At 70.1% G+C, this 108,904-nt stretch carries 119 protein-coding genes, 4 tRNA genes and 2 pseudogenes (2 of these 125 cut by a window edge); 31 read left to right on the forward strand and 94 right to left on the reverse strand.

The genetic code is table 11. The features are described 5' to 3' along the window. Together AB0950_RS02505 and AB0950_RS02510 are read right to left on the reverse strand one after the other, a co-directional pair. Nucleotides 1–511, reverse strand: the 5' portion of a protein-coding gene (locus tag AB0950_RS02505; RefSeq protein ID WP_330338279.1) for a sigma-70 family RNA polymerase sigma factor. Its footprint begins 77 nt before the window's first position; only the first 511 of its 588 coding nucleotides appear in the window; its start codon is at nt 509–511; its stop codon lies beyond the left edge, outside the window. A gap of 997 nt (nt 512–1,508) precedes the next feature. Beyond that, on the reverse strand, nt 1,509–2,120 hold the full coding sequence (locus AB0950_RS02510; protein ID WP_003948568.1) for a response regulator transcription factor: 612 nt from the start codon (nt 2,118–2,120) through the stop codon (nt 1,509–1,511). Between the two features lie 378 nt (nt 2,121–2,498). Between AB0950_RS02510 and AB0950_RS02515 the strand changes: the two genes are divergently transcribed. Then, a complete protein-coding gene (locus AB0950_RS02515) occupies nt 2,499–2,828 on the forward strand; it encodes a WhiB family transcriptional regulator (RefSeq protein ID WP_360149481.1) in 330 nt (109 codons plus the stop codon). Between the two features lie 280 nt (nt 2,829–3,108). On the opposite strand, the gene AB0950_RS02520 is transcribed toward AB0950_RS02515, so the two are convergent. Further along, the gene (locus AB0950_RS02520) at nt 3,109–4,011 is read right to left on the reverse strand and encodes a LysR family transcriptional regulator (RefSeq protein WP_360149484.1); all 903 of its coding nucleotides are present in this window, start codon (nt 4,009–4,011) and stop codon (nt 3,109–3,111) included. An 80-nt stretch (nt 4,012–4,091) separates the two neighbouring features. On the opposite strand from AB0950_RS02520, the gene AB0950_RS02525 reads away from it, so the two are divergent. The 3 genes from AB0950_RS02525 (at nt 4,092) to AB0950_RS02535 (ending at nt 6,495) form a co-directional block, all read left to right on the forward strand. Further along, on the forward strand, nt 4,092–4,760 hold the full coding sequence (locus tag AB0950_RS02525) for an MOSC domain-containing protein (RefSeq protein ID WP_360574625.1): 669 nt from the start codon (nt 4,092–4,094) through the stop codon (nt 4,758–4,760). A gap of 144 nt (nt 4,761–4,904) precedes the next feature. After that, nucleotides 4,905–5,678 carry an SDR family oxidoreductase gene (locus tag AB0950_RS02530; protein ID WP_360149490.1) on the forward strand — a complete coding sequence of 258 codons (774 nt, stop codon included), beginning with the start codon at nt 4,905–4,907 and terminating at the stop codon, nt 5,676–5,678. Between the two features lie 109 nt (nt 5,679–5,787). Continuing rightward, nucleotides 5,788–6,495, forward strand: coding sequence for an ester cyclase (locus AB0950_RS02535; RefSeq protein WP_360149493.1), 708 nt, complete (start codon nt 5,788–5,790; stop codon nt 6,493–6,495). Between the two features lie 69 nt (nt 6,496–6,564). Here AB0950_RS02535 and groL read toward each other — a convergent pair whose 3' ends face one another. From groL to AB0950_RS02555, 4 genes are all read right to left on the reverse strand, one after another. Next, nucleotides 6,565–8,190 carry a chaperonin GroEL gene (gene groL / locus AB0950_RS02540; protein WP_361980709.1) on the reverse strand — a complete coding sequence of 542 codons (1,626 nt, stop codon included), beginning with the start codon at nt 8,188–8,190 and terminating at the stop codon, nt 6,565–6,567. A gap of 122 nt (nt 8,191–8,312) precedes the next feature. After that, nucleotides 8,313–8,621, reverse strand: a complete 309-nt coding sequence (gene groES, locus AB0950_RS02545; RefSeq protein WP_020132158.1) for a co-chaperone GroES — start codon at nt 8,619–8,621, stop codon at nt 8,313–8,315. Between the two features lie 237 nt (nt 8,622–8,858). Then, complete coding sequence (locus AB0950_RS02550) at nt 8,859–9,722, reverse strand: polysaccharide deacetylase family protein (protein ID WP_360149499.1); 864 nt, start codon at nt 9,720–9,722, stop codon at nt 8,859–8,861. After that, the gene (locus AB0950_RS02555) at nt 9,719–10,663 is read right to left on the reverse strand and encodes a polysaccharide deacetylase family protein (protein WP_366777622.1); all 945 of its coding nucleotides are present in this window, start codon (nt 10,661–10,663) and stop codon (nt 9,719–9,721) included. Before AB0950_RS02555 ends, AB0950_RS02550 begins: the two co-directional genes overlap by 4 nt. Nucleotides 10,664–10,753: 90 nt before the next feature. On the opposite strand from AB0950_RS02555, the gene AB0950_RS02560 reads away from it, so the two are divergent. Then, the gene (locus AB0950_RS02560; RefSeq protein WP_360149505.1) at nt 10,754–11,914 is read left to right on the forward strand and encodes a methyltransferase domain-containing protein; all 1,161 of its coding nucleotides are present in this window, start codon (nt 10,754–10,756) and stop codon (nt 11,912–11,914) included. Here AB0950_RS02560 and AB0950_RS02565 read toward each other — a convergent pair. The 6 genes from AB0950_RS02565 to AB0950_RS02590 all read right to left on the reverse strand — a co-directional run bounded on the left by AB0950_RS02565 (nt 11,911) and on the right by AB0950_RS02590 (nt 17,595). After that, nucleotides 11,911–13,143 (reverse strand): sigma-70 family RNA polymerase sigma factor, encoded by a 1,233-nt coding sequence (locus AB0950_RS02565; protein WP_360149825.1) that lies wholly within the window; start codon nt 13,141–13,143, stop codon nt 11,911–11,913. The genes AB0950_RS02560 and AB0950_RS02565 overlap by 4 nt on opposite strands. Nucleotides 13,144–13,261: 118 nt before the next feature. Then, nucleotides 13,262–13,618 carry a YciI family protein gene (locus tag AB0950_RS02570; RefSeq protein ID WP_366777623.1) on the reverse strand — a complete coding sequence of 119 codons (357 nt, stop codon included), beginning with the start codon at nt 13,616–13,618 and terminating at the stop codon, nt 13,262–13,264. A 144-nt stretch (nt 13,619–13,762) separates the two neighbouring features. Continuing rightward, nucleotides 13,763–13,960, reverse strand: coding sequence for a hypothetical protein (locus AB0950_RS02575; protein WP_360149511.1), 198 nt, complete (start codon nt 13,958–13,960; stop codon nt 13,763–13,765). Beyond that, nucleotides 13,942–14,994 (reverse strand): LCP family protein, encoded by a 1,053-nt coding sequence (locus AB0950_RS02580; RefSeq protein WP_360149828.1) that lies wholly within the window; start codon nt 14,992–14,994, stop codon nt 13,942–13,944. The genes AB0950_RS02575 and AB0950_RS02580 overlap by 19 nt, the downstream gene beginning before the upstream one ends. A 108-nt stretch (nt 14,995–15,102) precedes the next feature. After that, nucleotides 15,103–16,461: an endo-1,4-beta-xylanase gene (locus AB0950_RS02585; protein ID WP_366777624.1), complete on the reverse strand. Its 1,359-nt coding sequence runs from the start codon at nt 16,459–16,461 to the stop codon at nt 15,103–15,105. A 102-nt stretch (nt 16,462–16,563) separates the two neighbouring features. Beyond that, nucleotides 16,564–17,595 carry a LacI family DNA-binding transcriptional regulator gene (locus AB0950_RS02590; RefSeq protein ID WP_361980692.1) on the reverse strand — a complete coding sequence of 344 codons (1,032 nt, stop codon included), beginning with the start codon at nt 17,593–17,595 and terminating at the stop codon, nt 16,564–16,566. 226 nt (nt 17,596–17,821) lie between these two features. On the opposite strand from AB0950_RS02590, the gene AB0950_RS02595 reads away from it, so the two are divergent. Further along, the gene (locus AB0950_RS02595; protein ID WP_360574630.1) at nt 17,822–18,700 is read left to right on the forward strand and encodes a hypothetical protein; all 879 of its coding nucleotides are present in this window, start codon (nt 17,822–17,824) and stop codon (nt 18,698–18,700) included. Between the two features lie 198 nt (nt 18,701–18,898). Here AB0950_RS02595 and AB0950_RS02600 read toward each other — a convergent pair whose 3' ends face one another. From AB0950_RS02600 to tsaB, 4 genes are read right to left on the reverse strand one after another with little or no spacing between them, the layout of a single operon-like run. Then, nucleotides 18,899–19,162 (reverse strand): hypothetical protein, encoded by a 264-nt coding sequence (locus tag AB0950_RS02600; RefSeq protein ID WP_366777625.1) that lies wholly within the window; start codon nt 19,160–19,162, stop codon nt 18,899–18,901. Then, the gene (tsaD, locus tag AB0950_RS02605; protein ID WP_366777626.1) at nt 19,159–20,247 is read right to left on the reverse strand and encodes a tRNA (adenosine(37)-N6)-threonylcarbamoyltransferase complex transferase subunit TsaD; all 1,089 of its coding nucleotides are present in this window, start codon (nt 20,245–20,247) and stop codon (nt 19,159–19,161) included. Before tsaD ends, AB0950_RS02600 begins: the two co-directional genes overlap by 4 nt. Continuing rightward, on the reverse strand, nt 20,240–20,713 hold the full coding sequence (rimI, locus tag AB0950_RS02610) for a ribosomal protein S18-alanine N-acetyltransferase (protein ID WP_330342834.1): 474 nt from the start codon (nt 20,711–20,713) through the stop codon (nt 20,240–20,242). The genes tsaD and rimI overlap by 8 nt, the downstream gene beginning before the upstream one ends. 17 nt (nt 20,714–20,730) lie before the next feature. Next, nucleotides 20,731–21,387 (reverse strand): tRNA (adenosine(37)-N6)-threonylcarbamoyltransferase complex dimerization subunit type 1 TsaB, encoded by a 657-nt coding sequence (gene tsaB / locus AB0950_RS02615; protein WP_366777627.1) that lies wholly within the window; start codon nt 21,385–21,387, stop codon nt 20,731–20,733. Nucleotides 21,388–21,512: 125 nt separating this feature from the next. On the opposite strand from tsaB, the gene AB0950_RS02620 reads away from it, so the two are divergent. Then, a complete protein-coding gene (locus tag AB0950_RS02620) occupies nt 21,513–22,058 on the forward strand; it encodes a hypothetical protein (protein WP_360149532.1) in 546 nt (181 codons plus the stop codon). Here AB0950_RS02620 and AB0950_RS02625 read toward each other — a convergent pair. The 6 genes from AB0950_RS02625 to AB0950_RS02650 form a co-directional block, all read right to left on the reverse strand. Then, on the reverse strand, nt 22,055–22,234 hold the full coding sequence (locus tag AB0950_RS02625) for a hypothetical protein (RefSeq protein WP_366777628.1): 180 nt from the start codon (nt 22,232–22,234) through the stop codon (nt 22,055–22,057). The genes AB0950_RS02620 and AB0950_RS02625 overlap by 4 nt on opposite strands. Nucleotides 22,235–22,356: 122 nt before the next feature. Then, nucleotides 22,357–22,869 carry a tRNA (adenosine(37)-N6)-threonylcarbamoyltransferase complex ATPase subunit type 1 TsaE gene (tsaE, locus tag AB0950_RS02630; protein WP_360149538.1) on the reverse strand — a complete coding sequence of 171 codons (513 nt, stop codon included), beginning with the start codon at nt 22,867–22,869 and terminating at the stop codon, nt 22,357–22,359. Further along, nucleotides 22,835–24,094 (reverse strand): alpha/beta hydrolase, encoded by a 1,260-nt coding sequence (locus AB0950_RS02635; RefSeq protein ID WP_360149833.1) that lies wholly within the window; start codon nt 24,092–24,094, stop codon nt 22,835–22,837. The genes tsaE and AB0950_RS02635 overlap by 35 nt, the downstream gene beginning before the upstream one ends. A 135-nt stretch (nt 24,095–24,229) precedes the next feature. Next, entirely contained in the window at nt 24,230–25,399 is a 1,170-nt protein-coding gene (gene alr / locus AB0950_RS02640; protein WP_360149541.1) for an alanine racemase, read from the reverse strand. A 144-nt stretch (nt 25,400–25,543) separates the two neighbouring features. Further along, nucleotides 25,544–26,974, reverse strand: coding sequence for an NAD(P)H-hydrate dehydratase (locus tag AB0950_RS02645; RefSeq protein ID WP_360149544.1), 1,431 nt, complete (start codon nt 26,972–26,974; stop codon nt 25,544–25,546). Nucleotides 26,975–27,021: 47 nt separating this feature from the next. Continuing rightward, complete coding sequence (locus tag AB0950_RS02650) at nt 27,022–27,393, reverse strand: holo-ACP synthase (protein ID WP_360149547.1); 372 nt, start codon at nt 27,391–27,393, stop codon at nt 27,022–27,024. Between the two features lie 82 nt (nt 27,394–27,475). Here AB0950_RS02650 and AB0950_RS02655 point away from each other — a divergent pair, with 82 nt between their 5' ends. Then, nucleotides 27,476–28,255 (forward strand): SDR family oxidoreductase, encoded by a 780-nt coding sequence (locus tag AB0950_RS02655; protein ID WP_366777629.1) that lies wholly within the window; start codon nt 27,476–27,478, stop codon nt 28,253–28,255. 18 nt (nt 28,256–28,273) lie between these two features. On the opposite strand, the gene glmS is transcribed toward AB0950_RS02655, so the two are convergent. Next, nucleotides 28,274–30,121, reverse strand: a complete 1,848-nt coding sequence (gene glmS / locus AB0950_RS02660) for a glutamine--fructose-6-phosphate transaminase (isomerizing) (RefSeq protein ID WP_366777630.1) — start codon at nt 30,119–30,121, stop codon at nt 28,274–28,276. A 236-nt stretch (nt 30,122–30,357) separates the two neighbouring features. On the opposite strand from glmS, the gene coaA reads away from it, so the two are divergent. Further along, nucleotides 30,358–31,326 (forward strand): type I pantothenate kinase, encoded by a 969-nt coding sequence (gene coaA, locus AB0950_RS02665; protein WP_360149836.1) that lies wholly within the window; start codon nt 30,358–30,360, stop codon nt 31,324–31,326. Between the two features lie 22 nt (nt 31,327–31,348). Then, complete coding sequence (locus AB0950_RS02670; RefSeq protein ID WP_366777631.1) at nt 31,349–32,293, forward strand: DUF389 domain-containing protein; 945 nt, start codon at nt 31,349–31,351, stop codon at nt 32,291–32,293. A gap of 78 nt (nt 32,294–32,371) precedes the next feature. On the opposite strand, the gene glmM is transcribed toward AB0950_RS02670, so the two are convergent. The 3 genes from glmM to rplM form a co-directional block, all read right to left on the reverse strand. Then, nucleotides 32,372–33,730, reverse strand: a complete 1,359-nt coding sequence (gene glmM, locus AB0950_RS02675) for a phosphoglucosamine mutase (protein ID WP_366777633.1) — start codon at nt 33,728–33,730, stop codon at nt 32,372–32,374. 142 nt (nt 33,731–33,872) lie between these two features. Then, a complete protein-coding gene (gene rpsI / locus AB0950_RS02680) occupies nt 33,873–34,385 on the reverse strand; it encodes a 30S ribosomal protein S9 (protein ID WP_145879486.1) in 513 nt (170 codons plus the stop codon). A 42-nt stretch (nt 34,386–34,427) separates the two neighbouring features. Beyond that, complete coding sequence (gene rplM / locus AB0950_RS02685) at nt 34,428–34,871, reverse strand: 50S ribosomal protein L13 (protein WP_110629836.1); 444 nt, start codon at nt 34,869–34,871, stop codon at nt 34,428–34,430. 256 nt (nt 34,872–35,127) lie between these two features. On the opposite strand from rplM, the gene AB0950_RS02690 reads away from it, so the two are divergent. The 6 genes from AB0950_RS02690 to AB0950_RS02715 all read left to right on the forward strand — a co-directional run bounded on the left by AB0950_RS02690 (nt 35,128) and on the right by AB0950_RS02715 (nt 43,577). Then, nucleotides 35,128–36,006, forward strand: a complete 879-nt coding sequence (locus AB0950_RS02690; protein WP_360149567.1) for a hypothetical protein — start codon at nt 35,128–35,130, stop codon at nt 36,004–36,006. Between the two features lie 65 nt (nt 36,007–36,071). Further along, nucleotides 36,072–37,442: a glycosyl hydrolase gene (locus AB0950_RS02695; protein WP_366777634.1), complete on the forward strand. Its 1,371-nt coding sequence runs from the start codon at nt 36,072–36,074 to the stop codon at nt 37,440–37,442. Nucleotides 37,443–37,687: 245 nt separating this feature from the next. Continuing rightward, entirely contained in the window at nt 37,688–39,139 is a 1,452-nt protein-coding gene (locus AB0950_RS02700) for a glycosyltransferase family 2 protein (protein ID WP_360149573.1), read from the forward strand. Between the two features lie 20 nt (nt 39,140–39,159). Beyond that, nucleotides 39,160–40,398 carry a hypothetical protein gene (locus AB0950_RS02705; protein WP_360149576.1) on the forward strand — a complete coding sequence of 413 codons (1,239 nt, stop codon included), beginning with the start codon at nt 39,160–39,162 and terminating at the stop codon, nt 40,396–40,398. Nucleotides 40,399–40,414: 16 nt separating this feature from the next. Continuing rightward, complete coding sequence (locus tag AB0950_RS02710) at nt 40,415–41,515, forward strand: NDP-sugar synthase (RefSeq protein WP_366777635.1); 1,101 nt, start codon at nt 40,415–40,417, stop codon at nt 41,513–41,515. Nucleotides 41,516–41,549: 34 nt separating this feature from the next. Next, nucleotides 41,550–43,577: an acyltransferase family protein gene (locus tag AB0950_RS02715; protein ID WP_360149582.1), complete on the forward strand. Its 2,028-nt coding sequence runs from the start codon at nt 41,550–41,552 to the stop codon at nt 43,575–43,577. 9 nt (nt 43,578–43,586) lie between these two features. Here the strand turns inward: AB0950_RS02715 and truA are convergent, their stop codons facing one another. The 31 genes from truA to rpsJ all read right to left on the reverse strand — a co-directional run bounded on the left by truA (nt 43,587) and on the right by rpsJ (nt 60,828). Then, nucleotides 43,587–44,426, reverse strand: a complete 840-nt coding sequence (gene truA, locus AB0950_RS02720) for a tRNA pseudouridine(38-40) synthase TruA (RefSeq protein WP_360574643.1) — start codon at nt 44,424–44,426, stop codon at nt 43,587–43,589. Between the two features lie 75 nt (nt 44,427–44,501). Then, nucleotides 44,502–45,002 carry a 50S ribosomal protein L17 gene (rplQ, locus tag AB0950_RS02725; RefSeq protein WP_360149588.1) on the reverse strand — a complete coding sequence of 167 codons (501 nt, stop codon included), beginning with the start codon at nt 45,000–45,002 and terminating at the stop codon, nt 44,502–44,504. 161 nt (nt 45,003–45,163) lie between these two features. Then, nucleotides 45,164–46,186 carry a DNA-directed RNA polymerase subunit alpha gene (locus tag AB0950_RS02730; protein WP_003966937.1) on the reverse strand — a complete coding sequence of 341 codons (1,023 nt, stop codon included), beginning with the start codon at nt 46,184–46,186 and terminating at the stop codon, nt 45,164–45,166. Between the two features lie 142 nt (nt 46,187–46,328). Next, entirely contained in the window at nt 46,329–46,733 is a 405-nt protein-coding gene (gene rpsK, locus AB0950_RS02735) for a 30S ribosomal protein S11 (RefSeq protein WP_003956432.1), read from the reverse strand. 66 nt (nt 46,734–46,799) lie between these two features. Further along, nucleotides 46,800–47,180: a 30S ribosomal protein S13 gene (rpsM, locus tag AB0950_RS02740; RefSeq protein WP_023547369.1), complete on the reverse strand. Its 381-nt coding sequence runs from the start codon at nt 47,178–47,180 to the stop codon at nt 46,800–46,802. 192 nt (nt 47,181–47,372) lie between these two features. Beyond that, the gene (rpmJ, locus tag AB0950_RS02745) at nt 47,373–47,486 is read right to left on the reverse strand and encodes a 50S ribosomal protein L36 (protein WP_003998809.1); all 114 of its coding nucleotides are present in this window, start codon (nt 47,484–47,486) and stop codon (nt 47,373–47,375) included. A gap of 58 nt (nt 47,487–47,544) precedes the next feature. Continuing rightward, nucleotides 47,545–47,766 (reverse strand): translation initiation factor IF-1, encoded by a 222-nt coding sequence (infA, locus tag AB0950_RS02750; RefSeq protein ID WP_003948620.1) that lies wholly within the window; start codon nt 47,764–47,766, stop codon nt 47,545–47,547. A 152-nt stretch (nt 47,767–47,918) separates the two neighbouring features. After that, nucleotides 47,919–48,755, reverse strand: coding sequence for a type I methionyl aminopeptidase (gene map / locus AB0950_RS02755; RefSeq protein ID WP_361980618.1), 837 nt, complete (start codon nt 48,753–48,755; stop codon nt 47,919–47,921). A gap of 103 nt (nt 48,756–48,858) precedes the next feature. Next, on the reverse strand, nt 48,859–49,521 hold the full coding sequence (locus AB0950_RS02760) for an adenylate kinase (protein WP_360149596.1): 663 nt from the start codon (nt 49,519–49,521) through the stop codon (nt 48,859–48,861). After that, a complete protein-coding gene (gene secY, locus AB0950_RS02765) occupies nt 49,521–50,834 on the reverse strand; it encodes a preprotein translocase subunit SecY (RefSeq protein WP_360149599.1) in 1,314 nt (437 codons plus the stop codon). The genes AB0950_RS02760 and secY overlap by 1 nt, the downstream gene beginning before the upstream one ends. Nucleotides 50,835–51,077: 243 nt before the next feature. Then, nucleotides 51,078–51,533, reverse strand: a complete 456-nt coding sequence (gene rplO, locus AB0950_RS02770) for a 50S ribosomal protein L15 (protein WP_360149602.1) — start codon at nt 51,531–51,533, stop codon at nt 51,078–51,080. A gap of 2 nt (nt 51,534–51,535) precedes the next feature. Next, nucleotides 51,536–51,718 carry a 50S ribosomal protein L30 gene (gene rpmD, locus AB0950_RS02775; protein WP_003998814.1) on the reverse strand — a complete coding sequence of 61 codons (183 nt, stop codon included), beginning with the start codon at nt 51,716–51,718 and terminating at the stop codon, nt 51,536–51,538. 2 nt (nt 51,719–51,720) lie between these two features. Continuing rightward, on the reverse strand, nt 51,721–52,326 hold the full coding sequence (gene rpsE / locus AB0950_RS02780; protein WP_005313527.1) for a 30S ribosomal protein S5: 606 nt from the start codon (nt 52,324–52,326) through the stop codon (nt 51,721–51,723). A 36-nt stretch (nt 52,327–52,362) separates the two neighbouring features. Continuing rightward, nucleotides 52,363–52,746, reverse strand: coding sequence for a 50S ribosomal protein L18 (gene rplR / locus AB0950_RS02785; protein WP_029380981.1), 384 nt, complete (start codon nt 52,744–52,746; stop codon nt 52,363–52,365). A gap of 3 nt (nt 52,747–52,749) precedes the next feature. Then, nucleotides 52,750–53,289 carry a 50S ribosomal protein L6 gene (rplF, locus tag AB0950_RS02790; protein ID WP_330338321.1) on the reverse strand — a complete coding sequence of 180 codons (540 nt, stop codon included), beginning with the start codon at nt 53,287–53,289 and terminating at the stop codon, nt 52,750–52,752. A 24-nt stretch (nt 53,290–53,313) separates the two neighbouring features. Further along, on the reverse strand, nt 53,314–53,712 hold the full coding sequence (rpsH, locus tag AB0950_RS02795; protein WP_330338322.1) for a 30S ribosomal protein S8: 399 nt from the start codon (nt 53,710–53,712) through the stop codon (nt 53,314–53,316). A 213-nt stretch (nt 53,713–53,925) separates the two neighbouring features. After that, the gene (locus AB0950_RS02800; RefSeq protein ID WP_003948630.1) at nt 53,926–54,111 is read right to left on the reverse strand and encodes a type Z 30S ribosomal protein S14; all 186 of its coding nucleotides are present in this window, start codon (nt 54,109–54,111) and stop codon (nt 53,926–53,928) included. A gap of 5 nt (nt 54,112–54,116) precedes the next feature. After that, nucleotides 54,117–54,674: a 50S ribosomal protein L5 gene (gene rplE / locus AB0950_RS02805; RefSeq protein ID WP_015658460.1), complete on the reverse strand. Its 558-nt coding sequence runs from the start codon at nt 54,672–54,674 to the stop codon at nt 54,117–54,119. Continuing rightward, nucleotides 54,674–54,997 carry a 50S ribosomal protein L24 gene (gene rplX / locus AB0950_RS02810; protein ID WP_069779212.1) on the reverse strand — a complete coding sequence of 108 codons (324 nt, stop codon included), beginning with the start codon at nt 54,995–54,997 and terminating at the stop codon, nt 54,674–54,676. Before rplX ends, rplE begins: the two co-directional genes overlap by 1 nt. Nucleotides 54,998–54,999: 2 nt before the next feature. After that, complete coding sequence (gene rplN / locus AB0950_RS02815; protein ID WP_003998823.1) at nt 55,000–55,368, reverse strand: 50S ribosomal protein L14; 369 nt, start codon at nt 55,366–55,368, stop codon at nt 55,000–55,002. Nucleotides 55,369–55,464: 96 nt separating this feature from the next. Continuing rightward, complete coding sequence (gene rpsQ, locus AB0950_RS02820; RefSeq protein WP_039656223.1) at nt 55,465–55,749, reverse strand: 30S ribosomal protein S17; 285 nt, start codon at nt 55,747–55,749, stop codon at nt 55,465–55,467. Next, nucleotides 55,746–55,970, reverse strand: a complete 225-nt coding sequence (gene rpmC, locus AB0950_RS02825; RefSeq protein WP_007494763.1) for a 50S ribosomal protein L29 — start codon at nt 55,968–55,970, stop codon at nt 55,746–55,748. The genes rpsQ and rpmC overlap by 4 nt, the downstream gene beginning before the upstream one ends. Next, nucleotides 55,970–56,389, reverse strand: coding sequence for a 50S ribosomal protein L16 (rplP, locus tag AB0950_RS02830; protein ID WP_360149611.1), 420 nt, complete (start codon nt 56,387–56,389; stop codon nt 55,970–55,972). Before rplP ends, rpmC begins: the two co-directional genes overlap by 1 nt. 5 nt (nt 56,390–56,394) lie before the next feature. Continuing rightward, the gene (gene rpsC, locus AB0950_RS02835; RefSeq protein ID WP_014674374.1) at nt 56,395–57,216 is read right to left on the reverse strand and encodes a 30S ribosomal protein S3; all 822 of its coding nucleotides are present in this window, start codon (nt 57,214–57,216) and stop codon (nt 56,395–56,397) included. Further along, complete coding sequence (gene rplV / locus AB0950_RS02840) at nt 57,216–57,563, reverse strand: 50S ribosomal protein L22 (RefSeq protein WP_030601197.1); 348 nt, start codon at nt 57,561–57,563, stop codon at nt 57,216–57,218. Before rplV ends, rpsC begins: the two co-directional genes overlap by 1 nt. A gap of 45 nt (nt 57,564–57,608) precedes the next feature. Next, entirely contained in the window at nt 57,609–57,890 is a 282-nt protein-coding gene (gene rpsS / locus AB0950_RS02845) for a 30S ribosomal protein S19 (RefSeq protein ID WP_095748093.1), read from the reverse strand. A 12-nt stretch (nt 57,891–57,902) separates the two neighbouring features. After that, the gene (gene rplB / locus AB0950_RS02850) at nt 57,903–58,739 is read right to left on the reverse strand and encodes a 50S ribosomal protein L2 (RefSeq protein ID WP_070026315.1); all 837 of its coding nucleotides are present in this window, start codon (nt 58,737–58,739) and stop codon (nt 57,903–57,905) included. Nucleotides 58,740–58,777: 38 nt separating this feature from the next. Continuing rightward, complete coding sequence (gene rplW / locus AB0950_RS02855; RefSeq protein ID WP_014674371.1) at nt 58,778–59,197, reverse strand: 50S ribosomal protein L23; 420 nt, start codon at nt 59,195–59,197, stop codon at nt 58,778–58,780. Next, nucleotides 59,197–59,850: a 50S ribosomal protein L4 gene (gene rplD, locus AB0950_RS02860; RefSeq protein WP_360149617.1), complete on the reverse strand. Its 654-nt coding sequence runs from the start codon at nt 59,848–59,850 to the stop codon at nt 59,197–59,199. The genes rplW and rplD overlap by 1 nt, the downstream gene beginning before the upstream one ends. An 8-nt stretch (nt 59,851–59,858) precedes the next feature. After that, complete coding sequence (gene rplC / locus AB0950_RS02865; protein ID WP_103781446.1) at nt 59,859–60,503, reverse strand: 50S ribosomal protein L3; 645 nt, start codon at nt 60,501–60,503, stop codon at nt 59,859–59,861. 16 nt (nt 60,504–60,519) lie between these two features. Next, complete coding sequence (rpsJ, locus tag AB0950_RS02870) at nt 60,520–60,828, reverse strand: 30S ribosomal protein S10 (protein WP_003948644.1); 309 nt, start codon at nt 60,826–60,828, stop codon at nt 60,520–60,522. 565 nt (nt 60,829–61,393) lie between these two features. On the opposite strand from rpsJ, the gene AB0950_RS02875 reads away from it, so the two are divergent. From AB0950_RS02875 to AB0950_RS02895, 5 genes are all read left to right on the forward strand, one after another. Continuing rightward, on the forward strand, nt 61,394–61,699 hold the full coding sequence (locus tag AB0950_RS02875; RefSeq protein ID WP_360149620.1) for a hypothetical protein: 306 nt from the start codon (nt 61,394–61,396) through the stop codon (nt 61,697–61,699). Beyond that, nucleotides 61,696–62,421 (forward strand): hypothetical protein, encoded by a 726-nt coding sequence (locus AB0950_RS02880; protein WP_360574644.1) that lies wholly within the window; start codon nt 61,696–61,698, stop codon nt 62,419–62,421. Before AB0950_RS02875 ends, AB0950_RS02880 begins: the two co-directional genes overlap by 4 nt. 36 nt (nt 62,422–62,457) lie before the next feature. Then, a complete protein-coding gene (locus AB0950_RS02885) occupies nt 62,458–63,981 on the forward strand; it encodes a putative T7SS-secreted protein (RefSeq protein WP_366777636.1) in 1,524 nt (507 codons plus the stop codon). Between the two features lie 4 nt (nt 63,982–63,985). Further along, nucleotides 63,986–64,657, forward strand: coding sequence for a hypothetical protein (locus AB0950_RS02890; RefSeq protein WP_360574646.1), 672 nt, complete (start codon nt 63,986–63,988; stop codon nt 64,655–64,657). A gap of 282 nt (nt 64,658–64,939) precedes the next feature. Continuing rightward, complete coding sequence (locus AB0950_RS02895) at nt 64,940–65,884, forward strand: hypothetical protein (protein ID WP_366777637.1); 945 nt, start codon at nt 64,940–64,942, stop codon at nt 65,882–65,884. 21 nt (nt 65,885–65,905) lie between these two features. Here the strand turns inward: AB0950_RS02895 and AB0950_RS02900 are convergent, their stop codons facing one another. Both AB0950_RS02900 and AB0950_RS02905 read right to left on the reverse strand, forming a co-directional pair. Further along, the gene (locus AB0950_RS02900) at nt 65,906–66,085 is read right to left on the reverse strand and encodes a DUF397 domain-containing protein (protein ID WP_366777638.1); all 180 of its coding nucleotides are present in this window, start codon (nt 66,083–66,085) and stop codon (nt 65,906–65,908) included. Continuing rightward, nucleotides 66,082–66,927, reverse strand: a complete 846-nt coding sequence (locus AB0950_RS02905; protein ID WP_360574648.1) for a helix-turn-helix transcriptional regulator — start codon at nt 66,925–66,927, stop codon at nt 66,082–66,084. The genes AB0950_RS02900 and AB0950_RS02905 overlap by 4 nt, the downstream gene beginning before the upstream one ends. Nucleotides 66,928–67,065: 138 nt before the next feature. Between AB0950_RS02905 and AB0950_RS02910 the strand changes: the two genes are divergently transcribed. After that, nucleotides 67,066–67,509 carry an ATP-binding protein gene (locus AB0950_RS02910; RefSeq protein ID WP_366777639.1) on the forward strand — a complete coding sequence of 148 codons (444 nt, stop codon included), beginning with the start codon at nt 67,066–67,068 and terminating at the stop codon, nt 67,507–67,509. 19 nt (nt 67,510–67,528) lie between these two features. Here the strand turns inward: AB0950_RS02910 and AB0950_RS02915 are convergent, their stop codons facing one another. Then, nucleotides 67,529–68,209: a serine/arginine repetitive matrix protein 2 gene (locus AB0950_RS02915; protein WP_366777640.1), complete on the reverse strand. Its 681-nt coding sequence runs from the start codon at nt 68,207–68,209 to the stop codon at nt 67,529–67,531. A gap of 57 nt (nt 68,210–68,266) precedes the next feature. Continuing rightward, nucleotides 68,267–71,314 (reverse strand): glycosyl hydrolase 115 family protein, encoded by a 3,048-nt coding sequence (locus tag AB0950_RS02920; RefSeq protein WP_366777641.1) that lies wholly within the window; start codon nt 71,312–71,314, stop codon nt 68,267–68,269. A gap of 883 nt (nt 71,315–72,197) precedes the next feature. On the opposite strand from AB0950_RS02920, the gene AB0950_RS02925 reads away from it, so the two are divergent. Beyond that, the gene (locus AB0950_RS02925; protein WP_360574652.1) at nt 72,198–72,431 is read left to right on the forward strand and encodes a hypothetical protein; all 234 of its coding nucleotides are present in this window, start codon (nt 72,198–72,200) and stop codon (nt 72,429–72,431) included. Nucleotides 72,432–72,518: 87 nt separating this feature from the next. Here AB0950_RS02925 and tuf read toward each other — a convergent pair whose 3' ends face one another. The 14 genes from tuf to AB0950_RS02995 form a co-directional block, all read right to left on the reverse strand. Then, nucleotides 72,519–73,712 (reverse strand): elongation factor Tu, encoded by a 1,194-nt coding sequence (gene tuf, locus AB0950_RS02930; protein WP_360149653.1) that lies wholly within the window; start codon nt 73,710–73,712, stop codon nt 72,519–72,521. Nucleotides 73,713–73,870: 158 nt separating this feature from the next. Then, a complete protein-coding gene (fusA, locus tag AB0950_RS02935) occupies nt 73,871–75,997 on the reverse strand; it encodes an elongation factor G (RefSeq protein ID WP_360149656.1) in 2,127 nt (708 codons plus the stop codon). Nucleotides 75,998–76,036: 39 nt separating this feature from the next. Then, nucleotides 76,037–76,507 carry a 30S ribosomal protein S7 gene (rpsG, locus tag AB0950_RS02940; RefSeq protein ID WP_003998848.1) on the reverse strand — a complete coding sequence of 157 codons (471 nt, stop codon included), beginning with the start codon at nt 76,505–76,507 and terminating at the stop codon, nt 76,037–76,039. A gap of 2 nt (nt 76,508–76,509) precedes the next feature. After that, nucleotides 76,510–76,881, reverse strand: a complete 372-nt coding sequence (gene rpsL, locus AB0950_RS02945; RefSeq protein ID WP_003948652.1) for a 30S ribosomal protein S12 — start codon at nt 76,879–76,881, stop codon at nt 76,510–76,512. A 465-nt stretch (nt 76,882–77,346) separates the two neighbouring features. Then, on the reverse strand, nt 77,347–81,246 hold the full coding sequence (locus tag AB0950_RS02950; RefSeq protein WP_360149660.1) for a DNA-directed RNA polymerase subunit beta': 3,900 nt from the start codon (nt 81,244–81,246) through the stop codon (nt 77,347–77,349). Nucleotides 81,247–81,344: 98 nt separating this feature from the next. Continuing rightward, complete coding sequence (gene rpoB, locus AB0950_RS02955) at nt 81,345–84,830, reverse strand: DNA-directed RNA polymerase subunit beta (RefSeq protein ID WP_360149663.1); 3,486 nt, start codon at nt 84,828–84,830, stop codon at nt 81,345–81,347. Between the two features lie 570 nt (nt 84,831–85,400). Then, nucleotides 85,401–85,787 carry a 50S ribosomal protein L7/L12 gene (gene rplL, locus AB0950_RS02960; protein WP_366777643.1) on the reverse strand — a complete coding sequence of 129 codons (387 nt, stop codon included), beginning with the start codon at nt 85,785–85,787 and terminating at the stop codon, nt 85,401–85,403. A 111-nt stretch (nt 85,788–85,898) separates the two neighbouring features. Next, a complete protein-coding gene (gene rplJ, locus AB0950_RS02965) occupies nt 85,899–86,429 on the reverse strand; it encodes a 50S ribosomal protein L10 (RefSeq protein ID WP_023547412.1) in 531 nt (176 codons plus the stop codon). Nucleotides 86,430–86,834: 405 nt separating this feature from the next. Then, the gene (locus tag AB0950_RS02970; RefSeq protein ID WP_360149669.1) at nt 86,835–87,767 is read right to left on the reverse strand and encodes a hypothetical protein; all 933 of its coding nucleotides are present in this window, start codon (nt 87,765–87,767) and stop codon (nt 86,835–86,837) included. A 192-nt stretch (nt 87,768–87,959) separates the two neighbouring features. Beyond that, complete coding sequence (gene rplA, locus AB0950_RS02975) at nt 87,960–88,685, reverse strand: 50S ribosomal protein L1 (RefSeq protein ID WP_360149672.1); 726 nt, start codon at nt 88,683–88,685, stop codon at nt 87,960–87,962. Between the two features lie 101 nt (nt 88,686–88,786). Then, nucleotides 88,787–89,221 (reverse strand): 50S ribosomal protein L11, encoded by a 435-nt coding sequence (rplK, locus tag AB0950_RS02980; RefSeq protein ID WP_031167035.1) that lies wholly within the window; start codon nt 89,219–89,221, stop codon nt 88,787–88,789. A 170-nt stretch (nt 89,222–89,391) separates the two neighbouring features. Continuing rightward, the gene (gene nusG, locus AB0950_RS02985; protein ID WP_360574653.1) at nt 89,392–90,252 is read right to left on the reverse strand and encodes a transcription termination/antitermination protein NusG; all 861 of its coding nucleotides are present in this window, start codon (nt 90,250–90,252) and stop codon (nt 89,392–89,394) included. A gap of 80 nt (nt 90,253–90,332) precedes the next feature. After that, nucleotides 90,333–90,620: a preprotein translocase subunit SecE gene (gene secE, locus AB0950_RS02990; protein ID WP_023547417.1), complete on the reverse strand. Its 288-nt coding sequence runs from the start codon at nt 90,618–90,620 to the stop codon at nt 90,333–90,335. 107 nt (nt 90,621–90,727) lie between these two features. After that, nucleotides 90,728–90,800, reverse strand: a tRNA-Trp gene (locus tag AB0950_RS02995). Nucleotides 90,801–91,061: 261 nt separating this feature from the next. Between AB0950_RS02995 and AB0950_RS03000 the strand changes: the two genes are divergently transcribed. Both AB0950_RS03000 and AB0950_RS03005 read left to right on the forward strand, forming a co-directional pair. Further along, nucleotides 91,062–92,288, forward strand: coding sequence for a pyridoxal phosphate-dependent aminotransferase (locus AB0950_RS03000; RefSeq protein ID WP_366777645.1), 1,227 nt, complete (start codon nt 91,062–91,064; stop codon nt 92,286–92,288). 135 nt (nt 92,289–92,423) lie between these two features. Continuing rightward, complete coding sequence (locus AB0950_RS03005) at nt 92,424–93,464, forward strand: adenosine deaminase (RefSeq protein ID WP_360149683.1); 1,041 nt, start codon at nt 92,424–92,426, stop codon at nt 93,462–93,464. A 31-nt stretch (nt 93,465–93,495) separates the two neighbouring features. On the opposite strand, the gene AB0950_RS03010 is transcribed toward AB0950_RS03005, so the two are convergent. Then, nucleotides 93,496–94,104 (reverse strand): TetR/AcrR family transcriptional regulator, encoded by a 609-nt coding sequence (locus AB0950_RS03010; protein ID WP_360149686.1) that lies wholly within the window; start codon nt 94,102–94,104, stop codon nt 93,496–93,498. Nucleotides 94,105–94,208: 104 nt separating this feature from the next. Here AB0950_RS03010 and AB0950_RS03015 point away from each other — a divergent pair, with 104 nt between their 5' ends. Next, nucleotides 94,209–94,841, forward strand: a complete 633-nt coding sequence (locus AB0950_RS03015; RefSeq protein ID WP_361980540.1) for an NAD(P)-binding oxidoreductase — start codon at nt 94,209–94,211, stop codon at nt 94,839–94,841. A gap of 15 nt (nt 94,842–94,856) precedes the next feature. Here the strand turns inward: AB0950_RS03015 and AB0950_RS03020 are convergent, their stop codons facing one another. The 9 genes from AB0950_RS03020 to AB0950_RS03060 form a co-directional block, all read right to left on the reverse strand. After that, complete coding sequence (locus AB0950_RS03020; protein WP_360149692.1) at nt 94,857–95,912, reverse strand: UDP-N-acetylmuramate dehydrogenase; 1,056 nt, start codon at nt 95,910–95,912, stop codon at nt 94,857–94,859. 185 nt (nt 95,913–96,097) lie between these two features. Further along, entirely contained in the window at nt 96,098–96,478 is a 381-nt protein-coding gene (locus tag AB0950_RS03025; RefSeq protein WP_360574656.1) for a DUF3291 domain-containing protein, read from the reverse strand. Nucleotides 96,479–96,523: 45 nt separating this feature from the next. Beyond that, a complete protein-coding gene (locus tag AB0950_RS03030; protein WP_366777646.1) occupies nt 96,524–98,035 on the reverse strand; it encodes a DHA2 family efflux MFS transporter permease subunit in 1,512 nt (503 codons plus the stop codon). 83 nt (nt 98,036–98,118) lie between these two features. Further along, nucleotides 98,119–98,688, reverse strand: a complete 570-nt coding sequence (locus tag AB0950_RS03035) for a TetR/AcrR family transcriptional regulator (protein ID WP_360574658.1) — start codon at nt 98,686–98,688, stop codon at nt 98,119–98,121. Nucleotides 98,689–98,829: 141 nt separating this feature from the next. Continuing rightward, on the reverse strand, nt 98,830–99,258 hold the full coding sequence (locus AB0950_RS03040; protein WP_366777647.1) for a MaoC family dehydratase: 429 nt from the start codon (nt 99,256–99,258) through the stop codon (nt 98,830–98,832). A 7-nt stretch (nt 99,259–99,265) separates the two neighbouring features. Beyond that, a complete protein-coding gene (locus tag AB0950_RS03045) occupies nt 99,266–99,718 on the reverse strand; it encodes a MaoC family dehydratase N-terminal domain-containing protein (RefSeq protein WP_153539332.1) in 453 nt (150 codons plus the stop codon). A 271-nt stretch (nt 99,719–99,989) separates the two neighbouring features. Beyond that, on the reverse strand, nt 99,990–100,154 hold the full coding sequence (gene rpmG / locus AB0950_RS03050) for a 50S ribosomal protein L33 (RefSeq protein ID WP_003948671.1): 165 nt from the start codon (nt 100,152–100,154) through the stop codon (nt 99,990–99,992). An 89-nt stretch (nt 100,155–100,243) separates the two neighbouring features. Further along, nucleotides 100,244–100,316 (reverse strand) — tRNA-Met (locus AB0950_RS03055). 46 nt (nt 100,317–100,362) lie between these two features. Further along, a tRNA-Thr gene (locus AB0950_RS03060) sits at nt 100,363–100,435 on the reverse strand. 417 nt (nt 100,436–100,852) lie between these two features. On the opposite strand from AB0950_RS03060, the gene AB0950_RS03065 reads away from it, so the two are divergent. Continuing rightward, on the forward strand, nt 100,853–102,118 hold the full coding sequence (locus tag AB0950_RS03065; protein ID WP_360574659.1) for an amidohydrolase family protein: 1,266 nt from the start codon (nt 100,853–100,855) through the stop codon (nt 102,116–102,118). Between the two features lie 224 nt (nt 102,119–102,342). Beyond that, the gene (locus tag AB0950_RS03070; RefSeq protein ID WP_366777648.1) at nt 102,343–102,999 is read left to right on the forward strand and encodes an SDR family oxidoreductase; all 657 of its coding nucleotides are present in this window, start codon (nt 102,343–102,345) and stop codon (nt 102,997–102,999) included. Nucleotides 103,000–103,092: 93 nt separating this feature from the next. Here the strand turns inward: AB0950_RS03070 and AB0950_RS03075 are convergent, their stop codons facing one another. From AB0950_RS03075 to AB0950_RS03085, 3 genes are all read right to left on the reverse strand, one after another. Then, nucleotides 103,093–103,305, reverse strand: a complete 213-nt coding sequence (locus AB0950_RS03075; protein ID WP_360574661.1) for a hypothetical protein — start codon at nt 103,303–103,305, stop codon at nt 103,093–103,095. 90 nt (nt 103,306–103,395) lie between these two features. Then, on the reverse strand, nt 103,396–103,620 hold the full coding sequence (locus tag AB0950_RS03080; protein WP_360149717.1) for a hypothetical protein: 225 nt from the start codon (nt 103,618–103,620) through the stop codon (nt 103,396–103,398). Between the two features lie 44 nt (nt 103,621–103,664). Next, nucleotides 103,665–104,018 carry a DUF6233 domain-containing protein gene (locus tag AB0950_RS03085; RefSeq protein ID WP_360149720.1) on the reverse strand — a complete coding sequence of 118 codons (354 nt, stop codon included), beginning with the start codon at nt 104,016–104,018 and terminating at the stop codon, nt 103,665–103,667. Nucleotides 104,019–104,147: 129 nt separating this feature from the next. On the opposite strand from AB0950_RS03085, the pseudogene AB0950_RS03090 reads away from it, so the two are divergent. Next, nucleotides 104,148–104,566, forward strand: a pseudogene (locus AB0950_RS03090) (hypothetical protein). Here the strand turns inward: AB0950_RS03090 and AB0950_RS03095 are convergent. Both AB0950_RS03095 and AB0950_RS03100 read right to left on the reverse strand, forming a co-directional pair. After that, a pseudogene (locus AB0950_RS03095) lies at nt 104,511–104,807 on the reverse strand (hypothetical protein); the annotation flags it as partial. The pseudogenes AB0950_RS03090 and AB0950_RS03095 sit on opposite strands and share 56 nt — an antisense overlap. A gap of 262 nt (nt 104,808–105,069) precedes the next feature. After that, nucleotides 105,070–105,151, reverse strand: a tRNA-Tyr gene (locus AB0950_RS03100). Between the two features lie 225 nt (nt 105,152–105,376). On the opposite strand from AB0950_RS03100, the gene AB0950_RS03105 reads away from it, so the two are divergent. Then, nucleotides 105,377–105,865 carry a YajQ family cyclic di-GMP-binding protein gene (locus AB0950_RS03105; RefSeq protein WP_189885950.1) on the forward strand — a complete coding sequence of 163 codons (489 nt, stop codon included), beginning with the start codon at nt 105,377–105,379 and terminating at the stop codon, nt 105,863–105,865. Between the two features lie 169 nt (nt 105,866–106,034). On the opposite strand, the gene AB0950_RS03110 is transcribed toward AB0950_RS03105, so the two are convergent. Beyond that, nucleotides 106,035–106,301, reverse strand: a complete 267-nt coding sequence (locus AB0950_RS03110; RefSeq protein WP_330338361.1) for a GlsB/YeaQ/YmgE family stress response membrane protein — start codon at nt 106,299–106,301, stop codon at nt 106,035–106,037. Nucleotides 106,302–106,584: 283 nt separating this feature from the next. Between AB0950_RS03110 and AB0950_RS03115 the strand changes: the two genes are divergently transcribed. Continuing rightward, entirely contained in the window at nt 106,585–106,986 is a 402-nt protein-coding gene (locus AB0950_RS03115; RefSeq protein WP_366777649.1) for a YccF domain-containing protein, read from the forward strand. A gap of 31 nt (nt 106,987–107,017) precedes the next feature. On the opposite strand, the gene htpX is transcribed toward AB0950_RS03115, so the two are convergent. Next, nucleotides 107,018–107,881: a zinc metalloprotease HtpX gene (htpX, locus tag AB0950_RS03120; RefSeq protein ID WP_360149728.1), complete on the reverse strand. Its 864-nt coding sequence runs from the start codon at nt 107,879–107,881 to the stop codon at nt 107,018–107,020. 274 nt (nt 107,882–108,155) lie between these two features. Further along, nucleotides 108,156–108,904 carry the final stretch of an NADH-quinone oxidoreductase subunit N gene (locus AB0950_RS03125; protein WP_366777650.1) on the reverse strand. It continues 769 nt past the right edge of the window, so only the last 749 of its 1,518 coding nucleotides appear in the window; its start codon lies beyond the right edge, outside the window; its stop codon occupies nt 108,156–108,158.

Consider the following 108,904-nt stretch of genomic DNA (forward strand, 5'->3'; position numbering starts at 1 on the left):
ACATCTGCCCCGTCTCCTCCGCGGTCAAGCCCACGGCGATGCGCAGCAGAAGCAGTTCGCGCTGGTTCTCGGGGAGGTTGGCCAGCAGCTTCTTGGCCCACTCGGCGTCGCTGCTGAGCAGGGCGCGCTCCTCGGGCCCGAGGGAGTCGTCCGGGCGCTCCGGCATCTCGTCGGAGGGGACGGCGGTGGAACCCGGGTGGCGCATGGCGGCGCGCTGCAGGTCGGCGACCTTGTGGGAGGCGATGGCGAAGACGAACGCCTCGAAGGGGCGGCCGGTGTCGCGGTAGCGGGGCAGCGCGAGCAGGACGGCGACGCAGACCTCCTGGGCGAGGTCCTCGACGAAGTGACGCGCGTCGCCCGGCAGCCGGGACAGCCGGGTGCGGCAATAGCGCAGCGCCAGCGGGTGCACGTGGGCGAGCAGATCGTGCGTGGCCTGCTCGTCCCCGTGGACGGCGCGATGGACGAGCGCACCGATCGCCCCGTGGGCCGTGCCCGCCTCGTCGTCGCGCATCGGTCCATGGTGCCTTGTGGCCGTCCGGTCCGTCGCATTGTGCTCGTGGTTGTGCACCGAAGCGTTATGAGCAGGTGCGCCGGCACTCATTCCCTGCGCCCTCCCCTTCCGCTCGACCGACTCGTCCCCGAGAGACTCCACACCTCAAGGATGCGGCATCCGCGCGGAAACGAGCAGCGCCCGCCCGGCGGGCCCCCTTGCGCAGCGCCCGCCGAGGCGTCCCCCGCCGTCTCACGCCGGGGGCACGGACGGCCTTGCCGTGCGCCTCCCGGCGCTCGCCCAGCCGCGCCCACCACGGGTGTTCCCGGCGCGCGCCTCCGCCGCCGCGCCCGGCGCGCGCTCTGCCGCGCGGTTCCTCGGATGTGATGGGGTCCACCTCCGGGTCCACCCCTCGGGGACGGCTCACGGCCGCGTCCGAGGGCAACCGCGACACCCGGTACGGCATTGCACCGGCGCCCGTCGGGGCCGAAAGCGCCGCCGTCGGGGCCATCGGTCCGCCGCCGCGCCCGAACCCGATGCGCAGGGCGCGCCCGTACGCCGACGGGAGCCGGGGGAGGTGAGAGCGTGCGGCACGCGCGTGCCGTGCATGCGTGGCGGTACACGCCTCTGGCCGGGTCATGCTTCGCCCGAGCCGCGCAGGCCGTGCTTCCGCCCGGGCCGGGCAGGCCCGGGACCGGCCGACCGGGGCAGGGAGCCGCAGGACGGGCCGTCTTCTGCGCGCCCGGGACGCATCCGCACGCCACCGGCGCCGAGGCCGCCGCCGGCACGAGGCGCCCTCGGGGCCGGCGCACCGCTGCTGAGGACGCCGGTCCGGCGCGGGATACGACCGCAAGGGCCCGGCGCGTACGCCACCACGCCCCGGGCGCCCGGCACGGTGCCGTAACGCCGTCGTGATCGTGCCGGCGGACAGGTCGGAACCCGGACCCGCTGCTGCCGGGGAGGCGGACGCGCGCCCGGTGCCGGGCGGCCCCGCCTGCCCCGCAGGGCTGGGCACTGCCTACCGGACCAGTCCCCAGCGGAAGCCGAGCGCCACCGCGTGGGCCCGGTCCGAGGCGCCGAGCTTCTTGAACAGGCGGCGCGCGTGCGTCTTGACGGTGTCCTCGGAGAGGAACAGCTCGCGGCCGATCTCGGCGTTGGAGCGGCCGTGGCTCATGCCCTCCAGCACCTGGATCTCACGCGCGGTGAGCGTGGGCGCGGCGCCCATCTCGGCCGAGCGCAGCCGGCGCGGGGCCAGCCGCCAGGTCGGGTCGGCGAGGGCCTGCGTCACCGTGGCCCGCAGCTCGGCGCGCGAGGCGTCCTTGTGTAGATAGCCCCGGGCGCCGGCGGCGACCGCGAGGGCCACGCCGTCGAGGTCCTCGGCGACGGTCAGCATGATGATGCGCGCGCCCGGGTCGGCGGACAGCAGCCGGCGCACGGTCTCCACGCCGCCCAGACCGGGCATGCGCACGTCCATCAGGATGAGGTCGGAGCGGTCGGCGCCCCAGCGGCGGAGGACTTCCTCGCCGTTGGCCGCCGTCGTCACGCGCTCGACGCCGGGCACGGTCGCGACCGCGCGACGGAGCGCTTCTCGGGCAAGCGGGGAGTCGTCGCAGACGAGGACGGATGTCATGACCGCCCTCCGCAGCTGATGCGCGTCACCTTGAGCCTCCAGGCTGGTACGGAATCTCACCTGTGCGGTCGACCGTCTCGGACGCCTGCCCGAGCGCTTCTGTTTTCAACCGCCTCCGCACTCTCAACGACGGTCACTCGAAAGAGTTACGGGGCTACATGCCGTCTTCGGCACTCTACGTGAGGGACCCGACACGGTGCAGACATGGACAGCAGACCCTCAACTTTTCATCACAACTTGCCCCGTTTGGATCCATTTCTTCCCGTTTTGCGGTGTCCGAGGCTAGATTCGCAATGAGTCATATTTTCATCTCCTTAGACCGGAGATGTACGGTCGATGGCACCGTATCCGCTCAGAACGGCTACAAGGGGTCACGTAATGGCAGATTTCTCCCGCCTTCCCGGACCGAACGCGGACCTGTGGGACTGGCAGCTGCTGGCTGCCTGCCGCGGCGTGGACAGCTCGCTCTTCTTCCACCCCGAGGGCGAGCGCGGGGCGGCTCGGAGCGCTCGCGAGAACTCGGCCAAGGAGGTCTGCATGAGGTGCCCTGTCCGCGCGGAGTGCGCGGCGCATGCGCTGGCGGTGCGCGAGCCGTACGGCGTCTGGGGCGGCCTGACCGAGGACGAGCGTGAGGAGTTGATGGGGCGCGCGCGCAACCGCCTGGTGACCGCTTCGGCCACCGGTACGGACGCCGCCCGCCACCACTGAAGGAACGATTCTGCACCCGAGGATCACCGGGTGCGCTTGCCTCCCCCAGGGCACGTCACGTCGCCACGTGCGTGCCCTCGACTCTGCCGCCGGCCCCTCCGGCCCGCCTCCGGATGCCCCGACCCCGCTTCCGGATCCCCGGGCCTGCGTTGTGATCCGCGATCCTGCCCCGGACCCCCGAGCCTGCTCTGTGTCCCCGACCCGCTTCCGGGTCGCCGACCGCGCTTCCGGTCCTGACCCACGCCTTGGGATCCCGCGCCGGCCCCGCGCCCGGGACCCGTTACGACGGACGCCCCGCCGCCCGCGCCAGCTGCTCCAGCGTCGCCGCGACGGCCGGCACCCGGGCCAGGTCGGGGAGGGTGAGGGCGACGATCTCGCGCCGTACAGCCGGTTCCAGCCGTACCGTGCGCACGCCCCTGGGCCGTACCGACTCCACGGCCAGCTGGGGCAGTACGGCGACGCCCAGGCCCGCGCCGACCAGGCCGACCACCGCGGGATAGTCGTCCGTGGCGAAGTCGATGCGCGGGGTGAAGCCCGCCCCCTCGCACACCTCGACCAGCTGGCCGCGGCAGCGCGGGCAGCCCGCGATCCAGGGCTCCCGGGCCAGCTCCCCGATCGCGACGCTCTGAGCGCGTGCGAGCCGGTGCCGCTCCGGCACCAGGGCCACCAGACGGTCCATCAGCAGCGGCCGTACGACCAGGTCGTCCCAGTCCTCGGCGACCGCCGCGCCCTCGTAGCGGAAGGCCAGGGCCAGGTCGCACTCGCCGTCGCGCAGCAGCTCCACGGACCTCGGCGGCTCGGCCTCCTCCAGGGAGACGCGGGTGCCGGGGTGGGCGGCGCGCAGGGCGGCCAGGGCGGTGGGGACGAGGGTCGAGCTGCCGCTGGGGAACGAGACCAGCCGGACCCGCCCGGCCCTCAGGCCCGCGATGGCGGCGATCTCCTCCTCGGCGGCGGTGAGCCCGGCGAGGATGCCGGAGGCGTGTCTGACCAGGGCCTCACCGGCCTGGGTGAGCCGCATCTCGCGGCCGCTGCGGACCAGCAGCGGGGTGCCGACCGAGGTCTCCAGGGCCTTCATCTGCTGACTGACGGCGGGCTGGGTGCAGCCCAGCTCGCGCCCCGCCGCCGAGAAGGAACCGGTGGTGGCGACGGCGCGCAGGACGCGGAGATGACGGGCCTCGATCACCCTTCGAGTATAAGGCCTGCTTGGGGAGGGTGCTCGATATTCGCTGGACGCTTTGAGGTGGGGTCCCGTACCGTGCGGCCATGAAGCTTCTCTCGGTCAATCTGGGCAGCCCGCAGCCGGTGCCGTACACGGACCAGCCGCAGGGCGTGACGGGCATCGACAAGAGGCCGGCCGACGGTCCGGTGCGGGTGGCGGCACCGGGCCCCAAGGGCGTCGGCGGGAGCGGGCTGGCCGGGGACGCGGTGTGCGAGCTGCGGCATCACGGCGGGGACGACCAGGCGGTGTACGCCTACGCGCGCGAGGACCTCGACGACTGGGAGCGCGAACTGGGCCGGTCGCTGGCCAACGGCTGCTTCGGGGAGAACCTGACGACGGACGGTCTGGAGGTCTCCGGCGCCCTGATCGGAGAGCGCTGGCGGATCGGTCCCGAGGTGGTCCTGGAGGTGACCTCGGGCCGTATCCCGTGCCGTACGTTCCAGGGCCATATAGGCGAGCGCGGCTGGGTCAAGAGGTTCACACGGAAGGGCGCAACCGGTGCCTACCTCCGGGTGATCGAGCCGGGTGAGATACGGGCGGGCGACCCGATCGAGATCGTGCACCGGCCGGACCACGGGGTGACGGCGGCGCTGGAGTTCCGCGCGGTCACCACCGAACGCGAGTTGCTGCCGCGGCTGCTCGCCGCGAGCGAGGCACTGCATCCGGAGTCCCTGGCAGCGGCGCGCAAGTACGTGTCTCGGCAAGCGGGTTGATGAGAGGTCAGCCGGCGGTGGGGCGTGGTCGAGTGGCGGGCGCCTGCGCACCCGGGGGCGGGACCGCACCCGAGCCCCTGCGCGGGTCGACTCCCCTGGCCGAGGTCGGCGGACGCGATCGCTCCGGGTCACTAACCTTGGGTCATGACAACGGCTCTGATTACGGGATCGACCGCGGGAATCGGTGCCGCGTTCGCGCGGCGGCTGGCGGCTGACGGGCACGACCTCGTCCTGGTCGCGCGGGACACCAAGCGGCTGCGCGAGCAGGCGACCGAACTGCACGACCGGCACGGCATCGAGGTGGAGGTGCTGACCGCCGACCTCGCCGAGGACAAGGGCATCGAAACGGTCGCCGACCGCCTCGGCGACCGGAAGAACCCGGTCGACCTGCTGGTCAACAACGCCGGCTTCGGCAACAAGGGCCGCTATCTCGACGTATCCATGGCCGACGAGCTGAGGATGCTCAAGGTGCACTGCGAGGCGGTGCTCCGGCTGACCTCGGCGGCGGCCGGGGCGATGCGCGAGCGCGGCCGGGGCGGGGTCGTCAACGTCGCCTCCGTGGCCGCCTTCGTGCCGCGCGGCACCTACGGCGCGTCCAAGGCGTGGGTCGTGCAGTTCACCCAGGGCGCGGCAAAGGACCTGGCCGGCAGCGGCGTCCGGCTGATGGCGCTGTGCCCCGGCTTCGTGCGCACCGAGTTCCACCAGCGGGCCGGGATGGGCACGGACAACATCCCCGGCTGGATGTGGCTGGACGCCGACAAGCTGGTCGCGGCGGCCCTGGCCGACCTGGCCCGCGGCAAGACCCTGTCGATCCCCGACCCGCGCTACAAGGCGCTGATGGGCCTGGTGAAGGTGACGCCGCGCGGGCTGCTGGGCGGGATCACGTCGAAGACGGGGCGGAAGTACGGGCCGCAGTAGGAGGTTCCCCGGCGTTCCCGGACGTTCCTCGACGTTCCCTGAAAGGGACATAAGAGCCACACGCGAATAAACTGGGTTGGCGTTCTCTGCCGGTCCGGGAGGCGGCGTCATGACCTTCGTGCAGCTCATCGAGTGCCGGACGAGCCGGCTGGACGAGATGAACCGGCTCATCGACGACTGGGTCGCGCAGACCAGGGGAAAGCGGACGGCGACGCACGCGCTGGTCGGCAGGGACCGGTCGGACGCGTCGCACATCGTGGAAGTGGTGGAGTTCCCGTCCTACGAGGAGGCGCTGCGCAATTCCCGCCTCCCGGAGACCGACAGGATCTTCCATCAGATGGCCGCCCTGTGCGACGAGACGCCGACGTTCATCGATCTGGACGTCGTACGGGAGGAGACGCCGGCCGAGGAGAGCGTGCGCCGGTTCTACGCGGCGCTGGCGAACCCCGGTGAACTGCCGCCGCTCAACGACCTGCTGGACGAGGACGTCCACAGCCACGATCCGGTGAACCCGCAGGACACCATCGGGCTGGACAACGCCCGCAGCGAGTTCCGGATGTGGCGCGGCGGCTTCGACTTCACGTTCACGCTCGACGACCTGCTCGCCCAGGGCGACCGGGTGTGCGCCCGGTGGACCTGGAACGCCACGCACAAGGGCGACTTCCTCGGCATCCCGCCCACCGGCAGGAAGGTCACCATGACCGGGATGACGCTGTTCCGGTTCACGGCCGACGGCAAGATCGCCGAGATGTGGTGGCAGCACGACCAGCTGGGGCTGATGCAGGAGCTGGGCGCGCTGGACGAGTTGGAGCGGTAGCCGGCGGAAACGGGACGGGCCCGGCGCTCCCAGGGGAGTGCCGGGCCCGTCCAGGCGGTGCCGGGTGGGTCAGTGGGCGTGGCCGTGGCCGTGGCCCGCGGCGGCCGGCTCTTCCTCTTCCTTCTTCTCGACGACCAGGGTCTCGGTCGTGAGCAGCAGGGAGGCGATGGAGGCGGCGTTCTCCAGGGCGGAGCGGGTGACCTTGACCGGGTCGATGACGCCGGCCTTGATCAGGTCGCCGTACTCGCCGGTGGCGGCGTTGTAGCCCTGGCCCTTCTCCAGGTCCTTGACCTTGGAGACGATGACGTAGCCCTCCTGGCCGGCGTTCTCGCCGATCCAGCGCAGCGGCTCGACCACGGCGTTGCGGACGACCGTGACACCGGTGGCCTCGTCGCCGGTCTTGCCGAGGTTGCCGTCGAGGACCTTGGAGGCGTGCACCAGGGCGGAGCCACCACCGGAGACGATGCCCTCCTCGACCGCGGCGCGGGTCGCGGAGATGGCGTCCTCCAGACGGTGCTTCTTCTCCTTCAGCTCCACCTCGGTGGCGGCGCCGACCTTGATCACGCACACGCCGCCGGCCAGCTTCGCGAGGCGCTCCTGGAGCTTCTCGCGGTCCCAGTCGGAGTCGGTGTTCTCGATCTCGGCCTTGATCTGCGCGACGCGGCCGTGAACGTCCTCGGACTTGCCGGCGCCGTCGACGATCGTGGTGTCGTCCTTGGTGACGGTGACGCGGCGGGCGGAGCCCAGCACGTCCAGGCCGACCTGGTCGAGCTTGAGGCCGACCTCCTCGGAGATGACGGTGGCGCCGGTGAGGACGGCCATGTCCTGCAGCATCGCCTTGCGGCGGTCGCCGAAGCCGGGGGCCTTCACCGCGACGGCGTTGAAGGTGCCGCGGATCTTGTTGACGACCAGGGTCGACAGGGCCTCGCCCTCGACGTCCTCGGCGATGATCAGCAGCGGCTTGGAGGAGCCGGCCTGGATGACCTTCTCCAGCAGCGGCAGCAGGTCCGCGATGGCGGAGATCTTGCCCTGGTTGATCAGGATGTACGGGTCGTCGAGGACGGCCTCCATGCGCTCCTGGTCCGTCACGAAGTACGGCGACAGGTAGCCCTTGTCGAAGGCCATGCCCTCGGTGAAGTCCAGCTCAAGGCCGAAGGTGTTGGACTCCTCGACGGTGATGACGCCGTCCTTGCCGACCTTGTCCATCGCCTCGGCGATCAGCTCGCCGACCTGCTGGTCCTGGGCGGACAGCGCGGCCACGGCGGCGATGTCGGACTTCTCGTCGATCGGGCGGGCCGAGGCGAGCAGCTCCTCGGAGACGGCCTTGACGGCGGCGTCGATGCCCTTCTTCAGAGCGGCCGGGGAGGCGCCGGCGGCGACGTTCTTCAGGCCCTCGCGGACCAGCGCCTGGGCGAGCACGGTGGCGGTGGTGGTGCCGTCACCCGCGATGTCGTTGGTCTTGGTCGCCACCTCCTTCACCAGCTGCGCGCCGAGGTTCTCGTACGGGTCCTCGATCTCGACCTCGCGGGCGATCGTGACACCGTCGTTGGTGATGGTGGGGGCGCCGAACTTCTTGTCGATGACGACGTTGCGGCCCTTCGGGCCGATCGTCACCTTCACCGTGTCGGCCAGCTTGTTGACGCCGCGCTCGAGGGCGCGACGGGCGTCCTCGTCGAACTTCAGGATCTTCGCCATGACAGCGGGAGCCCTCTCGGAAATCTGTGGGTGGTAAGACAACTGCGCCCCGGGCGCCCGGCTTCGTTATCGGTCGCGGGGGCCAGGGGCGCAGCTGAAGAGCAAAGGAATGCTCGAGGTGATTACTTCTCGATGATCGCGAGCACGTCGCGAGCCGAGAGGACGAGGTACTCCTCGCCGTTGTACTTCACCTCGGTGCCGCCGTACTTGCTGTAGAGGACGACGTCGCCGACCTTGACGTCGAGCGGAAGGCGCTCGCCGTTCTCGAAACGGCCCGGGCCCACGGCGAGGACGGCGCCCTCCTGGGGCTTCTCCTTCGCGGTGTCCGGGATGACCAGGCCAGAGGCGGTGGTCTGCTCCGCATCCAGCGGCTGGACCACGATGCGGTCCTCGAGCGGCTTGATGGCAACCTTGGAGCTGGTGGTCGTCACGATCCGACCTCCCCCTTCGGAGATCTCACGGGGTTAACTGTCTGAGGTGGCGACCAGGTCGATCCGTCGTCGCGGGTGCCGGACCTGCCCGTCGCGTTGTTGGCACTCTCCCTCGGGGAGTGCCAGAGCCGAGACTATGACCGCGATTAGCACTCGGTCAAGCGGAGTGCCAATACCGTGCGGCGCGTCGCCCGAATCCGTGTCGGCGCCGGGTTCGTTCGGGGGCGCCGGCACCGATCAGTTCAGGTAGTCCTCCAGCCTCCCCACGGTCAGCCCTCGCTGCTGCACTCTGCGCAGCAGCCGGGCCGTGCGCTCGCGCAGGCTCGGGCCCGTCGTCTCGTCGGGGCCGACCAGGATGATGTCGCCGGGGCGCAGCCGGTGTTCGCCGTGGAGGTAGACGAGGTCGGCCGGGGTCATCACGGCGCGCCAGAGGACGACCGCCGAGATGCCGCAGTCGGACGCGGCGTGCAGGGTGGTGGCGTCGTACGAGCCGTAGGGCGGGCGGAAGAGGCGGGGGCGTACGCCGAGGCGGGCGGCGAGCCGGTCCTGCTGGCCGCAGATCTCGGCCCGCTGGCCGGTGTACGGCAGCGCGGCCAGCGCGCGGTGGTCGACGGTGTGGTTCTCGATGCCGGCGCCCAGCCGGCGCAGGCGGGCGAAGTGGCCGTAGCCGGGGCCGGCGATGCTGTCGGTGAGGAACATGCTGACCGGCAGCCCTAGTTCGCGGACCATGTCGACGAAGCGGGGGTCCCGGTCGGCGCCGTCGTCGTAGGTGAGGAAGACGACCCGGTCGCGGGTGGGGATGTGGTCGACGACGCGGGGCAGGGCCCGGCCGGCCGTCCCGGGGGGCAGGGACAGGGCGCGGGCGTCGGGTCGCGGCGGGCGGGCGAGGGGCTCGGTCAGGCCCCAGCGGCGGTAGCTCTCCTCCGGGGCGGCGCCGTGCGGCCGTACCCCTTCGGCGGCCTTCTTGCCGAGCCGCTCGATGGGGTCGACGGACTGGGCGCAGCCGGCGAGGAGGAGGGCCGAGGCGAGGAGCGCGAGGGCGCGCCGGGCGGGGCGGCGCCGTCCGCCGAGGGTGCTGCCGTGTCGTGCCCCCGGCCTCACAGGTAGTCCTCCAGGCGGGCCACGGCGTAGCCCTCGCGTGTGACCTTGTTCAGGAAGCGGCGCATGTCGTCGACCATCGTGCCGTTCCAGTCGGATCGGCCGCGGAAGTGGGTGAGGACGATGTCGCCGCGGTGGATCCTCTGGTCCTCCTCGCGGTACTCCCAGTGGTCGACGTAGACCTCCTCGTTCCAGATCGGCGCGTACCTGATGCCGCAGGACTTGGCGGCGCGCAGGGTGTCCTGGTCGTAGTTGCCGTACGGCGGCCGGAAGAGCGTCGGGCGCCTGCCGAACTGCTTCTCCATGATGTCCTGCATGGCGCAGATCTCGGTCCTCTGCTGCTCGTAGGACAGGCCCGGCAGGTAGGGGTGGTGCAGGGTGTGGTTGTTGAGGGTGTGGCCGTAGGACTGCATCCTGCGGAAGTACCCGTAGTCGTCCTTGATCAGGTAGTTGCTGAGGAACGCGGTGTACGGGATCTTCAGGTCCTCCGTCATCCGCAGGAAGTCCGGGTCCTTCTCCGAGCCGTCGTCGATGGTGAGGAAGACGATCTTCTGCCGGGTGGGGATGCTCGTGAAGACCGGGGGCAGGTCCCAGTCCTCCTGGTGGCTCACCTCGAACCCGGCCCGTGCGGTGATCAGCGGCTTGTGCGCGGGCGGCGGGGGCGGGGTCAGCGGGACCTCGTCGAGCCCCCAGCGCCGGGCGGCGGCGACCAGCCGGGCGTGTTCGGCGGCCCGGCGGGCGCTCTCGGCGCCTTGGCGGGGCCGGGGGCTCGGGGTGTGCGCGGGTCCGCCCTGCCCGGGCGCGGGACGGGGCTCGGCGCGCGGCGCGTCGGAGCCGGTACAGGCCGACAGGAGCGCGGAACCCGCCAGCGCGACGGCTCCGCAGACCAGGACCGGACGCGCGCGACGCGTCCGGTTCTTATCGTCTTGTACGACGGCTCGCATGCTGCCGGATCTTCGCAGGCCCCGCCCCGGAACCCACGGCGACACCGCCGCCGGCGGCGGACCGTCCACCGACTGGCCGACAATGACCGGGTGAACGACCTCGCTCTCCTCCTCACCCCCGAAGGCCGTGCCCTCCTCGACGAGGTCCGCGACATCGCCCCGGCCGACGAACTCGCCGTCGCCACCCGGCTGCGCCGCGACCACCCGGCCGCGCTGGTGTCGGCGGCGCTCGGCCAGGCCCGGCTGCGGCAGCGGGCGGCGGCAAAGTTCGGGGCGGCGGACGCGGGGCGGATGTTCTTCACGCCGAACGGCGTCGAGCAGTCGACCCGGACGAGCGTCGCCGCCTACCGGGCCGAGCGGCTGAAGAACCTCGGCGTGACCTCCGTCGCCGACCTGTGCTGCGGGATCGGCGGGGACGCGATCGCGTTCGCCCGGGCGGGGATCCGGGTGCTCGCGGTGGACCGGGACCCGGTGACGGCCGCGACGGCGCGGGCGAACGCCGAGGCGCTGGGGCTCGGCGAGCTGATCGAGGTGCGGGAGGCGGACGTCACGCGGGTGGAGACGGGCGGGTACGACGCCGTGTTCGTCGACCCGGCGCGGCGCGGCGGGCGGGGCCGCGTCTTCGACCCCGAGGCCTACTCCCCTCCCCTGTCCTGGGCCGTCGAGGCCGCCCGTACCGCGCCCCGCGCCGCGCTGAAGGTCGCGCCCGGCATCCCGCACGAGGCCGTGCCCGCCGACGCCGAGGCCGAGTGGGTCTCGGACGGCGGGGACGTGAAGGAGGCGGTGCTGTGGTTCGGCACCGAGCCCGGCGCGGTGCGCGCCACCCTGCTGCCCGGCCCGCGCACGCTGCACGGCGAGGGACTGCCCGATCCCGGGGTGCGGCCGGTGGGCCGCTATCTGTACGAGCCCGACGGCGCCGTCATCCGCGCCCATCTGGTCGCCGAGGTGGCCGAACAGCTGGACGGCGGGCTGATCGACCCCACCATCGCCTACGTCACCGCCGACGCGCTGCGCCCGACGCCGTACGCCTCCGCCTACGAGATCACCGACCACCTCCCCTTCAACGTCAAGAAGCTGAAGGCGCTGCTGCGGGAGCGGGAGGTCGGCACGCTGACCGTGAAGAAGCGCGGGTCGGCCGTCGAGCCGGAGGAACTGCGCCGGAAGGTCAAGCCGCAGGGGCCGAACGCGGCGACCGTGTTCCTGACCCGGGTGGCGGGTGCGCCGGCGATGCTCGTGGGGCGGCCGGTCTAGGCCCCGGGCGTGGGCTCGGCCGCCCGGCGCAGCAGCAGGTCGCGTTCGGGGCCGTTGCGGGCGAGGGCGGCGGCGCGGGTGAACTCCGTGCGGGCCTCGGCCGTGCGGCCCAGGCGGGCGAGGAGGTCGCCGCGGACGCTGGGCAGCAGGTGGTAGCCGCGCAGGGCGGGTTCGGCGGCGAGGGCGTCCACCAGTTTCAGGCCCTCGGCGGGGCCGTCGGCCATGGACACGGCGACCGCGCGGTTCAGCTCGACCACGGGCGAGGGGGCGCGGGCGGCCAGCAGGCCGTACAGGGTGGCGATGGCGCGCCAGTCGGTCTCCTCGTACGTGTACGCGTGCGCGTGGCAGGCGGCGATGGCCGCCTGGAGGGCGTAGGGGCCGGGGGCGCCGGTCGCGGTGGCGCCGGCGCGCTCCAGGGCCCGGACGCCGCGGGCGATGAGCAGGCGGTTCCAGCGGCGGCGGTTCTGGTCCTTCAGCAGCACCGGCTCGCCGTGCGGGCCGGTGCGGGCGGCCATGCGGGAGGCCTGGAACTCCAGGAGCGCGGTCAGGGCGTGCACCTCCGGCTCCTTCGGCATCAGCGCGGACAGCACGCGGGCCAGCCGCAGCGCGTCCTCGCACAGGCCGGGGCGGAGCAGGTCGTCGCCGGCGGTCGCCGCGTACCCCTCGTTGAAGATCAGGTAGATGACGTCCAGGACGGAGCCGAGGCGGGCCTCGCGGTCGGGGCCGTACGGCACCTCGAAGGCGACGTTCTTCTTCGCCAGGGTGCGTTTGGCGCGCACGATGCGCTGGGCGATCGTGGGCTCCGGGACCAGGTGGGCGCGGGCGATCTCGGCCGTGGTCAGGCCGCCGAGCAGACGCAGGGTGAGCGCGGTGCGGGCCTCCCGCGACAGCACCGGGTGGCAGGCGGTGAACACCAGCCGGAGCAGGTCGTCGTCGATGTCGTCCGGGTCGGCGGGAACCTCCGGCGGCGCCGCCGTCTCCAGGTCCCGGCCGATCTCGGCGAGCTTGCGGGCGTAGGTCTCGCGGCGCCGGATCAGGTCGACGGCGCGGTGCCGGGCGGTGGCCATGAGCCAGGCGCCGGGGTTGTCGGGCACCCCGTCGCGCGGCCACCGCTCCAGGGCGGCGACCAGGGCGTCCTGGGCCAGTTCCTCGGCGATCCCGACGTCCCGCACGATCCGGGCGACCCCGGCGATGACCCGGGGCGACTCCAGCCGGAACACGGTCTCGATGGCATGGGCGGCGGCCTCGCGTGTCTCCGGCGCCCGGGGTGCGCTGTGCCGTGGTGCTGGGGGCTGTTGTTCCACAGCCCACCATGCAACACCCCCGTACGGCACAGCGCCAGGCGTCTCAGCCCTCGGCGATCTCGCGCACCTCGCAGGTCACGGTCCAGTACTCCTCATGTGTCTTCAGGAACCGCTTGGTCCACTCCAGGGCCTCGTCCATGTCCTTGCACTGCATGAGGGCGTAGCCGCCGACGACCTCCTTGGACTCGGTGAACGGCCCGTCCGTGACGGTGAGGTCGCCGCCCTCCCAGCGCACCCGCTTGCCCTGGCTCTGCGGGGTGAGCCCGGCGGTGTCGAGCATGACGCCGGCCTTGGTGATCTCCTCGATGAGCGCCCCCATGCGCTGCATCAGCTCGGGGCTGGGGCCCTCGGGGGGCGCGGTGGTCTCGTCGACGCGCACCATCGACAGGTAGCGGGGCATGGTGACTCCTTCGGCCGGGGCGGCGGGGCCTGTCCCCGCCGCTCACCCATGCGTCGAACGGCAGGGGCCCCGGATCGACACGCTCACCGGATTTTTTTCCGCCGTCCGGGATCACTTCGGCTCGGACCCGAATCCCGCCTTCGTCTACGGCGCCCCGACCGCCTTGCCGCCGAAGACCAGGGCCGCGTCCGTGACCAGCCCCGTGGGCCGCCCGCGCAGGCACCGGACCGCGCTGTTGCCGCCGCTGGCGCCCTCGGCGTCACCGTTGTCGTACGGCGACTCGTCACCGCAGCAGACCCGCGGCCGCGGTGAGGGTTGTGCCGTCAGCGCAGGGACGCCCACAGTTCGCGCGCCGCCGGATCCTCGGCGATCACCCGGTTGTGGTCGGACGGGGCGGTGACGACCGGCATCATCACCGTCCGCACCCGGTCGGCGCTCAGACCCTTCAGGCTCTGCCCGAGCCGCATCAGCTCGCTCAGCGAGTCCAGACCGGTGTCGGTGGTGAGCCCGGAGGTGACCGCGTCGGCGACCCGGTACAGCCGGGCCGGGTCGGTGAGCAGCCGGGTGCTGCTCATCTGCTCCAGCAGGTCCTTCACCAGCATCTGCTGCAGCCCTATGCGGCCGAGGTCGCTGCCGTCGCCTATGCCGTGCCGGGTGCGGGCGAGCGCGAGGGCCTGCTTGCCGTCGAGGTGGTGGGCGCCCGCCTTCAGGTGCAGATGGCTCTGGTCGTCGTCGATGTCCTGCGAGGTGGTGACGTCGACCCCGCCGAGCGCGTCGACCAGTTTCGCGAAGCCGGAGAAGTCGATCTCGAGGTAGTGGTCCATGCGGATGTGCGTGATCGACTCGACGGTCTTCACCGCGCACACCGGACCGCCCACCGCGTAGGCGCTGTTGAACATCGCGCCGTACGCCACCGCCGTCGAGCCGCCGGAGGCGAGCGGGCAGGACGGGCGGGTGACGAGGGTGTCGCGCGGGATGCTGACCACGGTGGCCTTCGTACGGCCCGCGTCGAGGTGCACGACCATCGCCGTGTCCGAGCGGGCGCCGGAGCTGTCGCCGCCGCCCAGCTCCTTGTTGGCCTTGCCGCTGCGCGAGTCAGAGCCGAGGACCAGGATGTTCAGGGAGCCGGTCGGCAGCGGGGCGGCGGCCGGGGCGCTCGCGGAGGGGGTGGTCTCCACCCGTGCGGGCCGGTCGCTGCCGAGCGCGCTGTCGATGTCGACGCTCTTGATGTTGTGGTTCAGATGCCAGTACGCCCAGCCCACCACGGCCGTGCCCAGCACCAGGGCGCCCGCCAGGGTGAGGCCGGCGATCCTCAGCGCTCCCGACCGCCGGCCCACCGGTCTGCCCGCTTCGCCCTGCTCCTCGTCGTGCTCCATGTGTCGCGTCACGCGAGGAACGTAAGTCCGAATTATTAGGGGACTGTTAGCGCAAGCGGCGAGATGGGGTTTTCTTCGGAAATTCTCATCCCGGGCACTGCGCCGGCGTCATCCGAGCGTGACCGTGGGCACCGGATTGCTGCCGCTGAAGGACCCGTTGAAGCCGAAGGTCACCGAACCGCCGTCCGGCACCGCCCCGTTGTACGCGGCGTTCGCGCAGGACACCGCCGTCCCGGACTGGGTGCAGGTGGCGTTCCAGGCCTGGGTGATCCGCTGGCCCGCGCCGAAGGTCCAGTTCACCTTCCACGACGCCAGCGAGACCCCGGAGCAGGAGATGGTGACCTGGCCGGTGAAGCCGGTGTCCCACTGGCTGCTCACCCCGTAGGCGGCGGTGCAGGCGCCGCTCGGGGGCGGGGTGGTGCCGCCGCCGCTGCCACTGCCGCCGAGCGCCTCCGCGATGCCGTAGTACGCCGGTTTCGGCTGGTAGTTCTCGTCGTACGGGGTGGCCGCGCCGTAACCGGGGAAGGTGCTCGGCACCCAGGAGTCGGCGTCGGTGAAGCCCCACACGGTGACGTTCACACAGCGGGTCACGGCGGCGCAGGCGGCCACGACCGACTTGAAGTCGGACTTCTGCTGCGCGAGTTCGGTCGCGTCGGCGGGCAGCTGCACGCGGACGTCCAGCTCGGTGATCGCCACGTCCACGCCGAGGTCGGCGAAGCGCTGGATGTTCTGCTGCAGGGTGCTCGGCACCTGGCCGAGGATCAGATGGGCCTGCAGGCCGACGCCGTCGATCGGGACGCCCTGCGCCTTGAGGGACTTGACCAGGTTGTACAGGGCGTCCGACTTCGCGTTCACGCCCTCGACGTTGTAGTCGTTGATGTACAGCTTGGCGTCGGGGTCGGCGGCGTGCGCCCAGGTCAGGGCGCTGGCGATGTAGCCGGAGCCGAGGCCGTTGTACCAGATCGAGGAGCGGTAGCTGCCGTCCTCGTTGAAGGGCTCGTTGACCACGTCCCAGGCGGTGATCTTGCCCTTGTAGCGGCCGACCTCGGTGCTGATGTGGTTCTGCAGCAGGCTGCCGAGCTGGGCGGAGGTCCAGCTGCCGTTCGTCAGCCAGCTCGGGTTCTGGCTGTGCCAGACCAGGGTGTGGCCGCGTACCTGCTGGTGGTGGGCCTGGGCGAAGGCCACGATCTGGTCGGCCTCGGTCCAGTTGAAGGTGCCCCGGGTGGGCTCGACGGACTCCCACTTCATGGCGTTGCCGGGGGTCAGCGAGCTGAACTGGGCGCCGGTGATGTCGCCGTAGGTGCCGGTGAGCTTGGAGCCGGTGACGGCGCTGCCGACGACCTTGCCCTGGGCGGCGGCGAGGTCGCGCAGCGGGGTGTCGGCGGCGTGCGCGGCGGGAGCGGTGAACAGCAGCGCGACACCGGTCAGCAGGGACGCGAGGGGTAAGCCGAGTCCGAGAGATCTCATGGCGGATGCCTCCGAAAGTTTCGGTTCGGTAACCGACTGACTTCGGAGGAGTGTGGGGGCGTCCACCCCACCCGTCAATACGTCAACTTCCGGCCACCGGCGTCACGCGGTCGCGGGCGCCGCCGTGCTGGACCGCACCACCAGGCTGGTCGCCAGCTCCATGCGGGTCGCGGCGCGCTCCTCCTGCTCGCGCCCCAGCTCCAGCACCAGCCGGGCGGCGGCCTCGGCCATCTCGGTCAGCGGCTGCCGTACGGTCGTCAGCGGCGGGCCGACCCAGCGGGCCACGGGCAGGTCGTCGAAGCCCACCACGCTGAGGTCCTCCGGGATGCGCAGGCCCAGCTCACGGGCGGCCTCGTACAGGCCGAGCGCCTGCAGGTCGTTGCCCGCGAACACGGCCGTCGGCCGGTCCGGGCGGCGCAGCAGCGTCAGGCCCAGGCGGTAGCCGGCGTCGTGGTGGAAGTCGCCGGCGACGATCAGCGAGGGGTCCACGGGCAGGCCGGCCGTCTCCAGCGCGGCGCGGTAGCCGTCGACACGGGCGCGGGCGCACATCATCCTCGACGGTCCGCTGATCGCACCGATCCGGGTGTGGCCGAGTTCCACCAGGTGCCGGGTGGCGGCGAGACCGCCCTGCCAGTTGGTGGCGCCGATGGAGGGCACGTCCGGGCCCGGGTCGCCGGCCGGGTCCATCACCACGAACGGGATGGAGCGGCTGGTCAGCAGCGCCCGCTGGGACTCGTCGAGTTCGGACAGCACCAGCACCACGCCGTGCGGACGGCGCGCGGCCACCTGGTCGGCCCAGGTGCGGCCCGGGGAGAGCCGGCCGGCCGACTCGGACAGCACCACGCTCAGCCCGGCGTCCCGGGCCACGTTCTCCACGCCCCGGATGACCTCCAGCGCCCAGGCGCTCTCCAGCTCGTGGAAGATCAGGTCGATCAGCGGGGAGCGGGAGGCCTCGGCGCGCCGGCGCCGGTAGCCGTGGACGCGCAGCAGCTCCTCGACCCGGGTGCGGGTCGCGGGGGCGACGTCGGCGCGGCCGTTGAGCACCTTCGAAACAGTCGGAGCCGACACCCCGGCCGCACGGGCGATCTCGGCGAGGGTCGCGGTCTGCGTCTCAGCGGACTTCGAAGGCTTCATGCCCGCGATCGTATCCCCACCCGTCCCCACGGCGAAGGCGCTCTTCCACCCACCCCCACCCGGAACATTCGGCAATCGCTGCGAAACCTTCGCCGGGCTCCTGCGGCTTCCCGCGCCGCACCGCGAAGAAACGGCAAAAAGCAACCCCTGGGCGGCGCGCGTTCAGGCCGCGCCAGGTGGCCCCTGGGAGGGTCGTGCCCCCGCCCTCCCCCACACAGGAGCACCCTTGACGACGCTCTCGACGACGAAGCCCGTGATGAAGAAGCTGCCCGAGGTCACCCTCGCGTTCTGGATCATGAAGATCGCGGCGACGACCCTGGGCGAGACGGCGGGCGACCTGTTCTCGCAGACCCTGAAGCTCGGGTACTTCCTCACCACGCTCGCCCTGTTCCTGGTCTTCGCGGTGACGCTGGTGGTCCAGCTGCGCTCCGCGCGCTACAACCCGTTCTTCTACTGGACCGTGATCCTGTCGACCTCCATGGCCGGCACCACCCTGTCCGACTTCATGAACCGGGACGCCGGCGCGCAGTACCTCTCGGGCGGCGCGACACGGCTTGGATGGGGCCCGCAGGGGCTCGGGCTCGGTTACCCGGAGGGCGCGGCGATCCTGGTCTCGGTCCTGCTGCTGATCTTCCTCGGCTGGAAGCTGAGCGGGATGACCTTCCGGATCACCGAGATCGTCACCTTCCGCGGCGAGGCCCTGTTCTGGTCGGCGATCCTGGTCTCCAACACCCTCGGCACCTCGATGGGCGACTTCCTCTCCGACAGCTCGGGCCTCGGCTACCTGGGCGGCGCGGCCCTGGTGACCGGCGCGCTGCTGGTCCTGCTCGCCCTGACGAAGGCCCCGGCGGTGCCGAACGTCCTGCTGTTCTGGATCGCGTTCGTGCTGACCCGCCCGCTCGGCGCCACGGCCGGCGACCTGCTGACCAAGCCGGCCGCCAAGGGCGGTCTGGACCTGGGTACGGCCGGCTCCTCGGCGGTGCTGCTCACGGTGCTGTTCGGCCTGATGGGGTACGCGCACCTGAAGGAACGGCGGGCGGCGGCCTGGGAGTTCGCCGGGCCCGGGGCGGAGGCGGTCCGGGCGCAGGAGGAGGTGCGCCGGTGACGCGAAGAACCCCGCTCCGGGAGTCCCGGGGCGGGGTTCTTCGTGCGGAGCGCCGGGCAGGCCTTGCACCTGCATCTCCCCGCAGGAAGCGGGGCGTCTTTCCTTGGACCACCAACGCACTGCGTCCGGGCCGTTTCCCGAGGTCCGGGTTCCGGCCGTTCGCTGTGTGATGATCATAGCCCAGTCCGGCCGCAGACCTCAACCTCCGCCGTCGGCCACCGCCTCGAACCGCCACCGGTGCACCGTCCGGGTCACCAACTCCGCGGCAGGATCGGGGAGTTCGGGGATCCCGGCGTCGTACGGCGCGTCCCACCACGTGATGACCAGCACCCGGTCCTGCGGGGCGCGGAAGGTCTCCCGGCGCAACGGCTCGGGGTTCAGGGGCTGTTCGCGCACCCAGGCGAGCAGTTCGGCGCCCCGGCCCTCGGCCGCCCGCGCCTCCCACATCAGCGCGACGGTCACGGGTACAGGTTCTCCTTGCTGACTTCGTGCACATGGTCGTGGTCGGCGGGCACATGCGGGTCGGTGACCGGCAGGGAGGAGTCGGCCGACAGGTCCCAGCCGGAGGCGGCCCGGTTCCGGGCGACCATCTCGGCGCCGAGCGCGGCCACCATCGCGCCGTTGTCCGTGCACAGCTTGGGGCGCGGGACGCGCAGCCGGATGCCGGCCTTCTCGCATCGCTCCTCGGCGAGCGCGCGCAGCCGGGAGTTGGCGGCGACGCCGCCGCCGATCATCAGGTGGTCGACGCCCTCGTCCTTGCAGGCGCGCACGGCCTTGCGGGTCAGCACGTCGACCACGGCCTCCTGGAAGGAGGCGGCCACGTCCCGGACCGGGACCTCCTCGCCGGCCGCGCGCCTGGCCTCGATCCAGCGGGCCACGGCCGTCTTCAGACCGGAGAAGGAGAAGTCGTAGGCGGGGTCGCGGGGGCCGGTCAGGCCGCGCGGGAAGGCGATCGCCTCCGGGTCTCCCTCGCGCGCGTACCGGTCGATGACCGGGCCGCCGGGGAAGCCCAGGTTCAGTACGCGGGCGATCTTGTCGAAGGCCTCGCCGGCCGCGTCGTCGATGGTCGAGCCCATCGGCCGTACGTCGGAGGTGATGTCCTCGGACAGCAGCAGGGAGGAGTGGCCGCCGGAGACCAGCAGGGCCATCGTCGGCTCCGGCAGCGGGCCGTGCTCCAGCTGGTCGACGCAGATGTGCGAGGCCAGGTGGTTGACGCCGTACAGGGGCTTGCCCAGGGCGTAGGCGTACGCCTTGGCGGCCGAGACGCCGACGAGCAGGGCGCCCGCGAGGCCGGGGCCCGCGGTGACCGCGATGCCGTCGAGGTCCCTGGCCGAGACGCCGGCCTCCTTCAGCGCGCGGTCGATGGTGGGGACCATCGCCTCCAGGTGCGCGCGGGAGGCCACCTCCGGCACGACGCCGCCGAAACGGGCGTGCTCGTCGACGCTGGAGGCGACGGCGTCCGCCAGCAGGGCGGTGCCGCGGACGATGCCGACGCCGGTCTCGTCGCAGGAGGTCTCGATGCCGAGGACGAGCGGTTCGTCAGCCATTGATCTCGGTTCCTTGTACAGATGAGGCGGGGTCGGTCAGGCGCATGACCAGGGCGTCCACATTGCCCGGCTGGTAGTAGCCGCGCCGGAAGCCGATCGGCTCGAAGCCGAAGCGCTCGTACAGCTTCTGGGCGCGGACGTTGTCCACCCGGCACTCGAGCATCACCTCGTGGCACTCGAACGCGGTCGCCGCGCGCAGCAGCTCGGCCAGCAGCCGTGCGCCGAGCCCGGTGCCCTGGTGGTCGCGGGCCACGGCGATGGTCTGGACGTCGCCCTGCTCACCGGCGGCGACCAGCCCGGCGTAGCCGACGATCCGGCCGCCGGTCTCGGCCACGACATAGCGCCGGGTCGCCTCGGCGCCCCGGGCGTGGGCCAGCTCGGACCAGAACATGCCCCGGGACCAGGCGTCCTCGGGGAACAGGTCCTTCTCCAGCTCAAGGACCGGGTCGATGTCCCACCAGCGCATCTCGCGCAGTCGTACGGTCACTTCGGGGTGACCACCTTGTAGTTCTTGGGGACCTGGGCGTCCGGCCGGCGCAGGTACAGCGGCCGGGGTGCGGGCAGCTCCTCGCCGGCGGCCAGCCTCTCGGCGGCGAGCGAGGCGAGGGCGGCGGCGGAGACGTGCTCGGGCTCGTGCGCGCTCGGGAACGTGTCGGGGTAGAGCAGTGCGCCCGCGCCGACCGCGGGCAGGCCCGCGACCCGCTCGGCGATGTCCGCGGGCCGGTCCACGGCCGGGTCGGTCAGCCGGGTCCGGGAGTCGGCGTACGTCGCCCAGTAGACCTCCTTGCGCCGGGCGTCGGTGGCCACCACGAAGGGGCCCTTCTCGATGTCGGCGGCGTAGGCGAGGCCGTCCAGCGTGCACAGGCCGTGCACGGACACGCCGAGCGCGAGGCCGAAGGTGTCGGCGGTCATCAGGCCGACGCGCAGCCCGGTGTAGGGGCCGGGGCCGATGCCGACGACGATGCCGGTGACGGCGTCCAGCCGGAGCCCGGCCTCGGCGAGCACGCGGTCCACGGCCGGCAGCAGCAGCTCTCCGTGCCGGCGCGCGTCCACCTGGCTCGACGAAGCGACGACGTCCGTGCCGTCGTGCAGCGCGACGGTGACGGCGGGTGTTGCGGTATCCAGAGCGAGCAAGAGCACGCGAACAGCCTACGGCGCTCGCGCCCCGGGCATCGCCGTCCCGGTCGTTCGATCACCGGCTGCTACGGTCTGTACGAAGTACGACATATCGCACGAGGCAGAGCGCAGGGCAGAGGTGGGCGCACGTGGCAGGGACCAGCTCGGGGATCGTGGCCGCCCTCACCGCTGCGGCCCTGGGAGCGGTCGGTTTCCTCGCCTACCAGGCCCAGGCGCACGTGCCGCCGGGCCTGGGCAGGCCCGGACCCGACGCGTCCGCCTCGGCGAGCGCCGCCGCGCGGGAGCGGCACAGCCCGGGCGCGGCGCCGGGCGGGACCGGTACGGGTGACCGGGTGGTGTACTCGCTGGACGACGACCGGGTCTGGCTGGTCCGGCGCGGGGATCTGGTGCAGCGCAGCTTCCGGGTCACGCCCGGCACGGTCGATCCGCTGCCGGGCGCCTACTGGGTCACGTCCCGCTCCAGCGCGGTCATCGGCACGGACGGGGTGCCGGTCGAGCACGTCGTGAGGTTCACCAGCGTGGGCGGGGTGGTGGTCGGGTTCAGCGCGGCGACCGCTTCGCGGCGGGCGGCCGGCTCCGCCGTGCGGACCGGGGGGATCCGGGAGACCCGGGCCGACGGGGACGCGATGTGGGGTTTCGCGACGGTCGGGGTGAAGGTGGTCGTGATCCGCTAGGCGGCGCGGGGGTGCGGTGCGGGGTCGTCGTCCGGCCGCGGTTCCGCGGCGGTGGCGAGTGCGTCGCCGTCGCGCGGCATCTCAGGGGGCTGAGGCGGCCGGGAGACCGCGTCCGCCGCCGCGCACGCCGCCAGCAGGTCGCGCATCGACACCTCAGGGCTACGGGGCTCGGGCATGGACGCCTCCTGAGGTGCGGAGCATGCGGTTAGGCACACCTAACCACTGGCTGGACACCATGTGACCACGCCCGCTGTCTGCCGCGCAACACCTTGCCGACGCCTTGTCGGAATCCTGGCGCTCAGGCCGTGAGCGTCTCCAGGCCCGCGTCCGCCCAGCGCCGTCCCACGCCCGTGAGGGTGACGTGCCGTACCTCGTCCGTGGTGTCTCCGACCGCGCGGTGGATGACGACCTGGAGCCGGTCCTCGGTCAGCTCCTCGACCTTTCCCTCGCCCCACTCCACGACGATCACCGAGTCGGGCAGACTGACGTCCAGGTCCAGGTCCTCCATCTCGTCCAGGCCGCCGCCGAGCCGGTAGGCGTCCACGTGGACCAGGGGCGGCCCGTCGCCGAGGGAGGGGTGCACCCGGGCGATCACGAAGGTCGGCGAGGTGACCGCGCCGCGCACGCCGAGCCCCTCGCCGAGCCCGCGGGTCAGCGTGGTCTTGCCCGCGCCGAGCTCACCGCTGAGCATCACCAGGTCGCCCGCGCGCAGCAGCTTGGCCAGCCTGCGGCCCAGTTCCCGCATCTGCTCGGGCGAGGTGATCGTCAGCCGGGTCTCAACGGGGTTCTGCGGTGCTGCTGGTGCTTCCATAGCCCACAACCGTAGCCCCTGCGGGCACCGCGCCCGCGCGGGTGAGCAGGTCGGCGAGGCGGTCGGTGACCACTTCCGGGTGCTCCAGCATCACCAGGTGCCCGGCGTCCGGGACGAGGACCAGTTCCGCGTCCGGGAGCAGGTCGGCCATGGCCTCGCTGTGCTCGCTGGGCGTGACCAGGTCCTGCACGCCGGCCAGCACCAGCACCGGTATGTCCTGGAAGCAGGCGAGCGCCTCGGTCTTGTCGTGGTCGGTGAAGGCAGGGTAGAACTCGGCGACCACGTCGATGGGCGTGGACTCGATCATCCGCTCCGCGAACCGCTCGACGGCCGGGTCGACGTCCCGCCCGGCGAACGAGTAGCGCTTGATGACCCCGGCGAACAGATCGGCGGTGGCCCGGCGCCCCTTCTCCACCAGCTCCGCCTGCTGCCCGAGCGCCTTCAGCACCCCGGGCAGGATCCGGCGCACCGCGTTGACGCCGGCCAGCGGCAGCCCGAAGTTGACCTCGCCGAGCCGGCCGGAGGAGGTGCCGACGAAGGCGGTGGCGACGACCCGGTCCCGGATCAGCTCGGGGTACTGGGCGGCCAGCGCCATCACGGTCATGCCGCCCATCGAGTGGCCGACCAGCACGATCGGCCCCTCCGGGACGGCGGCGTCGAGGACGGCCTTCAGATCGCGGCCGAGCTGGTCGATGCTGACCGGCACCCGGTCCCGGATCTGCGCCATGCCCCGCCCCGAGCGGCCGTGGCTGCGCTGGTCCCAGTGCACGGTGCGGACGACGCCGCGCAGGGCGGCGCGCTGGAAGTGCCAGGAGTCCTGGCTGAGGCAGTAGCCGTGGCAGAAGACGACGGTCACGGGCGCCGGGGCCTTGCGGCCGAACAGGCGGCGCCGGCGCGGGGAGACGTTCGGCCCCGGATCGGGATCGGCGTCGTCGACCTCGTAGTACAGCTCGGTGCCGTCGTCGGCGACCGCCTTGCCGGGGGTGCCGCGCAGGGTGCCGTACGGGCCCGCGGAGTCCAGCGCCAGCCGGGCCTTCCTGCGCATGTCGCGGCCCACCGTCATCCGCTCCAGGGCGACACCGGCCGCGGCGCCCGCGGCGAGCACGCCTATCGCGGCGCCGGCGAGGCCGGTCGCCCTGCGCCAGCTCCCGGCCGCCCCCGCGGCGGAGACGGCGGCCGCCGAGGCGACGGCTTCCGCCACGGCCTCCGCGCTGCTCTCGCTCACGTACCGCTCCTCTTCGACGTACTCCAGTTCGGTCATCGCTGCGACCGATGGTGCCCGTGCCGCAGCCGCAACAGGTATGACCGGTGTTACACGTGATACGGCTCGCGTTCGGCGAACGGTTGCCCGAGTACTCGGTTACCCGAGTTCTTGCCCGTTCACATAGACGCGGGGAACGCGCGTGCCGATCCGTGTGACGATTTCGTACGCGATCGTGCCGCAGGCCTGCGCCCAGTCCTCGGCGGTGGGCTCGCCGCGGTCGCCGGGCCCGAACAGCACGGCCTCGCTGCCGACCGGGGGCTCGTCGCCGCCGAGGTCCACCACGAACTGGTCCATGGCCACCCGCCCGGCGACCGTGCGCCACTTGCCGGCGACCAGCACGGGGCCGGTGCCGGAGGCGTGCCGGGGAATGCCGTCCGCGTAGCCGACGGGCACCAGGCCGAGGGTGGTCTCGCCGGGCGTGACGTAGTGGTGGCCGTAGCTGATGCCGTGTCCGCCGGGGACGTGCTTGACCAGGGCCAGCGAGGCGGACAGCGTCATCACCGGGCGCAGTCCGAAGTCGGCCGGAGTGCCCAGCTCCGGGCTGGGCGAGATGCCGTACGTCGCGATGCCGGTGCGCACCAGGTCGAAGTGGCTCTCGGGCAGGGTGAGCGCGGCGGGCGAGTTGGCGATGTGCCGCACCTCGGGGCGCAGGCCGTGCTCCTCGGCGTACGCCAGCATCTGGCGGAAGACGTCGAGCTGGGCGGCGATGGAGGGATGCCCCGGCTCGTCGGCGCAGGCGAAGTGCGACCACAGCCCGGTGACCTTCACCAGCCCCTCGGCCTCGGCGCGCAGGGACTCGGCGACCAGCTCGGCCCAGTCCGCCCCCGGCTGGCAGCCGTTGCGGCCCAGCCCGGTGTCGGCCTTGAGCTGCACGCGCGCGGTACGACCGGCCTCGCGGGCCGCCGCCACGGCCTCCCGCAGCGCCCACATCCCGCTCACCGACACGTCGATGCCGGCCTCGATCGCCTGCCGCCAGGGGCCGCCCGGCACCCACAGCCAGCACAGGATGCGGCCCGGCAGCCCTGCCGCGCGCAGCGCGAGGGCCTCCTCGGGCGTGGCCGTGCCGAGCCAGGTCGCGCCCGCCTCGAGGGCCGCGCGGGCGCACGGCACCGCGCCGTGGCCGTAGCCGTCGGACTTGACCACGGCCATCAGGGCCGCGCCGGACGTCCGGGCGCGCAGGGCACGCACATTGGCCCGCAGGGCGCCCAGGTCGATCTCGGCACGGGCACGCAACGGGGCGGTCGGCACAGTCGCAGTCTCACTCATCGCGCCCCAGTGTCTCATCAAGGCCCGCGCGGACTCCGGCCGCGGACTCGGACACCCGCCAGGCGACGGTGTGCCGCCCTCGCGGGTGCGGAGGGGGCGCACCGGGTGTGCCCTGTTCCGGCGTCGTGCCTCGTTCGGCCGGAGTCAGTGCCGTACGTCCCGCCACGCCTGCGGGATGCGGTCCGCCACGTCGTGTGCCCCCACCGGCGCCCCGTCCGAGGCGAACCGGCCGGCCAGGCCGTGCAGGTACGCCGCCGCGCTGCCCGCGTCCAGCGCCGGCAGGCCCGCCGCCAGCAGGGAGCCGCCGAGTCCTGACAGCACGTCACCGCTGCCGGCCGTGGCCAGCCAGGGCGTCCCGGTGGGGTTCACGCGTACGGCGCCGCCCCCGGCGTCGGCGATCAGCGTGGTGGAGCCCTTCAGCAGCACCGTCGCCCGGTACGCCGCCGCCAGTTCCCGCACCGCGGCCAGCCGGGCCTCCTCGACCTCCTCGCGGCGCACGCCCAGCAGCGCGGCCGCCTCCCCGGCGTGGGGGGTCATGAGCGTGGGCGCCCTGCGGCCGCGCACCGTGTCCCGCTCGGCCAGCCGCAGCCCGTCCGCGTCGAGCAGCACGGGCACGTCTGCCGCGAGCACCTCGGCCACGGTCCCCGCGTCGTCCCCGGCCCCCGGCCCGACCACCCAGGCCTGCACGCGCCCCGCCTTGGCCGGGCCCCGGTCGGACACCAGCGTCTCCGGGAAGCGGGCGAGCACCGCGTCCCCGGCGGGCCCGACGTACCGCACGGCGCCCGCACCGCCGCGCAGCGCCCCGGAGACGGCGAGGACGGCGGCGCCCGGATAGCGCGCGGACCCGGCGGCGATCCCGACGACCCCGCGCCGGTACTTGTCGCTCTCCGCGGCCGGCGCCGGCAACAGCCGTGCCACGTCGGCGTGTTGCAGGGCCCGCAGCGCGGGCTCGGCGGGCAGTTCGAGACCGATGTCGACGAGCCGCACGACCCCGGCGTACTCCCGCGCCGGATCGATCAGCAGCCCCGGCTTGTGGGTGCCGAAGGTGACGGTGAGGTCGGCGCGGAGCGCGGCCCCGCGCACCTCGCCGGTGTCGGCGTCCACCCCGCTGGGCAGGTCCACGGCCACCACGGCGGCCCGGGACCGCTCGACGACCCTCGCCAGGGCCTCGGCGTCGGGCCGCAGCCCGCCCTTGCCGCCGATCCCCACGATCCCGTCCACGACGAGATCGGCCCGCTCGATCAGTTCCTCGGCGCCGGCCGCCTTGGCGACCGATCCCCCGGCCGCGCGCAGCGCCGCCAGTCCCCCGGCGTGCGCCCGCTCGGGCGTCAGGAGTACGGCCGTCACCCCGGCCCCGCGCCGGGCCAGCCGGGCACCGGCGTACAACGCGTCGCCGCCGTTGTCGCCGCTGCCGACCAGCAGCACCACCCGGCTGCCGTACACCCGCCCGAGCAGCCCGGCGCAGGCCGCGGCCAGCCCGGCCGCCGCCCGCTGCATCAGCGCACCCTCCGGCAGCCGCGCCATCAGGGCCCGTTCGGCCGCCCGCACCGTCTCCACGCCGTACGCACTCCGCATGGCACCGAGTCTGCCCCGGAACCGCCCTCTCCCACACCCGGGGCCGCTCAGCCCTCGGCGACCACCACGGCCGAGGCGACGCCCGCGTCATGGCTGAGGGACACATGCCAGGACCGCACGCCCAGCTCGGCGGCGCGGGCGGCCACGGTGCCGGTCACCCGCAGCCGGGGCTGCCCGCTGTCCTCGACGTACACCTCGGCGTCGGTCCAGTGCAGGCCGGGCGGTGCGCCGAGCGCCTTCGCCAGCGCCTCCTTGGCGGCGAACCGCGCCGCGAGCGAGGCGATCCCGCGCCGCCCACCGCTGGGCAGCAGCAACTCCCGCTCCAGGAACAGCCGTTCGGCCAGCCCGGGGGTCCGCTCCAGCGAGGCGCGGAACCGGTCGATCTCGGCGACGTCGATCCCCACTCCGATGATGCTCATGACCCGCAGCCTACGGTCAGGACCGCGTCCCGCCTGCTGGAATCCCCCGCTGGGCCGCGCGGGCGCCGTCTACGCTCCGCCCATGACATCCCAGGCCTACCTCTCCGACCTGTTCTCGCTCGACGGCCGCGTCGCCGTGGTGACCGGAGGCACCTCCGGCATCGGCCGGGCCATCGCCGGCGCGCTCGCCCGGGCGGGCGCGAGCGTGGTGGTCGTGGCCCGCACCAAGGAGCAACTGGAGCGGACCATAGGCGAGTTGACGGCCGACGGCTGCCGGGCCGGCTGGGTCGCGGCCGACCTGGGCACCCGCGACGGCGTGCACGCGGCGGCCGAGGAGGCGGCCGGCGTCTTCGGCGAGCCCGACATCCTCGTCAACTCCGCCGGGATCAACCTGCGTCCGCCGATGAGCGAGCTGGGCGAGGACGTCTGGGACGCCACCATGGACGTGAACCTTCGGGCGCCCTTCCTGCTGGGCCAGCGGTTCGGGCCCGGCATGGCCGAGCGCGGCTTCGGCCGGATCATCCACATCACCTCCCAGCAGGCCCACCGCGCCTTCGTGCAGAGCGGGGCGTACGGCGTCTCCAAGGGCGCGCTGGAGTCGCTGGCCCGCTCCCAGGCCGAGGCCTGGTCGCCGTACGGCGTCACCGTCAACACCCTCGTGCCGGGCTTCGTGATGACGCCGCTGAACGCCCGGCTGTCGTCCGACCCCGAGAAGGTGGCCGCCCTCGCCGCCCGCACGATGACCGGCCGCAACGGCCTCGCCGAGGACTTCGAAGGCGCGGCCGTCTTCCTCGCGAGCCGCGCCTCCGCCTACGTCACGGGCCAGTCCCTCTTCGTGGACGGCGGCTTCTCGGTGCACTGAGCCAGTGGCCGGGCTCTCCTACTCCACCGTCACCGACTTCGCCAGGTTCCGCGGCTGATCCACCTCGTTCCCCCTGGCGGCAGCCAGCTCGCACGCGAAGACCTGCATCGGCACCGTCGCCACCAGCGGCTGCAGCAGCGTCGGCGTGGCCGGGATGCGGATCAGGTGGTCGGCGTAGGGGACCACCGCGTCGTCGCCCTCCTCCGCGATCACGATCGTGCGCGCCCTGCGGGCCCGGATCTCCTGGATGTTGGAGACGATCTTGTCGTGCAGCACCGAGCGGCCGCGCGGCGACGGGACGACCACCACCACCGGCAGGTCCTCCTCGATCAGCGCGATCGGGCCGTGTTTCAGCTCGCCCGCCGCGAAGCCCTCGGCGTGCATGTAGGCGAGTTCCTTGAGCTTGAGCGCGCCTTCCAGCGCCACCGGGTAGCCCACGTGCCGGCCCAGGAACAGCACGGTGTTCTTCGACGCCAGCGTCCGGGCCAGCGCCCGCACCGGCTCCATGGTCTGAAGGACCCGCTCGACCTCGACCGAGATCCGGGACAGGTCCCTGATCACGACCTGGATCTCGTCGCCCCACTTGGTGCCGCGCACCTGGCCCAGGTACAGCGCCACCAGGTAACAGGCGACCAGCTGGGTCAGGAACGCCTTGGTCGAGGCGACGGCGACCTCCGGGCCGGCGTGCGTGTAGAGCACCGCGTCCGACTCGCGCGGGATCGTGGAGCCGTTGGTGTTGCAGATCGCCAGCACCTTGGAGCCCTGCTCGCGGGCGTGCCGGAGGGCCATCAGGGTGTCCATGGTCTCGCCGGACTGGGAGATGGCGATGACCAGGGAGCGGCCGTCCAGGATCGGGTCCCGGTAGCGGAACTCGCTGGCCAGCTCCACCTCGCACGGGATGCGCGTCCAGTGCTCGATGGCGTACTTGGCGATCAGGCCGGCGTGGAAGGCCGTACCGCACGCGACGATGACGACCTTGTCGATCTCCCGCAGCTCCGAGGGCGAGATGCGGACCTCGTCCAGGGTCAGCGAACCCGACGGGTCGATACGGCCCAGCAGGGTGTCGGCGACCGCCCGGGGCTGCTCGGCGATCTCCTTGAGCATGAAGTAGTCGTAGCCGCCCTTCTCGGCGGCGGCCGCGTCCCAGTCGACGTTGTAGGAGCGGACCTCGGCCGGCTGCCCGTCGAACCCGGTCACGCTCACGCCGTCGCGGCGCAGCTCCACCACCTGGTCCTGGCCCAGCTCGATCGCGGAGCGCGTGTGGGCGATGAACGCGGCGACGTCCGAGGCCAGGAACGCCTCGCCCTCGCCGACGCCGACCACCAGCGGCGAGTTCCGGCGCGCGCCGACGACCACGTCCGGCTCGTCGGCGTGCACCGCGACGAGCGTGAACGCGCCCTCCAGCCGCCGGCACACCAGCCGCATGGCCTCCGCGAGGTCCCCGCAGGAGGAGAACTCCTCGGCCAGCAGATGCGCGACGACCTCGGTGTCCGTCTCGGACGCCAGTTCGTGGCCGCGCTCGGCGAGTTCGGCCCGCAGCACCGCGAAGTTCTCGATGATGCCGTTGTGGACGACGGCGACCCGGCCCGCGTTGTCGAGATGCGGATGGGCATTGGCGTCGGTCGGCGCGCCGTGCGTGGCCCAGCGGGTGTGGCCGATGCCCGTCGAGCCGGCCGGCAGCGGCCGTTCGACCAGTTCCTTCTCCAGGTTGACCAGTTTCCCGGCCCTCTTCGCCGCGGCCAGCCCGCCGTCCGCCAGTACGGCGACGCCCGCCGAGTCGTAACCCCGGTACTCCAGTCGCTTCAGCCCGGCCATCACGACCTCGAGCGCCGACTGTGACCCTACGTATCCAACGATTCCGCACATGAGCGGCAGCCTACGGCGCGGGAACGGCCCGAACTGGCCGCCGCCTGCCCGAAATCGGAAATTCCCACCGTCGTACGAAGCCCATCCCGCGCCAGAACGGCCACCGGCGCCGACCAGACCAGCCCCGGACGTCACGCTCCGTACCGCCCGTACCGCCTCGTCGGGCGTGACGGAGCCCACCCGCCGTGCCGTTCAAACTCCGTTAACAATGAGATGTGATCTCACCGGTCTCCCCGATGCCCCGGAGCGCCCACCGGCACAGGCCGGAGGCGACTCCCTTCGTCGACCTCACCCGCGCCGAGTGGAGCGCGCTGCGCGACAAGACGCCGCTGCCGCTCACCGCCGAGGAGGTGGAGAAGCTGCGCGGCCTGGGCGACGTGATCGACCTGGACGAGGTGCGGGACGTCTATCTCCCGCTCTCCCGGCTCCTCAACCTCTACGTCGGCGCCACGGACGGGCTCAGAGGGGCCCTGAACACGTTCCTCGGGGAGAAGGGCTCCCAGTCCGGCACCCCGTTCGTGATAGGCGTCGCCGGCTCGGTGGCCGTCGGCAAGTCCACCGTGGCCCGGCTCCTGCAGGCCCTGCTCTCCCGCTGGCCGGAACACCCGCGCGTGGAACTGGTCACCACGGACGGCTTCCTGCTGCCCACCCGGGAGCTGGAGGCCCGCGGCCTGATGTCGCGGAAAGGTTTCCCCGAGTCGTACGACCGCCGCGCCCTCACCCGTTTCGTCGCCGACATCAAGGCGGGCAAGCACGAGGTCACGGCGCCCGTCTACTCCCACCTCATCTACGACATCGTCCCCGGCGAGAAGCTCACCGTGCGCCGCCCCGACATCCTGATCGTCGAGGGCCTGAACGTCCTCCAGCCCGCCCTGCCCGGCAAGGACGGCCGCACCCGGGTCGGCCTCGCCGACTACTTCGACTTCAGCGTGTACGTCGACGCGAGCGCCGAGGACATCGAGCACTGGTACCTCAGCCGCTTCAGGAAGCTGCGCCAGACGGCCTTCCAGAACCCCGACTCGTACTTCCGCAAGTACACCCAGGTGTCGGAGGAGGAGGCCCTCGACTACGCCCGCACGCTCTGGCGGACCATCAACAAGCCCAACCTGGTGGAGAACATCGCCCCCACCCGCGGCCGCGCCACCCTGGTGCTGCGCAAGGGCCCGGACCACAAGGTGCAGCGGCTGAGGCTGCGCAAGCTGTAGCCCGTCCGGTTGGATGGGCGGCATGCTGCATCTGCGCCTGATCACCCCGCCCGGCACGACCGACGAGGTGGTGCGGCTGATCGAGAAGACGGTCGGCACCACCCATCTCGTCGTGCTGCCGGGCGCCGCCCGCAACCCCGCCGGCGACGTCGTGCTGTGCGACGTGGCCCGGGAGGCGGGCGACGAACTCCTCACCTCGCTGCGCCGCCTGGGACTTGAGGAGACCGGGTCCATCGCGGTGGAGACCATCGACCTCTCCCTCTCCCGCCGCGCCGACAAGGCCGAGGAGGAGGCCCCGGGCGAGGGCGTGGACGCGGTGCTGTGGCAGGGCCTGGCCGACGCCACCCACGAGGAGTCGACGCTGTCGGTGACCTACCTGGCCTTCATCACGCTCGCCACGATGATCGCGGCCTGCGGTGTGGTCCTGGACAACGCCGTCCTGATCGTCGGCGCGATGGCGGTCGGCCCGGAGTTCGGCCCGCTGGCCGGCCTGTCCACGGCCCTGGTGCAGCGCCATCCCCGGCTCGCGCTGCGCTCACTGACCGCCCTGCTGGTGGGCTTCGCGGCGGCGATGGCGGTGACGGTCGGTTTCACCGTCCTCATGGACGCCCTCGGCCTGTTCCACCGGTGGCAGCTGGACGGCAAGCGGCCCAACACGGCGTTCGTGTACGCCCCGGACGCGTTCTCCTTCATCGTGGCCGTCCTCGCCGGCATCGCCGGCACCCTCTCCCTGACCTCCGCCAAGTCGGGCGCGCTGGTGGGCGTGGCCATCTCCGTCACCACGGTCCCGGCCGCCGCCAACGCGGCCGTCGCCCTCGCCTACGGCGACACCGCCCAGACCATCGGCTCGGCCGACCAACTCCTGCTCAACCTGCTCGGCATCATTCTGGCCGGCACCCTCACACTCCTCACCCAGAAGCGACTCTGGGCGAGACAGCGCGAAGGTACGGCACGTACGGAGGGCTGAGCCGCAGCGCGGTCCAGGGCCGCCGCGCGCCAAGCCCACCCCGGGGCGGACCGCAGCAGGCGTTGGTCGGAGCGTGGGTTAGCCCAGGGCCGACTTCACCGCGTCGGCCAGGCGGCCGGCCACGGCGTGGGCCTGTTCGATGTCGGCGGCCTCGACCATGACCCGGACCAGCGGCTCGGTGCCCGAGGGGCGCAGCAGCACCCGGCCGGTGTCGCCCAGCTCCCGCTCCGCCTCGGTGACCGCCGCCGCCAGCTCCGCCGACGTCTTCACCCGCGACCTGTCCACGTCCGGCACATTGATCAGCACCTGCGGCAGCCGCTCCATCACGGACGCCAGCTCCCGCAGCGTATGGCCGGTCTCGGCGACCCGCGCCGCCAGCAGCAGCCCGGTCAGCGTGCCGTCACCGGTGGTCGCGTGGTCGAGGATGATGACGTGCCCGGACTGCTCGCCGCCCAGGGCGAAGCCGTGCTCCTTCATCTCCTCCAGCACGTACCGGTCGCCGACGGCCGTCTGGACCAGCCGGATCCCGACCTTCTCCATCGCCAGCTTGAAGCCCAGATTGGACATCACGGTGGCGACGACGGTGTCGGCGCGCAGCGCGGAGCGTTCCCGCATGGCCAGCGCGAGGACGGAGAGGATCTGGTCGCCGTCGACCTCCTCGCCGGTGTGGTCCACGGCCAGACAGCGGTCGGCGTCGCCGTCGTGCGCGATGCCGAAGTCCGCGCCGTGCTCGACGACCGCGGCCTTCAGCTTCTCCAGATGGGTCGAGCCGCAGCCGTCGTTGATGTTGAGGCCGTCCGGCTCGGCGCCGATGGTGACGACCTGCGCGCCGGCCCGGGCGAACGCCTCCGGCGAGACCCCCGAGGCCGCACCGTGCGCTTCGTCCAGGACGACCTTCAGGCCGTCCAGCCGGTTGGGCAGCACCGAGAGCAGATGGCTGACGTACTGCTCGAAGCCCTCGTCGTAGGCGCGGATGCGGCCGACCCCGGCGCCCGTCGGGCGCTCCCAGGGCTCGCCGTGCCGGTGCGAGTCGTACACCGCCTCGATCCGGTCCTCCAGCTCGTCGGCGAGTTTGTGGCCGCCGCGGGCGAAGAACTTGATGCCGTTGTCCGGCATGGCGTTGTGGCTGGCGGAGAGCATGACGCCCAGGTCGGCGCCGAGCGCGCCGGTCAGATGGGCCACCGCCGGCGTCGGCAGCACGCCGACACGCAGGACGTCCACACCGGCACTGGCCAGGCCCGCGACCACGGCCGCCTCGAGGAACTCCCCGGACGCCCGCGGGTCCCGACCGACCACCGCCGTCGGCTTGTGGCCCTCGAAGGTGCCCGCCTCGGCCAGCACGTGCGCCGCCGCCACGGACAGCCCGAGCGCCATCTCGGCGGTCAGGTCCGCGTTGGCGACACCGCGCACGCCGTCCGTGCCGAAGAGTCGTCCCACTTGTCCTCCATCCGATCGCACAAGCTGTTCAGCGCCTGAGCGTCTTGTGTCGTTATACGCCCTCGAGCTGGGATAAACGAACGCCCCGACGGCACAGTGGCGTGCCGCCGGGGCGTTCGGAGTACGAGCAGGCAGCTGCTGATTAGCGCTTGCTGTACTGCGGGGCCTTGCGGGCCTTCTTCAGACCGGCCTTCTTCCGCTCGACCGCGCGGTCGTCGCGGCGCAGGAAGCCGGCCTTCTTCAGCGGGCCACGGTTGTTGTCGACGTCGGCCTCGTTCAGGGCGCGGGCGACACCGAGGCGCAGGGCGCCGGCCTGACCGGAGACACCGCCACCCGCGATGCGGGCGATGACGTCGTAACGGCCCTCGAGCTCGAGCACCTTGAAGGGCTCGTTGACTTCCTGCTGGTGCACCTTGTTCGGGAAGTAGTCCTCGAGAGTGCGACCGTTGATCTTCCACTTGCCGGTGCCCGGGACGATCCGGACACGGGCGATGGCGTTCTTGCGGCGGCCCAGGCCGGCGGCCGGCTGGGGCTCGCCGAAGCGGGAAGCGAGGGACTCCGAGGTGTACTCGCCCTCGACGGGGACCTCGGACTCGGTGGTGTAGCTCTCGATGTCGATCTCTTCGATCGGCTGCTCGGCAGTGGTCTCGGCCACGATTCTCCTCAGATTCTCTTCAGTCTTAGGGGGTGGCCGGACTTACTGCGCGACCTGGGTGATCTCGAACGGCACCGGCTGCTGGGCAGCGTGCGGGTGCTGGTCACCCTTGTAGACCTTCAGCTTCGAGAGCATCTGACGGCCCAGCGTGTTCTTGGGGAGCATGCCCTTGACGGCCTTCTCGATGGCCTTCTCCGGGTTCTTCTCCAGCAGCTCGTCGTAGCGGACGGAGCGCAGACCACCCGGGTAGCCGGAGTGGCGGTACGCCATCTTCTGGGTCCGCTTGTTGCCGGAGAGGTGCACCTTGTCGGCGTTGATGATGATGACGAAGTCACCAGCGTCGACGTGCGGCGCGTAGATCGGCTTGTGCTTGCCCCGGAGGAGGGTCGCTGCAGTGGTGGCGAGACGGCCCAGGACAACGTCCTGAGCGTCGATGACGTGCCACTGGCGCGTCACATCGCCGGGCTTGGGGCTGTACGTACGCACGGTTCGTAGCCTTCGCTTCGAGTGAATGGTCCTGAACAGGTCACCGAAACGATCACGACAGCCTTGACCCACGGCGGCGACGCAAACCGCGTGCGTGGGGTCGCTGGTCATCGGCCCGGTGGACCGGTGTAAGGGCCCGTCCCGTGAGAATGAGCAAGCCAATACACAACGAACAAGCAGGATACCGGCGTCCTCGGTGAGGGTCAAAACGAGCGAGCGGCGTGATGATCCGCGCCCCCCGTCTAAGATGCGCCCCATGAGTTACGGGCAGGGGGGACCCCAGTCTCAGTGGGATCCCTGGAAACCGCATTCCCAGCAGCAGTCCTGGAGCAGCGGCGGTGACGACGGGACCCCGGACTGGGCCGCGCTCGCGGAGGCCTCCGAGACCCGCAACAAGCGCCGCAGGCTGCTGTTCATCGGCGCCGGCGCCCTCGCCACGATAGCCGTCGGCACCGCCGTCGCCATGGCCGTCGTGTCCGCGAACAAGGACACCGGCGCGTCCGGCGGCCCCACCGGCCTGCCGGCCAGCGCCTCCGTGCCGAGCGGCTCGGCCACGCCGTCCTTCGCGCCGACCAGCGCCCCGCCGCCGCTGGACCCGCGGGACTTCATCGCCAGCGCCAAGAAGGACACCGCCCCGCTCAGCGCGGCCACGCTCTTCCCCGGCACCCAGCTGACCATGGGCGGAACCGTCTACAAGAAGGGCGCGACGGCCGACACGACGAACTGCGCCTCGGCCGCCGGCGGCACCCTGCCGAAGGTGCTCACCGCGAACGGCTGCACCCGTATGATCCGCGCCACCTACAGCAAGGACGGCATCGCGGTCACCGTCGGCGTCGCCGTCTTCGACACCCAGGCCCAGGCGACGAAGGCCAAGTCCCAGACGAACGACGACAGCATCGTCACCGCACTGCCCGGCAAGGGCGTCAAGCCCTTCTGCGACGGGGCCACGTGCCGCTCGACCCGCAACGCCGTCGGCCGCTACGCCTACTTCACGATCAGCGGTTTCACCAACGGCAAGAACGTGACCACCAAGGACACGAAGGTCTTCCGCACCGGCGACGACCTGCAGCAGTTCGCCTTCGACCAGATCTACCGCCGCGGCCAGGCCCAGGCGTCGGCGGCGGCCGACGGCTGACACCGTCCCCCGGCCCGCCGCCCTGGTGTGAGACGCTCCGGATGATCACCGGCCAGGGGGTACGGATGCGGATGCGTGGGCGGATCGGGCTGCTCGGAGCCGGTGCGGGGCTGGCCATGGGGGTCCCGGCGGCCCTGTGGGCCTGGGACCGGGCGGCCGGCGACAGCGGCCCGGTGACGGTCCCGGCCGATCTCACGCACCGGGATCCGCGGGCCACCCCCGCCGCCCGCCGGGTGTACGCGCTGCTGGCCGGCCTGGAGAACGACGCCCGCCGGGGCCGGCCGAGCCGGACGCTCATCGGACAGCACGTGGAGCTGCACAACGAGCGGTACAACGCGGCGTACGGCGACTACCGCGGCCTGAAGCAGCCGGGCTACTACTACCGCAAGGTCCGGGACATCACCGGCCGGCTGCCCGGTTTCGTCGAACTGGACCTGGGGCCCGGCTACGGCCACGAGGGCTGGGCGGTGGGCGAGGCCCGCTCCTATTCCCGCGCCTGGCCGAGCTGCCGCCCCTTCTGGGGGTACGCCGAGGACGCCGTGGACCTCGCGATGGGCGTGTGGGCGGGGCTGCCCCGGGCGGCCGACGGCTCCTACCGGCCGTCGGGGCGGCACGTCGACTGCCCGTCGGGCACCGAGACGGTCCTGCCGTCCAACGGCGGCGCCCCGGCGGGCATGGTCGGCTTCTCCTTCCACCAGCCGTACCCGGGCAGCACCGTCAAGGGCTTCGCGCAGACCCTGCACCGCAACTCGCCCGGCGCGAAGGATCCCGGCTGGTTCGGCCGGGTGGTCACCGAGGGCACCGTCGAGCACGCGGCCCTGCTGCACGACCTCGGCTACCTCGCCGACCACCTGGGCTACCTGGCCGGTCACGGCGTACCCGTGCTGCTGCGGCCGTACCACGAGATGAACACGCGTCCCGGCCACGGCTTCTGGTGGGGCGGGCAGCACCCGGAGGCGTACCACCGGCTGTGGCGGCTGACCCATGACTTCCTGGTGCACCGGCGCGGCCTGCACAACCTGGTCTTCGTCTGGGCCCCGAACTCCTGGGACGGCTCCTACGGCACACCGCCCGGCCCGTACTACCCGGGCGGCGCGTACGTGGACGTCGTGGGCGTCGACGACTACAGCGGCAGCCCGGCCCGGCCGTACGGCACCGGCGCCTGGACCGAGGTCTGGTACCGGGGACTGGAGCGGTTCGCCCGGCCCCGGATCGTCGCCGAGTCCTTCCACGTGCCGCTCAACGCCGACCAGCCCCGGACCCTGTCCCGCACGCCGTGGGTGCTGTGGACGGTGTGGGGTCAGGCGCTGACGTACGACAACGTCAGCGAGCCTCGGCACCGGAACACCCCGGCCGACGTGAAACGGACGTACGCCTCTCCCCTGGTGATCACCGCCGAGGAGTGGCGTTCGCTCCCCCATGACCCGCTTGGTTAATTTTTAAACACATACTGCTCACACTGTTTCCGTACCGCGCACATACGTGTAAGGATCAGTCACCTGTTCGGCCAGTGGTTTGGGCGCCTGGGGGGGCATCTGAGCGGCGAGTGGCCGAGACGCCGAAGAAGGCGTCGGGGGGCAGGAAACCCAAGTGCATGTCGTGGTGCGCACCGCCGCACCACGACGCCAGATCGCTGCCGCCTCGACGCGCCACCGATCTCACGGGGAGTTCCGCAGTCGTCATGGCATCGACACTGGTCGACGGGGGTCTGCCGCATTCGCGGCACAATCAGAAGCTCGCCAAGCGCACCGCGGCGTGGAAACCGGGGATCCTCCCGTTCCTGCTGCCGTTCGTCCTGCTGGTCGCCTTCGGGCTGTGGACCTACCGGCCCAGCTCCTCGCCGCTGAGCTGGATCCTGACCGTCGTCTGGTCCCTGCCGGTGGTCGGCGTCATGGTGGGCATCCAGGGCGCCCTGCTGATCCGCCGCCGGATCCGCCGCAGCGACCGGATGATCCCCCCGGCGCCGGCCGACCAGGACTTCCTGATCGTGCTGTGCCCCACCATCGGACGCCACGACACCTACCCGGCCCTGGAGCGCTCGATCCTGTCGTACGTCGAGCACCTGCCGGAGTGGTTCCCGTACCTGCGCGTGGACATCCTCACCGAGGAGGGCTGCGAGGCGGCGGCGGACATCGACCGGCTCGCCGCCTCCCACCCGCTGATCCGGGTGATCACCGTGCCGAAGGACTACGTCCCCGCCAACGGCACCCGCTTCAAGGCCCGCGCCAACCACTACGCCCACGAGCTGCGCATCGCGGAGGGCGAGGCACTCGACCACGTGTGGGTGCTGCACATGGACGACGACACCGGCGTGGGGCCCGACACCGCCTCCTCGCTCGCCCAGTTCATCAACCGCCAGCGCCGTGCCCACCCCGACGAGGCCAAGCACATGGCCCAGGGCATCCTCACCTACCCCCGCGAGAACGCGGTCAACATGTTCACCTGGCTCGCGGACGCCGTGCGCCCCGCCGACGACATCGCCCGCTTCCGCGCGCTGACCGGCATGGGCACCCCGGCCGCCGGCGTGCACGGCGAGCTGCTGGTGCTGCGCGCGTCCATCGAGGCCACCATCGGCTGGGACTTCGGGCCCAAGGAGATCGTCGAGGACGCCCGGCTCGCCCTGACCTTCTGCCGTATGTACCCGGGCCGCAGCGACTGGTTCAACGGCCGCTGCTACGGCGCCTCCCCCGCCACCGCCGAGGACTTCGTCAAGCAGCGCGACCGCTGGGCCTGGGGCCTGGTGGCCCTGTGCTGCAACAAGGCCGTGCCCTGGCGCTACCGCTGGTTCCTGTCGATCTGCGTGGCCACCTGGATCCTCGGCCCGCTGCAGCACATCGCGGCCGTGCTGCTCTTCGGCTGGCTCATCGACGACATGAACACCTCGCCCGTGACCCAGTCCGTGGTCATCCTGTGGGCCCTGAACTTCGCCTACGTCGTCTGGACGTACTGGGAGGGGCTGCGGCTGAACGCCCTCTCCTCGGTCAGCGGCAAGCGCAAGTGGTGGGAGCCGATCGTCGTGGTCGCGCTCATCCCGGTCTTCTCCGTGCTGGAAGGACTCGGCGGCTTCAAGGGCTTCCTGAGGTTCGTCCGGCGCGAGGAGAACAAGTTCGTCGTGATCGCCAAGCCCGCCTGAGCCCGGAAGACACCCCTGACATGCGTTCGCGACTGCCTCTGCTCGCCATCTTCCCGGTGACCGTCCTCACCCTCGTGCTGGGCACCCCCTTCGTCCTCGGCAACCACCCGGTGCGCTTCGAGTCGGGCTCCGCCCTTCCCAGGATCGTGATCGGCGACGACAAGGACCCCGCCACCCCGTCCGGCCACGCGGGCGGTACGGCGTCGGCCTCCGCCCCGTCCGGTTCGCCGTCCTCCGCCGCCTCCGCCCTTCAGGTCGCCAAGCCCTGGAAGAAGGGCATGGCCCAGTGGGGCGTACAGCTGTACTGGGAGGAGGAGAAGCGGAAACGATCCGACACGTTCATCGAGAACCAGGCCCGCAAGCACGCCAAGTACCTGATCGGCCTGGGCGCCAACTCGGTGTCCGTCTCGTTCCCCTTCTTCATCCAGAACTCCACCTCCGACACGCTCTCGGCCGGCGCCAAGACGCCCTCCCCCGAGCGGCTGCAGCGGGTGCTGAAGGTGTTCCGGGACGCCGGTTTCCGCACCACGGTCCGCCCGATCCTGGACGAGGGCACCCTGAAGCAGAACAACGGCTGGCGCGGTGACATCGAGCCCGCCTCCCGCTCCGCGTGGTTCGCCTCGTACAAGCAGTTCCTCACCCCCTACCTCCGGGCGGCCCACAACGCGAAGGCGAACACCTTCGTCATCGGCACCGAGCTGAACTCCCTGGAGGGCGACCCGGGCTGGGAGCCCCTGGTCTCCTACGCCGAGAAGAACTTCTCCGGCGAGGTCTCCTACAACGCCAACTGGGACAAGTACGTCGTCGGCCGGATCAACATGCCGGTCAGCCACCTCGGCGTCGACGCCTACTTCCCCGTCAAGGCGCCCGACACCGCCCCCGTCTCCACGCTGGTCAAGGGCTGGAACACCTGGCTGAACCGCAAGGCCACCGGCCCGCTGCCCAACATCCTGGTCTCCGAGACCGGCATCGGCGCCATGAACGGCGCCTACCACGCCCCCGGCGACTTCTACGCCAAGCGGGCCGTCAACCCCCGGGTGCAGGCCAACTGGTACAAGGCCGTCTGCCAGGTCGTCCAGGACCGCCGGATGCAGGGCGTCTACTGGTGGTCGCTCTGGTTCGACGACGACCCGAACACCCCGCCCGACGACAAGGTCGCCTCCCGGCTCGACTTCGCCGGACGCCCCCTGTCCGAGGCGGCCATCAAGTCCTGCTTCACCTCTGACTACGCGGGTCCCGGCACCGCCCCCACCACCTGACCGAGCGGAGGCAATCATGCAAGAAGCCATCATCCTGGTGGGCGGCAAGGGAACGCGTCTGCGCCCGCTCACCAACCACACCCCGAAGCCGCTGCTCGGCGTCGCCGGCTCCTCCTTCATCCGGCACCAGATCGCCAAGCTGTCGGACGCGGGCGTCGAGCACGTGGTGTTCGCCACCTCCTACCTCGCCGCCCTCTTCGAGCAGGAGTTCAAGGACTTCTCCGAGGACCTGGAGATCTCCTACGCCGTCGAGGAGGTCCCGCTCGGCACCGGCGGGGCGATCCGCAACGCCGGACGGCTGCTGCGCGGCACCTCCGCCGACGCGCCCGTGCTGATCCTCAACGGCGACATCCTCTCCGGCGTCGACCTGCGCGCCCTTCTGGAGCGGCACCAGGCACGCGACGCGGACGTGAGCCTGCACCTCACCCGGGTCCCCGACCCGCGCGCCTTCGGGCTCGTCCCCACCGACCAGGCCGGCCGGGTGCTGGCCTTCCTGGAGAAGCCCAAGACGCCCGAGGAGTGCGTCACCGACCAGATCAACGCCGGCGCCTACGTCTTCCGCCGGTCCGTCCTGGACGCCATCCCGGCCGACCGCGAGGTCTCGGTCGAGCAGGAGACCTTCCCGCGGCTCGTCACCGCGGGACGGCGCGTGTTCGGCCACACCACGGACGACTACTGGCGCGACCTCGGCACACCGCTGGCCTTCGTCCACGGCTCCGCCGACCTGGTCACCGGCGCGGCCACCTCGCCCCTCGTGGCCGCGCCCGCCCAGGCCCTGATCCACCCCACGGCCACCGTCGACCCCACCGCCCGGGTCACCGGCGGCTCGACGGTCGGCCCGCACGCCGTGATCGGCCCGCACGCGCTCGTCGACCGATCCATCGTCGGCGCGCGCGTCTCCGTGGCCGAGGGAGCGCGGATCCACGAGTCCGTGGTCGACCACGACTCCTCGATCGGCGCCGAGTCGTGCCTGCGCGAGGTCGTCGTGGGCTGCCATGCACACGTCGGCCCGCACAACGAGCTGCCCGCCCAGCTGCGGCTGTCGTGCGGCATCCGCATTCCCGCCGGAGGGGTGCGCGTCAGCGGTACGGCTGTCGCCTGCCCGACGGTCCACTGAAGTCGCCGGCCAGCCCGACAGTTACTGGAGAACCGTGACCCGCCATCGCTCAACGGCCGCGCAGTCGGAGCGTCTTCGCAAGTACCGGCCGGACATTCAGGGCCTGCGCGCCGTCGCCATCATGATGGTCGTCAGCATGCACTGCGGCATCCTCGACATCCACGGCGGCGTGGACGTCAGCTTCGTCCTCAGCGGCTTCCTCATCGGCGGCCAGCTCCTGGCCGAGATCGACAAGACCGGCAAGGTCTCCCTGACCAAGTTCTGGGCCCGCCGGTTCAGGCGGCTGACGCCGCCCATGGCCCTCGTCATCGTCGGCACCGCCGTCCTGGCATGGGTGTACGGCAGTCCGCTCAGGTTCCGCGCCTTCATGGAGGACGGCCTCAGCGCCTCCCTCAGCTTCCTGAACTGGCGCCTGGTCGAGAACGGCACCGACTACTTCGCCAACGACGGGTCGCAGACCCCGTACCAGCACTTCTGGTCGCTGGGCATCGAGGAGCAGTTCTACCTCGCGGCGCCGATCCTCCTCGTCGTCCTGGTCTGGATCAGCCGCAAGATCTTCCGCAACCGTGCGCTCGTCGCGCTGTTCCTGATGGCCGTCATCGCCGGATCGTTCTACCTGGGCTGGTCCAAGACCGCCGAGAACCAGCCGCTCGCGTACTTCAGCACCCACACCCGGATCTGGGAGATCACCTGCGGCGTGCTGCTCGCTCTCGCCGCTCCGCTGGTGTCCCGCATGAACACGGGGGTGGCGGCGGTCGTCTCCTGGCTGGGGCTCGGCACCGCGGTGGGCACCGCGCTGCTCATCTCCAGCGAGACGCCGCTGCCCGGTTACGCCGTGGCCGGCCCGGTCACCGGGGCCGTCATGGTCATCGCCGGCGGCTGCGCCAATCCCCGGTACGGCGTGGAGCGGCTGCTCGACAATCCCGTCCTCGACTTCGTCGGCAACGTCAGCTACGGCTGGTACCTGACCCACTGGCCGCTGCTGGTGCTCTGGCCGTCCATCACCGACCGGGGTTTCACCTTCGAGGAGCGGATGCGCGTCGTCGTCCTGTCGTTCCTGCTGGCGGTCGTCGTGCACTACGCCGTCGAGCGCAAGTTCAAGAAGAACGTCTCGCTGGTGGCCCGCCCCTGGAAGGGAGTCTTCACCGGCGGATTCACCACCGCGGGCACGGCCGGGGCGATGGTCCTGGCCACCATCGTGCCGCTGCACCTGGCGACCGCGTCCACGTCGAGCACCCTCGCGACCGGGTACACCAACGCCGCGTCGGTCGAGGACTCCGCCCACCGCACGCAGCTCTCCGCCACCGTGCAGGGCGCGCTGCGGAGCACGCCCGAGAACACCGCACGGCGCGGCTGCATCGACAACCTGGACGTCACGAAGTTCGTGATGCGCGACGCCTGTGTGATCGGCGACCCGAAGGGGGCGAGGACTCTCGTCCTCATGGGAGACTCCCACGCCTGGCAGTGGAACGACGTCTACGACGCGATCGGCAAGGATCTCCGCGTCCGGGTGGTGACCATGGCGAAGGGCGGCTGCTCGCCGCAGATCTACCACATCGTGAACCCCCAGGTGAACCGCGAGTACACCGAGTGCGACAGCTGGCGGCAGTCGGCCTTCGCGGCGCTGAAGAAGATCCACCCGGACGTCCTCGTGATCGCCGACCGGGCGCGCCGTGAGGCGAACCGGACCGGCGCCGAGGCCTCGTTCAAGGTGTTCAAGGAGACCGGCGCCCGGCTCGCCTACATGACGGACACCCCGGAGCCCGGCCAGAACGTCCCCGACTGTCTCGCCACGCACATCGACAACATCACCCTCTGCAACCGCAAGCAGTGGCAGGCGCTGGAGTACCCGCAGTTCCGCACGATGGAGCGGGAGGTCGCCGAGAAGTACGGCGCGGACATCATCGACACGACGCCCGCGTTCTGCACCGCCGACGTGTGCCCGGCGGTCATCGGCGACCAGGTCGTCTACTTCGACAACAGCCACATCACGTCGTCGTACTCCAAGAGCCTGAAGCCCTTCCTGAAGCCGGCCCTGAAGGAGATCCTGGACAAGGCGTAGACCGAGGCCTCACTGGCCGCGGACCCGCACCCGCCGCGCCTGCCGCTGCCTCTCCCCCAGCAGCTCGTCCGCCGGGTAGCCGACCTCCTCCAGGGTCAGGCCGTGCGGGCGGACGACGTGGACGGCGCTGTCCCTGACACCGGCGTCGAGGACGCGCCGCGGCCACTGGACGTCGCGGTGGCCGTCGCCGACGAAGAGCAGCGCGCCGACCATGGAGCGGACCTGGTTGTGGCAGAAGGCGTCGGCGCGGACCTCGATCTCGATGATGCCGTCCGCGCGCCGGGTCACGCCGAAGTCGAGGATCTCCCGGATGGTGGTGGCACCCTCCCGCTTCTTCGCGTACGCCGCGAAGTCGTGCTCCCCGACCAGGGACTTGGCGGCGGCGTCCATCACGGCGACGTCCAGCGGCCAGTCGTGCCACAGGACGTGGCCTCGCAGCAGCGGGTCCACGCCGCCGGGGTTGTCGGTGACGCGGTAGACGTAGCGCCGCCAGACCGCGGCGAACCGGGCGTCGAAACCGCTGGGCGCCTCCCGCAGGGCCCACACCCGTACGTCCCGGGGCAGGCGGCCGGCGAGACGCTTGAGCAGCTTGCCGCTCTGCTCCGCCCAGACCGCCCGGGGCAGGTCCACATGGGCGACCTGGCCACGGGCGTGCACCCCGGCGTCGGTGCGTCCGGCCACCGTCAGCTCGAACGTCTCCGGCGACCGCGTCACCGTACGCAGCGCGTCCTCCACCTCACCCTGGACCGTCCGCCGGCCGCCGGCCTGCTTGGCCCAGCCGTGGAAGCCGGTGCCGTCGTAGGAGAGGTCGAGACGGATGCGGACGAACCCGGGCTGTACTTCACTCACAGAACAGATCCTCTCAGGTACGCAAAAGCGGGCCCGCCCGGTGAAGGGCGGACCCGCTCAGCTCACGGCAGAGCCTCAGGCCTCCGTGGACTCCTCGGCCGGAGCCTCGGCGGCCTCGGTCTCCTCGACCTTGGTCTCCTCGGCCTTGGCCTCGTCGGACTCCTTGACCGCACGCTTGGTGGCGGCCTCGGCCTCACCCACGGCCTTCTGCTGCACCGTCAGCGCCTCGACCAGCTCGATGACGGCCATGGGCGCGTTGTCGCCACGGCGGTTACCGATCTTGGTGATCCGGGTGTAGCCACCCGGACGGTTCTCGTACCGCGGGCCGATCTCGGTGAAGAGCGTGTGGACGACGCTCTTGTCCGTGATGACCTGGAGCACCTGACGGCGGTTGTGAAGGTCGCCCTTCTTCGCCTTGGTGATCAGACGCTCGGCGTACGGGCGCAGGCGGCGGGCCTTCGCCTCGGTGGTGGTGATACGGCCGTGCTCGAAGAGGCTCTTCGCGAGGTTCGCGAGGAGCAGCTTCTCGTGCGCGGCGCTGCCGCCCAGACGGGCACCCTTGGTGGGCTTCGGCATGGTTCTTCTCCTGTATCTCTGCCCCGGCCGTATCAGGTACCGGGGTCAGTATCCGAGCAGACGGTTGTCTGTCGGAGACCCCGCGCCCGAAGGGGCGCGGGGAACTGCGCGACCAGCCACAGCGAGCCGGCAGCCGAAAACGGACCAGTGGGCCCAAGCTCTTAGTACTGCTCGGTCTCCACGAACCCGGCGTCCGCGTCGTCATCGGCGCCGAACGCGTCCGCCGCGGCGGTCGGGTCGAATCCGGGCGGGCTGTCCTTCAGGGCCAGGCCCATGCCGGCCAGCTTCGCCTTGACCTCGTCGATGGACTTCGCACCGAAGTTGCGGATGTCCAGGAGGTCGGCCTCGGAACGAGCCACGAGCTCACCCACGGAGTGGATGCCCTCGCGCTTGAGGCAGTTGTAGGAGCGGACCGTGAGCTCCAGCTCCTCGATCGGCAGCGCCAGGTCGGCGGCCAGGGCGGCGTCCGTGGGGGACGGGCCCATGTCGATGCCCTCGGCGTCGATGTTCAGCTCGCGGGCGAGACCGAACAGCTCGACCAGGGTCTTGCCGGCGGAGGCCATGGCGTCACGGGGACGCATCGCCTGCTTGGTCTCGACGTCGACGATCAGCTTGTCGAAGTCGGTGCGCTGCTCGACACGGGTCGCCTCGACCTTGTACGTGACCTTGAGCACCGGCGAGTAGATGGAGTCGACCGGGATACGGCCGATCTCCTGGCCCACCTGCTTGTTCTGCACGGCGGAGACGTAACCGCGGCCGCGCTCGACCGTCAGCTCCATCTCCAGCTTGCCCTTGCCGTTGAGCGTGGCGAGGACGAGGTCGGGGTTGTGCACCTCGACACCGGCCGGGGGCGCGATGTCGGCGGCGGTGACCAGACCCGGGCCCTGCTTGCGCAGGTACATCACGACCGGCTCGTCGTGCTCCGAGGAGACGACCAGCTGCTTGATGTTGAGGATCAGGTCGGTGACGTCCTCCTTGACGCCCGGCACGGTGGTGAACTCGTGCAGGACGCCGTCGATGCGGATGCTGGTGACAGCAGCGCCGGGGATCGACGACAGGAGGGTGCGGCGGAGGGAGTTGCCGAGGGTGTAGCCGAAGCCCGGCTCCAGCGGCTCGATCACGAACCGGGAGCGGAACTCGTCGACGACCTCTTCGGTCAACGAGGGTCGCTGAGCGATCAGCATGTGTGGATCAGATCCTTCAGTCGTGGACGCCCGCTATATGACGCCCGACGGAACCCGTGCCCGAAAAACACGGGGTACTGCAAGGGTACGGGCGGTACGACCCGAAAGAGCCGTACCGCCCGGAAAGCCCTGCGAAGCGGCGTCAGACGCGGCGGCGCTTCGGCGGACGGCAGCCGTTGTGCGGGGTCGGGGTGACGTCCTGGATGGAGCCGACCTCGAGGCCCGTGGCCTGCAGGGAGCGGATCGCGGTCTCACGACCGGAGCCCGGGCCCTTGACGAACACGTCGACCTTGCGCATGCCGTGCTCCTGGGCGCGGCGGGCGGCCGACTCGGCGGCCATCTGCGCGGCGAACGGCGTGGACTTCCGGGAGCCCTTGAAGCCGACGTGGCCGGCGGAGGCCCAGGAGATCACGTTGCCCGACGGGTCCGTGATGGAGACGATCGTGTTGTTGAACGTGCTCTTGATGTGCGCGTGGCCGTGAGCGACGTTCTTCTTTTCCTTGCGGCGCACCTTCTTGGCAGCGCCCTGACGTCCCTTGGGGGGCATCTACTAACTCCTACGGGAGGTGGTCGGTCCTACAGCGAAGACCGTGGACAGGGTGTCCGCTGCGGACTACTTCTTGCCCGGCTTCTTCTTGCCGGCGATGGCGCGACGCGGGCCCTTGCGGGTACGAGCGTTGGTGCTGGTGCGCTGACCGCGGACGGGCAGACCGCGACGGTGACGGAGACCCTGGTAGCAGCCGATCTCGACCTTGCGGCGGATGTCGGCCTGGATCTCGCGACGGAGGTCACCCTCGGTCTTGATGTTGTTGTCGACGTACTCGCGGATCGCGACCAGCTGCTCTTCGGTCAGGTCGCGGACGCGGGTGTTCGGGTCGACGCCGGTCGCAGCCAGCGTCTCCTTCGAGAGGGTCCGGCCGATGCCGAACACGTAGGTGAGGGCGACCTCCACGCGCTTTTCGCGCGGGATGTCAACACCGGAAACGCGTGCCATTCAATGGCTCCTGGTGATCTTCGGAGGTCTTCCGCAGAACCGGCTCCCGGCCGCCGTACGAGGTACGAACCGGGTCCCCGGCCTCCGAACCGGGGGTGTCGAGCTGGATGGCTCGGGTCCTGCGTATGAACATATTCAGCTCGCGTCGCGCGAAAACTCTGCGATAGAGGTGCAGAGGGTGTCGGTCGTGCGTCAGCCCTGGCGCTGCTTGTGGCGCGGGTTCTCGCAGATGACCATGACCCGACCGTGACGGCGGATCACCCTGCACTTGTCGCAGATCTTCTTGACGCTCGGCTTGACCTTCATTAGGTGAGGTTCTCCGGGTCAGTGCCATCACCCCGCCGGAGCGGGATGCGGGCAAGATCTACTTGTACCGGTAGACGATCCGGCCACGCGTCAGGTCGTACGGAGACAGCTCCACCACGACCCGGTCGTCAGGGAGGATGCGGATGTAGTGCATACGCATCTTGCCGCTGATGTGTGCCAGGACCTGGTGGCCGTTCTGGAGCTCGACCTTGAACATGGCGTTCGGCAGAGACTCGACGACAGTGCCCTCGATCTCGATGGCACCTTGCTTCTTGGCCACGCTTCGCCCTTCGAATCGACTACCTTGATCGACTCTCCTGCTTCCCCTGCGGGGCGCATGCGGACATGCGGGTGCACGAGAGCCGACGAGTCAGTCTACGTCGGAGCACCCGGAAACGCGAATCGAGGAAGTCTGCCCCATCCCGGTGATCCCTATGCGAGCGGATCGGGAGCGGCCGTGATGCCGTGCTCGGCGAGCTTCGCCTTGCCCCCGTCGGGGGCCGTCAGCACCAGGGGGCCCTGCTCGGTCAGGGCGACGGAGTGCTCCCAGTGGGAGGACCAGGTGCCGTCGGTCGTGATGACCGTCCAGTCGTCCGAGAGGACCTCGGTCTTCGGGGTGCCGAGCGAGACCATCGGCTCGATGGCGAGGCAGAAGCCGGGGACCAGCTTGGGGCCCTTGCCGCGGCGCCGGTCGACGTAGTTCAGCAGATGCGGGTCCATGTGCATCTCGGTGCCGATGCCGTGGCCGCCGTAGTCCTCGATGATCCCGTAGCGGCCGCCGCCCGGCTTCGGCTGGCGGCGGATGTACGTCTCGATGGCCCGGGAGACGTCGACCAGGCGGTTGCCCTGCTTCATGGCCGCGATGCCGGCCCACATCGACTCCTCGGTCACCCGGGACAGCTCGATCAGCTCCGGGGAGTGCCCCGAGCCCACGAACGCCGTGTAGGCCGCGTCGCCGTGCCAGCCGTCGACGATGGCGCCGCAGTCGATGGAGATGATGTCTCCGTCCTTGAGGACGACGTCCTCGGAGGGGATGCCGTGGACCACGACGTCGTTCACGGAGGTGCAGATGGTGGCGGGGAAGCCGCCGTAGCCGAGGAAGTTCGACTTGGCGCCGTGCTCGGCGAGGACCTTGCGGGCGACCTCGTCCAGGTCCTTGGTGGAGGCGCCGGGCACCGCGGCCTCGCGGGTGGCCGCGTGGATGGCGGCGACGACCAGACCCGCCGCACGCATCTTCGCGATCTGCTCGGGCGTCTTGATCTGCACCATGGGGGGCCTGCGCTCTCCGTCACTCACATCGGCTGGGTTATCGGTACAACAGTACGGCCGCGGCACCCTGGGGCGGGCACCGCGGCCGGAAGAGCCGGACTGTCTACTGCTCGGCCTTCTCGCGCTTGAGCACGTCCAGCGCCCGCTGCGTGATCTCGTCCACCGGGCCCAGGGAGGAGATCGTCACGACCAGGCCCTGCGCCTTGTAGTAGTCGATGATCGGCTCGGTCTGCGTGTGGTAGACCTCCAGCCGCGTGCGGACGGTGTCCTCGGAGTCGTCGTCGCGCTGGTACAGCTCGCCGCCGCAGACGTCGCAGACGCCCTCCTTCTTCGGCGGGCTGTACGTCACGTGGAACACGTGGGAGGAGTCGTTGCGGCAGATGCGCCGGCCGGCGATCCGCTTCACGACCTCGTCCTCGGGGACCTCCAGGTCCAGCACCGCGTCCAGGGTGATGCCCTCGGTCTCCAGCAGCTCGTCCAGCGCCTCCGCCTGCTGCACGTTGCGCGGGAAGCCGTCCAGCAGGAAGCCCTTCTCGGCGTCCGGCTGCTCCATGCGGTCCTTGGCCATCGCGATGGTGACCGTGTCCGGCACCAGGTCACCGCGGTCCATGTACGACTTGGCCAGCTTGCCCAGCTCGGTCTGCTGGCTGATGTTGGCCCGGAACAGGTCGCCCGTGGAGATGTGCGGAATGGCCAGCTTCTCGGCGAGGCGGACGGCTTGCGTTCCCTTACCGGCACCCGGCGGCCCGACGAGGACGATACGCATCAGCGGAGGAACCCTTCGTAATTGCGCTGCTGGAGCTGGCTCTCGATCTGCTTCACCGTCTCGAGACCGACACCCACGATGATCAGGATGCTGGTTCCACCGAACGGGAAGTTCTGGCTTGCCCCGAAGCCCACCAACGCCATTGTCGGTACGAGAGCGATCAGACCCAGATACAGCGAACCCGGCCAGGTGATCCGGTTGAGCACGTAGCTGAGGTACTCAGCGGTCGGTCGGCCAGCCCGGATGCCCGGGATGAAGCCACCATACTTCTTCATGTTGTCGGCGACTTCCTCGGGGTTGAAGGAGATCGCCACGTAGAAGAACGCGAAGAAAACGATGAGCAAGAAGTACGCAGTGATGTAAATCGGGTGGTCGCCCTTGGTCAGGTTCTGGGTGACCCACTGCTTCCAGCCCGCATTGCCCCCCGCGAACTGCGCCACGAGCGCCGGGATGTAGAGCAGCGAGGAGGCGAAGATGACGGGAATCACACCCGCCTGGTTCACCTTGAGCGGGATGTAGGTGGACGTGCCGCCGTAGGAGCGGCGGCCGATCATGCGCTTCGCGTACTGCACCGGGATACGGCGCTGGGCCTGCTCGACGAAGACGACGAGCGCGACCATGACCAGGCCGACCAGGATCACGGTGCCGAACTCGATCCAGCCGCCGGCCAGGGTGCCCTGCTTCTTGATGGCCCACAGCGCGGACGGGAAGGTCGCGGCGATCGAGATGAACATCAGGATCGACATGCCGTTGCCGATGCCGCGGTCGGTGATCAGCTCGCCGAGCCACATCACGACGGCCGTGCCGGCGGTCATGCAGATCACCATCGTGATCGTCGCGAAGATCGTGCGGTCCGGGACGATGCTGGAGGCCACCGAGCAGCCGTTGAACAGCGCGCCACTGCGGGCGGTGGCGACCAGGCCGGTGCCCTGCAGGATGGCGAGCGCCACGGTGAGGTAACGGGTGTACTGCGTGATCTTCGTGGTACCGGCCTGGCCCTCCTTCTTCAGGGCTTCCAGGCGCGGGATGACCACGGTCAGCAGCTGAAGGATGATGCTGGCCGTGATGTACGGCATGATGCCGAGCGCGAAGACCGTGATCTGCAGCAGCGCACCACCGCTGAACATGTTGACGAGACCGAACAGGCCCTGGTTGCCCTGTGCCTCGGTCACACACTGCTGGACGGCCTTGTAGTTGACGCCGGGGATCGGAATGTGGGTACCGACCCGGTAGACCACGATGATGCCCAGCGTGAAGAGCAGCTTCTTGCGCAGGTCGGGCGTCCTGAACGCCCGGGCGAACGCGGTGAGCACGGTGCCTCCTGCGACCCCCGCGCAACTGCGTCAAGGGTGACGGTCTTGAGGTTCGACGGATAGAGACGAATAGCTAACGGTCAACTGCCGCCCAGAGTGCCCCATGGAAGCACCCGGTGAAAGTAGGCAGTGCTGGCCACCTTACCGGCGAAGGCGCCGCCCTAGGAACGACCGACCGGGGATACCCCTTTTGTGGAGTATCCCCGGTCGGGATCGTTCACGTCATCGAGGGACCTGAGGGACTCAGACCAGCTCGGTGACCGTACCGCCGGCGGCGGTGATCTTCTCCTTGGCGGAGCCGGAGACGGCGTCGACCGTCACCTGCAGCGCCACGGAGATCTCGCCCTGGCCGAGGACCTTGACGAGGCTGTTCTTGCGAACGGCGCCCTTGGCCACCAGCGACTCGACGGTGACCTCGCCACCCTCCGGGTAGAGCGCGGCGAGCTTGTCGAGGTTCACGACCTGGTACTCGGTCTTGAACGGGTTCTTGAAGCCCTTCAGCTTCGGGAGACGCATGTGGAGCGGCATCTGGCCACCCTCGAAGCTCTCCGGAACCTGGTAGCGGGCCTTCGTGCCCTTGGTACCACGACCGGCCGTCTTACCCTTCGACGCCTCACCACGACCGACACGGGTCTTGGCGGTCTTGGCGCCCGGGGCGGGACGGAGGTTGTGGATCTTGAGCGGGTTCTGCTCCGCCATGATCAGTCGACCTCCTCGACCGTCACGAGGTGGCGGACGGTGTGCACCATGCCGCGGAACTCGGGGCGGTCCTCCTTGACGACCACGGTGTTGATCCCCTTGAGACCAAGCGACCGCAGGGTGTCACGGTGGTTCTGCTTGCTGCCGATGTAGGACTTGACCTGCGTGATCTTGAGCTGCGCCATGATTACGCACCCGCCCCGGCACGCGCACGAAGGAGAGCCGCGGGAGCGACGTCCTCGAGCGGCAGACCACGGCGGGCCGCGATCTCCTCGGGACGCTGCAGGCCCTTGAGGGCCGCCACGGTCGCGTGCACGATGTTGATGGCGTTGTCCGAGCCCAGGGACTTGGACAGGATGTCGTGAACGCCGGCGCACTCGAGCACGGCACGCACGGGACCACCGGCGATAACACCGGTACCCGGCGAAGCCGGCTTGAGCAGCACGACGCCGGCGGCCTTCTCACCCTGGATCGGGTGCGGGATGGTGCCCTGGATCCGGGGGACCTTGAAGAAGTGCTTCTTGGCCTCCTCAACGCCCTTGGCGATGGCGGCCGGCACCTCCTTGGCCTTGCCGTAACCGACACCCACGGTGCCGTCACCGTCGCCCACCACGACCAGCGCGGTGAAGCTGAAGCGACGACCACCCTTCACAACCTTGGCGACGCGGTTGATCGCGACGACGCGCTCAACGTACGCGGTCTTCTCGGCGGCAGCAGCGCCGCCGTCACGGCCCTTCCGGTCCCGCCGCTCGCCGCCACCGGCACCGCTTCCGCGGCGCTGGGGTCCAGCCATTGGATTACCTCTCTCTTTCCGCTAGCTACAAGCGGCTCAGAACTTGAGCCCGGCTTCGCGGGCGGCGTCCGCCAGGGCGGCGATGCGCCCGGCGTACTGGTTGCCACCACGGTCGAACACGACGGCCTCGACACCGGCGGCCTTGGCACGCTCGGCGACCAGGGCGCCGACCTGCTTGGCCTGCGCGGACTTGTCGCCCTCGCCGCCGCGGATCGACGCGTCCAGGGTGGACGCCGACGCCAGGGTGTGGCCCTTCAGGTCGTCGATCACCTGCGCCACGATGTGGCGGTTGGAGCGGGTCACGACCAGACGGGGACGCTCCGCCGTACCGGACACCTTCTTGCGGATCCGGATGTGACGGCGCTTGATCGCGGCGCGCTTGTAGGCGTCGCCCTTGAGGATCTTCTGCCCGTATGCCATGGCTTACTTACCCGCCTTTCCGACCTTGCGGCGGATGACTTCGCCCTCGTACTTGACGCCCTTGGCCTTGTACGGGTCGGGCTTGCGCAGCTTGCGGATGTTGGCCGCAACCTCGCCGACCTTCTGCTTGTCGATGCCCTCGACCGAGAATCGGGTCGGGGACTCCACCTTGAAGGAGATGCCCTCGGGGGCCTCGACCAGGATCGGGTGGCTGTAACCGAGAGCGAACTCCAGGTTGGAACCCTTGGCGGTCACTCGGTAACCGACACCGCTGATCTCGAGCTTCTTGACGTATCCCTGGGTCACACCGGTGATCATGTTCGCCACCAGCGTGCGGGACAGGCCGTGCAGGGCCTTGCTCTGCCGCTCGTCGTTCGGGCGGAGCACCTGAAGGGTGCCGTCCTCGCCCTTAGCGATGTCGATCGGCGCGGCAACGGTGTGGGTCAGCTCGCCCTTGGGGCCCTTGACCTTGACCGTACGGCCGTCGATGGTGACGTCCACGCCGGCGGGAACCGGGATGGGGAGCTTGCCGATGCGCGACATAGCTGTTTCCTCCGTTCCCTTCCGTTACCAGACGTAGGCGAGGACTTCCCCACCCACGCCCTTCTTCTGCGCCTGCTTGTCGGTGAGCAGACCGTGGGACGTGGAGATGATCGCCACGCCGAGGCCGCCGAGCACCTTCGGCAGGTTGGTGGACTTCGCGTACACCCGGAGACCGGGCTTGGAGATCCGCTTGATGCCCGCGATGGAGCGCTCACGGTTCGGGCCGAACTTCAGCTCGAGGACGAGGTTCTTGCCGACCTCGGCGTCCTCGACACGCCAGCCCGTGATGAAGCCCTCCTGCTGGAGGATCTCCGCGATGTGCGACTTGATCTTGGACGCCGGCATCGTCACGGTGTCGTGGTACGCCGAGTTCGCGTTACGCAGACGCGTCAGCATGTCTGCGATCGGATCAGTCATGGTCATGAATTGGCCTGTGGCCTTTCTCGCCGGGGTTTCCTATATGCGCCATCCCTCTCCCCGTACTTCGAAGACGGGACGGGTGCGGCGCGGGGACCTACGGCGTAGTAAGTCGTTCAGGGCGGCAGAGGCCCAACCCTCCTAGCCTAAGCCATGAGGGCGGGAGCCCCTGCCGTCCCGGTTGCTTACCGAGAGGTCCAGGAATCCCTAATAAGGGGATTACCAGGAGCTCTTGGTCACGCCCGGCAGCTCGCCACGGTGAGCCATCTCACGAAGGCACACGCGGCACAGGCCGAACTTGCGGTACACGGAGTGCGGACGGCCGCAGCGCTGGCAGCGGGTGTAGCCACGCACACCGAACTTGGGCTTGCGAGCAGCCTTGGCAATCAGAGCCTTCTTCGCCATCTCGCTCACGCCTCCTTGAACGGGAAGCCGAGGTGACGAAGGAGCGCGCGGCCCTCAGCGTCGTTGGTCGCCGTGGTGACCACGGTGATGTCCATGCCCCGGGTACGGTCGATCTTGTCCTGGTCGATCTCGTGGAACATGACCTGCTCCGTGAGACCGAAGGTGTAGTTGCCACGGCCGTCGAACTGCTTGGGGGACAGGCCGCGGAAGTCGCGGATGCGCGGGAGCGCGAGCGACAGGGTGCGGTCCAGGAACTCCCACATGCGGTCGCCACGGAGCGTGACGTGGGCGCCGATCGGCTGGCCCTCGCGCAGCTTGAACTGCGCGATGGACTTGCGGGCCTTGGTGACGGCCGGCTTCTGACCGGTGATGGTGGTCAGGTCGCGGATGGCGCCCTCGATCAGCTTCGAGTCACGGGCGGCGTCGCCGACACCCATGTTGACCACGATCTTGACGAGGCCCGGGACCTGCATGACGTTCTCGTACTTGAACTCGTCACGCAGCTTGCCCGCGATCTCCTCGCGGTACTTCGTCTTCAGACGCGGAGTGGTGGTGGTAGCCATCAGATGTCCTCACCCGTCCGCTTGGCAACGCGGATCTTGTTGCCCTCGTCGTCGAAGCGGTAACCGACACGCGTGACGACCTTCTGACCGTCCTTCTCCACGACCAGCTGAACGTTGGACACGTGGATGGGGGCCTCGGTGGTCACGATGCCGCCGGCCTGGGAACCGCGAGCGGTCGGACCGGCCTTGGTGTGCTTCTTGACCCGGTTGACACCCTCGACCAGGACACGGTCCTCGCGGGGGTAGGCCGCGATGACCTTGCCCTGCTTGCCCTTGTCCTTACCGGTGATGACCTGGACCAGGTCGCCCTTCTTGATCTTCATGCTTACAGCACCTCCGGAGCCAGCGAGATGATCTTCATGAACTTCTTCTCGCGCAGCTCACGCCCGACCGGGCCGAAGATGCGGGTGCCGCGAGGGTCACCGTCGTTCTTCAGAATGACGGCGGCGTTCTCGTCGAAGCGGATGTACGAGCCGTCCGGACGGCGGCGCTCCTTGACGGTGCGAACGATGACCGCCTTGACGACGTCACCCTTCTTCACGTTGCCACCGGGGATCGCGTCCTTGACGGTGGCGACGATGACGTCACCGATGCCCGCGTAGCGGCGACCGGAGCCACCGAGCACACGGATGCAAAGGATCTCCTTCGCACCAGTGTTGTCGGCGACGCGCAGTCGCGACTCCTGCTGGATCACGTCTATCTCCTGATCGTCTGCCGGTTCCCCGGGGGCCGTCTTTCAACGGCCCCCGGAGCCTGGCGGAACTGACCTGCGGGGTTTGCCCCGCAGGAATTACTTGGCCTTCTCGAGGATCTCGACGACGCGCCAGCGCTTCGTCGCGGACAGCGGCCGGGTCTCCATCAGGAGGACGCGGTCGCCGACACCCGCGGCGTTCTGCTCGTCGTGCGCCTTGAGCTTGTTGGTACGGCGGATGACCTTGCCGTACAGCGCGTGCTTGACGCGGTCCTCGACGGCGACGACGACGGTCTTGTCCATCTTGTCGCTGACGACCAGACCCTCACGGGTCTTGCGGAAACCGCGCGCTTCCTTGTTCTCAGTCACGTTGCTCTCGCTCATGCGTTCTCCACCGTTTCGATGCCCAGCTCACGCTCGCGCATCAGGGTGTAGATCCGCGCGATGTCCTTCCGGACGGCCTTCAGCCGACCGTGGTTCTCGAGCTGACCCGTGGCCGCCTGGAAGCGGAGGTTGAACAGCTCTTCCTTGGCCTCGCGGAGCTTCGCCAGAAGCTCCTCGTTGCCCAGCTCGCGCAGCTCGGACGCCTTGGTACCGGCCGACATCACGCTTCACCTGCCTCGCGCTTGACGATCCGGCACTTCATCGGCAGCTTGTGGGCCGCTCGAAGCAGCGCCTCACGGGCGATCTTCTCGTTGGGGTACGACAGCTCGAACATCACACGTCCGGGCTTGACGTTCGCGATCCACCACTCCGGCGAACCCTTACCGGAACCCATGCGGGTCTCGGCCGGCTTCTTGGTGAGGGGACGGTCGGGGTAGATGTTGATCCAGACCTTGCCGCCACGCTTGATGTGACGGGTCATCGCGATACGGGCCGCCTCGATCTGGCGGTTCGTCACGTAGGCCGGGGTCAGCGCCTGGATGCCGTACTCGCCGAACGCAACCTGCGTGCCACCCTTGGCCGCACCAGTGCGCTTCGGGTGGTGCTGCTTGCGGTGCTTGACCCTACGGGGGATCAGCATGACGGTCAGGCCTCCGTTCCGGTGCTCTCAGCCGGAGCGGCGGCGGGAGCCTCGGCCTTGGGGGCCTCGGCGCCGGCAGCCTGCTGCGGCTTGCGACCGCGCCGCTCGCCACCACGGCCACCACGGGCCGGGCGGTCGGCGCCACCGCGGGCCGGGCGGTTACCCGCACGGGCGGCAGCGTTCTCGGCGCGGACCTCGGCGATGTTCTTGACGTCGCCCTTGTAGATCCAGACCTTCACACCGATGCGGCCGAAGGTCGTCTTGGCCTCGAAGAAGCCGTAGTCCACGTTCGCGCGGAGCGTGTGCAGGGGCACACGGCCCTCGCGGTAGAACTCCGAGCGGGACATCTCGGCGCCGCCGAGGCGGCCACCGCACTGGATCTTGATGCCCTTGGCGCCGGCCTTCATCGCCGACTGCATGCTCTTGCGCATGGCACGGCGGAAGGAGACGCGGGAGGACAGCTGCTCGGCGACGGCCTGGGCCACCAGCTGAGCGTCCGTCTCCGGGTTCTTGACCTCGAGGATGTTCAGCTGGACCTGCTTGCCGGTCAGCTTCTCCAGGTCACCGCGGATGCGGTCGGCCTCGGCGCCGCGGCGGCCGATGACGATGCCCGGGCGGGCGGTGTGGATGTCCACGCGGACGCGGTCACGGGTGCGCTCGATCTCCACCTTGGAGATGCCGGCGCGCTCCATGCCGGACGTCATCATCCGACGGATGGCGACGTCTTCCTTGACGTAGTCCTTGTACAGCTTGTCGGCGTACCACCGGGACTTGAAGTCCGTGGTGACACCGAGCCGGAACCCGTGCGGGTTTACCTTCTGGCCCATTACCGGGTTCCTTCCTTGCTGCTGACGACCACGGTGATGTGGCTGGTCCGCTTGCGGATCCGGTAGGCACGGCCCTGGGCGCGCGGACGGAACCGCTTCAGGGTCGGGCCCTCGTCGACGTAGGCCTCGGAAACGAAGAGGCTGTCGACATCGGTGTGGTCGTAGTTGTGCGCGGCGTTGGCGATGGCGCTGTCGAGCACCTTGCCGACGGGCACGGAGGCTGCCTGCGGAGCGAATCGCAGAACAGCCTGGGCCTCCGTGGCGTTCATGCCACGGATGAGGTCCACCACACGGCGGGCCTTCATGGGCGTCACGCGGATGTACCGCGCCTGTGCCCTGGCTTCCATGGTTGTCCCTTCAGAGTTACTTACGTGTCTGAATGCGATCCGCTGCTAGCGGCGCTTCGACTTCCGGTCTTCCTTGACGTGGCCCCGGAAGGTGCGCGTCGGCGAGAACTCGCCGAGCTTGTGGCCGACCATCGACTCGGTGACGAACACCGGGATGTGGGTCTTGCCGTTGTGCACCGCGATCGTGTGACCGAGCATGGCCGGGACGATCATCGAGCGACGGGACCAGGTCTTGATGACGTTCTTAGAGCCCGCTTCGTTCTGGGCGTCCACCTTCTTGATCAGGTGGTCGTCGACGAAGGGTCCCTTCTTCAAGCTACGAGGCATCTCAACCCGTCCTTAGCGCTTCTTGTTCGTCTTGCGGCGGCGGACGATGTACTTGTTCGACGCCTTCTTGGGCGAACGAGTACGGCCTTCCTTCTTGCCCCACGGGGACACAGGGTGGCGGCCACCGGAGGTCCGGCCCTCACCACCACCGTGCGGGTGGTCAACCGGGTTCATGACCACACCACGGACGGTCGGGCGAACGCCCAGCCACCGCTTGCGGCCCGCCTTGCCCCAGTTGATGTTGCTCTGCTCGGCGTTGCCGACCTCGCCCACAGTGGCGCGGCAGCGGACGTCGACCAGGCGGATCTCACCGGACGGCATGCGCAGGTGGGCCATGGAGCCCTCCTTCGCGAGCAGCTGCACCGAGGCGCCGGCCGAGCGGGCGAACTTGGCGCCGCCGCCCGGACGCAGCTCGATGGCGTGCAGCGTCGTACCGACCGGGATGTTGCGCAGGGCGAGGTTGTTGCCCGGCTTGATGTCGGCCCCGGGACCGTTCTCGACGCGGTCGCCCTGGCTGAGGCCACGCGGCGCGAGGATGTAGCGCTTCTCGCCGTCCGCGTAGTGCAGGAGCGCGATGCGCGCGGTGCGGTTGGGGTCGTACTCGATGTGCGCGACCTTCGCCGGCACGCCGTCCTTGTCGTGACGACGGAAGTCGATCACTCGGTAGGCGCGCTTGTGTCCGCCACCCTGGTGGCGAACGGTCACACGACCGGCGTTGTTACGGCCGCCCTTGCTGTGCAGGGGACGGACCAGCGACTTCTCCGGCGTGGACCGCGTGACCTCGACGAAGTCGGCGACGCTGGCGCCACGACGGCCCGGCGTAGTCGGCTTGTACTTGCGGATTCCCATTTCTCAGTCCTCGTCCGATATCGGACGATCCGACCCGCTTACGCGGTCGGACCGCCGAAGATGTCGATACGGTCGCCCTCGGCGAGGGTCACGATCGCGCGCTTGGTCGCGGCACGCTGGCCGAAACCGGTGCGGGTCCGCTTGCGCTTGCCCTGGCGGTTGATCGTGTTGACCCCGGTGACCTTGACGTCGAAGACCGCCTGGACGGCCTCCTTGATCTGGGTCTTGTTGGCCCGCGGGTCGACGACGAACGTGTACTTGTTCTCGTCGAGCAGCGCGTAGCTCTTCTCGGAGACGACCGGCTTCAGCAGGACGTCACGGGGGTCCGTGTACGACTTGCTCAGCGGGGTCTCGACGGTGTTCTTGCCCTCGGCGGCGTGACGGCGCGCCTTGGCGACGCGCGCGGCCTTGGCGGCCTTGGCGGCCTTCGAGGCGATAGCGGGGTGACGGATGGCCATCAGACCTCGCTCCCTTCGGTGTCGTTGGCCTTCGGGCCGGCGACGAAGGACTCGAAAGCGGCCTGGGTGAAGACCACGTCGTCCGAGACGAGAACGTCGTACGTGTTCAGCTGGCCCGGCTCCAGGATGTGCACCTGGGGCAGGTTGCGGGCGGACAGCCACGCGGCCTCGTCGGAGCGGTCGACGACCAGGAGCAGGTTCTTGCGCTCGCTGATCTTGCCGAACAGGCTCTTGGCGGCCTTCGTGCTGGGGGTCTCGCCCTCGACCACGCCGGAGACGACGTGGATGCGGTTGTGACGCGCCCGGTCGGTGAGGGCACCGCGCAGGGCGGCGGCCTTCATCTTCTTCGGGGTGCGCTGCGAGTAGTCACGCGGCTGCGGGCCGTGGACGACGCCACCGCCGGCGAACTGCGGCGCGCGGGTCGAACCCTGGCGGGCGCGACCGGTGCCCTTCTGGCGGTACGGCTTCTTGCCGCCACCACGGACTTCACCGCGGGTCTTGGTCTTGTGCGTGCCCTGGCGGGCAGCGGCCAGCTGCGCGACGACGACCTGGTGGATCAGCGGAACGCTGACCTTGGCGTCGAAGATCTCCGCGGGGAGCTCGACGGAACCGGCCTTCTCGCCAGCCGGCGAAAGGATGTCAACAGTGCTCATCGGTTACCTCAGGCCCCCTTGGCCGCGGTGCGGACCAGGACGAGGCCGCCGTTCGGACCGGGAACCGCGCCCTTGATGAGCAGCAGGCCCTTCTCCGCGTCAACGGCGTGGACGGTCAGGTTCTGGGTGGTGACCCGCTCGTTGCCCATGCGACCCGCCATGCGGAGGCCCTTGAACACACGGCCCGGGGTGGCGCAGCCACCGATGGAACCGGGCGAGCGGTGCTTGCGCTGGGTGCCGTGACCGGCGCCGAGGCCACCGAAGTTGTGGCGCTTCATGACACCGGCGAAGCCCTTGCCCTTGCTCTTGCCGGTGACGTCGACCTTCACGCCGGCCTCGAACACCTCGGCGGTGATCTCCTGGCCCAGCGTGTACTCGGAGGCGTCCGCGGTGCGGATCTCGACGAGGTGGCGACGGGGGGTGACGTCGGCCTTGGCGAAGTGGCCCTTGAGGGGCTTGTTCACCTTGCGCGGGTCGATCTCGCCGAAGGCGATCTGAACGGACTCGTAGCCGTCGACGTCGTTGGTACGAACCTGGGTCACGACGTTGGGGCCGGCCTTGACGACGGTGACCGGAACAACACGGTTGTTCTCGTCCCACACCTGCGTCATGCCGAGCTTCTCGCCCAGGATGCCCTTGATCTGCTTAGCCATTCTCAGATCACCGGCCTCAGAGCTTGATCTCGATGTCGACACCGGCCGGCAGGTCGAGTCGCATCAGAGAGTCAACGGTCTTGGGGGTCGGGTCGAGGATGTCGATCAGGCGCTTGTGCGTGCGCATCTCGAAGTGCTCGCGCGAGTCCTTGTACTTGTGCGGCGACTTGATGACGCAGTACACGTTCTTCTCAGTGGGCAGCGGCACCGGGCCCGCGACCGACGCACCAGTGCGGGTCACCGTCTCGACGATCTTCTTCGCCGAGGAGTCGATGACCTCGTGGTCGTAGGCCTTGAGCCGGATGCGGATCTTCTGTCCCGCCATGGCTACTCAGTAGTCCTGTCTTCTCTCACGCTCTGGAACCCGGCGGATTCCTTCTGCTGCCGTCGTTTCTCCGACCCACGCGGTCGGGCGTGTCGCGCTCCCGCTGACATGGATGTCCCTTGTTCGAACATTCCTGCGGGAATGCACACGGCCCTTCCGGAACCGCGGACCGAGGACCTTCAGGCCCACCGGGCGCCTGGCCGGTGCCGCGCCCACGCTTCCCGGAAGATTCCCGTACGTCCGCCCCAGTGCTGCCCGAGGGCAGTTAGGACGACGAGTACTGTGGGACTCGCTTCCGGTCCTCCCGGCGGGAGGCGCGCAGCATCAACACTCGACCGAGCAACTCGGACAGTCTGCCACAGGGGACGGGGCGGATGCCAATCGAGCCGGAGAGAATACCCCTGGGGTGACGCAGGTCAAACCGGAGGCCGCGCCTCGGCGGGGGACTTGAAGCCTTCGGGGACGTTCTGTGGCCGCCTCGTGCTCCGGAGCCGAGCGATCCGCTTCGGCCGCGGGCTCTGTGTCAAGATCGCTGTCACGTGATCTTTTCGGGGGTACGACGGCGATGACCGGCTACTACAAGGTCGAGTTCGAGGCACTGTCCCGGCTTGTCAAGGAACTGAGCGAGTGCGCGGGCGCCATGCGCTCGGCCATGAGACAGCTGAAGGACATCGGCCCCGCGGGCACCGGCTCCAAGGAGCTGGAGGAAGCCTGCGACGAGTTCCAGGACAAGTGGGGCTACGGCATCAAGCAGATCGCCAAGGCCACCGGAGGCATCACCGAGAAGGTCGCCGAGTCGGGCCGGCTCTACCAGGAGCTGGAGGACAAGGTCGCCGCGCGGGCACGGGCCGTGAAGGTGGGCGGCCGGTGAGGGACCCCATGGACTCCGCGCTTGCGGCCTTCCGTTTCCAGGTACAGCCCGAGTTCCACGAGGTCCCCCTGGGCATCGGGCAGGACGAGGACGCCTTCGAGGAGCGGCTGCGGGAGTTCGCCCGCGACTACTGGGGCGAGCGGGAGGACCTGGAGCCGCTGCGCGAGCTGACGGCGGCCATGTACGGGGCCAACGCTCGGCTGCTCGTCGAGGGCGGCGCCGTCCACAACGCGCTCGGCATCTTTCCCGTCGGCGGCAGCCCGGACGGCTCTGAGCCGCCGGAGCGCATCAGCCGCGCCACCCTCACCGTCAGCGTGCGCGAGCTGGACAACCCCGACCCGCACCTCACCGCGGCGGGTATCGCGGAGACCCTCGACAAGGCGGCCGGCAACGGCGAAGCGGGCGAGGTCCAGCCGGTCAGCCTGCCGGCCGGCCCCGCGGTCGTACACATCGCGGGCAGCCGTGCGGTGTGGGACCTGCCGGAGGAAGCGGCGGAGGCGGGCGGCGAGCGCGCGCAGTACTTCGTACGGATCGAGGTCTGGCTGCCGTTCCCCCGGGAGAACCGGCTGCTGCTGCTCTGCCTGAGCACGCCCGACGTCCAGGACCTGTACCACTACCAGGCGGTCCTCGCCGACATCGCCCACACGATCACCTTCACCGACGCCGAGGAGCCGGCCCTTTCCCCGACCGCTGCCACCGCCTCCCCCTTCAGCTCCTACTGATCAGCTCCTACTGACCGCGCCCAGGAGACCGACCCCATGACCACCCCGACGTACGACGCGCTCGGCTTCGACCCCGCGCCCGGCGTCCCCGCCTCGGTGCACCAACTGGTCGCCTCGCTCACCGGCGTCACCAGGCAACTGCACGACGCCCACGCCACGCTGACCCGGCTGGGCAAGACGGACGGCGCCTGGGTGGGCGAGGCGGCGAGCGCCTTCGCGAAGAAGACCGGCTCCCTGCCCAAGTACCTGGCCACCGCGCACAGTTCGCTCCTCGACGCCACCCACGCGCTGGCCGACTGGGAGACCCGCCTGCGCGAGTTCCAGACCCTGGCCGGCCACTACGAGCTGGAGGCCGAGCAGGCGCGCAAGGCGCTGAAGGCGGCGCAGAACGACCCGGACCTCCAGCTCGCGGGCAGGACCTTCGACACGCAGGCGGAGGCGGACCGGGCACAGCAGCGCCTGGACCACGCGACCAGGCGGGTGAACCAGGCCCGCGACGAGCTGGTGGCCGTCATCAAGAAGGCCGAGGCCCTGCTCACCCACCACGACGAGGTGGCACGGGCCGCCGCGGCGGCGATCCGCAAGGCGGCCGAGGCCGCACCGGACGAGTCCCTGCTGCACAAACTCGGCGACCTCCTGTCCTCGATCGGCGACAGGATCAAGGACCTCGCGAACGACCTCTGGCACTGGATCCAGAAGCACGCGGACACGATCTACAAGATCGGCGACTGGCTGGGCTACGCGAGTGCGGTGTGTGACGTCCTCGCCGTCGTCTTTTCCGAGACGCTCGTCGGCGCGGTCTTCTTCGAGATCCTCGGCCGGGTGCTGAACGCCGGCGCCCTCACCTTCCACGGCGTCGGCTGGGCGGCCGGGGCGAAGAAGGGCAATGCGCTGGACATCGGCCTGGACCTCGCCGGTTTCATCCCGTTCGGTGATCTGCTGCGGGCGGGGAAGATCGCGAGGGGTGCCTTCAAGGGCGTGAAGATCCCGATGCGCGCGCTGGATTTCGGCGCGAAAGCGGCCGACTCCTGGAAGCGCGCGAGCGACCTCATCGAACACGTCGGGGGGACCGCGAAGTTGGGCGAGGACGCCGAGGAATGGGTGATGCGGAACGCCGGCGCCCTCGGCCGCAAGGCGCAGGCGATCCACATCACCGCGGACACGTTCAAGGACCGCTTCGAGTTGGCCCTCGCCAAGGAGCTGGGCGATCGCAGTCTGTACAAAGCGGGTACGAAACTGTCGGACATCGGCTTCCAGAAGGTGATGCCCCGGTTGATCGAGAACACCCCGCTGGGACGCATTCCCGGGCTTGCGGACTCCGTGCGGCCGATCATCGACGACAGCGGCAGGACGGTCGGCCACTACATCGATCCCCGGTCCTGGACAGCGCGCGGGTACGAAGCGGTCACCAGCGCGAAGAACCTGTACAAGGAAGGCGTGCGCGTCGCCACCGAGGACGTCCAGTACGGGTCCGAGAAGATCCACGAGAAGATCGATGAGGCCCGCGAGACAGCAGGCCACGTCGTCAGCCGCCTGGCGGACGCCAACCCCTTTGGATGACACCGTGGAAAGCGCCCCGTATTCGTTCCTGGTCTCCGTGAACAACCCGGTACCGGTGTCCGTCCCCCTGCCGGCGCACCTGCCTCCCGGTGCGGAGACGGCCTCGACGGTCCGGTCGACGGCCGCGCGCGCCGCGGATCCCCCACTGGCGCGGGTCCACACGCCCCGTACGACCCAGCGTTGGAGCCGTCAGGCACCCGTGCCCTTCTGGATCCACAGCGGGCTGGACGACAGCCTGCTCTGCTCCGTTCATCCGGCGGCGCCGGACGTCTACGACCTCAGTACGGCCGACGGAGCCCCGCTGGCCCGCATCACCCGCCGAGCCGGCCGGGTCCTGCCCTGGCCGCGCCGCGTGCGGTGGACCGCGCAGTTCGTCGGCCCGTCCCAGTCGGTCACGGGGAGGGTGGGCACCTGGTACTCCTGGCTGATCTACGTGGTCACCGCCCCTGTCTGGTTCGTCTACGCCCTGTGCGCAACCGTGTACTCGTTCATCGACGGAAGCGCGGACGACTTCACGTTCGGGGGCCCGACCCGCACCCGCTGGCGCGTCCGCGGCGTCGGCACGGTCCTGGACCACCGCGGCATCTCCAAGACGTATCGCTTCTCACCCCAGCGCCTGGACGCCCGTGTCGCCTACGCACTGGCGATCCTCCAGACCTGGGAACGCAAACGCTGAAAGGTACTCGTCCGCCGTTTCTCAGGCACATCCCCACCGGCACCCATGGGTCTGCCGCTCCCGGCGTCCTCGACATCCACGGGGCCGACGGCGCGGGGCTGGCCGGAGTCGGCGGGGTTGTCAGTGGGGCGTGGCAGGATCCTGGGCGATCGAGGTCGGTAACGAACGCGGCGTGCATATCGCTCTTCACATGGGCGGGCGAGCCACTCGCGTCGCGCTCGTCACCATCCGCATCACTCATGTGCCGCACGCCTGTGCGCGCTCATCTCTGGGGGGTACTGAATGTCACGTTCGATCACTGCTCCGTCCCGCGTCTCCAGGTCCGGCTCCCGCCTCGCCCGCCTCACCGCCGTCGGCGCGCTGACGCTGTCCCTCGCCGGTGCCACCGGCCTCCTGAACGCTTCCGCGGCACAGGCCCAGACCGTCAGCGACGGCTCGCTGGCGTTCAGCGGCGACGCGGGCGACTACATCAGCGGCGGCCAGTCGTACTCCTACTCCACCGCGTCCGGGGACGGTCTGAACGTCTACGCCTCCACCGACGACGCCCACATCGCCGTAAGCGTCAGCGGCGCGAACGGCGACTGGTGGAGCCTGGACCTCGCCGCCCCGTCCGGCCAGGCGCTCACGCCCGGCGACTACACCGGCGCCACGCGCTACCCCTTCAACTCGGCGTCCGAGCCCGGACTCTCCGTGGACGGCAACGGCCGCGGCTGCAACACCCTGACCGGCTCGTTCAGCATCTCCGACGTGACGTTCGGGCCCAACGGGTACGTCGAGAAGCTGGACGCCACGTACGAGCAGCACTGCGAGGGAGGCACCGCCGCACTGCGCGGCGAGGTGCACATCGCCAACCCGGCGCCGCCGGCCGCGCTCTCCCTCGGCGTCTCCGTCAACCCCACGGGCGCCGCGAGCACCCTCGACGGCAAGGCCACCATCGGCGGTACCGTCAGCTGCAACCAGCCGGTGAAGGTGTCGGTCTCCGGCAACGTCACACAGGTCGCCAAGCAGATCCTGATCAAGGGCTCGTACGCCACGACGGTCGCCTGCGAGCCGGGTACGCCGACCTCCTGGACGGCCACGGCCGACCCCACCGGCACGACCCCGTTCCAGAAGGGCGACGTGGAGGTCAACGCGAAGGCCAGCGCCACCGACACGAACTACGGCCAGACGGTGACGGCGAACCAGACCGCCGTGGTGTCCCTGTCCAAGGACAAGCCGGCGAGCTGATGCAGGAAGACGCACTCGTCGTCAAAGCATACGAATGAACTCCCACCAGGCCTCCGGCGTCAGCGTCAGCCGGGGGCCTTCGGTGTTCTTGGAGTCGCGGATGTGGATGGTGGTGGGGGTGGGGGCGACTTCGAGGCAGTCGTTGCCGTTGCTGCTGTCGCTGTAGCTGCTCTTGAACCAGCGGAGTTCCGGGGTGCTCATAGTTCTCCCAGCGCTTGCTCGATGAAAACCAGAGACTCCTCTGGCGTGAGCGCCTGAGCCCGGATGATGCCATAGCGCAGTTCGAGGAGCCGGAGCTGCCTGGGGTGCGAGACCGGACGGCCCGAGAAGTCACCATCGGTACGGCCCATCCCCGTGCCGTCTGCGAACTTCAGCACTTGGATCCGGCCGCCCGTTCCCGGGTGGTTCGCACGAGTGGTGGGCATCACCTGAAGCTCCACGTACGGCAACTGGGCCACCTCCAGCATGTGTTCGAGCTGTCGGCGCAACACCATTGCGTCCCCGACCGGGCGGCGCAGCGTCACCTCTTCCTGGACGAAGCTGAACTCCGGTGCGTGCGAGCGCTCGAAGACGGACTTGCGGGCCATCCTCGCGGCCACCATGCGCTCCAACTGATCCTGTGAGTAGGCCGGACGCCAGGTACGAAGCAGTGCTCGCGCGTACTCTTCCGTCTGCAACAGGCCATGGATGTTGTGATTGCTGTACAGCAGCATCTCCACCGCCCGCCCCTCCATCTCGGCCAGTTCCCGCACCTTCTTCGGGTAGCGGGCCTTCCTCATGTCCTCCATGAAGGCCCGCAGATGCCCCTGCGCCTTCAGGAGCTGGTCCGCCCTGTCCAGGAACTCCGGCCGGGGAATCCGGGCGCCCCGCTCGATCTTGCGGATCATGTCCTCGCCGTAGCCGAGCGCCTCGGCCAGCTCGCAGACGCTCACCCCGGCCGACTCCCGGCACACCTTGAGCAGCCGCCCCACCGCCTGCACCACCGGCTCGATCTCGTCGCCCGGCTCGACGTCCCAGCCGGCCTCGTCCACACCGTCGCCCATGGCCCCTCCTCCGACGCGCACTCGTACCCGTACCAACGCGCGAGACAGCCGAGACAGCCGAGACAAAGCCGGGACAGTCACCGTACGTGCAGGCGTTGTCACTCACCCACGGAAGCACATTCGGCGACGCTGAGTGACATGAATCAAGAAACCGCCGAAGCCGCCGAGCACCGGGCCGAACTCACCGGCTCCATCCCGAACTTCACGGTGCTCCTGTCCCCCACGCGTCGCGGCGCCCGCCTCGCCCGCCTGCTCGCCACCGAGCAACTCCGCTCCTGGGGACTGCCGTTGGACGCGGCGCAGCACATCGTGGCCGAGCTGGCGGCCAATGCCGCGACCCACGGCCGGGTGGCGGGACGGAACTTCCGGCTCACGCTCTACCTCGTCGGGGAGACCCTCCGCATCGAGGTGACCGACACACGCGGTGACTGCCTGCCCCGGGTCCAACGCCTGGACGCAGAGGGTGAGTCGGGGCGGGGGCTGGTCCTCGTGGAGGCGCTGGCCGACCGCTGGGGCGTCTCGCCGGGCAGGCCGCCGTGCAAGACCGTGTGGGCGGAGATCACGGTCCCGCCGTCACGGTGAGAGGGCCGCCCGCGTCGTACTAGGACTGCGGGCCGGCCGGGGGCCACGGGGCCGGGCCCGAAGGTGGTGGGCCCCACTGCGGCGCCGGAGTCCACATGGTGGTGAGCCGTTTGCGGTGGCGGCTGCGGCGGACCGCGGTGACGACGGCGATGGCCGCGGCACCGAAGAAGCCGGCGATGAAGCAGCCGATCCCCGCGAGGATGCCGCCGACCACGTTCCCCACCTGGGGCTTGTCTCCCAGGGCGAAGTCGGCCGGCTGGTCCGAGGTGCAGGTGAGCGTGTAGTCGCCGCTGCTGCCGGGCCTCACCTCGAAGACGCGCTCCCAGGTGCGGGATCCGGCGGTGACGCGGAAGGTGCTGGACGGCTGGGTCATCGACCCGGACGCCATCCCGGGGATCCGGCAGTCGACGTGGCCCTGGCCGGACTGGGAGACGTAGATCGCCTTGGTCTTCCCCTCGGCGAAGCGGAACGTCCGCGATTCGCCGCTGGGGAAACTCCGGGCCGTGTCCACCGAGTTGACCGAGTCCACCACCGTCACCGCGATGAAGGCGATCCCGGCGCCCACCAGTACGAGCCCCACCACCGCGGCCACCGCATACCAGAGGCGCCGCGGCCGGAGGTCCTTCGCCGGGATGCTCGGCGGCACGGGCGGCGGGCCGCCGTACGGGGGTCCCCAGGGGTTCGGATGCTGTATCGCCACGAGGGCGCATCGTACGGCAACCGCGCCTGCCGGGGGCAGGCGCGGTTGGCGTGACCGTCACACCCGGCGGCTCTCCACCGGCCCCAGATACAGCTCCGGCATGCCACCCGTGTCGATCACCAAACGTTGCAGCACCACCGTGGGGTCCACCACCCAGAACTTCAGGCGATGGACGCCGGGGGCGCTCACGGAGTGGTGCGTGGCCGTGCGGTTCACGTTGTCGGAGGTGTTGCGGGCCCAGACGTCGTTCAGGGCGCCGTCGTCCGCGCCCGTCGTGATGTCCACGGTGCGGATCGGGCCGTCGTCCAGCGAGACGCCGTAGCTCAGGCCCGTGACGCCCGGCACCGCCGGATTGCGCGGTGAGAGGTACGCCCACACCGTCACCTCGTCGGTGTGGGACAGCAGGCTGACCTCGTACTCCAGGCGGGGTGAGGAGCCGCCCGGGGTGCGGCTCCGGGTCGTCACCGGCCAGGGGGTCATGCCCGCGCCGGTGCGGCCGATGCCGTCGAGCCGGCGCCAGTCGCCCACCGCGCGGTCGTAGTGCTCCGCGTCGACGGCCACATAGCCGCCGGCCTCCACGAAGCCCCGCAGGCCCCGCGGGGAGGGCCGGTCCGCCAGGCAGCGCACCGTGACCGACGTACCGGCGCCGGTCACGGTCAGCGTGCCCTCGGCGCGGCCGGCGGGCGCCTTCGTCCAGTCCACCCGGACCTCCAGCCGGACCTGCTGGTCCACCCGGCCGCGCGGGTGGTCGACCACCAGCCACGGGACCGAGGTCCGCACCTCGTAGTCGAAGGCCGTACGGCCCCGGTTGAAGATCTCCATGTACTGCTGCGGTCGGGTCTGGTAGGGGCTGAACGCCGGCAGCACGGCGTCACGTGAGGCGCCGCCCGGCCACCACTCCCCCGTGTCCTCGGCGCCGTCGACACACACCCCCAGCTCCGCCGCCTCCGGCACCTCGATCCGCCGCACCGCCGGGAACAGCACGTCCGGCAGGGCCACGTTGTCCTTCTCGGGCTGCTGCCAGGGCGCGTTCGGGCCGTAGCGGTCCACGTCGCCGTAGTCGATGTGCGGCTGGGTCTGGAAGCCCTTCCATTTGCCGTTCGCCACCGAGGAGTTGAAGCGGTCGGCCAGGGCGAAGTCCCGTGCCAGGCCGGCCTCCGCCGCGGCCGCCCGGTCGTTCGTCGCCGCTCTGCCCTGCCGTGCGTACAGCAGGTTCGTGAACTCCGCCACCCGCAGCGCGTAGAGGTTCGCGGTCGCCGTCACCTCGTAGCCGGCCAGCTCGTACCAGGCGTCCTGCCGCTGCGCCGGCAGCCGGCGGGCGATCCGCTCCGCGCGTCCGCCCAGCTCCCGCCACTCCTGCGTCACCCGCTCCAGCTCGCGGTGCGCGAAGAAGAACGGGGTCTGCCGGTCGTCGTTGACCACCTTGCCGCTCTGCAGGGTGATCCGCCGGTTCAGCAGCTCGGGCTTGCGGCGGGCCTGGAGGCGGCCGTACTCCGCGAGGACGGAGGCGATCTCCTTCGCGGAGGTCTCGCCGAAGTTCTGGCGGGCGTACCGCTCCTCCCACTCCGGCAGCCGCTCCAGCGGCCAACCGTCCGGGTTCCAGGCATAGTTGAGGAAGAACTCGGTCGGCAGCTCGTTGCCCTTCAGGTCGCCCACGTTCGCCACCCACAGGCCGTGGTTGCCGTAGGCGTGGGCCTGGTGGAGCTGGTCCCAGACGTTGCGGAGGTTGGCCGTGTCGACCCACTTGTAGTTGCGGCCCGCGCCCACGTAGTCGAAGTGGTAGTACAGGCCGAAGCCGCCGCCGCGCTCGCTGTCGGGGTGCTTGCGGACGTTGCCCCAGTTGTCGTCCGTGAGGACCACCGTGACGTCGTCGGGCGCGCGCAGGCCGCGGTCCCAGTACCGCTGCACCTCCTTGTACAGCGTCCACACCTGCGGGGTCTCGGCGGCGGGCCTGCCCGTGACCTCCTCGATGATCTTCCGCTGGTCGGCGATGATCTGCTGCATCAGCTCGATGCCGTCGCCGTCGGGCAGGCCGGTGTCGCCGTTGCCCCGCATGCCGAGGGTCACGACGCCCTCGAAGCCCTGGTCGACCATGCGCTGGATGCCGGCGCGCCAGTACGCGCGGATCGCCTCCGCGTTGCGGACGTACGACCATTCGCCCGTGCCCCCGTAGGGGTCGTGCCCGGCGGTCGCGTGGCGGTTCCACTCCTCGATGCCGCGCATCATCGGCGCCTCGTGGGAGGTGCCCATGACAACGCCGTACTCGGCGGCCCGCTTGTGGTTGTCCGGGTCGTCCTCGGCGAAGGCCCGGCCCCAGACGGCGGGCCACAGGTAGTTGCCCTTCAGGCGCAGCAGGACCTCGAACACCTTCGCGTAGAAGTCCGCGTTGAAGCCCGCCGGATAGCCCGGCGCCTTTCCGGGGCCGAAGTACGCCGGCGCCCAGGTGCCGAGCGCCGGGTTCTCGTCGTTGAGGAAGAAGCCCCGGTACCTCACCGCCGGCGTCCCCTGCGTGTACCGGCCGGCCTTCACCCACACCCCGGCGCGCCGCACCGGCGGCACGTCGTCCCACCAGTGCCAGGGCGAGACGCCGATGCCGTACGAGACGTCGTACGCGCCGAAGATCGTGCCCCGCGGATCGCTGCCCGCGATGACGAACGCCCGCTCGACACCGGGCATCGGATGCTCCACGACCGTCTGCAGCGAGGTCTCCCAGCGGCCCCGCACGCCCGTCACGTCCAGCTTGCCCGACTTGATCAGGCCGTCGATCAGGGGGCTGCGGCCGATCGTGCCGAGGAGAACCGGGAACCGGCCGATCGTCGAGCCGGGGCGGACGCCCGTGACGCGTTCGAGGTCGTCACGCAGGTCCCCTGCGACCCGTACGACTCCGGGGTGGTCCTCAGCGCCGACCACGACCGGCGCGCCGACCAGCGAGAACGCCCCGCCCGTGAAGGAGATGTACGCCCCAGGGTCGGTCACCACGGGATCGCCGTCGCCGCCGGCACCGCCGGCACCTCCGTTGCCACCGGCGGCCCAGGCGGCCCCCGACGTCAGCACCGGCACGGCGGCGAGCCCGGCCCCGAGCACCGTTCTGCGTCCCACAGACATACGACAGCCCCTCCACTTCCCTATTTGCCAAACGGCATGACAAATAGTGGAGTCAGGGAGCGCCGCGGGGAACCTGTCCTGCGCAACGAATACTTTCGAGGGCGCCGGTAGCCTCCGGCCATGACCCGTACGACCCCGCCCCGGCCGCTCGACGTCGCCGCCGCCTTCCCCGAACTGGCCCCGCTCGCGCGCAGTGCCGTACGGCTGCATCCCCGCGCGGGCGCGCCCACCACGGCGGACAGTTCCATCGGCGGGCCGCTGCTGTGGCCGGCCGCGGAGCCGTGGCCCGTCTGCCCGGAGCACGCCGGGCCCTGGCACGAGGGTCTCGCCCCCGAGGACGTCCGCACCCGACGGCGTGTCCTGCGCGCGGCCTGGGCCCGGCCCCGGGCGGAGGGGACGGAGTTTCTGAGCGAGGACGAGCGCGTGCTGGTCGAGCGGGGCAGTCGCCCCAGGCGCATCGGCGTGGCCGGGCCGCTCCCGCTGCTGCCGGTCCTGCAGCTGCACGCCGCCGACATCCCGGGACTGCCCCGGCCCGACGGCACGGATCTGCTCCAGGTGCTGTGGTGCCCGTTCGGCCACGACAAGGGCCACCTGCCCTACACCGAGCTGCGCTGGCGCTCTCGCGCCGAGGTCCGCGCCCCGCTCGCCGAGCCGCCACGGCCCGCCGTGATCGGCAACGACAGCCTTCTGCCCAACCCCTGCGTGCTGCACCCCGAGACGGTGACGGAGTACCCCGGCCCCGCACGAGCTGCCCGAGGAGCTGGCGGACCGGGTCGAGCAGTGGGCGCTGGACCGGGGCGCCGACTACCAGTACGACCTGGCCGTCGCACCCGGCTGCAAGGTCGGCGGACACGCGCCCTGGAGCTTCACCGACCCGTTCCCGATGGCCTGCGCGGAGTGCGGCGCCGGGATGCGGCCGCTGCTCACCCTGGACAGCACCGAGTGGGACGGGGGCAGCGGCAGCTGGCGGCCGGTGGAGGACGCCACCGCACAGGGCGGCTGCCTCCCGGACGGGCCGGCCTGTGCCACGGGGCTGCGCTTCGGGCGCGGGTACGGCCTCCAGCTGTACGTGTGCGAGCGGTCGTACGGCCATCCGCTGTTCCAGAACGTGCAGTGACCGGCCGCGAAAAGGCGAAGAGGCCCGTACGACCGGAGTCGTACGGGCCTCCCCTAGGTCAGGTGCCGACCCTCAAGCAAGCGGAACTTACTTCAGGATCTTGGTGACCTGGCCGGCGCCCACGGTACGGCCACCCTCGCGGATGGCGAACTTCAGGCCCTCCTCCATGGCGACGGGCTGGATGAGCTCCACCTTCATCTCGGTGTTGTCACCCGGCATGACCATCTCGGTGCCCTCGGGGAGGGTCACCACGCCGGTCACGTCCGTCGTACGGAAGTAGAACTGCGGACGGTAGTTGTTGAAGAACGGCGTGTGGCGGCCACCCTCGTCCTTGGACAGGATGTAGGCCTGCGCCTCGAAGTCGGTGTGCGGGGTCACCGTGTTCGGCTTGATGATGACCTGGCCGCGCTCGACGTCCTCGCGCTTGATGCCGCGGAGCAGCAGACCGACGTTCTCACCGGCCTGACCCTCGTCCAGCAGCTTACGGAACATCTCGATGCCCGTAACCGTGGTCTTGGTCTTCTGCTCCTTGATGCCGATGATCTCGACTTCCTCGTTCACCTTGAGGACACCGCGCTCGATACGGCCGGTGACGACCGTACCGCGACCGGTGATGGTGAAGACGTCCTCGATCGGCATGAGGAACGGCTTGTCGACGTCGCGCTCCGGCTGCGGGATGGACTCGTCGACAGCCTTCATCAGGTTGAGGACGGAGTCCACCCACTCCTTCTCGCCCTCGAGGGCCTTGAGAGCGGAGACCTTCACGACCGGGACGTCGTCGCCCGGGAACTCGTACTCGGTGAGGAGCTCACGGACCTCGAGCTCGACGAGCTCCAGGATCTCCTCGTCGTCCACCATGTCGGCCTTGTTCAGGGCGACGACGATGTACGGAACGCCGACCTGGCGGGCCAGGAGCACGTGCTCCTTGGTCTGCGGCATCGGGCCGTCGGTGGCGGCGACCACCAGGATCGCGCCGTCCATCTGCGCGGCACCGGTGATCATGTTCTTGATGTAGTCCGCGTGACCCGGGCAGTCGACGTGGGCGTAGTGACGGTCCTCGGTCTGGTACTCGACGTGCGCGATGGAGATGGTGATACCGCGCTGACGCTCCTCGGGCGCCTTGTCGATGTTGTCGAACGGGGTGGCCTCGTTCAGGTCCGGGTACGCGTCGTGCAGCACCTTGGTAATGGCGGCCGTGAGGGTCGTCTTACCGTGGTCGATGTGACCGATGGTGCCGATGTTGACGTGCGGCTTAGTCCGCTCGAACTTCGCCTTCGCCACTGGGGTCCTCCTGTGGAGTGGTTCTGTACGCCTTACTTCATCGGCGCCAGGTGATCTTTGCTGTAAAGGCCCGGAACCCGGGGGCATTCCGTCCGCGATTGCGGTGGAATGCCCCTGGAGGCTCCGGAGTCAAGCCTACGGCGTGTGAACGCGGAGCGTTACTCGCCCTTGGCCTTCGCGATGATCTCCTCGGCGACGTTCCGCGGAACCTCGGCGTAGGAGTCGAACTGCATGGAGTAGCTGGCCCGGCCGGACGTCTTGCTGCGCAGGTCGCCGACGTAACCGAACATCTCCGAAAGGGGCACGAGACCCTTCACGACGCGGGCACCGGCCCGCTCCTCCATGGCCTGGATCTGGCCACGGCGGGAGTTGATGTCGCCGATGACGTCACCCATGTAGTCCTCGGGCGTGGTGACCTCGACGGCCATCATCGGCTCGAGCAGTACGGGCTTGGCCTTGCGCGCGGCCTCCTTGAAGGCCTGCGAACCGGCGATCTTGAACGCGAGCTCGGAGGAGTCGACCTCGTGGTAGGCACCGTCCAGCAGGATGACCCGGACACCGGTCATCTCGTAGCCGGCGAGGATGCCGAACTGCATCGCCTCCTGGCAGCCGGCGTCGACCGAAGGGATGTACTCCTTCGGGATGCGACCACCGGTCACCTGGTTCACGAACTCGTACGCCATGTCGCCGCTCTCGATCGGCTCGACCGAGATGATGACGCGACCGAACTGGCCGGTGCCACCCGTCTGCTTCTTGTGGGTGTACTCGACCTTGTCGACCTTCTGGCGAATGGTCTCGCGGTACGCGACCTGCGGCTTGCCGACGTTGGCCTCGACCTTGAACTCGCGCTTCATACGGTCGACCAGCACCTCGAGGTGCAGCTCGCCCATACCGCCGATGACGGTCTGGCCGGTCTCCTCGTTGGTGTGCACCTGGAAGGAGGGGTCCTCCTCCGCGAGACGCTGGATGGCGACACCCAGCTTCTCCTGGTCACCCTTGGACTTGGGCTCGATCGCGACCTCGATGACCGGCGCCGGGAAGTCCATGGACTCCAGGATCACCGGGTTCTTCTCGTCGCACAGCGTCTCACCGGTGGTGGTCTGCTTCAGGCCCATGACGGCGACGATGTCGCCCGCGCCCACCGACTCGATCTCCTCACGCTTGTTGGCGTGCATGCGGTAGATCTTGCCGATGCGCTCCTTGCGGCCCTTGACGGAGTTCAGCACGGCGGTGCCGGACTCCAGGCGGCCGGAGTACACGCGGACGAAGGTGAGCTTGCCCAGGTGCGGGTCGCTCATGATCTTGAACGCCAGCGCGGACAGCGGCTCGTCGTCGGACGGCTTGCGCTTGATGACCGTCTCCGCGTCCTTGACGTCGTGGCCCTCGATGGCCTCGATGTCGACCGGGGACGGCAGGTAGCGCACGACCGCGTCGAGCAGGGGCTGGACGCCCTTGTTCTTGAACGCGGTGCCGCAGAACACCGGGGTCACGGTGGTGCCGGTGCCCTTGCCGGACGCGATGGTGATACGACGGATCGCGGCGTACAGCTGCTCCTCGGTGGGCTCCTCGCCCTCCAGGTACAGCTCCATGATCTCTTCGTCGTTCTCGGCCACGGCCTCGATCAGCTTGCCGCGGTACTCCTCGGCAGCCTCGGTGTGGGTGTCCGGGATGTCGACGACGTCGTACATCTCGCCCTTGGTGGCCTCGGCGGACCACACGAGCGCCTTCATGCGGACCAGGTCCACGACGCCCTTGAAGTCGGCCTCGGCACCGATCGGGAGCTGCATGACGATCGGCTGCGCGCCCAGGCGGTCCGAGATCATGTCCACGCAGCGGTGGAACTCGGCGCCCGTGCGGTCGAGCTTGTTGACGAAGCAGATACGCGGAACGCCGTAGCGGTCCGCCTGACGCCACACCGTCTCGGACTGGGGCTCAACGCCGGCGACGCCGTCGAACACCGTCACGGCACCGTCGAGCACGCGCAGGGAGCGCTCCACCTCGACGGTGAAGTCGACGTGGCCCGGGGTGTCGATGATGTTGATGGTGTGGTCGACGTCGTCCAGCGGCCAGTGACAGGTGGTGGCAGCAGAGGTGATCGTGATGCCACGCTCCTGCTCCTGCTCCATCCAGTCCATGGTGGCAGCGCCGTCGTGGACCTCACCGATCTTGTAGGACACACCGGTGTAGAACAGGATCCGCTCGGTGGTGGTCGTCTTGCCCGCGTCGATGTGGGCCATGATCCCGATGTTGCGGACCTTGGCCAGGTCAAGTGAAGTGGTAGCCATAAGGCTTCAGTCTTCTCTCGGTCTCGATGTGGGTAGCGACTACCAGCGGTAGTGCGCGAAGGCCTTGTTGGACTCGGCCATCTTGTGCGTGTCCTCGCGCTTCTTCACAGCGGCGCCCAGGCCGTTGCTGGCGTCGAGGAGCTCGTTGAGCAGACGCTCGGTCATGGTCTTCTCGCGACGGGCGCGGGAGTAACCGACCAGCCAGCGCAGCGCCAGGGTGTTGGCACGGCCGGGCTTGACCTCGACCGGGACCTGGTAGGTGGCGCCACCGACACGGCGGGACTTGACCTCGAGGGTCGGCTTGATGTTCTCGAGAGCGCGCTTGAGCGTGATGACCGGGTCGTTGCCGGTCTTCTCGCGCAGGCCCTCCATGGCGCCGTAGACGATGCGCTCGGCGGTGGAGCGCTTGCCGTTCAGCAGCACCTTGTTGATCAGGGAGGTCACCAGAGGAGAGCCGTAGACCGGGTCGATGATGACCGGGCGCTTCGGGGCGGGGCCCTTACGAGGCATTCTTACTTCTCCTTCTTGGCGCCGTAACGGCTGCGAGCCTGCTTGCGGTTCTTGACACCCTGGGTGTCGAGGGAACCGCGGATGATCTTGTAGCGAACACCCGGCAGGTCCTTCACACGGCCGCCGCGCACGAGCACGATGGAGTGCTCCTGCAGGTTGTGTCCCTCACCCGGAATGTAAGCGGTGACCTCGATGCCGCTGGTCAGACGCACACGCGCGACCTTGCGGAGGGCCGAGTTCGGCTTCTTCGGGGTGGTCGTGAACACACGCGTGCAGACGCCCCGACGCTGAGGGGAACCCTCGAGTGCGGGCGTCTTGTTCTTCTCGACCTTGTCCTGCCGGCCCTTGCGGACCAGCTGCTGGATCGTAGGCACTACTTCTCCGGTTTCTGTGTGCCGATGGGTACAGCTAACCTGGAACGTCGCCGACCCACGCGGTCGGGTGTGTCGAATCCGGCGGACTCCCGCCGCAAGGCGAAAACAGCACAGATTACGGTGGCCGCTCAGGGCTCGCCGTACGGTCTGAAGGCACGCACGAGAGCCAGGGCACACCCCAGGCACAAGGTCTGAGCGTACCTACCTCATTCGCTGTGGTCAAAACAAATGGGCCGCGCCCGCAGCACGGGTCCCCAGGTGTCAAGCCCCTGAACCCTGGATGATCTTCGATTTCATGTTCCGGACACGCGCGAGCGCCTGTGCGGGCGCCGGTGGCCCGCTGCGGCACCGCCGGCCACCCGGGGGCGCCAGGGGCCCCCGAGGGCCCGCAGAAGCCGTCAGAAGGACGCCGAAGGGCGGTCCCTCCGCAATCGGAGGGACCGCCCTTCGGGTCAGGCTGCTCGCTTACTGGTTGTACGGACCGTAGTCGTAGTCCTCCAGCGGTACGGCCTGGCCGGAGCCGGTGCCGAACGGCGAGTAGTCGATGTCGTCGTAGCCGACGGCCGAGTACATCGCGGCCTTGGCCTCCTCGGTCGGCTCGACCCGGATGTTGCGGTAGCGGGACAGGCCCGTACCGGCCGGGATGAGCTTACCGATGATGACGTTCTCCTTGAGGCCGATCAGGGAGTCGGACTTGGCGTTGATCGCCGCGTCCGTCAGGACCCTGGTCGTCTCCTGGAAGGAGGCCGCGGACAGCCACGACTCCGTCGCCAGCGACGCCTTGGTGATACCCATCAGCTGCGGACGACCGGAGGCCGGGTGACCGCCCTCCTGGACCACACGACGGTTCTCCTGCTCGAAGCGGGAGCGCTCGACCAGCTCGCCGGGCAGCAGCTCGGCGTCGCCGGACTCGATGATCGTCACGCGGCGCAGCATCTGCCGGATGATGATCTCGATGTGCTTGTCGTGGATCGACACGCCCTGCGAGTTGTAGACCTTCTGGACCTCGCCGACCAGGTGGACCTGGACGGCACGCTGGCCCAGGATGCGCAGCACGTCGTGCGGGTTGGTGGCACCCACGGTGAGCTGCTGGCCCACCTCGACGTGCTCGCCCTCGCTGACCAGGACCTTCGCACGCTTGGAGATCGGGTACGCCGTCTCGTCGCTGCCGTCGTCCGGGGTGACGACGATCTTCTTGGTCTTCTCGGTCTCCTCGATGCGGACGCGGCCGCTCGCCTCGGAGATCGGGGCGACACCCTTCGGGGTACGGGCCTCGAAGAGCTCGACGACACGCGGCAGACCCTGGGTGATGTCGTCACCGGCCACACCACCGGTGTGGAAGGTACGCATCGTCAGCTGGGTACCGGGCTCACCGATGGACTGGGCGGCGATGATGCCGACCGCCTCACCGATGTCGACCAGCTTGCCGGTGGCGAGCGAACGGCCGTAGCACATCGCGCAGGTGCCGACGGCGGACTCGCAGGTCAGGACCGAGCGGGTCTTGACCTCCGCGACGCCGTGCTTGACCAGCTCGTCGATGAGCACGTCACCGAGGTCGGTACCGGCCGGGGCCAGCACCTTGCCGTCGACGACGATGTCCTCCGCGAGGCAGCGCGCGTACACGGACGTCTCGACGTTGCCCTCCTTGCGCAGCACGCCGTCCGCGCCGCGCTCCGCGATGCGGAGCTTGAGGCCGCGGTCGGTGCCGCAGTCCTCCTCGCGGATGATGACGTCCTGGGAGACGTCGACCAGACGACGGGTGAGGTAACCCGAGTCGGCCGTACGCAGAGCGGTGTCCGCCAGACCCTTACGGGCACCGTGCGTGGAGATGAAGTACTCCAGCACGGACAGGCCCTCACGGAACGACGCCTTGATCGGACGCGGAATCGTCTCGTTCTTCGCGTTCGACACCAGACCACGCATACCGGCAATCTGACGCATCTGCATCATGTTGCCTCGTGCACCCGAGTTCACCATCATGAAGATCGGGTTGGTCTTCGGGAAGTTCTCGTTCATGGCCTCGGCGACCTCGTTGGTCGCCTTGGTCCAGATCGCGATGAGCTCCTGCGTGCGCTCGTCCTTGGTGATCAGACCGCGCTCGTACTGCTTCTGGACCTTCTCGTCCTGCGCCTCGTAGCCCTTGACGATCTCCTTCTTCGCCTCGGGCACGACGACGTCGGAGATGGCCACGGTGACACCGGAACGGGTCGCCCAGTAGAAGCCGGCCGCCTTCAGGTTGTCGAGCGTCGCCGCCACGATGACCTTCGGGTAGCGCTCGGCGAGGTCGTTGACGATCTCGGAGAGCTGCTTCTTGCCGACCTCGTAGTCGACGAACGGGTAGTCCTCGGGCAGCAGCTCGTTGAAGAGCGCGCGGCCCAGCGTGGTGTTCAGCCGGAAGCTGTCACCCTGCTGCCACTCCGGCTCGCCCTCCTCGCGCGCCGGCGGGGTCCAGCCGCGCGGCGGGATGGTGCCCACCGGGAAGCGGATGTCCACGCGCGACTGCAGCGACAGCTCGCCGGCGTCGAACGCCATGATCGCCTCGGCCACGGACGCGAACGAGCGGCCCTCGCCCTTGACGTCACGCATCTCGCCGTCGGTGGTGAGGAAGAACAGACCGAGGACCATGTCCTGGGTCGGCATCGTCACCGGACGGCCGTCGGCCGGCTTGAGGATGTTGTTCGAGGACAGCATCAGGATGCGGGCCTCGGCCTGCGCCTCCGCGGACAGCGGCAGGTGCACGGCCATCTGGTCACCGTCGAAGTCCGCGTTGAACGCGGTGCACACGAGCGGGTGGATCTGGATGGCCTTGCCCTCGACCAGCTGCGGCTCGAAGGCCTGGATGCCCAGGCGGTGCAGGGTGGGCGCACGGTTCAGCAGCACCGGGTGCTCGGCGATGACCTCTTCGAGGACGTCGTACACCACGGTGCGGCCGCGCTCGACCATGCGCTTGGCCGACTTGATGTTCTGCGCGTGGTTCAGGTCGACCAGGCGCTTCATCACGAACGGCTTGAACAGCTCCAGCGCCATCGCCTTCGGCAGACCGCACTGGTGCAGCTTCAGCTGCGGGCCGACGACGATCACGGAACGCGCCGAGTAGTCGACACGCTTGCCGAGCAGGTTCTGACGGAAGCGGCCCTGCTTGCCCTTCAGCATGTCGCTGAGGGACTTCAGCGGACGGTTGCCGGGGCCCGTGACCGGGCGGCCGCGACGGCCGTTGTCGAAGAGGGCGTCAACGGCCTCCTGAAGCATGCGCTTCTCGTTGTTGACGATGATCTCGGGCGCGCCGAGGTCGAGCAGCCTCTTCAGACGGTTGTTGCGGTTGATGACACGGCGGTACAGGTCGTTCAGGTCGGAGGTCGCGAAGCGGCCACCGTCCAGCTGCACCATCGGACGCAGGTCCGGCGGGATGACCGGGACGCAGTCCAGGACCATGCCCTTGGGGCTGTTGGACGTCTGCAGGAACGCGGAGACGACCTTCAGGCGCTTCAGGGCACGGGTCTTCTTCTGGCCCTTGCCGGTGCGGATGATCTCGCGGAGCTTCTCGGCCTCCTCCTCGAGGTCGAAGGACTCCAGGCGCTTCTGCAGCGCCGCGGCGCCCATCGAGCCGTCGAAGTACGTGCCGAAGCGGTCACGCAGCTCGCGGTAGAGCAGCTCGTCGCCCTCGAGGTCCTGGACCTTGAGGTTCTTGAACCGGTTCCACACCTCGTCGAGGCGGTCGATCTCGCGCTGCGCACGGTCGCGCAGCTGCTTCATCTCACGCTCGGCACCCTCGCGCACCTTGCGGCGCACGTCGGCCTTGGCGCCCTCGGCCTCCAGCTCGGCCAGGTCGGCCTCGAGCTTCTTGGCGCGGGCCTCCAGGTCGGCGTCCCGGCGGTTCTCGATCTGCTGGCGCTCGACCGAGACGTGCGCCTCCAGGGAGGGCAGGTCGCGGGTACGGCGCTCCTCGTCGACGTACGTGATCATGTACGCGGCGAAGTAGATGACCTTCTCGAGGTCCTTCGGCGCCAGGTCCAGCAGGTAGCCGAGGCGCGAGGGGACACCCTTGAAGTACCAGATGTGCGTGACGGGCGCGGCCAGTTCGATGTGGCCCATCCGCTCACGGCGCACCTTGGCGCGGGTGACCTCGACGCCACACCGCTCGCAGATGATGCCCTTGAAGCGGACGCGCTTGTACTTTCCGCAGTAGCACTCCCAGTCCCGGGTGGGGCCGAAGATCTTCTCGCAGAAGAGGCCGTCCTTCTCGGGCTTCAGGGTGCGGTAGTTGATGGTCTCCGGCTTCTTGACCTCGCCGTGGCTCCACTGGCGGATGTCGTCAGCGGTGGCCAGACCGATCCGGAGCTCGTCGAAGAAGTTGACGTCGAGCACTATGCGTCAATCCCTCTCAGGGTTGTTAAGTCTGTGGTCTGAAACGGGGGCCTGGGGGTCGGCGGGGCCCTGTGGGTGGGGGCCCCGCCGGACTCCCGTCAGACCTCTTCGACGCTGCTCGGCTCGCGCCGGGACAGGTCGATGCCGAGCTCCTCCGCAGCGCGGAAGACGTCCTCGTCGGTGTCACGCATCTCGATGGACATACCGTCGCTGGACAGCACCTCCACGTTCAGGCAGAGCGACTGCATCTCCTTGATGAGCACCTTGAAGGACTCGGGGATGCCGGGCTCGGGGATGTTCTCGCCCTTGACGATGGCCTCGTAGACCTTCACGCGGCCGGTGACGTCGTCGGACTTGATGGTCAGCAGCTCCTGGAGGGCGTACGCGGCGCCGTAGGCCTCGAGTGCCCACACCTCCATCTCACCGAACCGCTGGCCACCGAACTGGGCCTTACCACCCAGCGGCTGCTGGGTGATCATCGAGTACGGGCCGGTCGAGCGGGCGTGCAGCTTGTCGTCTACCAGGTGGTGCAGCTTCAGGATGTACATGTAGCCGACCGAGATCGGGTCCGGGAACGGCTCACCGGAGCGGCCGTCGAACAGCCGGGCCTTGCCGGACGGCAGGACCATGCGGTCGCCGTCGCGGTTCGGCAGGGTGTTCTCCAGCAGACCGGCCAGCTCGTCCTCGCGGGCGCCGTCGAAGACCGGGGTGGCGACGTTGGTGCGCGGGGCGACCTTGTCGGCACCGATGGCCTGCAGACGCTGCGCCCACTCGTCGGCGAGTCCGGAGACGTCCCAGCCCTGGCTGGCGAGCCAGCCGAGGTGGATCTCCAGGACCTGTCCCGGGTTCATTCGGGACGGCACACCCAGCGGGTTCAGGATGATGTCGACCGGGGTCCCGTCCTCGAGGAACGGCATGTCCTCGATGGGCAGGATCTTGGAGATGACACCCTTGTTGCCGTGCCGGCCGGCGAGCTTGTCACCGTCGGTGATCTTGCGCTTCTGCGCGACGTAGACGCGGACCAGCTGGTTCACGCCCGGCGGCAGCTCGTCGCCCTCCTCGCGGTCGAAGACGCGCACGCCGATGACCTTGCCGGTCTCGCCGTGCGGCACCTTCAGCGAGGTGTCACGGACCTCACGGGCCTTCTCACCGAAGATCGCGCGCAGCAGGCGCTCCTCCGGCGTCAGCTCGGTCTCACCCTTCGGGGTGACCTTGCCGACGAGGATGTCACCGGCGATGACCTCGGCGCCGATGCGGATGATGCCGCGCTCGTCGAGGTCGGCGAGGACCTCCTCGGAGACGTTCGGGATGTCCCGGGTGATCTCCTCGGGGCCGAGCTTGGTGTCACGGGCGTCGACCTCGTGCTCCTCGATGTGGATCGAGGAGAGGACGTCGTCCTGCACGAGGCGCTGCGACAGGATGATCGCGTCCTCGTAGTTGTGACCCTCCCACGGCATGAACGCCACGAGCAGGTTCTTGCCGAGGGCCATCTCGCCGTTCTGGGTGGCCGGGCCGTCGGCCAGCACCTGGCCGGTGACGACGCGGTCACCCTCGTTGACGATGACCTTCTGGTTGACCGAGGTGCCCTGGTTGGACCGGGAGAACTTGGCCAGGCGGTACGTGATGTACGTGCCGTCGTCGTTGGCGGTGGTGATGTAGTCCGCGGAGACCTCCTGGACCACACCGTCCTTCTCGGCCTTGACCACGTCGCCGGCGTCGACCGCGGAGCGGTACTCCATGCCGGTGCCGACGAGCGGGGACTCGGACTTAATCAGCGGCACGGCCTGACGCATCATGTTCGCGCCCATCAGGGCACGGTTGGCGTCGTCGTGCTCGAGGAACGGGATCATGGCGGTCGCGACCGACACCATCTGGCGCGGCGAGACGTCCATGTAGTCCACGTCCTCGGGGCCGACGTAGTCGACCTCGCCGCCACGGCGGCGGACCAGCACGCGGGCCTCGGCGAACCGCATCTCGTCGTTCAGCGGCGCGTTGGCCTGCGCGATGACGAAGCGGTCCTCCTCGTCGGCGGTCAGGTAGTCGACCTCGTCGGTGACCTGGCCGTCGACGACCTTGCGGTACGGCGTCTCGATGAAACCGAACGCGTTGACCCGGCCGTAGGAGGCGAGCGAGCCGATCAGGCCGATGTTCGGGCCTTCCGGCGTCTCGATCGGGCACATACGGCCGTAGTGCGAGGGGTGCACGTCACGGACCTCGAAGCCGGCCCGCTCACGGGAGAGACCACCCGGGCCGAGGGCGTTCAGACGACGCTTGTGCGTCAGCCCCGACAGCGGGTTGTTCTGGTCCATGAACTGGGACAGCTGCGAGGTGCCGAAGAACTCCTTGATCGACGCCACGACCGGGCGGATGTTGATCAGGGTCTGCGGCGTGATCGCCTCGACGTCCTGGGTGGTCATGCGCTCGCGCACGACGCGCTCCATACGGGCGAGCCCCGTACGGACCTGGTTCTGGATCAGCTCGCCGACGCTGCGGATACGGCGGTTGCCGAAGTGGTCGATGTCGTCGGTCTCGACCATGATGGTCCGGCCCGACGCGCCGACCGTCTCGGTCTCGCCGGCGTGCAGCTTCACCAGGTACTTGATGGTGGCGATGATGTCCTCGGTGGTGAGCACGCCGGCGTCCAGCGGCTCGTCCGCACCGAGCTTCTTGTTGACCTTGTAGCGGCCGACCTTGGCGAGGTCGTAGCGCTTCGGGTTGAAGTACAGGTTCTCCAGCAGCGTCTGCGCGGCCTCACGCGTGGGGGGCTCGCCCGGACGCAGCTTGCGGTAGATGTCGAGCAGCGCGTCGTCCTGGCCCTGGGTGTGGTCCTTCTCCAGGGTGGCGCGCATGGACTCGTACTCGCCGAACTCCTCGAGGATCTGCTCGGTCGTCCAGCCGAGCGCCTTCAGCAGGACGGTGACCGACTGCTTGCGCTTGCGGTCGATGCGGACACCGACCATGTCGCGCTTGTCGATCTCCATCTCCAGCCAGGCGCCGCGGGACGGGATGATCTTGGCGGAGAAGATGTCCTTGTCGGACGTCTTGTCGATGGTGGAGTCGAAGTAGACACCGGGGGAACGGACCAGCTGGGACACCACGACACGCTCGGTGCCGTTGATGACGAAAGTGCCCTTGTTCGTCATGAGCGGGAAGTCGCCCATGAAGACCGTCTGGGACTTGATCTCACCGGTCTCGTTGTTGGTGAACTCGGCGGTGACGAAGAGCGGGGCGGCGTACGTGAAGTCGCGCTCCTTGCACTCGTCGATGGAGTTCTTCGGCGGCTCGAAGCGGTGGTCCCGGAACGTCAGGGACATCGACCCGGAGAAGTCCTCGATCGGGGAGATCTCCTCGAAGATCTCCTCGAGGCCGGACTTGGTGGGGACGTCCTGACCGTTCTCCAGAGCCTCCTCGACCCGACTCTGCCAGGCGGTGTTGCCGAGCAGCCAGTCGAAGCTCTCGGTCTGCAGCGCGAGCAGGTTCGGAACCTCGAGAGGCTCCTTGATCTTTGCAAAGGAGATGCGCAGCGGGGCGGTGCTGGCGCCGTTGTTCGTATTCGCGGTCGAGGCATTGCGCGAGGCGGCCAAGAGGGGGTCCTTCCGAGGGCTCGGACTCACTACGCGCTGTACCGGCCCCTCCCCCGTACACAAAGACAGAAACCCCAGGTCAGAGGAGCTTTTGTCGTGAGTGCTCGAGTGAGGGCAGACCCCTGGTGACGGGCAGGGGACAGCTAACAGGCAGCGCAAAGGGTCAGTGTAGCCACTTGGCACACTGATGTCCAGTGCGGGTTGTTCGAGACCCTCGCTGTGCTCACCGCTCTCGTCAACGCCCTCGGCATGCTGCCCTCAACGCACGTTGATACTGCCCTCTTCGTCGTCGATCCATGCCTCGGATTCGGATCCTTGTGACGACGCGTCCTGAGAATTGCGCGCTGCGTGCGGTTCGTCAAGGGCCCCCAGCCGGAACCCGGCCGTCCGGAGACACGACGAAGATCACCTTACCCCTCAAGAACACAGGTGCAAGGCAGGCCGGGCCGGGCCCCGGGGAGCGCCGAAGGGCGACCACCCAGATGGATGATCGCCCTTCGGTGCGGTCGCGTTACAGCCCCTCAGGGCCGTGTTCGGCGCGCAGCCGGGTCCTGCGGGACCCGGAAGGTCTTACTTGACCTCGACGGAGGCGCCGGCGCCCTTGAGGGACTCGGCGGCCTTGTCGGCCTGCTCCTTGTTGACCTTCTCGAGGACCGGCTTCGGGGTGCCGTCGACGAGGTCCTTGGCCTCCTTCAGACCCAGCGAGGTCAGCTCACGCACGACCTTGATGACCTGGATCTTCTTCTCGCCGGCGCCGGTGAGGATGACGTCGAACTCGTCCTTCTCCTCCTCGGCCTCGGCGGCCGGGGCGCCCGGGGCGCCGGCCATCATGACCGGGGCAGCGGCGGCGGCGGTGACGTCGAACTTCTCCTCGAAGGCCTTCACGAACTCGGAGAGCTCGATGAGGGTCATCTCCTCGAACTGGGCGAGCAGGTCTTCCTGGCTGAGCTTCGCCATGATGGCGGTCCTTCCACTCAAATCGGCAGGTGCCGGATGTACTGGGTAAGGCGGGCGTACGTCGGCCCGCTGCGACCCACGCCGTCGGCGCGGATCAGAAAGCGAGCCGAATTACTCGGCACCGCCCTGCTCGGCCTGCTTGGCGCGCAGCGCGTCCACGGTGCGGACGAGCTTCGACGGCAGCGCCTGGAAGACGGAGGCAGCCTGGGACTGCTTCGCCTTGAAGGCACCGGCCAGCTTGCTGAGCAGAACCTCGCGGGACTCGAGGTCCGCAAGCTTCTTGATCTCGTCGGCGGACAGCGCCTTGCCGTCAAGGACACCGCCCTTGATGACGAGATTCGGGTTGTCCTTGGCGAAGTCACGCAGACCCTTCGCCGACTCCACCGGGTCACCGGTGACGAAGGCGACGGCCGTCGGACCAGCGAAGAGCTGGTCGTCCAGCGTGATCCCGGCCTCGTTGGCCGCAATCTTGGTCAGCGTGTTCTTCACCACGGCGTACTGGGCGTTCTCACCGAGCGACCGGCGCAGCGTCTTGAGCTGCGCCACGGTGAGACCGCGGTACTCGGTCAGCACGGCGGCGTTCGAGTTGCGGAACTTGTCCGTCAGCTCGGCAACCGCGGCAGCCTTGTCGGGCCTCGCCATAGAGCCTCGGCCTCCTTCCGGGTGATTCGGACCGCGCGGACCCGAAGGAGGACTGGGGAAAACGAAACGCCCCGGCGCAGGCGCACGGGGCGGACTCGACCGGCCGCACACACGCTCGGCGCGCGCACTTCCGGGAGTTCTTCCACAGTCACCTGCGCGGGTCGCCCACTTTTCAGCGGATCCTTCGGCCACCGCACCCTCACGAGGAGCGCACGGCAACGACCAGCGGTCTTTGGCTTCTGCAAGAGAGTACGGGACCAGGGCACCGCCGAGCAAATCGGGCTCTACGGCGCCCTGGGGGCCTACGGCTCCTGCTTGCGCTTCCGGGCTTCTCCGGCTGTCCAGGAGCTTGCTGGGGGGGCTCAGGGGCTCCCCGCCGGGCTCAGGAGCCCGGCGGCAGCAGCCTCAGGACGTGATGCCCGTGCCGGAACCGGTCGACGTGTTGCCCGAGCCGGCGGTGCCGAGGGACTTCATCAGGTCCTTGAAGTCCTTGGTGTCGCTCGCCGGCGGCGCCTCGGCGGAGACCGGCACGCCGTAGTCGCTGTAGTAGGCGGTGCTGTTGAGGACGCCGTGGGCGGTGTTCGCCTTCTCGGTCTTCTTCACCAGCAGGTTCTGGTCGTTGATCCAGATGTCGACGGTGTCGGTGGTGATGCCCGCCTGGCTCAGCTGCTTCTTCAGGGCCGCCAGCTGGTCCGCGCTGAGGTTGCTGCTGCGGCCCGCGAGGTCGGCGACGTTCACCGTGCCCGCGTAGTGCCGGGTGCGGACGCCGGAGACGGTCTCCTCGCCGACCTTCTTCACGTCACCCGAGGCCAGCAGCATCTTCACGGACTGGTTCGGCGTCGAGGTCTGGGCCTGGTCCTTCAGGTACGAGCCGGAGGCGCCGCTGAACTTGGCGAGGTCGTCGTAGCCGTACCGGATCCAGTGCTTGCCGCCCGCCTCCTGGGCGAACTGGTCGCTCATCTTGGCGTAGTAGGCGTCCGGCAGATAGCGGGCCTGCATCGACTCCGTGCCGGCCTTGCGCATCATCTCGGCCATCTGCCCACCGGTGTAGGTGATGGTGAGGTTGCCCTTGAGGCCGTGGCCCCAGGTGAGCGCGCCGTTCGCGGTCATCGACATCAGGTCGCCGAGGGACGTGGTGCCCCGCACCTTGGCGGAGTCGGCCTTGTTCGTGGACTGCTCGGCGGTGCGCAGCGCGGCGATGGGGCTGACGTTGATCGCGCCGCCGCCGGCCGCCTTGCCGTCCTTCCCGGAGCCGGAGGAGCCGCACGCGGCCACCCCGGTCAGCGCGGCCACCGCCGCTATGGAAAGGCTCATCCGGCGCGCCGTCGTGCTCTTCATCTTGTCCTACCCCCATGCAAGTCGAGTGCCTGCACCGTAGCCCAGGCCACTGACAGCCGTCCCACAGGCCGTCCGAAGAAAGCCGTACGGCCAGCGGCCGTACAAAGAAAGGACGGGCCCCGCACCTGGAAGGTTGCAGGGCCCGCCCTCATTCACGCGTACCTGACGCGGCTACCGGGGTGAGCGGACGGCTCAGACGGCGGCCGGGTCCTCCTCGACGAGGAGGTTGCGGGTGCGGTTCGGGTCGACCGGGATGCCGGGGCCCATCGTGGTGGTGATGGCGGCCTTCTTGATGTAGCGACCCTTGGCGGCGGACGGCTTCAGACGGAGGATCTCCTCCAGCGCGGCGCCGTAGTTCTCCACCAGCTTGGTGTCGTCGAAGGACGCCTTGCCGATGATGAAGTGCAGGTTCGAGTGCTTGTCGACGCGGAACTCGATCTTGCCGCCCTTGATGTCGGAGACGGCCTTGGCGACGTCGGGGGTGACGGTGCCGGTCTTCGGGTTCGGCATCAGACCACGCGGGCCGAGGACGCGGCCGAGGCGGCCGACCTTGCCCATGAGGTCCGGGGTGGCGACGACGGCGTCGAAGTCCAGGCGGCCCTTCGAGACCTCGTCGATCAGCTCGTCGGCGCCGACGATGTCGGCGCCCGCGGCACGCGCGGCCTCGGCACGGTCACCGGTCGCGAAGACCAGGACCCGGGCGGTCTTACCGGTGCCGTGCGGAAGGTTCACGGTGCCACGGACCATCTGGTCGGCCTTGCGCGGGTCGACACCCAGACGGAAGGCGACCTCGACGGTGGCGTCGAACTTGGTCGTGGAGGTCTCCTTGGCGAGACGGACGGCCTCGAGCGGGGCGTACTGCTTCTCCCGGTCGACCTTGGCGTCCGCAGCGCGGAGAGCCTTGCTGCGCTTGCTCACAACTTGCTCCTGTGTGTTCTGATAAGGAGTCGTGGTCCTGGGGCCGAGCAGGCCCTGCCACGTGCGACCGGTCACGGCCGCATGGACTGCTGGGGTGGGGTTCAGCCCTCGACCGTGATGCCCATGGAGCGGGCGGTGCCGGCGATGATCTTCGACGCGGCGTCCAGGTCGTTGGCGTTGAGGTCGGGCATCTTGGTCTGGGCGATCTCGCGGACCTGCGCCTCGGTGATCTTGGCGACCTTGGTCTTGTGCGGCTCGCCGGAGCCCTTCTCCACGCCCGCGGCCTTGAGGATCATCTTGGCGGCCGGCGGCGTCTTGGTCACGAAGGTGAAGGAACGGTCCTCGTAGACCGTGATCTCCACCGGGATGACCCAGCCACGCTGCGACTCGGTCGCGGCGTTGTAGGCCTTGCAGAACTCCATGATGTTGACGCCGTGCTGGCCCAGCGCGGGGCCGACCGGCGGAGCCGGGTTCGCCGCACCGGCGTTGATCTGGAGCTTGATGAGCCCCGTGACCTTCTTCTTCTTGGGAGGCATTGCTCTCCGGGTCCTTTCATTCGGGTCCATGCCCGCGCGCGGATCGCGATCCTGACGCAGGCATACCGCACAACGATAACGGGTATAGATGGGCGGCTGAAAACCGTGCAGGTCAGGCGGACCGTGACGGCCTGCCTGACCTGCGCGGAAGCACGAAGTCCAGAAAAGGACTAGTTCTTCTGGATCTGGTCGAAGGAGAGCTCGACCGGCGTCTCGCGGCCGAAGATCTCCACCAGGCCCTTGACCTTCTTCGAGTCGGGGTTGATCTCGTTGATGGTCGCCTGCAGCGTGGCGAACGGGCCGTCGGTGACGGTGACCGAGTCGCCGACCTCGAAGTCCAGCACCTGGACCTCGACCTTGCGCTGCGGGGCGGGCTTGCCCTCGGCCTCGGCGGCCTCGCGGGCGGCCTTCTCCTCGGCCTCCGGGGCGAGCATCTTGACGATCTCGTCCAGGGTCAGCGGGTACGGGTCGTAGGCGTTGCCGACGAAGCCGGTGACGCCCGGGGTGTTGCGGACGACGCCCCAGGACTCGTTGGTCAGGTCCATGCGGACCAGGACGTAACCCGGCAGCTTGTTCTGCTTGATCGTCTTGCGGTCGCCGTTCTTGATCTGGACGACCTCTTCCTGCGGCACCTCGGCCTGGAAGATGTAGTCCTCGACGTTCAGCGAGACGGCGCGCTGCTCCAGGTTGGTCTTCACGCGGTTCTCGTAACCGGCGTAGGTGTGGATGACGTACCACTCGCCGGGCAGGGAACGCAGTTCCTCGCGCAGGGCCTCGACGGGGTCGACCGGCGCGGCAGGCTCCTCCTCGGCGGCCTCCGCCTCCGCGGGGGCCTCCTCGTCGGCGGCCTCGCCCTCTTCCTCCTCGACGTTCACGGCAGCCTCTTCGGCCGGCTCCCCCGCCTCGGCCTCGGCAGCCTCGAACTCGTCCTGCTCGTCCGCGCCCTCGACGATGTCGAGCTCGTCGTCCACCATCTCGGCAGCGTTGCCGCGAGGCTCGATGGCGTCGTCGTTCAGGTTCGGGTCAGACACGGTGGCTGCTTCTTCCTGGATACATAGGGGTGGAACATGCGAAAACGGGCGCCGGTACCACGGCGCCCTTCGCTCTTGGCTCAGCCGAAGACGTACTTGGCCGCGTGGTTGAGCCCATAGTCAATCACGGTCACCAGCGCGATCATGATGGCGACGAAGAAGATCACCACGGTCGTGTACGACGTCAGCTGGTTACGCGTCGGCCAGACGACCTTGCGGAGCTCCGCGATGATCTGGCGGTAGAACGTGGCGAGGCGCTTCAGCGGGCCCTTCTTGGCGCGCTTGCCGCCCTTGCGGGCCTTCTTCTTCGACTCGAGCGCCTCGTCCTGGGCGTCAGGCGTGTCGATGGAGCCCACGGCGTCCGTCATTCGTCCTCACCTGATCCCGGGTCGTGGCCGTGCCGCGCCCGGTTCCTGAGCCGCACGGCGGTGCATTGCAGTACGTACATGCGCACACATCCTGGCGGTGTGTGTAGCAGGGCCGGAGGGACTTGAACCCCCAACCGCCGGTTTTGGAGACCGGTGCTCTACCAATTGAGCTACGACCCTTTGTGTGTCCCCCAACGTACCGCATCCGGACGGGTGCGCGGTGTGCACCGGCTCGGCGGCGGCTGCCGAAGGCCAACGAGGTGAGAGTGTACGTGGTCCGGGGCCCGGCGTCGAACAGAAAGAGCCCGTCCGGGGGCGCCCGACCAAAGATCGTCCTGGCCGGGGGCCGGATTCGGACCCGTGTTCACGCATCGACCCCTGGTTGTTCAGTCCGTGAAACCCGTGTGCCGGGGACATTTCCGGTCTGGAACGATGGGCTCCATGAGCGCTGCAACCCCACCCACCGAGCGCCGGGTCTCCGCCCGAGTCGGCGCGATCTCCGAGTCCGCCACCCTCGCCGTGGACGCCAAGGCCAAGGCCCTGAAGGCCGCCGGGCGTCCGGTGATCGGCTTCGGCGCCGGCGAGCCCGACTTCCCGACCCCGGACTACATCGTCGAGGCGGCCGTAGAGGCCTGCAAGAACCCGAAGTACCACCGCTACACGCCGGCCGGCGGTCTGCCCGAGCTGAAGTCCGCGATCGCCGCGAAGACGCTGCGCGACTCCGGCTGGGAGCCCGACGTCTCGCAGATCCTCGTCACCAACGGCGGCAAGCAGGCCATCTACGAGGCGTTCGCCGCGATCCTCGACCCGGGCGACGAGGTCATCGTGCCGGCGCCGTACTGGACGACGTACCCCGAGTCGATCCGCCTGGCCGGCGGTGTCCCGGTGGAGGTCGTGGCCGACGAGACGACCGGCTACCGGGTCTCGGTGGAGCAACTGGAGGCGGCGCGCACGGAGAAGACGAAGGTCGTGCTCTTCGTCTCCCCGTCCAACCCGACCGGCGCGGTGTACTCCGAGGCCGAGACCGAGGCGATCGGCCGCTGGGCCCTGGAGCACGGCCTGTGGGTGCTCACCGACGAGATCTACGAGCACCTGGTGTACGGCGACGCCGCCGCGGTGTCCCTGCCGGCGCTGCTGCCCGAGCTGCGCGACAAGTGCGTCGTGGTCAACGGCGTGGCGAAGACGTACGCCATGACCGGCTGGCGCGTGGGCTGGGTCATCGGCCCGAAGGACGTCGTCAAGGCCGCGACCAACCTGCAGTCGCACGTCACCTCGAACGTCTCCAACGTGGCGCAGGTGGCCGCGCTGGCCGCCGTATCCGGTGACCTTCAGGCCGTGGCGAAGATGCGGGAGGCCTTCGACCGGCGCCGCAAGACGATCGTGCGGATGCTCAACGAGATCGACGGCGTGGTCTGCCCGGAGCCCGAGGGCGCCTTCTACGCCTACCCGTCGGTCAAGGCGCTGCTCGGCAAGGAGATCCGCGGCAAGCGCCCGCAGGACACGGTCGAGCTGGCCGCGCTGATCCTGGAGGAGGCCGAGGTCGCGGTCGTCCCGGGCGAGGCCTTCGGCACGCCGGGCTATCTGCGGCTGTCGTACGCGCTGGGCGACGAGGACCTCGTCGAGGGCGTGAGCCGCATGCAGAAGCTGCTGGCTGAGGCGCGCGACTAGTTCCTGCGCTCCACACGCGCGTGCGGGCCGTTTCCCCGGGTTTCCCCGGGGAAACGGCCCGCTTCTGTGTGCGAGCAAGACCACGTACGGGGAAACGGCTACCGGTGGGACGGGGGCGTACGGCAGGATCCTGGGATGGAGCGTGTACGTGACCTCTCTGAGCTGCCGAAAGCCCATCTGCACCTGCACTTCACCGGCTCGATGCGGCCGGCAACGGTCCTGGAACTGGCCGACAAGTACGGCGTACGCCTGCCGGAGGCGCTGACCGAAGCCCTCACCAGCGGGGAACCGCCGAGGCTGAGGGCCACGGACGAGCGGGGCTGGTTCCGTTTCCAGCGGCTGTACGACGCGGCCCGCTCCTGCCTGCGCACACCGGAGGACATCCAGCGCCTGGTCCGGGAGGCCGCCGAGGAGGACCTGAGGGACGGCTCGGGCTGGCTGGAGATCCAGGTGGACCCGACGTCGTACGCGCCCCGGCTGGGCGGGCTGATCCCCGCGCTGGAGGTCATCCTCGACGCGGTCGACACCACCTCGCGGGAGACCGGGCTCGGCATGCGGGTGCTGGTCGCCGCCAACCGCATGAAGCACCCGCTGGACGCCCGCACGCTGGCCCGTCTGGCGGTGCGGTACGCCGACCGGGGCGTCGTCGGCTTCGGGCTCTCCAACGACGAGCGGCGGGGCATGGCCCGGGACTTCGACCGGGCCTTCCACATCGCGCGCGAGGGCGGTCTGCTGTCTGCCCCGCACGGCGGCGAGCTGACCGGCCCGGCCTCCGTCCGCGACTGCCTGGACGACCTGCACGCCTCGCGGCTCGGGCACGGGGTGCGCGCGGCGGAGGACCCGCGGCTGCTGAAGCGGCTGGCCGACCGGCAGGTGACCTGCGAGGTGTGCCCGGCGTCGAACGTGGCGCTCGGCGTGTACGAGAAGCCGGAGGACGTCCCGCTGCGCACGCTCTTCGAGGCCGGCGTCCCGATGGCCCTCGGCGCCGACGACCCGCTGCTGTTCGGCTCCCGGCTGGCCGCCCAGTACGAGATCGCCCGCCACGCGCACGGCTTCTCGGACGCGGAACTCGCCGAACTGGCCCGTCAGTCGGTGCGCGGCTCGGCGGCGCCGGAGGACGTCAAGGCGCGACTGCTGGCGGGCGTGGACGACTGGCTGACCCGCCCGCCGGCCTGAGGGGCCGGCGTCCCGGCCGCCGAAGAGGCGGTCAGCGCGGTCCCGCCACGGAGATCCCGCCCAGCAGCGTCCTCGCGAGCCGCGTGGCGAACTCGTCGACGGGCGGCCGCTCCCCCGTGTCGGTCGCGTCGTAGGCGAACGCGCGCTGCGCGCAGGCGCCGAGCAGCAGGGAGGCGGCGGCGAAGGTGTCGGCGTCGGCGCGGACCCGGCCGGCGGCCTGTTCGGCGCGGAGGTAGGCGTCCAGGTCCCGGATGGGCCGGTGCGGGCCGGAGCCGAGCTCCCGCAGGGCGTCGAAGTGGCGCTGCCTGAGCTTGGGCTCGGCGTACAGGGAGGCGGCGATCGGGAAGCTCTGCTCGTAGAAGAGGGCGGCCTGGCGGGCGATCTCGGTGAGGTTGTCCTCCAGGGTGCCCTGTCCCGGTTCGGCGGCGAGGCTGCCCAGCAGAGGGGTGAGCCGGGGCAGCCGCTCGGCGAGGACGCGCACGAACAGCTCTTCCTTGCTGTCGAAGTACTTGTAGAGGGCCGCTTCGGAGCAGCCGGCCGCGCGGGCGATCTCCTTGGTGGTGGCGCGGGCGAGTCCGGCGGTGAGCATGAGCTCGTGTGCGGCGTCGAGGATGCGGACACGCGCCGGCTTCTGCTCCATGGGTCTCCCAATTGGCTTGACGGGTGAGTGAGTGCTTACCCACTCTAGAGGGAAGCAGAGGTGAGTGAACACTCACCCACCCATCCCGAGTACGGGAGCACCACATGAACCTCACTGTTTTCGGCGCCACCGGCGGCATCGGCCGGGAGATCGTGCGGCAGGCGCTCGGCGCCGGGCACCGGGTCACCGCCGTCGTCCGCGATCCGGCCCGGCTCGACGTCAGGGGCGACGCGCTGGAGGTGGTCCGCGCCGACCTGACCGACCCCGAGGAGCTGCGCACCGCCGTCCGGGGCCGGGACGCGGTCCTGTCCGGCCTGGGCGCGCGCAGCCGCAAGGACGCCGGGGTCGCCACCCGGCTGACCCGTACGGTCCTGCGCGCCATGGAGGCGGAGGGCGTACGCCGGCTGCTCGTGGTCAGCGCCGGTCCCGTCGGCCCCGCCCCCGAGAGCCAAGGCGCCCTGGACCGGGCCGCGCGCGGCCTGATCTCGGCGATCCTCAAGGACGTCTACGCCGATCTGCGCGAGATGGAGGCCGAACTGGCCCGCAGCGGCACGGACTGGACGTCCGTACGGCCGCCGCGCCTGCAGGACAAGCCGCTCACCGGCCGCTACCGCACCGTGGTCGGCGGCTTCCCGCCCAAGGGCCGCTTCATCGCACGCGCCGACGTCGCCCACGCCATGCTGGCGATGATCGACGACACGGGGACGGTGAAGCAGGGGGTGGGGGTGGCGTACTGAGCGCCGTCGGTACGGCTACAGGCTGACGCCGACCGTCACCGGCTCGTTGACCAGCGTGACGCCGAAGGCCTCGCGGACGCCGGCGACCACCTCGCGGGCCAGCGCCAGCAGGTCCTCGGTGGTGGCGGCGCCCCGGTTGGTGAGGGCGAGGGTGTGCTTGGTGGAGATGCGCGCCGGGCCGGTGCCGTAGCCCTTGGTGAAGCCCGCCTTGTCGATCAGCCAGGCCGCGGAGGTCTTCGTACGGCCCTCCCCCGCCGGGTAGGCGGGCGGCTCCACCCCGTCGCCCAGCCGCTCGCGCACGCGCGCGTGGAACGCGGCGAACTGCTCGTCGGTGAGGATCGGGTTGGTGAAGAAGGACCCGGCGGACCAGGTGTCGTGGTCCTCGGGGTCGAGAACCATGCCCTTCCCGGCGCGCAGCTTCAGCACGGTCTCGCGCGCGTCGGCCAGCGGTACCCGGTCGCCGGGCTCGACGCCGAGCGCGCGCGCCGCCTCGGCGTACTTCACGGGCGCGGACAGCCCGCCCGCGTCCTGAAGGGCGAACCGGACGCGCAGCACCACGTAGCGCTCGGGGTCGGCCTTGAAGCGGCTGTGGCGGTACGAGAAGGCGCACTCCTCGTTCGTCAGCGTGACGGTCTCCCCGGCGCGCCGGTCGTAGGCGATCACCTCGGTGATGGTGGAGGACACCTCTTGGCCGTAGGCGCCCACGTTCTGGATCGGCGTGGCGCCGGCCGATCCCGGGATCCCGGCCAGGCACTCGATCCCGGCGAGCCCGGCCTCGACCGTGCGGGCGACGGCGTCCGTCCACACCTCGCCGGCCGCCAGCTCCAGCGTCGTACCGCGCAGCTCGACACCGCGCGTGGCGATGCGCAGGGCGGTGCCGTCGAAGCCCTTGTCGCCGATGACCAGGTTCGACCCGCCGCCGATGACCAGCAGCGGGGTCCCGCTGTCGTCGGCCTCGCGGACGGCGGCGATCACTTCGGCGTCGGTCTCGGCGGTGACCAGCCGCGTCGCGGGACCGCCCAGCCGGAAGGTGGTCAGCGGGGCAAGAGGGGCGTCGTGGAGTACCTGCACGGCCCCAAGACTACGAGACGGCACCGGCACCGCCGCACCCACGCGGGCGACGGCCGCGGAGGCGGGCGCGGCCGCCACGCCCACGCGCGCGTGCGTTCCTGTGGCGGCTCCGGCACACGCGTACGCGCGCGTGGCCTCCCCCGGAAGGCCACGCGCGCGTGGACGTCGTTGTGCCCTTCCCCCGTCTACCTGAGCCGCCGTTCCGCCTCCGCCCAGCTCACCGGCAGCCGGTCGCCGGAGGTCTGCCAGGTGGCGAAGGTGACGTCGCGCATCTGGGCGGCCAGTTGCCGGGAGGCGGGCCGGTGGGCGCCGGATCGGGCGAAGGCCTTCAGCGCGTCGGCCGACTCCCAGGCGGACAGCGTCCAGAAGGTCCGCCGCAGCGGCTGCGCCTTGAGGGCGGCCCCGTAGGCGCCGGGCGCACGGCCGGCCTGCCGCCACACCGCCGGGGTGCGGGCGAGGAAGCGGAGGGCGCCCCGCAGGGAGCGGGTCTCGAAGCGCGAGGCGAAGACGTGCACCTCGGCGTCCCGCGGCGGGGGGTTCGGCACGGTCCAGGGAAGTGCGGGCATCGCGAACTCCTTGCGGTCGGCGGTGACGAGATTCCGGAACGTGCCTCAGAGGGCGGCGGTCTCCACGGCGGTGGCCGTTGGGCCAGTTGTCTCAACGGCACTGGCCTCGGAGCCACCGCTCTCCTCGGTGCCCGAGGTCGCCTGCCCCTTCCCCGCGGCGAGCCGGGCGGCGTTCCGCCGGGCCGGGATCGCCAGGGCCGCGGCCGCGGCGACGGCGACCACCGCCGAGCCGGTGACCAGGGCGGGCCGCAGGCCGTCCACGAAGCTCTGGGCGCTGTCGTAGCCGCCCTGCGCGGAGAAGATCGACGACATCACCGCGATGCCGAGCGCGCCGCCCACCTCGCGCAGCGCGTTGTTCGCGCCGGAGGCGATGCCCTGCTCCTGCGGGCGGACGCTGGACATGACCAGATCGGCGGCCGGCGCGAAGTACAGGGCCATGCCGACCCCGCTGATGATCAGGGCGGGCAGCTGGGCGGCGTAGGAGGCGTCCGTGGTGGCCACGGCGGCCATGTAGCCGAGGCCGGCGGCCTGCAGGAACAGACCCGCGGCGACGACCGGACGGCCGCCGACGCGGTCGGAGAGGATCCCGGCGACCGGCGCGACGAGCATCGGCATGCCGGTCCACGGCAGCATCCTGAGCCCCGCCTCGGTGGGCGAGTAGCCGAGCACGCCCTGCATGTACTGGCTGAGCAGGAAGATCGAGCCGAACATGCCCACGAACATCAGCAGTCCGGCGGCGTTGATGCCGGAGAAGGCACAGGACCGGAACAGCCGCATCGGCAGCATGGGCGCGGCCGCGCGGGAGCTGTAGAGGACGAACCCGGCCAGCAGCGCGCCGCCCGAGAAGAGCGCGGTCAGGACCAGGGTGTCGGTCCAGCCGTCGGCGGGCCCGCGGACCAGGCCGTAGACGATCCCGAAGAGGCCGCCGCTGGCGAGCAGGGTCCCGGGGATGTCGAGCCGGGCGCCGGTGCCGTAGGACTCCGCGAGCCGCAGCCGGGCGAGCGGGAGGGCGATCAGGCCGAGAGGAACGTTCAGCCAGAAGATCCAGTGCCAGGAGACGTGCTCGGTGAGGGTGCCGCCGATGAGCGGGCCCGAGGCGACGGCGAGCCCGTTCACGGCGCCCCAGATGCCGTACACCGTCCCGCGCCTGGCGGCGGGCACGGCCGCGGTCAGCAGGGTCAGGGTGAGCGGCATCATGACGGCCGCGCCGACGCCCTGGACCGCGCGGGCGGCGATCAGGGAGCCGATGCCGGGGGCCATGGCCGCGGCGGCGGAGGCGCCGGTGAAGACGGTGAGCCCGGCCATGAAGAGCCGGCGGCGCCCGAAGCGGTCGCCGAGCGCCGCGCCGGACATCAGCAGCACGGCGAAGGTGAGCGTGTAGGCGCTCACGGTCCACTCGAGGTCGTCCAGTGCGCCGCCCAGGTCCTTGCGGATGGAGGGCAGGGCGGTGGTGACGACGAGGTTGTCGAGGGCCGCCATGAATCCGGCGACGCTGGTGACGACGAGCGCCCAGGCGGCGCTGCCGCGCCCTGTGCTCGGTGCGTTCCGCTGTGACATCTCTCCCCCAGAGAGTGATCAAGTTAGTTATTGATGACTAACTTTTCTGCGCAGAAGAAGGCCCTTGGTACGGCCCCGTTCTGCTATTTCTCGAGCCGGCCGGTGATCCGGGCCGACGGGTACATCCCCTGCCAGACCCGGTGCTCCGGCGGAAACCGCATGACCGCGAGGGTGTTGATCAGCATTCCGTACGCCAGGAAGGTCGTGGTCTCGCCGTCGTCCGCACCCAGCGGCAGGTGAACGGTGTCCCAGAGCTTCATCCAGGCGCGGCGCACGGTCTCCCCGAACTCGTGGTCGCCCTCCGCCTCGGCCGCGGCCACGGTGATGTACGTCTGCATCTGCATCTGGAGCTTCTCGGGCTGCTCGGTGATCAGCCGCACGTAGGCGTTGGCCATGGCGTGCAGGGCCTCCTCGCCCTCCAGCCCTTCGGCCGCCTGCTCGAACACCCGGCAGGTGTCGTCCACGCACCGGAGCGACGCGGCGGTGAAGATCGCCTTCTTGCCCGGGAAGAGCCGGAAGAGGTACGGCTGAGAGACACCGACGCGGGTCGCGATCGCTTCCGTGGAGGTTCCGTAGTAACCCTTCTGGGCGAACTCCGCGATGGCCGCACGAATGACGCTCTCGCGCCGCTCCTCTGCACTCATCCTGGGCATGAGAAGTAAGTTAGTACTCAATCACTAACCTCGCAAGGGCCCTGCTGAGCGTGGGACGTTCCGCTGCACGTAAGGGGCGCCTCGCCATGGAGAACGCCCCTTACATCACGCCTTCGGGAGCAGCCGTCAGGCCAGGCGACGTCAGGCCAGGCGTACGACCGCCCGGGACATGCCGAGCACCTTCTGGCCGCCGCTGGTCGCCGTCAGATCCACGCGCACGGTGTTCTCGTCCAGCTTGGCCGCGACCTTGCCGCTGACCTCGATCAGCGCGCCCTCGTCGTCGTTCGGCACGACGACCGGCTTGGTGAAGCGGACGCCGTACTCCACGACCGCGCCGGGGTCCCCGGTCCAGTCGGTGACCACGCGGATCGCCTCCGCCATGGTGAACATGCCGTGCGCGATGACGTCCGGCAGGCCGACCTCCCTGGCGAACTTCTCGTTCCAGTGGATCGGGTTGAAGTCACCGGAGGCGCCCGCGTAGCGCACCAGCGTGGCGCGGGTCACGGGGAAGGTCTGCGCCGGCAGTTCGGTGCCGACCTCGACGTCGTCGTACGCGATCTTCGCCGTCATCAGGTCCTCACGCCTCCTCGGCCGCGCGGGCCACGAGCTTGGTCCAGGCGGTCACGACGTGCTCGCCCGCCTCGTCGTGCACCTCACCGCGGATGTCCAGGATGTCGTTGCCCGCGAGGGACTTGATGCCCTCGATGGTGGAGGTGACCGTCAGCCGGTCGCCGGCGCGCACCGGGCGGCTGTAGGCGAACTTCTGGTCGCCGTGCACCACGCGGCTGTAGTCGAGGCCGAGTTGCGGGTCCTCGACGATCTGCCCCGCGGCCGGGAAGGTGATGGCGAACACGAAGGTCGGCGGGGCGATCACATCGGAATGACCGAACGCCTTCGCGGCCTCGGGGTCCGTGTAGACCGGGTTGGTCTCGCCCACCGCCTCGGCGAACTCGCGGATCTTCTCCCGGCCCACCTCATAGGGCGCGGTGGGCGGGTAGGTCCGTCCCACGAAGGACTGGTCGAGCGCCATGGCCCGGCACCTCCTGATGTCTGCTGTGATGGCCCCAAATTAGCGGGAATCCCGGCGGGGAATGCGCAGGGGGACGGGCGGGTGCCCGGCCAACGAAACGCCGGTGAAGCGATGTGATCCCGGTTACTCGGTTGATCATGATTGCCGTGACTCCGCTGAGTTCGGCGAGTCGGCGACTTGGTGGCTTCCGGTCAACCGAGAAGCGGTGAAACGCCGCGAGGCCGCCCCCTCGGGAGGGGACGGCCTCGCGTACGAGCCTGGTGAGCCCTGGTCAGCGCGTTTCGCGGTGAGCCGTGTGCGCGTTGCAGCGCGGGCAGTGCTTCTTCATCTCAAGACGGTCCGGGTTGTTACGCCGGTTCTTCTTGGTGATGTAGTTCCGCTCCTTGCACTCCACGCAGGCCAGCGTGATCTTCGGGCGGACGTCGGTGGCAGCCACGTGAGTGCTCCTAAGACGAACAGTGGACTAATTCAACGCAAGAAAGAGTAGCCGATCGAAGGACCGACCCCACAATCGGCTACTGTGAGTAGCGGTGACCGGACTTGAACCGGTGACACAGCGATTATGAGCCGCTTGCTCTACCGACTGAGCTACACCGCTGTGATGCGATCGGGCCCCGCCTTTCGGCGGGTACCTCTCACACCAGAGCCCCAAAACGGAATCGAACCGTTGACCTTCTCCTTACCATGGAGACGCTCTGCCGACTGAGCTATTGGGGCGAGCGATGAAGACATTACACGGTCCGCCGCCGTTCGCCCAAATCCGTATCCGGCGGTCTGTCCCGACCCCGCCCTGGGCCTCGCAGCGGCCTTGGCCATCGCCATGCCGAGAGATGCCAGACGCGTGGAGGTAGTGGTGCCAGACGCGTGGAGGTCACCGTTGCGAGCAGGGCCACCCGCGTGAACGTCACCACGGCGAGCGGCCACGCGCGTGGACGTCACCAAGTAGCGCGGGCCACGCGCGTGGGGGACGCGTGTACTGCCATGGGCGGAGCAACCGGTACGACTATTGCGCTCCTGTGCAACCGGGCCCGGCGCGCCACCCTAGGCTCGACTCGCTCTGCGTGATCTTGGGGTTCGGCCCCGGTTTCCCACGCGGGCCAGCCCGAGACACCGGCCCCCAGTTCCTGGAGCGCGATGCCCGACAGCCAGCCGCAGCCCCATCCGCCGTCGGACTCCTCGGGCTCTTCGGGCCGGTCCGACCCGGCCGCCCTGCTGCTGTGCGGGGCGCGACTGACCGACGGCCGGACCGTGGACGTACGGCTGGGCGGCGGGCGCATCGAGGCGGTGGGCACGGCCGGCAGCCTGGCTCCGGGCCCGTCCCGGACGGGCGGCACGCGCGTGGACCTCAGCGGCTACCTGCTCCTGCCGGCCCCGGCCGAACCGCACGCCCACGGCGACACCGCACTGTCCGCCGAGCACCCCGGCCCGGTGTCGTACGCCCCCGAGGACGTCCAGCGCCGGGCGACGGAGGCGGCTCTGCTGCAGCTCGGGCACGGGGCGACCGCGGTACGCGCGCACGTGCGCGTGGGCGACGTCCAGGGGCTCGGCGCACTCGTCGCCGTCCTGCGGGCGCGGCGCTCGCTGCGGGGGCTCGCGGAGCTGACGGCGGTGGCGATGCCCCGGCTGCTGACCGGCGTGGCGGGGGCCGACGGACGGGCGATGCTGCGCGACGCGGTCAAGATGGGCGCCTCCGTGGTGGGCGGCTGTCCGGACCTGGACCCCGATCCCACGGGCTATGTGGAGACGGTCCTGGAGGTGGCCTCCGAGCACGGCTGTCCGGTGGACCTGCACACGGACGCGTCCGACCCCGCCCGGCTGTCCCGGCTCGCGGCCATGGCCGGGGGCCTGCGCCCCGGCGTGACGATCGGTCCGTGCGCCGGTCTGGCCGGCCTCCCCGCCGAGGCCGCCGCACGCGCCGCCGACCAACTCGCGGCGGCCGGCGTGACGGTCGTGTGCCTGCCCCAGGGCGGCTGCTGCGGCGCCGATCACCGAGGCGCCGCTCCGGTACGGCTGCTGCGCGCGGCCGGGGTGCGCGTGTCGGCGGGGAGCGGCGCCGTACGCGACCTCTCCAACCCCGTCGGCCGCGGCGACCCGCTGGAGGCGGCCTACCTCCTCGCCGCCGCCCAGGGCCTGCGCCCGGAGGACGCCTACGACACCGTCAGCGCGTCGGCCCGTGCGGTGCTGGGCCTGCCGGAGGTACGCGTGGAGGCAGGCTTCCCCGCCGACCTCCTGGCCGTACGCGGCGACCGTCTGGCCGGCGCGCTGTCCCTGGCCTACAGCCGGATCGTGGTCCACCGGGGCCGGGTCGTGGCCCGCACGAGCGCCGTACGCGAGTACTGCGACTCGGCCGCCGCGGTGGAACTGGGGCTGCCGCGGCAGGGGCGCGGAGAGCTGTCGTGAAGCAGCCGGGCGAGATCCCGCGGCCAGTGCCGGGCGCGCGGTCGGGGCACCCGCCCACGCCGGGCCGCAGTGCTTGAAGGCGCACGCCAAGCACACTTCCCCGGAACACACGCTCCGTACGCGCCCGTACACACCCGGCGCGTGCGAGCGTGAGCCTGGCGCGGTTCGGCCACGCCGGTTAACCCGTGCGGCGGATGGGCCTCTTCGGGCGTACGGTCGGATTCATGCGCATTGTCATCGCTGGTGGTCATGGTCAGATCGCGCTGCGCCTGGAGCGCCTGCTCTCCGCGCGCGGGGACGAGGTCGCGGGGATCATCCGCAAGTCGGAACAGGGCGACGATCTGCGGGCGGTCGGCGCCGAACCGGTGCTCCTGGACCTTGAGTCAGCCTCGGTGGAGGAGGTCGCGGCGCACCTGCAGGGCGCCAACGCGGCGGTCTTCGCGGCCGGCGCCGGCCCGGGCAGCGGCGCCGCCCGCAAGGAGACGGTGGACAAGGGCGCGGCGGTGCTGTTCGCGGACGCGGCCGTACGCGCGCGTGTGCGGCGTTTCCTGGTCGTGTCCTCGATGGGCGCGGATCCCGCGCACCAGGGCGACGACGTCTTCGACGTGTACCTACGCGCCAAGGGCGAGGCGGACGCGTACGTCGCCCGCCAGGAGGCCCTGGACTGGACGATCCTGCGCCCCGGTTCGCTGACGGACGACGCGGGCACCGGCCTGGTCCGGCTGGAGGCGCACACCGGGCGCGGCGCGGTCCCCCGGGACGATGTGGCGGGCGTACTGGCGGAGTTGGTGGACACTCCGGCGACGGCCGGCCTGACGCTGGAGCTGATCAGCGGTTCGACGCCGGTGTCGGTCGCGGTGAAGGCGGTGGCCGGGAACTGAGGCGGATCACCGGCCGTTGAACGGTCGTACCCGCCACCGAGCCCGCCGCACCGCCCGCCTGCCGCGCCGTCAGTTCCGCAAGTTCTTGGAGATTCAGAACAGACTCAGTTGCCCGGGAAACTCCGGTACGGCGTAACCGTCCAACGCCGGCTGGACGGCTCCGAGTTGCGCCTGCCGCCGTGACCCGGAGCAGGAGAGGAGTTCGCCGTTCTCTCGGGCCCCGGGCGGGTCGTGCCGCGCGAAACGGCCCGCGACGACGGCGATGTCGCGGTGGCACACCGGGCAGGTTCTGCGTCGCGAGGACATGCCGTCAGTGTGCCCGCACGAGGGCGGAGACAACACCGGTGCCCCGAGCCGCGGCACCGGTGTCGTGAGGCGCGGGTCTCGGCCTCTGCCTCAGGTGCGTGTCTCGGCTTCCCAGCGGTCGGGGCCCACCCCGCGCCAGTCGATCAGCGGCGAGTCGGCCACCTGCTCCGGCTCGATCTCCAGCCCCGCGCGGCGCAGGAACTCCACCAGGTCGGCCACGTTGTGCGCCAGGCCGAGGATCTCGCCGTCCACCCGGACCCGGCGGCCGCCGGTCGGGGACGGCAGGTGCACGATGATGGGTCGTTTCCCGGCCATGGCTCCAGCATCGTCCGGACCGGACGGGCTCGCACCCGGACCGGTCATTCCAGAATCCCCAGCAGGGTGTCGGGGCGGCACAGCGGGCATGCGGCGACACCTCCTTCCGTCAGCGCGAGTACGGCCTGATCCCGACCGACCGCCTTGGCACGTCCGCCGGCGGATGTGCAGCCGCCGACGTGGACGTACACGGCGCTGCGCCCGTTCAGACCGCGTTCCACCAGCCACTCCGCAGCGGCCTGTTGGGGAGCGCGGCGGCGCTGCCGTTCGGCCTCCCGACGTTCTTCGTCCGCGATCCACCGGTCCATTAGGGCGAGCTGCCGCGCGGCCTGGTGTTCGACGACGCGACGGGCGAAACGCAGCATGTCGAGACGCGTCAGGGGACGGTCTTCGTTCACACGTTCGATTCTAGTGAAGAGACGCGAAAGCGCGAGGAGCGGGATGCACCTGTCTTCACCGGTCCGCGTAGGCGCGGCTCGGTGCCCCGCCATCCAAAGAGGCCCCGTCGCCTGGTTGCGGACGGGCGCGTGTATCTGTGGACGCTCCCCCACAGCCACAGCCACAGCGTGGCGGACAGCGGCCGCACCTGCTGCCAGACCCTCACGCTGTACCCGCAGCCGACTGGCAGTGGCGGCCCCCTGCGCATCGTCTTCACCGAGGGCCCGGGCCGGTACGTCCCGGCGGGGCGCCCCTCGGCTCCGGAGACGTGGGATACGTCCGGGGCGCCACCTTGAACCTGCACGAACCCGGCGCCGTCCGAGCCCTGCTCGACGCTGCGTCGACACGCGGGTGGCAGCCGGGGACGCGGCGCGCGGTGGAGATCGACGGCTGGTCCCTGCTGGAGCCGGCAGCCGCCGCACGAGCCGGGGCCCACGGCTCCGCGGGTGTCATCACCCAGCAGCCCGCCGGTCACTACGAGACCGGCATGGCCGCCAGGTTCCGCTGACACCCGTCCCGTCGGCGTCGGCCCGGCCGCGCAGGACGGGGCGGCCGTACAGCCGGAGGAACTCCTCCATCGCCGCGTCGACGCCAGCGCGGTCGCCCGTGGCGAGCAGGTCGAGCAGGTCGAGCAGCAGGCCGCGTACGGTCGCGAGCCCCAGCCGGGCGCGGCTGCGGGCGGTGGCGGGGTCCGCACCTGCGGCCGTCTCGGCGGCCACGAGCGGCGCGAGCCAGTCCGTCACGAGCCCACGGCACCTACACCATCGATCCGCTGCCGACCGCAGGGAGCCGCGTCTCGTTCACCTACTCCTGGACGCGCGCCCCGCTCGCCGACCGCCTGCTGGCAACCGCCGTCCGGGCCGCGATGCGGCGCGCCAACGACACGGTCATGCGCCGTCTGGTCACCGAACTGGCCCGCCACCCGCCCACCGCCGACACCTGATCGCGGGATGCACGACGAGAGCCCCGTGACCTGCTTTTCTCGCAGGTCACGGGGCTCTCGTTACCGTGTGGCGGCGCCAGGATTCGAACCTGGGAAGGCTGAGCCGGCAGATTTACAGTCTGCTCCCTTTGGCCGCTCGGGCACACCGCCGGGTTGACGACCAGTTCGAACCACTCTTCGGCAGTGCTCCCTGGCGACGACGTAAACAATACCCGATACAGGGGGGTGCTTCGCCACCCGGTTGATCTCCACCTCTCGGCTCCAGGGGTGGCTAGGCTGGTGCGGATGCGGCCCGGTACGACGCCGGGCCCGGCGGCCGCCGCCGCGCACGCCGGCACGCACCCGATACGCACCCGATACAAGGAGCCACAGGACATGGCCGACTCCAGTTTCGACATCGTCTCGAAGGTCGAGCGGCAGGAGGTCGACAACGCCCTCAACCAGGCCGCCAAGGAGATCTCGCAGCGCTACGACTTCAAGGGCGTGGGTGCCTCGATCTCATGGTCCGGTGACAAGATCCTCATGGAGGCGAACTCCGAGGACCGGGTGAAGGCTGTCCTCGACGTCTTCCAGTCCAAGCTGATCAAGCGCGGTATCTCGCTGAAGGCGCTGGAGGCGGGCGAGCCCCAGTTGTCCGGCAAGGAGTACAAGATCTTCGCGTCGATCGAGGAGGGCATCTCTCAGGAGAACGCGAAGAAGGTGGCGAAGATCATCCGCGACGAGGGCCCGAAGGGCGTGAAGGCCCAGGTGCAGGGCGACGAGTTGCGCGTCTCCTCCAAGAGCCGTGACGACCTGCAGACCGTGATCGCACTGCTGAAGGGCAAGGACTTCGACTTCGCGCTGCAGTTCGTGAACTACCGCTAGGGAACCGGCCGGACATCCCGGCGGGACATCGCTGGCAGGCAGGAAGGGCGGGCGCCCCCGAGCGGTGCCCACCCTTCCGTGCTGCCGACGCCTCCGCACCGCCGATGCCGTGCTCCGGACCGTGTGCCGCCGATGCCGTACTCCGGACTGCGTGCCGTCGGCGCCGCGCTCAGTCGCGTGAGTTGCCGAACAGGATGCGGTAGGCGATCAGCAGCACCAGCGAACCGCCGATGGCCGCGACCCAGGTGGCGCCGTCGTAGAAGCTCTTGCTGATCGGGTGGTGCAGCCAGCGGGCCGAGATCCAGCCGCCGATGAACGCGCCCGCGATGCCGATCAGGGTCGTACCGATGAAGCCGCCGGGGTCGCGGCCCGGCAGAAGGATCTTGGCGATGGCTCCGGCCAGGAGTCCGAGAATGATCCAAGCGATGATGCCCATGCCGTGAACCTGCCCTTCCGCGCTGTGTCCGCACTGTCCGGCGTCTGAGAATCCGGTGAGGACCCGCTGTCCACGCGCGCGTGGTTTGTGCCGTGTCGATGGAGAGGACGTCAGGAGCCACCCCGCGGTTGCCGTGTTCAACCCGGCTCGACGCCCCCGCGGCAGGGTCGTCCCAGGACGTTCCCGATCGTGCTACAGGGCCGGTGCGGTTCCGCCCGGACGGATGATCAGCTGATACTGATGACAGCAGGCATGCCGGCGTGCGATCCGAGAGGTACCGATCATGAAGGTGTTCAACCTGCTGCTCAACATCCTGTGGCTGATCTTCTGCGGCCTCTGGATGGCGATCGGCTACCTGATCGCCGCGGTGATCTGCTTCATCCTCATCGTCACGATCCCGTTCGGCATCGCGTCCCTGCGCATCGCCGGGTTCGTCCTGTGGCCGATCGGCCGGACCACCGTGGAGCGGCCGGGCGCCGGCGCGGGGTCGTTCATCGGGAACGTGATCTGGGTGGTCTTCGCGGGCTGGTGGCTGGCGCTGGGCCACCTGATCACGAGCATCCCGCTGTTCCTGTCGATCATCGGCATCCCCTTCGGGTGGGCGAACCTGAAGCTCATCCCCGTCTCGCTCATGCCACTGGGACGCGAGATCGTGGCCACGGACCAGGGCTTCGGCGGGCGCTGACCACTCCCGGGACCGCCTGGTCCGCGCGTCCTCAGTGCCGCCGGCCCGCCATGTTCTCGAGCCGGGTGATGCGCTCCGCCATCGGGGGGTGGGTGGAGAACAGCTTGCTCATGCCCTGACCGGCGCGGAACGGGTTCGCGATCATCATGTGGCTGGCGGTCTGGATCTGCGGCTCGGGCGGCAGCGGGAGCTGCTGGGTGCCGCTCTCCAGCTTGCGCAGGGCGCCGGCGAGGGCGAGCGGGTCGCCGGTGAGCTGGGCGCCGGAGGCGTCGGCCTCGTACTCGCGGGAGCGGCTGATGGCCAGCTGGATGAGGGTGGCGGCGAGCGGGCCCAGGATCATGATCAGGAGCATGCCGAGCAGGCCGGGGCCGTCGTCGTCGTCCGAGCGGCCGACCGGGATGAGCCAGGCGAAGTTCACCAGGAACATGATCACCGAGGCGAGCGCGCCGGCGACCGAGGAGATCAGGATGTCCCGGTTGTAGACGTGGCTGAGCTCATGGCCGATGACGCCGCGCAGCTCGCGGGGGTCCAGCAGGCGCAGGATGCCCTCGGTGCAGCACACGGCGGCGTTGCGCGGGTTGCGGCCCGTCGCGAAGGCGTTCGGGGCCTCCGTGGGTGAGATGTACAGGCGGGGCATGGGCTGACGGGCCTGTGTGGACAGCTCGCGCACCATCCGGTAGAGCGCCGGGGCCTCGAACTCGCTGACCGGGCGGGCGCGCATCGCGCGGAGGGCCAGCTTGTCGCTGTTCCAGTACGCGTACGCGTTCGTGCCCAGGGCGATCAGGACCGCGACGACCAGGCCGACACGGCCGAAGAAGCTGCCGATGACGATGATGAGTGCGGACAGTCCCCCGAGGAGTACTGCGGTCCTGAGCCCGTTGTGCCGGCGGTGCACCGTGCGCCCTCCAAGTCGTGCAGCTGGGGAACACTTTGGTCCAGTGGACCCTCCCGCTTGTGACAACGCCAGGCGGCAGCCGTGAGTTCCCTGGTGGGCGCGGGCGCGCGCCGGGGCCGGACGGGTGAGGGGGCGCTGCGGCCGGGTGACGGCGGCGCGAACGGCCACGCGCGCGTGGAGGCCACGAGTGGCTCACGCGCGCGTGGCCGGGGCGGCGTCGTAGTCCGTGAGCCATGGCCCGTCGTCGAGTGGCTCACGCGCGCGTGGCCGGGGCTCAGAACAGCCCGGTGGCGGCGAAGCGGAGGACCAGCTGGGGTGCTCCCGACAGGGCGACGCCGAGTACGCCGGTGAGGGCGAGGGCCGCCGTGAGCGGGGCGGGGACGCGGTGCCGGGCGGGCTCGCCCTCGGGGGCGCGGAACAGCAGGGCCGTCCACTGCAGGTAGTAGAAGAGGGCGATCACCACGTTGACGGCCATGACGACGGCGAGCCAGCCGAGGCCCGCGTCCACGGCCGACGAGAACACGATGACCTTGGCGAACAGCCCGATGACGCCCGGCGGCAGCCCCGCCAGGCACAGCAGGAAGAACGCCAGCAGGAGCGCGGTGAGCGGATTGGCGGCGTACAGGCCCCGGTAGTCGGCGATGCGGTTCAGGGCCCGGCTGCGGCCCACCAAGGCGGCCACCGCGAACGCGCCGAGGTTGACCGCGCCGTACATCAGCGCGTAGGCCACCGTGGAGCCGATCGCCTTCTGCGGGTCCTTGGCGTACCCGGCGGCGGCGATCGGCACCAGCAGGTAGCCGGCCTGCCCGACGGAGGACCAGGCGAGCAGCCGTACGGCGCTGTACGCGCGCGTGGCCTGCTGGCGCAGGGCGCCGACGTTGCCGACGGTCATGGTGAGCGCGGCGAGGACGGCGAGCGCGGGACCCCAGACGTCGGCGTACGACGGGAACGCGACCACTGTGACGAGGATCAGTCCGGAGAAGCCGACCGCCTTGCCGACGACCGACAGGTACGCGGCGACGG

The organism is Streptomyces sp. NPDC007189 (genome assembly GCF_040703635.1).
Taxonomy (GTDB): Bacteria; Actinomycetota; Actinomycetes; order Streptomycetales; family Streptomycetaceae; genus Streptomyces.

What these genes read in the sequence shown, in the direction of transcription:
- AB0950_RS02510 (WP_003948568.1), bottom strand. Translation starts at nt 2,120, where the DNA reads ATGACATCCGTCCTCGTCTGCGACGACTCCCCGCTTGCCCGAGAAGCG.
- AB0950_RS02515 (WP_360149481.1), top strand. Translation starts at nt 2,499, where the DNA reads ATGGCAGATTTCTCCCGCCTTCCCGGACCGAACGCGGACCTGTGGGAC.
- AB0950_RS02525 (WP_360574625.1), top strand. Translation starts at nt 4,092, where the DNA reads ATGAAGCTTCTCTCGGTCAATCTGGGCAGCCCGCAGCCGGTGCCGTAC.
- AB0950_RS02530 (WP_360149490.1), top strand. Translation starts at nt 4,905, where the DNA reads ATGACAACGGCTCTGATTACGGGATCGACCGCGGGAATCGGTGCCGCG.
- AB0950_RS02535 (WP_360149493.1), top strand. Translation starts at nt 5,788, where the DNA reads ATGACCTTCGTGCAGCTCATCGAGTGCCGGACGAGCCGGCTGGACGAG.
- groL (WP_361980709.1), bottom strand. Translation starts at nt 8,190, where the DNA reads ATGGCGAAGATCCTGAAGTTCGACGAGGACGCCCGTCGCGCCCTCGAG.
- AB0950_RS02555 (WP_366777622.1), bottom strand. Translation starts at nt 10,663, where the DNA reads ATGCGAGCCGTCGTACAAGACGATAAGAACCGGACGCGTCGCGCGCGT.
- AB0950_RS02570 (WP_366777623.1), bottom strand. Translation starts at nt 13,618, where the DNA reads ATGCCCCGCTACCTGTCGATGGTGCGCGTCGACGAGACCACCGCGCCC.
- AB0950_RS02580 (WP_360149828.1), bottom strand. Translation starts at nt 14,994, where the DNA reads ATGGAGCACGACGAGGAGCAGGGCGAAGCGGGCAGACCGGTGGGCCGG.
- AB0950_RS02585 (WP_366777624.1), bottom strand. Translation starts at nt 16,461, where the DNA reads ATGAGATCTCTCGGACTCGGCTTACCCCTCGCGTCCCTGCTGACCGGT.
- AB0950_RS02590 (WP_361980692.1), bottom strand. Translation starts at nt 17,595, where the DNA reads ATGAAGCCTTCGAAGTCCGCTGAGACGCAGACCGCGACCCTCGCCGAG.
- tsaD (WP_366777626.1), bottom strand. Translation starts at nt 20,247, where the DNA reads ATGGCTGACGAACCGCTCGTCCTCGGCATCGAGACCTCCTGCGACGAG.
- rimI (WP_330342834.1), bottom strand. Translation starts at nt 20,713, where the DNA reads ATGCGCTGGTGGGACATCGACCCGGTCCTTGAGCTGGAGAAGGACCTG.
- AB0950_RS02625 (WP_366777628.1), bottom strand. Translation starts at nt 22,234, where the DNA reads ATGCCCGAGCCCCGTAGCCCTGAGGTGTCGATGCGCGACCTGCTGGCG.
- tsaE (WP_360149538.1), bottom strand. Translation starts at nt 22,869, where the DNA reads ATGGAAGCACCAGCAGCACCGCAGAACCCCGTTGAGACCCGGCTGACG.
- alr (WP_360149541.1), bottom strand. Translation starts at nt 25,399, where the DNA reads ATGAGTGAGACTGCGACTGTGCCGACCGCCCCGTTGCGTGCCCGTGCC.
- AB0950_RS02645 (WP_360149544.1), bottom strand. Translation starts at nt 26,974, where the DNA reads ATGCGGAGTGCGTACGGCGTGGAGACGGTGCGGGCGGCCGAACGGGCC.
- AB0950_RS02650 (WP_360149547.1), bottom strand. Translation starts at nt 27,393, where the DNA reads ATGAGCATCATCGGAGTGGGGATCGACGTCGCCGAGATCGACCGGTTC.
- AB0950_RS02655 (WP_366777629.1), top strand. Translation starts at nt 27,476, where the DNA reads ATGACATCCCAGGCCTACCTCTCCGACCTGTTCTCGCTCGACGGCCGC.
- glmS (WP_366777630.1), bottom strand. Translation starts at nt 30,121, where the DNA reads ATGTGCGGAATCGTTGGATACGTAGGGTCACAGTCGGCGCTCGAGGTC.
- coaA (WP_360149836.1), top strand. Translation starts at nt 30,358, where the DNA reads ATGCCCCGGAGCGCCCACCGGCACAGGCCGGAGGCGACTCCCTTCGTC.
- AB0950_RS02670 (WP_366777631.1), top strand. Translation starts at nt 31,349, where the DNA reads ATGCTGCATCTGCGCCTGATCACCCCGCCCGGCACGACCGACGAGGTG.
- AB0950_RS02690 (WP_360149567.1), top strand. Translation starts at nt 35,128, where the DNA reads ATGAGTTACGGGCAGGGGGGACCCCAGTCTCAGTGGGATCCCTGGAAA.
- AB0950_RS02695 (WP_366777634.1), top strand. Translation starts at nt 36,072, where the DNA reads ATGCGGATGCGTGGGCGGATCGGGCTGCTCGGAGCCGGTGCGGGGCTG.
- AB0950_RS02700 (WP_360149573.1), top strand. Translation starts at nt 37,688, where the DNA reads ATGGCATCGACACTGGTCGACGGGGGTCTGCCGCATTCGCGGCACAAT.
- AB0950_RS02705 (WP_360149576.1), top strand. Translation starts at nt 39,160, where the DNA reads ATGCGTTCGCGACTGCCTCTGCTCGCCATCTTCCCGGTGACCGTCCTC.
- AB0950_RS02710 (WP_366777635.1), top strand. Translation starts at nt 40,415, where the DNA reads ATGCAAGAAGCCATCATCCTGGTGGGCGGCAAGGGAACGCGTCTGCGC.
- rplQ (WP_360149588.1), bottom strand. Translation starts at nt 45,002, where the DNA reads ATGCCGAAGCCCACCAAGGGTGCCCGTCTGGGCGGCAGCGCCGCGCAC.
- AB0950_RS02730 (WP_003966937.1), bottom strand. Translation starts at nt 46,186, where the DNA reads ATGCTGATCGCTCAGCGACCCTCGTTGACCGAAGAGGTCGTCGACGAG.
- rpsK (WP_003956432.1), bottom strand. Translation starts at nt 46,733, where the DNA reads ATGCCCCCCAAGGGACGTCAGGGCGCTGCCAAGAAGGTGCGCCGCAAG.
- rpsM (WP_023547369.1), bottom strand. Translation starts at nt 47,180, where the DNA reads ATGGCACGCGTTTCCGGTGTTGACATCCCGCGCGAAAAGCGCGTGGAG.
- rpmJ (WP_003998809.1), bottom strand. Translation starts at nt 47,486, where the DNA reads ATGAAGGTCAAGCCGAGCGTCAAGAAGATCTGCGACAAGTGCAGGGTG.
- map (WP_361980618.1), bottom strand. Translation starts at nt 48,755, where the DNA reads ATGGTGCAGATCAAGACGCCCGAGCAGATCGCGAAGATGCGTGCGGCG.
- AB0950_RS02760 (WP_360149596.1), bottom strand. Translation starts at nt 49,521, where the DNA reads ATGCGTATCGTCCTCGTCGGGCCGCCGGGTGCCGGTAAGGGAACGCAA.
- rplO (WP_360149602.1), bottom strand. Translation starts at nt 51,533, where the DNA reads ATGGCGGAGCAGAACCCGCTCAAGATCCACAACCTCCGTCCCGCCCCG.
- rpmD (WP_003998814.1), bottom strand. Translation starts at nt 51,718, where the DNA reads ATGGCGCAGCTCAAGATCACGCAGGTCAAGTCCTACATCGGCAGCAAG.
- rpsE (WP_005313527.1), bottom strand. Translation starts at nt 52,326, where the DNA reads ATGGCTGGACCCCAGCGCCGCGGAAGCGGTGCCGGTGGCGGCGAGCGG.
- rplR (WP_029380981.1), bottom strand. Translation starts at nt 52,746, where the DNA reads ATGGCATACGGGCAGAAGATCCTCAAGGGCGACGCCTACAAGCGCGCC.
- rplF (WP_330338321.1), bottom strand. Translation starts at nt 53,289, where the DNA reads ATGTCGCGCATCGGCAAGCTCCCCATCCCGGTTCCCGCCGGCGTGGAC.
- rpsH (WP_330338322.1), bottom strand. Translation starts at nt 53,712, where the DNA reads ATGACCATGACTGATCCGATCGCAGACATGCTGACGCGTCTGCGTAAC.
- AB0950_RS02800 (WP_003948630.1), bottom strand. Translation starts at nt 54,111, where the DNA reads ATGGCGAAGAAGGCTCTGATTGCCAAGGCTGCTCGCAAGCCCAAGTTC.
- rplE (WP_015658460.1), bottom strand. Translation starts at nt 54,674, where the DNA reads ATGGCTACCACCACCACTCCGCGTCTGAAGACGAAGTACCGCGAGGAG.
- rplX (WP_069779212.1), bottom strand. Translation starts at nt 54,997, where the DNA reads ATGAAGATCAAGAAGGGCGACCTGGTCCAGGTCATCACCGGTAAGGAC.
- rpsQ (WP_039656223.1), bottom strand. Translation starts at nt 55,749, where the DNA reads ATGAGCGAGAGCAACGTGACTGAGAACAAGGAAGCGCGCGGTTTCCGC.
- rpmC (WP_007494763.1), bottom strand. Translation starts at nt 55,970, where the DNA reads ATGTCGGCCGGTACCAAGGCGTCCGAGCTGCGCGAGCTGGGCAACGAG.
- rplP (WP_360149611.1), bottom strand. Translation starts at nt 56,389, where the DNA reads ATGCTGATCCCCCGTAGGGTCAAGCACCGCAAGCAGCACCACCCGAAG.
- rpsC (WP_014674374.1), bottom strand. Translation starts at nt 57,216, where the DNA reads ATGGGCCAGAAGGTAAACCCGCACGGGTTCCGGCTCGGTGTCACCACG.
- rplV (WP_030601197.1), bottom strand. Translation starts at nt 57,563, where the DNA reads ATGGAAGCCAGGGCACAGGCGCGGTACATCCGCGTGACGCCCATGAAG.
- rpsS (WP_095748093.1), bottom strand. Translation starts at nt 57,890, where the DNA reads ATGCCTCGTAGCTTGAAGAAGGGACCCTTCGTCGACGACCACCTGATC.
- rplB (WP_070026315.1), bottom strand. Translation starts at nt 58,739, where the DNA reads ATGGGAATCCGCAAGTACAAGCCGACTACGCCGGGCCGTCGTGGCGCC.
- rplW (WP_014674371.1), bottom strand. Translation starts at nt 59,197, where the DNA reads ATGGCCATCCGTCACCCCGCTATCGCCTCGAAGGCCGCCAAGGCCGCC.
- rplD (WP_360149617.1), bottom strand. Translation starts at nt 59,850, where the DNA reads ATGAGCACTGTTGACATCCTTTCGCCGGCTGGCGAGAAGGCCGGTTCC.
- rplC (WP_103781446.1), bottom strand. Translation starts at nt 60,503, where the DNA reads ATGGCTAAGCAGATCAAGGGCATCCTGGGCGAGAAGCTCGGCATGACG.
- rpsJ (WP_003948644.1), bottom strand. Translation starts at nt 60,828, where the DNA reads ATGGCGGGACAGAAGATCCGCATCCGGCTCAAGGCCTACGACCACGAG.
- AB0950_RS02875 (WP_360149620.1), top strand. Translation starts at nt 61,394, where the DNA reads ATGACCGGCTACTACAAGGTCGAGTTCGAGGCACTGTCCCGGCTTGTC.
- AB0950_RS02885 (WP_366777636.1), top strand. Translation starts at nt 62,458, where the DNA reads ATGACCACCCCGACGTACGACGCGCTCGGCTTCGACCCCGCGCCCGGC.
- AB0950_RS02895 (WP_366777637.1), top strand. Translation starts at nt 64,940, where the DNA reads ATGTCACGTTCGATCACTGCTCCGTCCCGCGTCTCCAGGTCCGGCTCC.
- AB0950_RS02900 (WP_366777638.1), bottom strand. Translation starts at nt 66,085, where the DNA reads ATGAGCACCCCGGAACTCCGCTGGTTCAAGAGCAGCTACAGCGACAGC.
- AB0950_RS02905 (WP_360574648.1), bottom strand. Translation starts at nt 66,927, where the DNA reads ATGGGCGACGGTGTGGACGAGGCCGGCTGGGACGTCGAGCCGGGCGAC.
- AB0950_RS02910 (WP_366777639.1), top strand. Translation starts at nt 67,066, where the DNA reads ATGAATCAAGAAACCGCCGAAGCCGCCGAGCACCGGGCCGAACTCACC.
- AB0950_RS02920 (WP_366777641.1), bottom strand. Translation starts at nt 71,314, where the DNA reads ATGTCTGTGGGACGCAGAACGGTGCTCGGGGCCGGGCTCGCCGCCGTG.
- AB0950_RS02925 (WP_360574652.1), top strand. Translation starts at nt 72,198, where the DNA reads ATGGCCTGCGCGGAGTGCGGCGCCGGGATGCGGCCGCTGCTCACCCTG.
- fusA (WP_360149656.1), bottom strand. Translation starts at nt 75,997, where the DNA reads ATGGCTACCACTTCACTTGACCTGGCCAAGGTCCGCAACATCGGGATC.
- rpsG (WP_003998848.1), bottom strand. Translation starts at nt 76,507, where the DNA reads ATGCCTCGTAAGGGCCCCGCCCCGAAGCGCCCGGTCATCATCGACCCG.
- rplL (WP_366777643.1), bottom strand. Translation starts at nt 85,787, where the DNA reads ATGGCGAAGCTCAGCCAGGAAGACCTGCTCGCCCAGTTCGAGGAGATG.
- rplJ (WP_023547412.1), bottom strand. Translation starts at nt 86,429, where the DNA reads ATGGCGAGGCCCGACAAGGCTGCCGCGGTTGCCGAGCTGACGGACAAG.
- AB0950_RS02970 (WP_360149669.1), bottom strand. Translation starts at nt 87,767, where the DNA reads ATGAAGAGCACGACGGCGCGCCGGATGAGCCTTTCCATAGCGGCGGTG.
- rplK (WP_031167035.1), bottom strand. Translation starts at nt 89,221, where the DNA reads ATGCCTCCCAAGAAGAAGAAGGTCACGGGGCTCATCAAGCTCCAGATC.
- secE (WP_023547417.1), bottom strand. Translation starts at nt 90,620, where the DNA reads ATGACGGACGCCGTGGGCTCCATCGACACGCCTGACGCCCAGGACGAG.
- AB0950_RS03000 (WP_366777645.1), top strand. Translation starts at nt 91,062, where the DNA reads ATGAGCGCTGCAACCCCACCCACCGAGCGCCGGGTCTCCGCCCGAGTC.
- AB0950_RS03005 (WP_360149683.1), top strand. Translation starts at nt 92,424, where the DNA reads ATGGAGCGTGTACGTGACCTCTCTGAGCTGCCGAAAGCCCATCTGCAC.
- AB0950_RS03010 (WP_360149686.1), bottom strand. Translation starts at nt 94,104, where the DNA reads ATGGAGCAGAAGCCGGCGCGTGTCCGCATCCTCGACGCCGCACACGAG.
- AB0950_RS03015 (WP_361980540.1), top strand. Translation starts at nt 94,209, where the DNA reads ATGAACCTCACTGTTTTCGGCGCCACCGGCGGCATCGGCCGGGAGATC.
- AB0950_RS03025 (WP_360574656.1), bottom strand. Translation starts at nt 96,478, where the DNA reads ATGCCCGCACTTCCCTGGACCGTGCCGAACCCCCCGCCGCGGGACGCC.
- AB0950_RS03030 (WP_366777646.1), bottom strand. Translation starts at nt 98,035, where the DNA reads ATGTCACAGCGGAACGCACCGAGCACAGGGCGCGGCAGCGCCGCCTGG.
- AB0950_RS03035 (WP_360574658.1), bottom strand. Translation starts at nt 98,688, where the DNA reads ATGCCCAGGATGAGTGCAGAGGAGCGGCGCGAGAGCGTCATTCGTGCG.
- AB0950_RS03040 (WP_366777647.1), bottom strand. Translation starts at nt 99,258, where the DNA reads ATGACGGCGAAGATCGCGTACGACGACGTCGAGGTCGGCACCGAACTG.
- AB0950_RS03045 (WP_153539332.1), bottom strand. Translation starts at nt 99,718, where the DNA reads ATGGCGCTCGACCAGTCCTTCGTGGGACGGACCTACCCGCCCACCGCG.
- AB0950_RS03065 (WP_360574659.1), top strand. Translation starts at nt 100,853, where the DNA reads ATGCCCGACAGCCAGCCGCAGCCCCATCCGCCGTCGGACTCCTCGGGC.
- AB0950_RS03070 (WP_366777648.1), top strand. Translation starts at nt 102,343, where the DNA reads ATGCGCATTGTCATCGCTGGTGGTCATGGTCAGATCGCGCTGCGCCTG.
- AB0950_RS03075 (WP_360574661.1), bottom strand. Translation starts at nt 103,305, where the DNA reads ATGTCCTCGCGACGCAGAACCTGCCCGGTGTGCCACCGCGACATCGCC.
- AB0950_RS03080 (WP_360149717.1), bottom strand. Translation starts at nt 103,620, where the DNA reads ATGGCCGGGAAACGACCCATCATCGTGCACCTGCCGTCCCCGACCGGC.
- AB0950_RS03105 (WP_189885950.1), top strand. Translation starts at nt 105,377, where the DNA reads ATGGCCGACTCCAGTTTCGACATCGTCTCGAAGGTCGAGCGGCAGGAG.
- AB0950_RS03110 (WP_330338361.1), bottom strand. Translation starts at nt 106,301, where the DNA reads ATGGGCATCATCGCTTGGATCATTCTCGGACTCCTGGCCGGAGCCATC.
- AB0950_RS03115 (WP_366777649.1), top strand. Translation starts at nt 106,585, where the DNA reads ATGAAGGTGTTCAACCTGCTGCTCAACATCCTGTGGCTGATCTTCTGC.